Raw genomic sequence first — 115,343 nt, forward strand, 5'->3', positions numbered from 1 at the left:
CGTACCGGCGTGCTTGTCCTTCGCGCCTTCCCGGAACGGACCCCGGTACGCCTCGTCCGGCGGGCCCGCGGTTCCCGGTGCGTCATGCCCGGACGACGGAGTGCGGCCCCCGTCGCAGCCATGAGGCCGAGGCCGCACCCCGCACCGGGCGCCTACCCAGCCGGGCGCGGCCGATGCAGACCGTGCGCGTGCCATCCGTTTGCGCCGCCCGGACCGGGGCAGCCGCCCGTGCGGGGCTGCCGCGGCCCGCGGGCTCCCGTCGAGCTCGAGCGAGGAGGACGGCCATGGACGAGCAGGGTGGCGCGGGAGGAGTGCCGCTGGAGGGCGGGGGGAAGCACGACCGGCGGAAGCACGCCGGCGGCAGCAACGACAGGGCGCACGCCGGCCGCCGCGACGACGGGACCACGCCCGCGGCCGACACGGACGAGGCCAGCCGCCTGGACCGTCCGCAGCAGCTCGGAGAGCCGGGCGGAGAGCCGGGCGGAAAGCCGGGCCGGAAGGGGACGCGGTGGGTGAGTCCGCGCGATGAGTGACGCCGGACGGCACCTGGGCGGGCGGGGGGCGGGCGTGGCATGCTCAAGGAGTGAAGGGCGATGCCGCACCCGCGGGTGAGGGCGCCGCACCCGAGGTGGTGGCGCTCGCCAGGGTCGTGGCCAGACTCCGGTCGGAGGTCGTCGACCTGGAAGGCGTCGCCGCGACCACGGCCGTGGTCGAGCGGGCCAAGGGCGTACTCATGGCCCAGGTGGGGGTCTCCGCCGACGCGGCGTACGAGTTGCTCCTCGAACGGGCCGGCCGGCGCGGCCGCACCGTCCTGGAGGAGTGCTGGATCACGCTGGGACAGGTCCGCGTGCGCCAGTCGCGGAGGACCGCGGGGACCGCGCGGATCTCCCTGCCCACGGCCTCGACCGCAGGCCCGAGGAAGGAGCCGAGCACCTCGGCGTTCAGCCGTCGCCGCTATCTCGCCGGTCACCATGACGACGGCGAACTGAACGGCCTGCTGGCGCGGGTCGCCGACGGCCTGGCCGCGGCGCACGGCGGCGACGACATCGCCGAGCTGCTGGTGACCGTGCTCGGCGCGGCCACCGACGTCGACGCGGTGATGATCTACACGGTGGCCGCCGCCGGGAGCCTGGACCTGACCGGGAGCGCCGGAATCGACGAGGCACTGGCCGAGCAATGGCGCCACGTTCCCCCGCTGAGCGGGGTCGCCGCCCTCGAAGCGGTCGCCGGCCGCCGTGCCCTGTGGCTGGAGGACGTCGAACAGGACGCCCGGCGTTATCTGCTGATCGGGGACCCGCCGGAGCGGTGGCCGGCGCGCGCCTGGGTCCCCGTGCCCGGCGACGGGCAGCCGAGGGCGGCCATCGGGTTCCTGCGGACACGGCCGGGCCCCTTCGCCGCCGGCACCCGGGCGTTGCTGCGCCAGGCCACCCGCCTGTGCGCGGGGCCGCTGGGGGCGCCGGAACGGGCCCGCGACGCGGAGTCCGTGGGAGCGGCCGGCGGCGGCTACGCGGAGGCCGTCCAGCTGATCCTGGACACCATGGCCGGACCCGCGACCCTGCTCACCCCCCTGCGCTCGGAGTCGGGTGAGGTGGAGGACTACCGCATCGACGCGGCGGCGCCCGAGTCCGTGGACGTGGCCGGCCGGCGTGGCAAGGAGCTCGTGGGCCGCCGGCTCCTGGAGACGTACCCCACGGTGGCGGGCACCCCCCTCTGGGAGGGGTACCTCGAGACGCTCACCACCGGCACCAGGTACGAGGGGGAACCCTTCACCTACGAGGAAGTGGCCGCCGGTGTCCCCCGGCAGTCCGTCTACTCGGTCCGGGCGTCCAGGCTCGGAGACCACCTGGTCGTGTCCTGGATCTGCCATGACACCAGCCAGCGCGAGACCCGCCGGCTGGCCGACATGCAGCGCCTCGGCAACCTCGGCTGGGCGGGCTGGAACCTGGTCACCGACACCGTCACCTGGTCCGAGCAGGTCTATGCGATCTTCGACCGCGAACCGGGCCGGGGGCCGATGCCCCTGGAGGAACTGCCGAGCCACGTGGTCCCCGACGACCTCCACCAGCTGGGTGCCGCCGTCGAGCGGCTGCTGAGCGAGGGGGAGGCCGTCGACCAGCCGTTCCGGATCACCACCGGGCACGGAGTCCGGCACCTGCGGATCGTCGCCGAGGCCCAGACGGACGCCGACGGCACACCCGTCGAGGTGCACGGTTTCTTCCAGGACGTGACCGCACAGCACGACATCGAAGTCGCCTTGCGCGACAGCGAGCGGGCCGTCCTCCTCCAGCGGGGCATGCTCCAGGCCGAACGGGCGCTCGCCGCACGCCTCCAGGACACCCTGCTGCCCATCCCCCAACAGTCCCTGGAGCTGGCAGGCCTGTGCATCGACGTGGCCTACGTCCCCGCGGACAGCGGGATCAACGTCGGCGGCGACTGGTACAGCGCCATCGGACTCCCCGACGAGAGCGCCCTGTTCGTCGTCGGGGACGTGGCCGGCCACGGGCTGGCCGCCGTCGGCACCATGGCCCAGCTCCGGTTCACCGCCAAGGGCATGACGGTCACCGGGTCACCCCTGCCCGACGTCCTGCGCCGGCTCAACACCCTGCTGCTGCACACCGGTTCGGACCCGTCGGGCAGTGCCACCGCCACCATGGTCATGGCCCGCTACCAGCCCTGGGACCGGCGGCTGGTCTGGGTACGGGCGGGCCACTTGCCGCCGCTGCTGATCCGCGGCGACCGGGCGGAGTTCCTGGAGCAGCCCCAGGGCACCCTTCTGGGGGCGACCTTCGCAGCCTCCTACGAGCAGGCCGCCCTCAACCTGCTGCCCGGCGACCACCTGCTCTTCTACACCGACGGGCTAGTGGAGGAGCCGGGTGAGGACATCGGGACCGGCCTCGACCGCCTCGCGGAGACGGCGGTGCGACTCCTCCGGGAGGGCCACGGCGAAACCCTCGCGCGCACGCTCGTCGCGCTGTGCACGGCCCACCGCGACGACATCTGCGTCCTGGACGTCCACGTCCCGGACATCCGCGTCCCGGACGGGGATGTACCGGACGGGGATGTTCCGTAAAAAAAGGGGGTCAGTCTTCCCCCGTGTGGGTATATCTCCTCGGGAAGACCACGACGGTTCCCGCCGCCCCGCTCAGGGCCGGCCGGTGCCCACCAACCCGTCGGAGGAAGCTCATGGCACCCGTTTCCAGCGACACCACGGATCCGTTCCGCATCGACCTCCGCACCGGGACGCCCGAGGTCCCGGAGGATCCGCTCGCGGTCAGCACCGGCGAGGCGCGGACCCTGTCCGTCGCTCTCTTCCGGCGGCTGAAGGAGCTGAGCGAAGGGACGCCGGAATACTCGTACGTGCGCAACACGCTCGTCGAGCTCAACCTCAGCCTCGTGAAATACGCGGCGCGCCGGTTCCGCAACCGCTCCGAGCCGCTGGAGGACATCATCCAGGTCGGCACGGTGGGCCTGATCAAGGCCATCAACCGGTACGACGTCGAGCGGGGGGTGGAATTCACCACGTTCGCCATTCCCACCATCACCGGCGAGATGAAGCGGTTCTTCCGCGACACCAGCTGGTCCGTGAAGGTCCCGCGGCGCCTCCAGGAACTCCGCCTCGACATCGCCAAGACGCACGACTCCCTCGAACAGAGCCTGGGCCGGCACCCGACCGACCTGGAGCTGGCCGAGCACCTCGGCATCACCACGGAGGCGCTGGACGAAGGCCGTCGGGCGGCCAACGGCTACCTGGCGGGATCCCTGGACGCCCCGGTGGGACCCGAGGCGGACGGCAGCACCCGGGGGTGGCCGCTGGGGGAGGAGGAAGCGGCGTACGACCGCATCGAGTGCCTGGAGACGCTGAAGCCGCTGCTCGCCACGCTCAGTGACCGCGATCGGCTCATCCTCTCGCTGCGCTTCGGTCAGGAGCTGAACCAGTCCGAGATCGGAGACCGCCTCGGCCTCTCCCAGATGCACGTCTCACGACTGCTGAGCCGCATCATGACCAGGCTGCGGACCGGGATGCTGGAGGACGAGCAGGACGAGGACGAGGACGGGGATCATGCGGCTCCGGAGGGCGCGGGCCACGCGGTCAGGCCGGGTGGGTAGACCAGCCGGGCTGCCGGGAGGGCGCCTCCCCGTTCTCCCGTAGGGCCGGCGGAGTGGCGACCTCCACCCAGACGCACTTCCCGCCGTCGACCCGGTCCGCCCCCCACGCGAGGGCCAGCCGCTTCACGATGAGGAGCCCGTGGCCGCCGGGCCGGGCCGGATCGGTCGGGAACCGGTAGACCGGTACGACCGGACTGGGGTCCGTGACCTCGATGCGCAGCCGCTCGGCGGTGTAGCGCAACAGCAGCGAATTCGGCCCGCCCGCGTGCATGCAGGCGTTGGCCACCACTTCGGACACCAGGAGCAGCACGTCGTCCGCGGCTTCGGCGGTCTCGTGCTCGCCGGAGTTCCCGCCGCCGTTCCCGTACGCGAGGCCGCTGCCGCTGCCGTTGCCGGCTTCCGGCAGCCACTGCCACTCGGTGAGGGCCCGGCGGGTGAAATCGCGGCAGCGGCCGACGACATCCGTGGTGCCGTGCAACAGCAGACGCCGGGTCCACTCCGGTGACCGGCGCTCGCTCATCGGTGCTCCTCCGCTACGTGCGCTGGTGACTCGACAGAGCCGCCTCCACATCGGGGTGCTGCGGGAAGAGCCCGTCGGCGCCGGTGATGTGGAACATGCGTGCGACCGGCCGGCGCAGGCCGATCAGTTCGAGGCTGCCACCCGTTTCCCGGGCCGCGAGCCGGTTGCGCAGCAACACGTTCAGTCCCGTGGAATCACAGAACGCCAGCCCGCTGACATCCACCAGCAGGCGTCGGCCGCCACTTGCCCGGGCGGCTTCGAGGGCCGCGCGCAAGGGCTCCGCGGTGTCGTGGTCGAGCTCTCCGGCCAAGGTCAGAACGGTGGCCCCGTCGAGGGGCCGCACGTCGACCGCGAAGCGGCCTTCGTCGGCCGAGGGCATCGCGCACCCCCTTCCACCGGTGGATCGGCTCTCGACACCGGATACGTTTCGCGCCTACCCCCTCAGGGGTCGCCAAACCCGGGCTGGACGGTGTCGATGGGGAAGAGGGGGAGGGAGCCGGTGATCTCCAGCAGCCGCAGCATCTGGGCGCTGGGCGCGGCCAGGCGCAAGCTGTGGCCGGACTCCACGGCCTGCAGGCGGGCCCGGAGCAGCAGGTTCAGTCCGGCGGAATCGCAGAAGGTGAGACCGCTGAGGTCGACGACGATGTCGGCGGGGCCGCCCACCCGGGTCACCGCTTCGAGCAGCAGGGCGCGCACCTCGTCGACCCGGCTGATGTCCATCTCACCCGTCAGACGGACCACAGCCGCCTCCGTGGCACGGGGAGGCGGCCCGGCAGGATCGTGCGCGCCGTGCTCGTGCGGCATCCTCAGCGCTGTCCCTTGGCCTTCTTCATCTTGTCCGCGGCATCAGAGGCCATTTCCTCGGCCTTGCCGGCCATCCGCTCGGTGCTTCCCTCCGCCTGCATGCGCTGGTCGTCCATCGCACTGCCGAGGTTCTCCTTGAGCTTTCCCTTGGCCTGCTTCGCCTTGCCCTTTGCCTTGCCCATGACTGGTTCTTCCTTCCTGTGGGGGTACTGCTGCCACCATGCGTCAGGGGATGGCAGCCTGCAATTTGTAGCGAATTGCCCGCATCCAGTTGGCTGAGGCGGCAGGGCCTTGCGCGGGGAACGGCGTCACGGGCCGATGTCGTGCGTGCGGCACCAGCCGATGGCGAGCCGGATGAGCCGGATGAGGGTGAACACCCAGACGGCGGCGAAGGCCCAGATCAGTGGGGGTGAGGACGTGGCGACGGCGTAGACGAGCAGGATCGCGCAGGCGACGCCGAGGACCCCCGTGTACAGGCCGGCCCGGTGGCGGCGGCTCCAGCTGCCGGGAGAGGTCCAGGGTCTGACGCCGCGTCGCAGCGTACGAAGTCTGCGGTCCAGGAGCCGGTCGGCACACAGGTCCTGCTCCATGTCCTTGAGGATCATCAGCTCCTGACGAGAGAGCTCAGGGCCGTCCATCGCGAAGCCCCTCTCCTGCCGGGCCTTCTGCACGGCCGCCGTCCTACGGACGTGGAGCGGCCGAAGTGAACCCGATGCATTCGACGTCGATCTGATCGGCGAGTTCGGTCAGTACGCCCGCCAGGTCGCGGACCGTCTGCTCGTCGCCGCGCATCTCTCCGGTGTGCTCCGATTCCAGCCAGTCGGCCGCGAGGCAGCGCAGGAGGCCGGTGACGTGATCGGCGGGGATCAGCAGGACGCCGTCATCCGCGGGGATCAGCGGTATGGACATCTGGATCATGGAACCGTCTCCCGGGGAGCGTCCGTGCGCGTCCGCGCTATCGCGCTACCGCGCTACCAATAGTGCCGCCGCCCTCCGACAGCGTGCCCGACGGAGCCGAGCACCCACAGGACGACCCCGATGACGACGAGGATGATCCCCAACGTCCACAGGATCGAAATGCCGAGGAGGTAGCCGACGATCAACAGGACGATGCCAAGCGCGATCATGATGTTCTCCCATCTCGCAGGCTTCTTCTGCCCCGATCCGGTGCCGGAATGCGGTGGCAGGTAGCCCAGTCCGGTGAAGAGGGCGCGGGCCCGCCGCGGCGGGCGGCGCGCACCGCCTTCCGCGATGCGGGAAGGGGCATACCTGGCCGCCGGACCACCGTCCGTCCGACGCCGGACGGGACGGACGCACAGAGGGACCGGACCGGCACAGGGACCGGACCGGCACGAGGACCGGACCGACGGAGGGAGGACGGCGCCGTGGCAAGCCCCCGCACCGGCCGTCGCTTTCCGTGGAGCGGCGCCGCCGAGGCCGGAGCGTGGTGGGGCGCTCGCCGTCGTGCTCCAGGTGGTCTTCATCGACACCCTCTCCTGGCCCGAACTCGCTCTGGCCGCCGTCACCGGAGCCGTGGCCGCGGTCGCCGCCCGCGCCGTCCGGCTCGCCTCCGGGGCCCGGACCGGCCGGGGCGCGCACCTGGCCGCGGCACTCCTGCACTGGCCGGCTCGCCGCCTGCACGGTGCGCACCCTGCGCGGCCACCGCGTCCGCGGCCGCTTCCACACCGTCGAGTTCCGCCCGGGAACGGGACCCGCCTGGGCCTGTGGTCTGCTCTCCGCCACACCCGGCCTCTACGTCACCGGTTCCGGCCGCGGACGCACCGTACGGGTCCACGTCCTGCCCGGTGAACGCACGCTCTGGAGGCGGTCCTGACCGGCGGGGAACGCCGTTGAACGCCTGGTCCGCCGCCTCGGCCGTGCTGCTGGTCCTGGGCCTGCCGCCCTGCGTGTGGGCCTTGTGCCGCGGTCCGGTACCCGCGCGGCCGGCGGGCCTCAACCTGGCGGGCACCGTCGTCACCGTGCTGCTGATGCTGTCCGTCGCGTTCGGACGCAGCTCCTACGCGGACCTGGTCCTCGTCCTCGCCGCGCTCGCCCCGGTCGGCATCCTCGTCTTCACCCGCCTCCTCGGCCCCCACGAGGACGTTCACGAGGACATTCACGAGGGCGCTCACGGCGACGTGCAGGGCCACGGCGGGCGGACCTGACGTGGACCCGCGACAGACCGTCACCTCCGTGCTGCTGGCCGCCGGGATCCTCTCGGCCGGCCTGGCGGTGGCCCAGGCCGGGGCCGCGCTGTGGGGACCGGCGGTGAAGGGCCGCTCCGCGCACGCCCTGCGCGGGGCCGCGGTGGCGGTGACCCGCACGGTGGTGCTCCCGCTGCGCAGGCTGTACTCCGGCCGGGTGGGCGACTGCACCAGTTGGCTGGCCGTGGGGACGGCCCTGCTGATCGCGGCCTTCGCCGTGAGGCCGTAGGAAGTCGGGCGCCGCCTGTGGTCAGGGCCGCACCCGCACCACCCGCACCACCCGTACCCGCACCCGGAAGTATCTTGACGTCAAGATTAATCTCCGGCAGGCTTCCGCTGGTATCTCGATATCGAGATACTTTCGCGGAGGTCCGGAGGGTATGGGATGCGGCGGCGCGGTATGGGGCGGGAGAGGGAGCGACGGCCCGGGCTGGTGGCGCAGTTGCGGCGGCCGCCCGGAGGCCGGGACGCCCGGATCATGCTGCTCGCCCAGCTCATCGACCGCACCGGCACGGGCGTGTGGGCCGCCTCCTCGGTCCTCTACTTCACCCTCCTCATGGGCCTGGACGCCGGCCGGATCGGCCTCCTGCTGGGCGTCGCGGCCGTGGCGGGCATCGCCGGATCGCCCCTGGCGGGGCACCTGGCGGCCCGCTTCCCGGTGCGGTCCCTGCTGATCGGCTGTCACCTGCTGCGCCTCGGAACCCTCGGCGCACTGCTCGTGGTCACCCGCTTCGACGCCTTGCTGACCCTGGTCGCGGTCACCTGCCTCGGCGACCGGGCGGCCAAGGCGCTCGAGATGCTCTTCGCCACGCGGGTGGCGGGTGAGCGGCGCGGCACCTATCAGGCACTGTCGCGCAGTACGGCGAACGCCGGTTACGCGGTGGGCGCGGGGATCGCCGCCGCCGGTTTCGCGGTCGGGGCCCCGGAGGCGTACCAGACGCTGATCCTGGGCAACGCGCTGTCGTTCCTCGCGGCCGCCGCGCTGGTCTGGCGGACCCGGGAACCGCGAGCCGAGGGGCGCGTGGCGGCGGGCACGGGGGGTGCGGCGACCGGCCGGGCGGGGGCGCCGAGCCCGTGGCGGGACCGCGGCTACCTGCGCTTCGTCCTGCTCGACATCCCGATGAACCTCGACGACTCGGTCCTGGCCGTGGGCCTGCCGCTCTGGCTGGTGGTCCACACCGACGCGCCGCACGCCCTGGTCCCGGCCTTCCTCGTCGTCAACACCGTGCTGGTGGTCGTACTCCAGCTCCGCGTCTCGGCCAGGTTCGAGGAACCCCGCCGGGCCGCGGCGGCGGTCTCGGTGTACGGGCTGACGATGCTCGCGTGCTGCACCCTCCTGGCCCTCACCGCCGGCGCCGGGGCCGTCGCCGCGACGGTGGTACTCCTCGCCGCGTCGGTCCTGGTCACCGGGGCGGAACTGCTGCGGTCGGTGAGTTCCTGGGAGCTGGCGGTCTCGCTCGCCCCCGAGGAAGCGCGGGCGCCGTACCTGGGAGTGGCGGGCATGGCCCAGTCCGTCCAGAAGTCCGCCGGCCCCCTGCTCCTGACCGGGGTGGTGATGACGGCCGGGCCCGTGGGCTGGCTGGCCCTCGGTGCGGGGATCGCGGCCCTGTCGGTGGTCCAGCGGCGCTCCGCCCTTCGCCGCTGGGACTCCGTCCTCGCCCCGCCCGCTCCCACCGCGCCCTCGCTGCCCGCCGCGCACACGGGGTGAAACCGCGTACCCCGGGGCCCTGGGCCTCGGGGCGCGCCGGCGCGGTCCGGCTCAGGCCCGGTTGGCCGGACCGTCCATCGTCCAGGCCGAGTGGTGCGCGGTGAACCCGATGTGCGGGTAGTAGTTCACGGCCGCCGGGGCCGCCAGCAGATCAGCTGGGCCTGTGGCGCGGCATCCCGGGTGGCACGGATGAGGTCCTTGCCGACGCCCTTGCCCTGGTAGGCGGAGTCGACGGCGAGGTCGCTGAGGTACGTGGAGTACGCGCCGTCGGTGATCGAGCGGGAGATCCCGATGAGTCGGCCGTCCTCGTCGCGGGCGACGATGACCAGGTTGGCACCGGCGAGCATCCGGGTGAAGCGCCCGCTGTCCTCCACGGGGCGGCGTTCGGCGAGGGTGGACGCCCGGTACAGGGCGGCCGCCTCCTCCACGTCGAGGGCGCCGCCGATGACCTGTTCACACGTCCACATGCTGGTGCGGCTCCTTGCCGAGCTCGGGGAAGGCCTCCAGGACGATCCGGTCCACAGATCCACCGAGGAGTGCGCCAGGTGCCGTTCGTGCCACAGGGCGATGTTCTCGTACGCGGCGCCCGCTTCGGCCCGCAACACCCGGGCGAGCCGCACAGCCGCTCGCCGGCCGTCGGCTGCGCTGGTGCGGCAGGGCCCTGGAGCCCTGGTAGGTGCCGACGGTCCGGCTATTGCCGGACGAGGGGTGCGGTGAGCGGGAGGAGGTGGCGCTCCAGGACCGCCGCCACGCCGTCCTCGTCGTTGCCGGCGGTGATCTCGTCGGCGACCGCCTTGAGGCTGTCGTGGGCGTTGGCCATGGCGACCGAATGGCCCGCCCAGGCGAACATGGGGATGTCGTTGGGCATGTCACCGAACGCGATGGTGCCTTCCGCCGTCGTGCCCAGCGCCTCCGCCGCCAGGGCCAGACCGGTCGCCTTCGACAGGCCGAGGGGGAGCAGCTCGACGCAGGTCGGACCGGCCATGACCACGGTGACGAGATCGCCCACCGCCTCGCGGGCGGCCTCGGTGAGCTCGTCGTCCGTGAGGTGGGGGTGCTGGATCTGGACCTTCCCGATCGGCCGGTCCCAGAGCCGGGCGGTGTCACCGACCTGCTCGATCCCGGTCGAGGCCATCGGCGGGAGCGGGAACCCGGGGCCCACGAGGATCGGATCGGCCAGCTCCACCGGCATCACCGCCACCGACAGCGGACCGGTACGGGCCTCCACGCGGGCCACCACGTGCGCCGCCAGCTCCCGGTCGAGGGAGACCGACGAGACGAGGGCGTCGCGCCCGGCGTCGTAGAGCTGGCCGCCCTGACCGCAGACGGCGAGGCCCCGGTAGCCGATCTCGGCCAGGGTGGGCTTGGTCCACTGGGCTACCCGTCCGGTCACCACCACGTGCCGGGCCCCGGCCGATACGGCGGCGGCGAGGGCGGCCGTCGTGCGCGGGGAGACGGTGTGGTCGCTGCGCACGAGGGTGCCGTCGAGGTCGGTGGCGATCAACTGGTAGGGGAAGCGGGTCATGGACGGGTCTCCTGTGTGGGGGTGGGGGCGTGGGCGGGGGCAGGGGTGGGGGTGGGGCTGCGGGGGGACCGGTCGTACGGGGTGGGGGTCGGGTGGAACGCGGCGGGGCCGCCGGCGTCCGCCGGGTGGGCGGACGGTCGGCGGCCCGGGGCGCACGGGATCAGAGTGAGCCGTTGCCCTTGATCAGCTGCTGGTACCAGAAGAAGCTGTCCTTGCGGATGCGGCGGAGCTCCTTGAGGTCGAACTCGTCGCGGTCGACGTAGATGAAGCCGTAACGCTTCGATACGCCCTGGTGGGTGGAGATCAGGTCCATGGCCGACCAGGGGTGGTAGCCGATGACGTCCACCCCGTCCGCGACCGCGAGGCGCATCTGGGCGATGTGCTCGGAGAGGTAGGCGATCCGGTAGTCGTCGTGGATCTCGCCCTCCTCGACGGTGTCGAAGCCGCCCAGCCCGTTCTCGGTGACCATGACCGGCAGCCGGTAGCGGTCGTAGACGTCGCGCAGGGTGGTGCGGAAGCCGACGGGGTCGATCTCCCACCCGAACTCGGTGGTGGCCAGGTAGGGGTTGCTCACGGCGCGGAAGACGCCGCTCTCGCCGACCGCGAGCTGCTGGTCGCCGCCCTCGTAGGTGACGGCGCCGTCGTCCAGGGGCGCGGCGACGGTGGCGGTCGTGTAGTAGTTCAGCGCCAGGTAGTCGGCGCGCCCGGCCGCCAGGACCTCCAGGTCGCCGTCGGCGATCTCGGGGGCGATGCCGCGCTCGGTCATCCAGGCCCAGGCGGTCGGGTTGTAGGTGCCGTACGCGGCCATGTCCAGGTACAGCCAGTTGCGGATGGCGTTGTAGTCGGAGGCGGCGAGGACGTCCTCGGGCTTGCTGGTGGCCGGGTAGACGACGGAGATGTTCGGCGCCGGGCCGATCTTGGCGGCCGGAAGCATGTCGTGGCACATCTTCGTCACGCGGGCCTGGGCCACCATCATGTGGTGGTTCTGCTGGTAGAGCTCGCGCTTCGGGTCGTCGGAGGTGGTGGCACTGGTGCCGATGGCGGCGCCGTGCAGGATCATCATGTTCTGCTCGTTGATGGTCAGCCAGTGCGTGACCTTGCTGCCGTACTCCTCGAACAGCACCTCGCAGTAGCGGGCGAAGGCGTCGATGGTCGAGCGGGAGGTCCAGCCGCCCTTGCCCTGGAGGGCCTGCGGCAGGTCGAAGTGGTAGACGGTGACGACCGGTTCGATGCCGTGCGCGAGGAGGGCGTCGAAGAGGCGGTGGTAGAAGGCGATGCCGTCCGGGTTCACCGCGCCGTCGCCGTCCGGGACGATCCGGGTCCAGGCGATGGACAGGCGGTAGGCCTCCAGGCCCAGCTCGGAGAAGAGCTTCACGTCCTCCTCGAAGCGGTGGTAGTGGTCCGCGGCGACCTTGAAGTCGGTGGTGCCCTGGGGGTAGCCGCGGGTGTCCTGGACGGACGGGCCCTTGCCGTCGGTGTCCCAGGCGCCTTCCACCTGGTAGGCGGAGGTCGCGGCGCCCCACAGGAAGTCGGGGCGGAAGGCGGCGGGGGTCTTGTGGTCCATGTGCGGATCTCCTTCGGGGGTACGTGGATCAGGGCGCGGGGCGCTGGGCGCCGGTGTGCTGTGTGCTGTGTGCTGTGTGCTGTGTGCGGGGTGGCGCGCCGGGCGGGGGCGCGCGGGGCGGGGGCGCGCGGGGCGGGCGGGGCGCGCCGGGCGGGACGTCAGCCCACCGGGGTGAGTTCGCGCTCCGGGCCGAGGGACAGGAGCACCGTGCTGTGCTCGACTTCGGCGTGCCCGGTGGTCCGTACGACGCCCGTGCCGGCCGTATCGAGGATGATCACCATCGTGGTGGTGTCGTAGCCGGCCGCTTCGACGGCGGCCAGGTCGACTTCGCCGAGCGGGTCGCCGATCCGGACGTGGTCGCCCTGCCGGACGGCGGTGGTGAAGTGCTCCCCGCCGAGCCGCACCGTGTCGATGCCGATGTGGACGAGGACCTCCACGCCCTCGGGGGAGCGGAGCCCGTAGGCGTGCGGCAGGACGCTGACGACCGTGCCGTCGATGGGGGAGTGGACCTCGCCGGAGGTCGGGGCGACGGCCGCGCCGTCACCGAGGGTGCCGGAGGCGAACACCGGGTCCGGTACGTCGGCCAGGGCGAGGACCCTGCCCTCGACGGGGGTGGCGACCTCGAAGGCCTCGCCGGCGGGCCGTTCCGAGGCGGCGCCGTCGGCGGAGTCCGCACCGGCCGCACCGGTTTCGGGGACTTCGGGGGCTTCGGCGGCTTCGGCAGTGTCCTCCGGGATGTCCTTGAAGCCCAGGGCCATGGTGAGGCCGAAGGACAGGGCGACGGCGACGCCGACACCGATCAGCTGGAGGGCGAAGCTGCCGACCTCCAGGTAGGCGGAGAGGGACAGCAGGCCCGGCATGATGTACGCGGTCGAGGCCGAGCCGCCCGCCGAGGCGATGCCGCCGCCGACCGCGCCGGCGATGCAGGCGTAGACGAAGGGCTTCTTCAGACGCAGGTTGACGCCGTAGACCGCGGGCTCGGTGATGCCGGCGAGGAAGCTGCTGACGGCGGCCGGACCGGCGAGCTTCTTCAGGCTCTTGCTGCGGGTACGGAGCATGACCGCCAGGACGGCTGCGCCCTGCGCGGCGGAAGCGGCGACCAGCGGGCCGTAGAGGAGGGAGTGCCCCTGGACGGCCAGGTCGTTGGCCATCATCGGGACGAGGCCCCAGTGGATTCCGAAGACGACCATGATCTGCCAGGTGCCGCCGAGGACGGCTCCGGCGACGGCCGGGCTGAGACCGAACAGCCAGCCGATCAGGCTGGAGGCTCCCTGGCCGGCCCAGTCCGAGGCAGGGCCGATGGTGAGCAGGGTCAGCGGGACCATGACGGCGATCGTCAGCATCGGCGTGATGAAGTTGCGGATGCTGGACGGCAACGCCTTGTCGAGGCCGCGTTCCACGAAGCTCTGGACGTACACGGCGAGGATGACCGGGATGACGGAGGAGGCGTAGGCGACCATCACCATCGGGATGCCGAAGAAGGAGACCGGGTCGCCGGCCTCGTTCAGAGCGCCGATCGCGGGGTAGACCAGCGATCCCGCGATGGCCATGGCGGTCCACTGGTTGGACCCGAAGCGCTTCGCCGCAGTCACCGCCAGCAGCACCGGCAGGAAGAAGAACACGCCGTCGCCGGCCGCGTTCAGGACGGTGAATTCCTGCGAGGTCTCGGCGACCAGACCGAGCTTGGTGACCAGCACGATCGTCGCCTTGAGCAGGCCCGCACCGGCCAGCGTCCACAGGAACGGAGTGAAGATGCTGGAGATGACGTCGACCAGCCGCGTCAGCGGATTGCCGCGCGGAACCGAACCCGCGGAGCCGGACCGCGACGCCTTGCCGCCCTTCGCCGGCGCCCGGTCGGCTCCGAGCCCGGAGATCCTGGTGATCCCGGCGTAGGCCTTGGCCACGTCGTTGCCGATGACCACCTGGAACTGGCCGCCGCTCTCGACGACCGTGATGACGCCGGGGGCCGCCTCGACGGCCGCTCTGTCGGCCTTCGACGCGTCCTTGAGGACGAACCGCAAACGGGTGGCGCAGTGCCCCAGGGACTCCACGTTCGATTCGCCGCCGACGCCTTCGAGTACGGCCGGCGCCGTCTTTCCGTAATCCACGATGAGTTCTCCCTGCATCGCGTTGCCGAACCCGGAACGTCTTCGGTCCGAGGTCCCCCCAGTCTTGACGAGGTCAACGGAAGGCAAAGGAAGCCGAAAGTCCCGAATGGAGCGACCTTTGTGCCTTTACGGCCGCGCTCCTCAACAGGGCTTTCCCTCACATGAGTTCACTGTGTGACGACATCGCCCGGATCGGGCCCTACGGTCATGCGGGAAGGGACTTTCAGCCCCTGTCCCGGATGGGCCGACGGCGGAAGAGCGCAGGCTGCGCGGGAACCCGGGGCACCCCGACCTCGTCGTCGCCGACCGGGAGGCGGCGTCGGGAGCGGGGCTGGGAGCGGTGCTGGGCTGACACGGCGAGGGGCGGATCCCGGTCAGGCCGGGGTCCGCCCCGTGATGGCGCCCTTGGAGGCCCCGGCCTCCGGGTGTCTCCTTTAGAACCAGGTGAGGGTGAGGGGGAAGGTGGTGGTGGCGGTGGCTGGGGTGGTGTCGGTGGCGGTGGCGGTGATCTGGATGGTTCCGGTGGCCCAGGGCTTTCCGGTGATGCGGCCGGTGGCGGCGTCGAGGGTCAGGCCCCAGGGGAGTCCGGTGGCGGTGTAGCGGACGGGGGGCTTTCCGCCCGTGGTGGTGAGCTGGATGGTGCAGTTCTGGTTGAACTTGCAGCTCTGCGGGCCGGGGTTGGCCAGCTTCAGGTCGGCCGAGGTCGGCGTCGGGGTGGGAGTGGGCGTCGGCGTGGGAGTCGGGGTGGGAGTCGGCGTCGGGGTGGGCGTCGGCGTCGGTGTGGTGCCGCAGCCCGGGGTGGCCTCCGGGGGCAGCGGGACGCGCCAGATCTGGGTGTCGTTCTCCGAGCCGACCAGCAGGCTGGTGCAGTCGAGGTACGTCACCGTCTCGCCCTGCGACTGGGCGGGCAGGGCCACGTCCGCGAGCTTGGTGCCCGCGGTGTCGTACACCGAGGCGGTGTTGGCCCCCATCGGTCCGCCGCTGCGCAGGGTGTAGGAGGCTCCCGAGGGGGAGAACGCGCCGTCGGTGGCGAAGACCGGGCCCGGCCGGACGGCGGTCAGGGTGCCCAGCTGCCCCGGTACCGGCGGCAGCGGAGCCTGGTACAACTGGCCTGCCGCTCCGATGAGTTTGCTCGCGATGTGGATCCGCCCGGTGACGGGATCGGCGAGCAGGGATTCCGCGTCGTGTTTGCCGTCGGCGTAGGCGAACCGGTACGTCACGGGCGTCACCGAGGCGTTGGCGAGCTGGTCCGGCTCGGCGAAGGAGTGCACGGTGATCTCGGCGCGGCTGCCGAAGTTGTCGCCGATGTCGCCGACCAGGATCGCGGGGCGGCCCGAGGAGTCCTTGCCGATGGCCAGCCCCTCCCAGTCGGTGTTGCCGACCCCGGAGACCGTGTACGTGGCCTTGAGCAGGCCGGTGGCGCCGCTGCAGTCGATGGCGAAGACCTGGTTGGTGTTCCCGCTGTCGTTGACGGCGTAGAAGACGCCGGGGTGCTTCCGGCTCATGGCGAGACCGCTGATCTCGGCCATGCCTCCGGGGAGGGTGCACCGGCGCTCGGGAGCGGCGGCGGCGGTGCCGGCGGCGCCGGCGACGGCGGACAGGGGTGCGGACGCAGGCGTGAGGGTGGATGCGTTGGCCGGCCCGGCGGCGGGTCCGGTCAGCCAGGCCGCGGCCGGCAGGACCATGGCGAGGGCCGCGGTGGCGAGGGCGGCGACCCGCGGGGGCGTGAGGAGTAGTCGGGACATGCCCACCATGTGAGGGGGTGTCAGGTGACGGCGCCAGGGGCAATCGCCCTCCGTTCGAGCATCGTTCAATGCCGGGCGGGCATGTCCGGCCGCAGGGAGGGGCCCTCCGGTCGGCCCGCCGGGACGCACGGCCCGCCGCCCCGGGAGGCGCGGCCCGCGCGGTCACCGGGAGGGCTCGCGTACGGGTGCCTTGTGCCGGGCGTGCGCGATGAAGGCGCGGGCGGCCCGGCTCAGCGGCCGGCGGGCGTGCGCGATGCCCACCGGGCGCAGCAGGGGCGGGGTGAAGGAACGTATCTCCGCCCTGCTGCCGAAGGCCCTGGCGACCACGTCGCGGTACCAGATGAGGGAGCCGCGGCCGTCGGTCACCCCGGTCACCCAGCCGAGGCGCTCGTCCACCTCCAGGCAGGGCACCGGGCGCACGCCCAGGCAGCTGAACATGGCCTCCATCTCGGTGCGCCGGCCCGTCCCGGGGGTGGGCAGCACCATCGGCAGCCCGTCGAGTGCGCGGAACGGTAACGGGTCGGGCAGCGCGGACCCGACGGGGGAGATGAGCACCACCTCGCGCTCCTGGATGAAATGGGTGGAGAGTTCTCCGTCGAGGGGGAGATCCACGAGTGCCAACTCGGCCCGGCCCTGGGTGAGTTCCTGGACCACGGCCTCTCGGCTGTCGTACTGGTGGAGTCTGACGTCGAGGCCGGGGTGCCGCTCGGTGAAGGCATGCACCAGCTCGGAGGCCAGATCGAGGGCCAGCGTGGGGGTGGTGACCACGGACAGGGCGGCCCTGGCGCCCAGTCCGTGGGGCGTGCCGATGTCGTCGATCGCCTCCACCGCGTCGAGCACGGTCCGGGCCAGCCGGACGACCCGGGCCCCTTCCGGTGTGAGGTCCACCCCCCTTCCCCGGCGGGCGAGGAGTTCGACGCCCAAGTCGCGCTCCATGGCTTGGACGGCCCGCGACAGGGCGGACTGGGCGACGAATACGGAGGCCGCCGCGCCGGTGATGGAACGGCAGTCGGCGACGGCGACGAGGTAGCGGAGCTGGGCGAGGGTGGGGGTCATGACCGGAAGGTAACCGGGCAAGGGTGTACCTGTAAGACCGCGTCGGGTGAACAACCGTCAGACTCCGCAAAGGTGTTCATGCCGGACTGGTGACAACTCATACCCATGCGGCATGAGCGCGAGCGGCTGAGCGACGCCGACTGGTGGGCCGGAGGCGGGTCGTCCCGCCGCAACGCCGCAGGCCATGGCCCCGACAGGGGCGCGCCGACGGCGTGGCCGGGCTGCCGTTCGGATGGCCGGATTCCCTCCGGGGCGCGAAGTGAACGGCTCCGGATGGCCGTTGACAGTGCGGGGCCGCCACCGCACGATGCATCGCGGCAACAGGGAATTTGACCACCGCTCAACCCTGTCCCCGTCGCATCGCCCGGCCGTTTCGCGCGCCGCCCCCCTCGGATCCCCCGCGGGAGGGCGTCTCGTCCGCCGCCTTTCTCCCACGCCTTCCCCGGTTTTCCGTCCCGCACTGCGCCATGTCACACCGCACTGGAAGAGGAGCGTCCGTGTCCCCCCAACCCGAGCCGTCCCCCCAGCCCTCGCGTGCCCTTCCGCCCCAGGAGCCCCCGTCGGCTACGCGGCCTGCGCGGCCTGCGCGGCCTTCACGCACCCCGCGTCCTCCGCGATCCGCACGGCCCGCACGATCCGCGACGACCGGGCGAGCGGGGGATGGGCGAGCGGGGGGTGGGCCGACGCCGCTGGGGGAGCGGACCGAGGCGTCGGGCTCCGAGCGGACCGAGCGGACCGGGCCGCCGGCTCCAGGGCGGCCCGAGCGGCCCGAGCGGCCCGAGCCGTCGGCTTCCGAGGGGGTCGAGCCTCCGGCTCCCGAGGGGGCCGGGCCGTCGGCTTCCGCGTGGCGGCCCGGGAGGCCCGGGCGGCTCCGCGCCGCCGACCGCGACCTCGTCGTCGCCGTCAGCCCGTTCGAGGAGCCCAACCCGAGGATCGTCACCGCCGCCGAGCGCGCCGGATCCCTGGGCCTGCTCGACCTCGGGCGGGACGCCGGGTCCGCGCGGCGCGCCATGGCCGAGATCGCCCGCCGCCTCGGAGCCGGCCGCTACGGGGTACGGGTGCCCGCGGGCTGCCCGATCGGGCCCGGGGAACTGCCGGCCGAGGTGGACACCGTGCTGCTCGCAGACCCCGCGGGCCACACGCCGGGCGGGGTGGCCGGCTGGGCGGCCGCCGCCGGGCGGCCCCGGGTGTGGGCCGAGATCACCGATCCGGCGCAGGCCGCGGCCGCGGTGGCCGCCGGGGCGGAAGCGCTCGTGGCCAAGGGGCACGAGGCGGGCGGCCGGGTGGGCGGGACGACCACCTTCGTCCTGCTCCAACAGCTGCTCGCCGGCCCCCGGTTCGGGACGCTGCCCGTGCGGGCTTGCGGCGGGATCGGGCCGCACACCGCGGCCGCGGCCGTCGCGGGCGGAGCCGCCGGTGTGCTGGTCGACGTACAACTGGCCCTCACACCCGAGGGGGAGGCCGGGCTGCCCTCCGAAGTGGCCGCGGCCGTACGGGCCATGGACGGCTCCGAAACCAGGATCGTGCGGGGCCACCGGGTGTACGCGCGTCCCGACCTGACCCCGCCGCAGGGGCCGGCCGCCGCCCTGCTGGGCGCCCGGGACCTGCGGACACAGCTGCTCCCGATCGGGCAGGACGGGGCCTCGGCGGCCCGGCTGGCCGCCCGCCACCGGACGACCGGAGGCATCCTCCAAGCCGTCCGGTCGGCCGTCGCGGGACATCTGGCGGCCGTCGTACTGGCCCGGCCGCTGGGGGGCGGCCACGGCCCGGGGCGACCGCTCCCGGTGGCGCAGGGGCCGATGACCCGGGTCAGCGACCAGGCGGCCTTCGCCGAAGCGGTGGCCGCCGGGGGCGGGGTCCCCTACCTGGCGCTCGCCGTCATGGAGGGCCCGCAGGTGCGCCGGCTCCTCACCGAAACCGCCGAGCGGCTCGGGGAGCGGCCCTGGGGCGTGGGCATGCTCGGCTTCGCCCCGGCCGAGCTGCGGGCCGAGCAGCTCGCGGCCGTCGCCGAGGTGCGCCCGCCGTACGCGATCATCGCGGGCGGCACCCCGGGGCAGGCGGCCCCGCTGGAGGCCGCCGGGACCCGGACCCATCTGCACGTGCCCTCCCCGGGCCTGCTGGAGCGCTATCTCGCCGACGGGGCACGGCGGTTCGTGTTCGAGGGGCTGGAATGCGGGGGCCATGTCGGGCCGCGCGCCTCGTTCCCGCTGTGGGAGGAGCAGATCGAGCTGCTGCTCGCCTGCCCCGAACCGGCAGCCCTGGACGTGCTGTTCGCGGGCGGAATCCACGACGCGCGCTCCGCCGCGATGGCCGCGGCCGCGGCGGCGCCGCTGGCCGAACGGGGTGCGCGCATCGGGGTGCTCATGGGCACCGCCTACCTGTTCACCGAGGAGGCGGTGGCGGCGGGCGCGGTCCTGCCCCGCTTCCAGCGGGCGGCGCTGGAGTGCGCGGACACGGTACTGCTGCACACCGCGCCCGGACACGCCACCCGCTGCGCGGTCACCCCGTACGTGGACACCTTCGAGGCCACCCGGCAGCGGCTCGCGGAAGGCGGAGCAGCGCCGCGCGAGGTGTGGGAGGAGCTGGAACGGCTCAACCTGGGAAGACTCCGCATCGCCAGCAAGGGCCTGCGACGCGGGGCCGACGGATCCGGGCTGGAACCCGTGGGCGAGGAACAGCAGGACTCCGAGGGGCTGTTCATGCTGGGCCAGGCAGCCACCCTGCGCTCCGGGACCACCACGATCGCCGCCCTGCACACCGAAGTCACGCAGGGAGCGACCGAGTTGCTCCGGCAGCGGGCCGAGGAGCTCGCCGGTCCGGACCCCGAGGGCGATGCGTCGGACGCGATGGCCGCCGCCGGCGCTCCGCGGCCCGAACCGCTGGACGTCGCCGTCGTCGGCATGGCCTGCGCCTACCCCGGCGCACCGGACCTGGCCGCCTACTGGGCCCGGATCCTGAACGGGAGCGACGCCGTGACCGAGGTCCCGGCCGAACGCTGGGACCCGGCCGTCCACTTCGACCCCGATCCGGCACGGGCCGGCGAACGCACCCCGTCCCGCTGGGGCGGCTTCCTCGGCCCGATGCCCTTCGACGCCCTCGCGCACGGCATCCCGCCGGCCTCGCTGGCCGGGATCGAACCGGTACAGCTGCTCGCCCTGGAGATCTCGGCGCGGGCCCTGGAGGACGCCGGGTACGGCAAGGACCGGGAGTTCGACCGCTCCCGGACCTCCGTCGTGTTCGGTGCGGAAGCCGGCACCGAGCTGGCGGGCGCGTACGGGCTGCGCGCCCTGTACCCCGGATACCTGGGCGAGATCCCACCCGAGCTGGACGAACAACTCCCGCGGCTCACCGAGGACTCCTTCCCCGGCGTACTCGCCAACGTCATCGCGGGCCGGGTCGCCAACCGGCTGGACCTCGGCGGCGCGAACTGCACGGTCGACGCCGCATGCGCCTCCTCGCTGGCCGCACTCGACCTCGCCTGCCGCCAACTGCGCGACAGGGACAGCGACATGGTGCTGTGCGGAGGCGCCGACGTCCACAACGGCATCAACGACTACCTGCTGTTCTCCTCCGTCCGCGCACTGTCTCCCGGAGGCCGCTGCCGGCCCTTCGACGCGGCCGCCGACGGGATCGCCCTCGGGGAGGGGGTGGGGGCGCTCGTACTGAAACGGCTCGCCGACGCGGAACGCGACGGCGACCGGGTCTACGCCGTCATCAAGGCGGTCGGAGCCGCCAGCGACGGACGCTCCCTCGGCCTGACCGCGCCCCGGCCGGAGGGACAGCGCAGGGCCCTGGACCGGGCCTACGCACGGGCCGGGATCAGCCCCGGCGACGTCGGCCTCATCGAGGCGCACGGCACCGGCACCGTGGTCGGCGACACCACCGAACTGGCCGTGCTGACCTCCCTGTTCACCGAGTCGGGCGCCGCCCCCGGAGCCTGCGCGCTGGGTTCGGTGAAATCGCAGATCGGGCACACCAAGTGCGCGGCCGGGCTCGCCGGACTGATCAAGGCGGTCCGGGCGGTCCACTCGGGCGTGCGGCCGCCGACCCTGCACCTCGACGCACCGGTCCCCGCCTGGAACGCGGAGACCAGCCCGTTCTCCTTCGACACCGGAGCCCGGCCGTGGGCGGTGCCCGCCGGGCGGCGGATCGCCGGGGTGAGCGCCTTCGGGTTCGGCGGCACCAACTACCACGCCGTGCTGACCGGTTACGCGGGATCCGAGGAGCCCCGGCACGGGCTGGAGGAATGGCCGGCCGAACTGTTCTGCTTCCGAGGCGAGGACCGGCGCGCGGCGGGCCGCGCGATGGCCCGGCTGGCGGCCAGGCTGGAGGAGAACGACGCGGCCGGGCGCCCGTGGGCGTTGCGGGACCTCGCCGCCGAGGCCGCGGCCGGGGCGGGTGCGGTACGGGTCGCGGTCGTGGCCGCCGACCTGGACGAGCTGGCGGCCCGGCTGGAGAAGGCGCGCGACTTCACCCCGGGCGCGGGGGTCCACCTACGGGAGGACGCGGCGGAGCCCGGACAGGTGGCCTTCCTCTTCCCCGGCCAGGGCAGCCAACGCCCCGGCATGCTCGGCGAGTTGTTCGCCGCCTTCCCGCTGCTCCGGGAGCTCCTGGACGCGGCGCCGAGCACGGTGGTCTCCGCGATGTTCCCCCCGGCGGCCTTCACCGCGCAGGGCCGGAGCGCCCAGCGGGCCGCGGTCACCGACACCCGGGTGGCGCAGCCGGCCCTAGGGCTGGCGGGCTCGGCGGCGCACCTGCTGCTGGGGGAGCTGGGCGTACGGCCGGACTGCGTGGCCGGGCACTCGTACGGCGAGCTCACCGCACTGCGGGCGGCGGGGGTGTGGGACCAGGAGAGCCTGCTGCGGCTGAGTGCGCGCCGGGCCGAGGCCATCCTCGCGGCCGCCGGGACAGATCCGGGGTCGATGGCGGCGGTGACGGCCGCGCCGGAGGAAGTGCGGGAGATCGCCGCGCGTGCCGGGTGCGTGATCGCCAACTACAACGCACCCCGGCAGTCCGTGATTTCGGGGCCGTCCGCCGCCGTCGCCGAGGCGGTGGCCGCCCTGCGGGAGGCCGGTCTGACGGCGGCCCCGCTCTCCGTGGCCTGCGCGTTCCACAGCGAGGTCGTGGCGGGGGCGGCCACGGCCCTGGCCGAGGAACTCGCCGGGACGGAATTGGCCGACGCCGCCGTCCCCGTCTGGTCGAACACGACGGCCGGCCCGTACCCGGTGGCCGCCGATGCGGTACGGAACCTGGTGGCCCGTCAGGTCGCCGAGCCGGTCCGGTTCGTGGAGCAGGTGGAGCACATGTACGCGGCCGGAGTACGGACCTTCGTGGAAGCCGGGCCGGGCCGCGTCCTGTCCGGCCTGGTCGGCCGCATCCTGGGCGACCGGCCCCACACGGTGGTGCCGCTGGACGTGCCCGGCGAGCACGGGCTGCTCCGTCTGGTCACGGCGTTGGCGGAACTGGCCGCGGCGGGCGTCCCCGTGGCGCCCGAGGCGCTGTTCCGCGGCCGCACCTCCCGGCTCCCCGAGCGCGCTCCACGCCGCCCGGGCTGGCTGGTGGACGGCCACCTGGTCCGCACCCGGGACGGCAACCCCGTCCCCGGCGGCCTCCGCCCGGCCCGCCGGGTCCACGTCGCGGTATCCGAAGGAAAGGGAGCCCATCAGATGGCGCAGCCGAAGAACGGCACCGGTCAGGCGGGAAGTTCCGCCGGGCTGGGGACCCACGCGAACGGCAGCCCCGGGAACCTGCCGGCCCCTGCCGGGGGCGGGCACTGGCTGCCTGCCGGCAGTCCCGCCGGTGCCGGTTCGGCCTGGAGCTCCGTCCGGGAGGCGGCCATGGCGGACGGCCGCCGGAACGGCCGCTTCGCGAGCAACGGGCACGGCGCCGCCCCTGGCGGGGGCGGGCCCTGGCTGCCGGGCGGGGGGCCGGGTGTGGGGGGTCCGGATGCGGGCTTCGACCCTGCGGGCGGGGCTGTCACGGGGCACGTCGAGGCTCCCTTCGCGGGGCCGGGAAGCGGGGGGCCGGTCGAGGGCGGTCCATGGTCGCAGGGTGCGGGCTCCGGCACGACCGGTTCGGGCGGCGGCTTCGCGGAGCCGGGGAGCGGCGGTCCTACCGGGGGCGGGCACCGCTTGCCGGGCCGGGGTCCGGGGGCGGGTGGCTCGGGTGGACGTTCCGGTCCGGTGGGAGGCCGGATGGGCGGCTACGCGGACGCGCGCGACGACCGGGCCGGGATTCCGGCCGCCGAGGGGGCGCCGCTCCTCCCCGGGAGCGGTGGGCCGGCGGCCGGTCCGGTTGTGGGGGGTACGGACGGCCGGCGCCTCTGGGCCGCGAACGGGGGGCCCGCCGCAGGGCTTGAGCCGCCGGCGGGCCCGACCGCCTGGGCAGGGGCTCGCGCCGGCCACGTGGCCGAGCACACCGCACCTGCCCCGGCGGACCGCCGTGAGGAGGCGGTTCTGGAGTACCTGCGCGGTTCGCGCGAACTGGTCCAGGCGCAGCGGGACGTCATGATCGGCTACCTGGCTTCGACGGTGGCACCGCCGCCGCTCTGGAGCGGCACGGACCCGGCTCTGCCCCGGTACGCCGCCGGTACCGGCCAGGCCCTCGCGATCTCGCCCTCCGCCGCCGGTGCCTCCCATGGCCACGCGGGCCCGCAGGGCATGGGGGCGACACAGGGCCGGGACGCGGGACAGGGGTTCGCGGCCCCGCAGGGTGCGGGGGGCGTCCCGGGGATGCTCCGGAGCGCGGCTCCGGCTGCCCTCTGGTCCGAGCCCTGGCCGGACGGCCGAAGCGTGCCCGGGGGTGCCGAAGGCGCCTGGCCCGGGGCGCACGGCGTGGCCCCGGGTGCCGGACTGCCTGGCGGTCCCCAGGCGCCCCCGGGGATGTTCGGGGACGCCGCCTCTCCCTCTGCGCGGGCCGAGTCCCGGGCTGACGGTGCGGGCCTGATGGGAGGCGCCGACACCTCCTGGTCCGCCGCCCAGACCGGGGGCGCGGCCTTGGGTCCCGGAGCGACTGGACCGTGGCCGACGGCTCCGGGTGGGTCGGCGTTCGACGGCGTGGCCCCGGGCTCCGGGATGGTTGGCGGTGCGGCCCACGGGGGTGGGATGCCCGGTGGTGGGGCCTTCGGTTCGGGGCTGGCCGGCGGCGTGGCTCCGGGCTCCGGGATGGTTGGCGGTGGGGCCCACGGGGGTGGGATGCCCGGTGGTGGGGCCTTCGGTTCGGGGCCGGCCGGCGGCGTGGCCCCGGGCGACGGGATGCCCGGCGGTGTGACCCCGGAGCCGGGGATGCCCGGCGGCGTGGTCCCGGGGGACGGTCCGCCCGGGGGCGACGGTCGTGGGGGCGTCGGCGGCAGTGGGGGCGCGGCTCGTGGGGGGCCGCGGTCCGCCGAGGAGGTGATGGACGTGATCGTGGAGATCGTCCACACCCGGACCGGGTACCCGCGGGACATGCTCGCTCCCGACCTGGACCTGGAGGCGGACCTGTCCATCGACTCCATCAAGCGGGTCGAGATCATCGGCGCCCTGGCCGACCGGATCGGCCTGCCCCAGGACGCGGGCGGCTCCGCCGAGTCCGCGATCGAGGAGCTGTCCCGGATCAAGACCCTGCGCGGCATCGTGGAATGGGTCTCCGGCCACACCGCCCGCCCCGGGCCCCCGGCTGCCGAAGCGGCGGCCGCGGTGACGGGCCCGCCCGCACTCGGCCGCCTCCGGGTGGAACTGCACGTGCTGCCGCCCGCGCCCGGGGACCCGGAGGCCCTGCGGGGTCTGCGCATCGGGGTCGTCGGGGAGGCCGGGGACGGCCAGGGCGTCGTGCCCGCGGTCACCGGGGCCCTGCGGGCCCACGGGGCGGACGTCCGGCAACTGGCCGAAGGCGACGCCGCGTTCGACGCCGTCCTCGACCTGTCCGCCCTGCGGCCGGGAACGGCGCCCGTCCTGCCCGAGAGCTTTCCCGGGCTGCAGCGGGCCCTGACCGGCGGTGTGCACCGGCTCCTGCTGGTCACCGTCCGCGGCGAGTCCGCCGGAGCGGGAATGCACGGCTTCGCCCGCAGTGCGTCCCTCGAATACCCGGGCAGGCTGATCCGCGCCGTGGAGGTCCACTCCAAGGAGGACCCGGAGCGGATCGCGGCGCAGCTCCTGGCCGAGCTGAGCTGCGAACCGGCCGGGCCGACCGCCTCCGCTGCCTCCTCCGCCTCCTCCTCCGCCTCGGCGGAGGTCCCCGCCTCCGTCGCCTACACCGCCGAGGGCCTACGCGTCACCCCCCGGCCGGTCCCGGCACCGCTCGCCCCCGGCGACGGGACGCCGCCCCTCGACGCCGGCTCGGTGGTCCTGCTCACCGGCGGGGCCCGCGGGATCACCGCTCGGGCCGCCCTGGCACTGGCCCGGGCCACCGGATGCCACGTAGAGCTGATGGGACGTACACCTCAACCGGCTTCCGAAGCAGATGAGTTCGGGCATGCCACCGACCGCGTTGCCCTGCGCGCCGCACTGATCGCCACCGGACTGCGCACCCCCGCGGAGATCGAGGCCGCGGCCTCGCGGATCCTCGCCGAGCGCGAGGTGCGGGCCACCCTGGCGGCCCTCGCGAGCGTGGCCGCGTCCGTCGGCTACCACTGCGCGGACGTCACGGACGAGCAGGCCGTACGAGGCGTCGTGGCCGCCGTGCGGGCCCGCCACGGCCGGCTGGACGGGATCGTGCACGGAGCCGGGACCCTGAACGACGGACTGCTCCGCGACAAGCAACCGGCCGCCTTCGCCGAGGTGTTCACCACGAAGGTGACCGGCGCACGCCACCTCGCCGCCGCCGCGGCAGAGCACGGCGCGGCGCCCGCGCCCCGCTTCCTCGCGCTGTTCGGCAGCGTGGCGGGCGTCTACGGAAACCGGGGGCAGAGCGACTACGCCGCCGCCAACGACGCCCTCGACGGCCTCGCGCACATCTGGGCGGAGGACTTCCCGGGCCGGGTGCTGTCGCTCGACTGGGGCCCCTGGGCCGCCGAGGCGGGCGGCATGGTCAGCCCCGAACTGGCGCGCGCGTACACCCGCCGGGGCATTGCGCTCATCGACCCGGAGGCGGGCGGCGCCGCGTTCCTCGCCGAACTCGCGCACGGGACCGACGTACAGGTGGTCCTGATGGCGGCCGACGGGCACGAGGGGAGTGAGCGGCGTGCCTGACCGCCATCGGCAGGGCCAGGGTCAGAGCCAGGGCAAGGGGCATGGTCAGGGTCAGGGCAAGGGCCAGGGGCAGAGCCAAGGGAACGGGCAGCGGCGGCATCACCGCGGCCCGCGGCCCACCGATGCGGCGATCGTCGGGATGGGCGCCGTGTTCCCGGGCGCCGCGGACCTCGCCGCCTACCGCCGCAACCTCCTGGCCGGCACGGACTGCATAGGCGACGTGCCGCCCGGGCGGTGGGACCCGGAGGTCTACTACGACCCGGACGGCGCCACAGGACAGGTCTCCGGCGACCGGTTCTACTGCCGGCGCGGAGGCTTCGTGGACGGGCTCGCCGCCTTCGACCCGACCCGGTTCGGCATCATGCCAGCCACCGTGGAAGGGGCCGAACCGGACCAGATGCTGGTCCTGCACGCCACGGCCGAGGCCATCGCCGACGCGGGCGGCGAGAGCCGCCTGCCCGCCGACCGCTCGCGGATCGGGGTGGTGCTGGGGCGCGGCGGCTTCATGGGCGTGGCCACCGCCCGGCTCGACCAACGGGTGCGTACCGCACACCAGTTGGCGCAGACCCTGCGGGAACTCGCGCCCGATCTCGGCGAGCGGCGGATCGCCGCGGTGCGCTCCGCCTTCCAGGAAGCCCTGGGTCCCGAACGGCCCGACGCGTCGATCGGGCTCGTACCGAGCTTCACGGCCGCCCGGACTGCCAACCGGCTCGACTTCCACGGACCGGCCTACACCCTGGACGCGGCCTGCGCCTCCTCCCTGCTGGCGGTGGACCAGGCGGTGGGACTGCTGGCCGGCGGGCGCTGCGACGCGGTGATCGCCGGAGCCGTGCACCACTGCCACATCGCCACCCTGTGGAGCGTGTTCACGCAGCTGCGCGCCCTGAGCCCCAGCGAGCGGATCCGGCCCTTCGACCGGCGCGCCGACGGAACCCTCCTCTCCGAGGGCACCGGGGTGGTGCTGCTGAAGCGGCTGGCCGACGCGGAGCGGGACGGCGACCGGATCTACGCGGTGATCCGCGGCACCGGCGTGGCCGGGGACGGCAGGGCGGCGAGCCTGATGAGCCCGCTCGTCGCGGGTCAGGTGAGGGCGCTGGAACGGGCCTGGCGGGAGGCGGGTCTCGACCCGCGGGCGCCCGGCGCACTGGGGCTGCTGGAGGCGCACGGCACCGGGACCCCGGTGGGGGACGCAGCCGAACTGGACACGCTGGCCCAGGTGTTCGGTCCGTACGCGGGAGGCGGCGCGGGGGCCGGAGCCGGCCTCGGCACCGGACTCGACACGGGCCTCGGCGCCGCTCTGGACGGGGGCTTCGGCATCGGGAACGCGATCGGCTTCGGCTCGGTGAAGTCGATGCTCGGCCACACCATGCAGGCCTCCGGCATGGCCGGGCTGATCAAGGCCGCACTCGCGGTGCACGAGGGGGTGCTGCCGCCGACCCTGCACCTGGAAGAGCCGCACCCCGGCCTGTCCCGGACCCGGATGCGGCCGGTGACGGCGGCCCGGCCGTGGGAACGCGGGCCGGCGCCGCGCCGGGCCGGGGTGAACGCCTTCGGCTTCGGCGGCATCAACGCGCACGTCGTGCTGGAGGAGGCTCCCGGCGCCGCGCGCCGCGCCGCGCCCCCGGGCCGGACGGCGCCCGCGCGACCGGCGGCGCCCGTGCGCCGGTTCCTGCCCCTGGGCGGCCAGGCCGCACCGGTGGGGGCGCCCGCGCGGGAGGACGTGCTGCTGCTGGCGGCCTCCGACGCGGCGGAGCTGTCGGCCCGGCTGGCGTCCGGCTCCCCGGTGTCCGGCGGCGACGGGCCCTGCCGGCTCGCCGTCGTGGGTCCCACGCCCCAACGGCTCGCGCTGGCCGCGAAGGTGGCGGCGCGCGGCCGGGCCTGGCGGGGGCGCGGGGAGGTGTGGTTCACGCCCGAGCCGCTGGGCGGCCGGCTCGCGTTCCTGTTCCCGGGTCTGGAGCCCGAGTTCGCCCCGGCGCTGGACGACGTGGCGGACCGGCTCGGGCTGGAGCGGCCCCGGCTGACCAGGGGGGAGGAACTGACGGAGCGGGCGCTCGACGCCATCGCGACGGGCCGGTTCCTCGCCCGGGTGCTGCCCGAGATCGGCATCCAGGCCGATGTACTGGCGGGCCACAGCCTGGGGGAATGGGCGGCGATGGTGGCCGCCGGGATGTACCGGCAGGACGCGGCCGACACCTTCCTGGACTCGCTGCGGCCCGGTTCGGTGAAGGTGCCGGACCTGGTCTACGCGGCGCTGGGATGCGGGACCCGGCGGGCGGAGGCCGCGCTGCACGGACTGGACGGGGTGGTGGTCAGCCACGACAACTGCCCCCACCAGTCGGTGGTCTGCGGGGCTCCCGCCGAAGTGGCCACCGTTCTCGGACGGTTGAAGGCCGAAGGCGTCCTCGGTCAGGAACTCCCCTTCCGCTCCGGCTTCCACACGCCCATGTGGGAGCCCTACCTCGGCCAGGTCCGCGCCGCCTTCGCCCGACTGCCGCTCCAGCCGGGGACCTTGCCCCTCTGGTCGGCGACCACCTGCGCGCCGTTCCCGCCGGAGCCCGAGGCGGTGCGCGAGCTCGTGGTCCGCCACCTGCTGGAGCCGGTCCGGTTCCGCGAGCTGACGACGCGGCTGTACGAGGACGCGGGCGTCCGGGGCTTCGTCACTCTGGGCCCGGGCAGCCTGCCGGGCTTCGTCGAGGACACCCTGCGCGACCGGCCCCACTTCTCGGTGGCGGCTTCCTCGCCCCGCCTCACCGGCCTTGCCGCCCTGCGCCGCACCTGCGCCGCCCTGTGGACCGAGGGGTACTCCCCGCGCTGGGACCGCCTGGCCCCCGACGGAACGGGAGACCCGGACCGGGCCGCCGCCGGACCTGCCGGACCACCGGCGGCATGGGCGGGACCGGCTGCACCGGCAGCACCCGCAGTACCGGCAGCACCGGCGGCCGGGCGCGGCGTGCTCCTGGACCTCGGCTCGCCGCTGGTCCGCCTCGGAGAGGCCGCACGCGCCACCCTGACCGGCCTCCTGCCACAGGCCACCACCGCGGTGGCGGCCACTCCCGTCACCCGGGCCACCTCCACCCCGAGCACCCCGCCGGCCCCGCCGGCCGCGGAACCCCGGCCGGTCCTGCTCTCCGCCCTCGACGCGGCCCCCGCCGCCGGGGAGACCGAGCCGCAGCCGGGGACGCGGTCAGGAATCCAACCCGGGATCCAGCCCGGGACCGAGCCCGGGATCGAGCGCGGGACCCCGCCCAGGAACCACACCCTGCGCCTCTCCCTCGCCACGCTGCCCTACGTACGGGACCACTGCGTCTACCTGCAGCCCGACGGATGGACGGAGGACTCCGACCGGTTCCCCGTCGTCCCCATGACGACGATGCTGGAGCTGGCGGCCGAGGCCGCGCTGCGGGACGCACCACCCGGCCTGACCGTCATCGGATACGAGCGGGTACGGGCCCTGCGCTGGCTCCCCGTGGAGCCGGCCCTCGACCTGGAGGTCACCGTACGGCCCGCCGGGCCAGGCCGCGTGCGCGTCACCCTCGGGGAGTACGCCGACGTGTTCGTCCTGCTCGGAGAACGCTACGAGGCCCTGCCCGGCCCCGACACCACCCCGCTGCGCGAGCCGCAGCCGGCCCCGGTCAGCGCCGAGGCCCTCTACCGCGACCGGTGGATGTTCCACGGCCCCCGCTTCGCCGGGGTGCACGAGGTGCGGGCCGTCGGCTCGGACGGCATCCGTGGCGTGCTGCGGGCGCTGCCCGACCCGGGGGCGCTGCTCGACGCCGCCGGGCAGCTCTTCGGGCACTGGATGCAGTTGCGGCTCCCGGTGGACCGGCTGGTGTTCCCGGCCACCGTGGCCGGCATCCGCTTCTCGGGGCCCCCGCCCGCCCCGCACGAGCTCGTCGGGGCCACGGCCCGGATCCGCGAGGTGCGCGACGTCACCGTGCGCGGCGACATCGAGCTGCTGCGGGCCGACGGCCGGGTGTGGGCCCGGATCGACGGCTGGACGTACCGCCGCTTCGGCGCCGACGAGCGGGTCTGGCCGATGAAGTTCACCCCGGAGGTCTGCGGCATCGGCGAACCGCGCCCCGAGGGCTGGTGCCTGGCCCGGCGACGCTGGACCGACCCCGCCTCGCAGGAGCTGGTCATGCGCCGCTACCTCGGCGCCGCCGAGCGCGCGGCCTACGAGCGGCTGGCGCCGCGCGCCCGGGCGCCCTGGCTGCTGGGCCGGATCGCCGCCAAGGACGCACTGCGCCATCTGCTCTGGGACGGCGGAGCCGGGCCGGTCTTCCCGGCCGAGGTGCCGATCGGCAACGATCCGGCCGGGCGGCCCTACGCCGGGGGCGCCCTGGCCGGGGGAGTCCGCCTGACCATCGCCCACAAGGACCGGATCGCGGTCGCCCTCGCCCACCCCGGCCGGCCGGTCGGCATCGACGTGGAACAGGTGACCACCGACCCGGACGCGCTCATCCGCATCGCCCTGGCGCCGGGCGAACTCGCCCTCGCGGAGCGGCTGGCGGCCCAGGAGGGCACCGGACTCCCGGCCGCGCTCACCGCCCTGTGGTGCGCCAAGGAGGCGGCCGCCAAGGCCGCCGGAACCGGGCTCGCAGGCCGCCCGCGCGACTGGCGGACCACCGGCGACCCGGGCTCCGGCGAGCTGCGGGTGCTCTCCCCGGACGGGCACCCCTACCCGGTCCGCACCACCCTGCTCGTGCTCGCGGACGCGCCACTCGACCACCCCGACCACGCGGTCGCCTGGACCGACCGTCCCGCGACTCCGTCCCCCGTCCCCTTCCACCTCACGGAGACCAGTCATGGCAGCTGACATCCTCGCCGAGATCACCGGCATGCTCGTGGAGATCGTCGGTGACGAGCACCTCCTCGCGGACGAGGTCACGATGAAGACGACGTTCAACGAGGACCTCGCCCTGGAGAGCATCGAGTTCGTCGCCCTCGCCGAACTCCTCCACCACCGCTACGGCGCCGAAGTCGACCTGATGGGCTTCCTGTCCGAGAAGGACATGGACGGCATCCTCGCCATGTCCGTGGGCGAACTCGTCACGCACATCGGCCGGATCACCCACGCCTCCCTCACGCACGCCTCCCGCACCCACGCCCCGGCGGGTACCGTCCGCGCCGCCGCGACCGCGACCGGATCGGACGGCTGATCTAGCCATGGCCTTCGTACCCGCGGGCACCGTCCGCTTCCACGTCCAACAGCTTCCGGCCACCGCGCACGCGGCCGGCCAGGACGCCGCCGACCGACCCGTGGTGGTGTTCCTGCACGGGCTGGTCGTCGACAACCTCTCCTCCTTCTACTGCCCCCTGGCCGTCCCGGTGGCCCGGGCCGGGCACGAGGTGGTCCTCTACGATCTGCGCGGCCACGGCCGTACCGAGCGCCCGGCCACCGGCTACGACAGCCGCACCGCCGTACGGGACCTCTTCGCGCTGCTCGGCGCGCTCGGCCTCGGGCACCGCCCGGTGCACCTCGTGGGCAACAGCTACGGCGGCACCCTGGCCCTGCACGCCGCCCTCGCCCGGCCCGACCTGGTCGCCGGGCTCACCCTGCTCGAACCCCCGCTCAGCGGGGCCTGGGTGGACAACATGGTGGACACCCTGTCGGCAGCCGCCCTCAGCCTGGAGGACAGCGCGGTACCCGCCGAGCTGCTCACCCTGCGACTGCGCAAGGCGGCCAACCTCACGGCCATCGCCGACGACCTGCTCAACCGCACCACCCTCATCGACGACATCGCCGCGAGCCGCACCTTCACCCCGGGCGACTACGCCGGACTGCGCTGCCCCGTCCTGATCGTCTGCGGCGAGCACTCCGAACTGGTCCCGGGGGCGCTGGAACTGGCCCGTCACGCTCCGCACGTCGCCGCCGTCGAGATCCTGCCGGGCCTCGGGCACGACGTGCTGAAGGAGAACAGCGGAGCGCTGCGAGCAGCCGTACTCGCCCACCTCGACGCCACGGCCACGGCGACGGCCACGGCGGGGGCATTCGCAGCGACGGCGAAAGCGACAGGGACACCGACAGCGACAGCGACATCGCCGTCGACATCGACGGTGCGACCGCGGGCAGGAGCGCTGGTCCGATGAAGGTGCTCTTCACGGTGCCGCCGCTCGCGGGCCACGTCAATCCGACCGTGGCGGTCGGCGCGGAACTGGCCGCCCGCGGCCACGAGGTCGCCTGGACCGGCCCGCCCGGGGCGCTGGCCCGGCTGCTGCCCGAGCACGCCCGGATCCTCTCCGCCGGCGCGGAGGCGGGCGGCGACTACGCGATGCTGCACGCCCGCTGGCGCGATCTGCGCGGGGTCGGGGCGCTGAGGTTCCTCTGGGAGGAGGCGTTGGTACCCCTGGCCCGGGCGATGCTCCCCGGCGTGGTCCGGGCGGTGGGCGCCTTCCTGCCGGACCTGCTCGTCGCCGATCAGCAGGCCCTGGCCGGCCCGGTCGCCGCGCGGCGGCTCGGGGTGCCCTGGGTGACCTCCGCGAGCACTTCTGCCGAACTCACCCTCCCCTTCGCGGACTTCCCGAAGGTCGGGGAGTGGGTGGCCGCGCAGATCGCCGGACTGCTGACGGAGTGCGGGGCCGGTCCCGAGCCGGCCGGAGCCTCCTGGGATCCGCGGTTCTCGGAGCGGCTGGTCCTGGTGTTCTCCAGCCGCGAACTGGTGGGAGGGGAGCAGGAGTTCCCACCGCACTACGCCTTCGTCGGTCCGGCCTTCGGGGCCCGGCCGTCCGTTCCCGGATTCCCCTGGGAGCGACTGGATCCGGAGCGGCGAAGGGTGCTCGTCTCCCTGGGAACCCTCAATCAGGAGGCCGGGGGCCGCTTCTACGGCGCCGTGCTGGGCGCCGCCGAACGGCTCGACAAAGACGTCCAGTTGATCCTGGCGGCCCCCGCCCCGCTGGTCGGAGCGGTCCCCGGGAACGTACTGCTGCGCGACAGCGTCCCGCAGCTGGAGCTGCTCCGCCACCTGGACGCGGTCGTCTGCCACGGCGGCCACAACACCGTCTGCGAGGCCCTCGCGCACGGGCTGCCGCTGGTGGTCGCCCCGATCCGCGACGACCAGCCGATCGTCGCCCGGCAGGTCGTGGAGGCCGGGGCCGGGGTGCGGGTCCGCTTCGGCAGGACCAGGGCCGAGGAACTGCGCGACGCGCTGACGGCCGTACTGGACGAACCCGGCCACCGCCACGGCGCCCGGCGGATCCAGGCCTCATTCGCCGCGGCCGGCGGGGCCGCCGCCGCGGCCGACCGGTTGGAGGAACTCGTATGACGCGCTCCCCGCTCCCTTCCCCCGCCCGGATCCCCCTTTCCGTGCCCCTCCTGCTGCCCGGCGTCCGGTGGACCTCCGCCCTCCTGCTCGCCGCCCTCGGCGCGGGCACCGTACGCGCGGCCCGCCGGCTGCGGGCCGTCCCGGTGCTGTCCATGGCCGCGTCCACGGACGCCGGGGTACCGCGCGCCGCCGGGTGGCGACTGCTCACCGCCGGCGGGGTCGAGCCCGATGCCGCCACCTTCCTCGCCGCCTGCGCGCACGCCGAACGGGAGGGGCTGCGGGTACTGGACCTGCTGCCCGGGGACCTGCCCGCCGAGCGGGTGCTCAGCCTGCTGCGCCTGGTGGACCCGGCCGGCTACCGGCAGGACCGGCTCGGCGAGGGCCGCGGGGCCGGCTTCGCCGTGCTCGTCGCCGAGGAGGTGATCGCGCGGGCCGGGGTGGACCCGGCGGGCCCGGACGCCACTGTGGCGGAACTCATGGCGGTGACCCGGCGCGTGAAGGAATACGCTGCCGATGCCACGGGACTGGCCATCGCACCCGCCCTGAGCTGCGGACCACCCGTCGATGCGCGCGGGCCGGCCCGGGCGGCCGAGCTGCGGGCCCAGGGCCTGCCGCCCGGGGCGCTCGCCGCCGCGCAGCTCGCCGGGCTGGCCCTGCTGGCCGGGGTCGCCGTACGCCAGGGCCGGTGGGGGGCCGCCGCGGCGGGACTGTACTGGATCCAGCCCTACCTGGCCCTCGGCCGGCGCGCTGCGCCCCTGCGCCCCGGGGACCTCGCCCGGGCCACGGCCGCCCGGCCCGTACGCTCCCTCGGCGCGGCCCTGCGCACGGCCGCCGCGACGACCCGTACGCCCCGGTCCGAGGCCGCCGCGACGGCCCACGGCCCGGCCGCCGCGCGGGACGCGGAGCAGGACGCCGTCCGGGCCGGGGCGGTCCAGGCGTACCGCGCGGACCTGGCCGCCGGGACCGACCGGTTCCTCGAACCGCGCCGGCCGGACTGCCCCTGGTGCGGCTCCGGGCAGCTGTCCGTCCGGGTCCGGGTGCCCGACCTGCTCCAGGGGAAGCCCGGCCGGTTCACCCTGGAACAGTGCGGAGCCTGCGGGCACGTCTTCCAGAACCCCCGGCTCTCCCCGGAGGGGCTGGAGTTCTACTACCGCGACTTCTACGACGGCCGCGGCGGCGAAGGCGCGGCCACCGTCTTCGGGCGGCTCGGCGCCGCCTACCGGGGCCGGGCCGAGATGCTCCGCCCCCACACCGATCCCGTGTCCTGGCTCGATGTCGGAACCGGGCACGGCCACTTCTGCAACGCGGCCCGCGCCGTCTGGCCCGACACCCGCTTCGACGGGCTGGACATGGGCGACGGGGTCCGCGAGGCCGAGCGGCGCGGCTGGGTGGAGACGGGATACCAGGGCCAGTTCCCGGAGTTCGCGGTCAAACTGGCGGGCCAGTACGAGGTGGTCAGCATGTACCACTACCTGGAGCACACCCGCGACCCGCTCACGGAACTGGACGCGGCGGCCGCCGTCCTCGCCCCCGGCGGCTACCTCACCATCGAACTCCCCGACCCCGAGTCCCGGATGGCCCGGCTGCTCGGCCCGGCTTGGCTGCCCTGGTTCCAGCCGCAGCACCAGCACCTGATCCCCTCCTCGAACCTGCGCGAGGCGCTGGCCGACCGGGGCTTCACCGTCCTCGCCGAGGAACACGGGCCGGCCCACCAGGGCAACGACTTCTTCGGCGCGGTGGCCCTGACCGCGACCCGGCTGGCCCCCGACCCGGACCGACCCTGGGGGCCCCCGGCCACCACCGGCCGACGCGCCCTCACCGGAGCCGTACGGCTGGCCTCGCTGCCCTGCTTCGCCGCCGCGGCCGTGCTCGACGGGCTGCGCACCGCCGCGGCCCGGCGCACGGACGGCGGCAACGCCTACCGGATGCTGGCCCGCAAGGACGAGCGGTGACGGGCCGCGGCGCACCGACCGGCCCGGTCCCCGCGGCCAGGATCACCGCCACCGCCACCGCCACCGCCACCGCCACCGCCACCGCCACCGCCGCCACCGGCCCCGGCGGGGCTGCCACCAGCCCGGCCGACACCGGCCCCGAGGCCCTCACCGGAGGCGACCTCGCCCGCCGGGCCACCGCCGACCCCCTCTTCCGCCTCGTCGCCTACGCCCTGGAAGCCGCGCACGGCCGGCCCCCGGCCGCCGTCTGGAGCGCCCCGTACACCTTCCACCTGGGCTCCCCGGGCCTCGTCGCGGCGGCAGGCTGGCCGGTGGCGGCCGCAGCGGCCCCGCGCACCGACGGCCTCGTACGGCTCAGCTCCCTGGCCCACCCCGCGGACGGCTGCGACATACCGCTGACCCTGTCCGGGCCGCCGCCCGCCACCCCGCCGTGGGCCGCCCGCCCGTACGCACTGCTGCGCGCGCTGGCCCGGGCCGGGTACGGCCGGGGCGGGACCGACCTGCACGTGCAGGGCTCCCTCACCGCCGCCGCCGGGCTGGCCACCGAGGAGGCCGCCGACTGCGCGGTGGCGCTCGCGGTGGCCGACGTCCACACGGCGGCGGGCGAGGACCCGGACCGGGTGCGGCTGGCCCGGCTGATGGGGGAGGCGCTGCCGGACGGCGACGACGCCCTGCGTCGGGGCGCGCTCTTCGCCCGGCCGGGCAGGGCCCTCCTGCTCGGCCACGGCCCGGCCCGGCCGGAGCCCCGGCGGCAACGCCAGCGGTACGTGGTCTTCGACCCCGCCGCGTCGGGGGCCCGCCTGGTGCTGCTGGCCCTGCGGCCGGACCCCGACGGCACGCAGGACCGTACGGCCGACCTGACCCGGGCCGTCGGGTGCGCCCGCCGGGCCGGGGCCCTGAGCGCCTGGCCGCCCGGGCAGCAGCCGGGGCGGAGCGTCCTGGTCCTGCTGCCCGAGGCCCGGCTGACGGCGGTGCGGGCGGCGGTCGCGGAGGACTTCCGCGACCGGGAGCTGCCCGTGCCCCGGTTCCTGAACATCACCGTGGCCGGCGCGGCCCGCCGCGAGGCGTGACGCCGGATGCCGACGCCGGATGCCGACGCCGGATCCCGGCGCCAGGTCCCGGCGCCGGGTCCTTAGACCGGCCCTTCACCCCGAGCACCACACCACTCATCACGAGGAGGAACCACCCATGCCACTGAGTCCCCCGACCACACCGAGCGCGAGCGCGCCCGCCCGCGCGAGACAACGGGTCCACCGGTCCGCCCTGCTCGCCGGGATCGGCGCCATCGGCGCCCTCGGACTGCTGGGCGCCTTCACGATCGCCAACTCCCAGGCAGCCGAAAGCGGTTCCGCGGCTCCCTCGGCCGCGGCCGCACTGCCCGCGTACGACCACGTGGTCGTCGTCGTGTACGAGAACAAGCAGTACGGCGAGATCATGGGCAGCGCCAACGCCCCGTACATCAACCAGCTCGCGAACGGCGGCGCGAGCCTCACCGCCATGAAGGCGCTGACCCACCCCAGCCAGCCGAACTACTTCAATCTCTTCTCCGGCGCCACCCAGGGCATCACCGGGGACGGCTGCTACACCCCGCAGTCGATGACCGCGCCCAACCTCGGCCAGGAGCTGATCGCGGCCGGCAGGACCTTCGCGACGTACAACGAGGACCTCCCGAGCGAGGGGTCCACGGCCTGCACCAACGGCCAGTACGCCCAGAAGCACAACCCGTGGTTCGCCTTCAAGAACGTGCCGCTGAACACCGGCAAGACCTGGGCGCAGTTCCCGCAGAACAACTTCGCGGCGCTGCCGAACCTGTCGTTCATCGTCCCCAACCAGTGCAACGACATGCACTCCTGCTCGGTCGGCACGGGCGACACGTGGACGAAGAACAACATCGACGCCTACGCGCAGTGGGCGAAGGCCAACAACAGCCTGCTGGTGCTGACCTGGGACGAGGACAACTTCCTGGGCTCCAACCAGATCGCCACCGTCTTCTACGGGGCGAACGTCAAGACGGGCAAGTACGCCACCCCCTTCAACCACCACCACCTGCTGCGCACCTTCGAGGACCTCTTCGGCACGACGCACGCCGGGAACGCCGCCAACGTCCAGCCGATCAGCGAGGTGTTCGACTCCACGAACCCCACCCCGACCCCGACCCCCACCCCCACGTCCACCCCGACCCCGACTCCCACGCCGACGCCCACTCCCACCCCGACGCCGACCTCGGCCGAGCTGAAGCTGGCCAACCCAGGCCCGCAGAGCTGCAAGTTCAACCAGAACTGCACCATCCAACTCACCACCACGGGCGGAAAGCCCCCCGTCCGCTACACCGCCACCGGACTCCCCTGGGGCCTGACCCTCGACGCCGCCACCGGCCGCATCACCGGAAAGCCCTGGGCCACCGGAACCATCCAGATCACCGCGACGGCCACCGACACCACCCCAGCCACCTCCACCACCACCTTCCCCCTCACCCTCACCTGGTTCTAAAGGAGACACCCGTGTACCTGTCGACCAGCCGTGCGGCGGACATCGCCGCAGACCCTCCGGCTCCGAAGGGCCCCCTGCGGGCCGTCCCCGGCACGGTGCTCGCGCTCGGCATGGTCAGCCTGGTCACGGATGTCTCAGCCGAGATGGTCACCGCCGTCCTGCCGCTGTACCTGGTGGCCGGACTGGGGATGTCCCCGCTCGCCTTCGGCGCCCTGGACGGACTCAACCAGGGCGCCACCGCGCTGCTGCGCCTCGTGGGCGGACGGGTCTCGGACCGCACGCAGCGCCGCAAGCTCGTCGCCGGCACCGGCTACGCGATCTCCGCCGCCTGCAAGGCGGCCCTGCTCGCGGTCACCACCCCCTGGTCGGTGGCGGCGGTGCTCGCAGCCGACCGGACCGGCAAGGGGCTGCGCACCGCCCCGCGCGATGCGCTGATCTCACTGTCCTGCCCGCCGGGGGAGCAGGGCCGCGCCTTCGGCGTGCACCGCGCGCTGGACACGGCCGGGGCCCTGCTGGGGCCGCTGGCCGCGTTCGGCGTGCTGTGGGTGGCGGTGGACGGGTACGAGGCCGTCTTCACCGTGAGCTGCTGCCTCGCGGTGCTGGGCGTCCTGGTGCTGGCCCTGTTCGTACGGGAGAGTCCCGCGCCCGCACCGGCGGCCGGGACGCCTTCGGCCCGCACCCTCCTGCGGATCCCGGGCCTGCGGCGGCTCTGTCTGACCGCCGCCGCGCTCGGCCTGTTCACCGTCGGGGACGCCTTCCTCTACCTGCTGCTCCAGCGGCGCCTGGACCTGCCGGCCGCCTGGTTCCCGCTGCTGGCGGTCGGCACCGCGGCCGTGTTCCTGCTGGCCGCCGTGCCCGTGGGCCGGCTCGCCGACCGGCTGGGCCGTCACCGGGTCTTCCTCGGCGGCCACCTGCTGCTGCTCGGCGCCTGCCTCCTGCTCCTGGCCCCGGTGCCGCCGGGGCCCGCGCTCGTGTGCGGGGTCCTCGGTCTGCTCGGCCTGTTCTACGCGGCCACCGACGGCGTACTGATGGCCGCGGCCGGGCCGCTGCTGCCGCCCGGGCTGCGCACCACCGGGCTGGCCGTGCTCCAGACGGCGCAGGCCCTGGCGCGGTTCGCGGGCTCCCTGCTCTTCGGCGCCGCCTGGACGCTGTGGGGACCGGGCCCGGCGCTGGCCGCGGCGGCCGGCGGACTGCTGCTGGCCCTGACCGTCACGGCTGCCCTGGCTACGTCCGCCTTCGCGGGCCGCGGCCCCGCCCCGGGGGAGGAGTCCCCCGAGGGGTGAGGGCATCGGCTCAGGCCGGTGCTCCGCTCGGCTGCGGCTCCTTCGCGGCCCGCTGCCGCAGGGCGTCCTCGTCGGTGTCCGCGTCGTAGGAGATCAGCTTCGGCAGCAGGGCGGCCAGCAGCGCCACCGAGGCCACGCAGGCCAGCCCGCCGCTCCAGAAGGCCGAACGGGTCCCGGTCCAGCCGGCCATCGTGCCCGCGCGGACCTGGCCGAGCTGCGGGCCGACGGTGTACGAGAGCACCTCGATGCCCGCGAGCCGGCCCCGCAGCTCCTCGGGGATCGTCTGGTTCCAGATGGTCGCGCGCCCCAGCCCGCTGAGCATGTCGCCCGCGCCGGCCACCGCGAGGCACAGCAGCACGAGCCAGATGTTCCCGGACCAGCCCGCGGCCGCGACGGCCAGTCCCCACACCCCCGCCCCGCACACCACCAGCAGCCCGTGCCGGCGTACCCGCGAGGCCCAGCCGCTGGTCAGCCCCAGCGCCAGCGAGCCCACCGCGCCCGCCGCGTACATCAGCCCCAGCGCCCATACGGCGTCGAGCTCGTCGGCGAGGAAGGGGAAGATGGCGTTCGGGAAGGCGAAGAACATCGCCGCCATGTCCACGGCGTACGTGCCGAGCAGCACGGGCCGGCTCCACGCGTACCGGGCCCCCTCGGCGATCCCCCGCAGCGAGGGCCGCTCGGCGTCGCGTGCGGGCGGAGCCGGACGCAGCCGCAGGCACAGCAGCACCGATACGAAGAAACCCGCGACGGTGACCGCGTACGCGGGGACGTACCCGGCGTACGCGACGACCAGACCGGCCACCGCGGGACCCGCGATGGCGCCGAACTGGTAGCGCAGCCCGTTCAGCGCGGCGGCGGCGGTGAGCTGGTCGTGCGGCACGATCCGCGCCATCAGCGAGTCCATGGCCGGCCGCTGCAGGCCGGTCAGTGCCGATACGCACGCCGCGACCACGTACAGCGGCCACAGCAGGGGACTCGGCAGGGCGGCGTTCACCAGGAGGACCAGGGCGAGCACCCCGAGCCCGGCCTCGGTCAGCAGGATCATCCGCCGCCGGTCCACGGCATCGGCGAGCGCGCCCCCGTACAGACCGAAGACCACCAGCGGGAGCAGTTCCACCGCGCCCATCGCACCGACCGCGAGGGGCGAGTCCGTCAGGTGCTTGATCTGGAGCGGCAGCGCGATCATCGCCATGAACGAGCCGAAGTAGGTGACCGTGCCCTGGTAGAACAGCAGCCGGAAATCGGGGCTGGACCGCAGCGGGCTGAGGTCGGGCAGTACGGAGGCGAAACGGGATCTGCTCACGAAGGGCCATCGTCGGCGCCGCCCCGTCCCCGGGCAACTGGTTTTCGGTCGTGGACGGGGCCGGTCCGCGCGATTCGCGGCCGCCGTCCGATCCTGCACAATCGGCGGATGAGCGATGAAGACCCCTACCTCTGGCTGGAAGACGTCACCGGCGAGGCCGCCCTGTCCTGGGTGCGCGAGCGCAACGAAGAAACGGTGTCCGCGCTGGCCTCGGACCCCGGGTTCAAGGTGCTGGAGTCGGAGGTCCGCGAGGTCCTCGACGACGACGGCAGGATCCCGTACACACGCCGGCGGGGACGCCACCTCTACAACTTCCGGCAGGACGCCGACCACGTCCGCGGTCTGTGGCGGCGCACCACCCTGGAGGAGTACCGCAAGGAGCGACCCGACTGGGAGCCGGTCCTGGACCTGGACGCGCTCGCCGAGGCCGAAGGGGAGAAATGGGCCTGGGCGGGCAGCGCCGTCCTGGCCCCCGATCACCGCCACGCCCTGGTCATGCTGTCCAGGGACGGGGCGGACGCCTGTGTGGTGCGCGAGTTCGACCTCGTGGAGCGGGAGTTCGTCGCGGGCGGCTTCGAGGTCGCCGAGGCCAAGACCCGGATCGGCTGGATCGACCGGGACCTGGTCTGGATCGGCACGGACTTCGGCCCCGGCTCGATGTCCTCGTCCGGCTACCCCCTCCAGGTGCGCCGGTGGCGGCGCGGTACCCCCCTCGCGGAGGCGGAGACGGTCTACGAGGGCCGGCCGACGGACCTGTCCGCTTCCGCCTGGCACGATGACACGCCCGGTTTTGCACGGGACTTCGTCCACCGGCAGATCGACTTCTGGAACGGGGAACTGCTCCTCCTCCCCGGGGACGGAACCCCGGATCCGGCCGACCCCGAGAAGGTCGAGGTCCCGGACGACGCCAGCGCCTCCGTCCATCGCGAGTGGCTGATCGTCGCGCCGAAGTCGCCGTGGCTCGGCCACGTCGCGGGCAGCCTGCTCGCCTTCGACTTCGAAGCCTTCCGGGCGGGGGAGCGGGAGGCGGCGGTGCTCTTCACCCCGGACGAGCACACCGCCCTCGCGGGCTGGAGCTGGACCCGCCACCACCTGATCCTCACCACCAGCGCCGACGTCTCCTCCCGGCTGGAGATCCTGACCCCCGGGCCGGGCCCCGACGGGTGGAGCCGCACCCCCCTCTCCGGCGTACCGCCGCTGTCCACGGCTTCCGTGGTCGGCACCGACCCGGACGTGAGCGACGAGTTCTTCCTGAACGTCTCGGGCCACCTCCAGCCGTCCACCCTCTACCGGGGCACGGCCCCGGCCGGCGCCGAGGAGACCGTCAAGCAGGGCCCGGCCCTCTTCGACACCGCCGGCCTCGCGGTCCGCCAGTACTTCGCGCGTTCCGCGGACGGCACGAGGGTCCCGTACTTCGTCGTCGGACCCGAGGACCGCACCGGCCCCGGGCCCACCCTGCTCTACGGCTACGGCGGCTTCGAGGTCTCCATGGTCCCGGGCTACAGCGCCGTCACCGGCCGCGCCTGGCTCGCACGCGGCGGCACCTACGTGGTCGCGGGCATCCGGGGCGGGCACGAGTACGGGCCCCAGTGGCACAAGGCCGCGCTCGGAGCGAACCGGGTCCGGGCCTACGAGGACTTCGCCGCCGTGGCCCGGGACCTCATCGCCCGGGACGTCACCACCCCCGCCCAGCTCGGCATCGAAGGCGGCAGCAACGGCGGGCTGCTCATGGGCGCGATGCTCACCCGCGACCCCGAACTGTTCGGCGCGGTCGTCGCCCACGTGCCGCTGCTGGACATGCTCCGCTTCCACAAGCTGCTCGCCGGAGCGAGCTGGATCGCCGAGTACGGGGACCCCGACAGCCCGGCCGACCGGCCCCACCTGGAGCGGATCTCCCCGTACCACCAGGTCCGGACCGACGGGCCCCCGTACCCCCCGCTGCTCCTGCTGACCTCGACCCGCGACGACCGCGTCCACCCCGGGCACGCCCGCAAGATGGCAGCCCGGCTGCGGGAGTCGGGGCACCCCGTCCTCTTCCACGAGCACCTCGGCGGCGGCCACGCGGGCGCCACCGACCACGGACAGACCGCCTTCAACGAGGCGCTGGTCCACACCTTCCTGTGGGAGCGGCTGACCCCGCCGAGGTGAGCGTGCGGGGCTCCGGCCCGGTGGAGGGATGGTTTCACGCGGCCCGGGATCAGGTACGGAACCTGATCCCGGGCCGCGTCGCGTTCGCCGGAGGACCACCGCGTCCGGCGGAAGCGACGGCCGCGTTCCCCCGGCCGGTCCGTGACCCGGGTCAGGCCCCTCGGAGGGACGCCACCCGGTTCTCGATCGCGGTGATCAGTGCTTCGACCCGGGCCTGGAAGATCTGCTCGTCCGTCACCTCGGCCAGTTCGCCGCTCAGCCGGGTGATGTGGGGGAATCCCGCGGGGTCGACCAGCCGGTACTCGCGGCTCCACGAGGACTCGTCGGCGGCGCGGACGTCCGGGTCGAAGAGCAGGTAGGCGGCGCGCTGGCCGACGTAGGCGAGGAGGGAGTCGCCGACCATCCGGTAGTGGACGGCCGCCTCGACCCCCTCGAGCCCGGCCTCCGTGACCGCGCCGAGGATCAGCTCGACGACACGGAACTCGTTGGTCCTGCGGGTGGTCCGGCTGGCCATGGTCGATCCGACCACCGGGTACCTGAGGGCGACTTCGAGGGAGCCGTCGGCGAGCGCGCGCAGCCGGTCCTTCCAGTCGAGTCCCGCGGGGATGCTGTCGAGCACCTCGCCGAGCGTGCGGTCGGCGACGGACAGCAGCAGGTCGTCCTTGTCGCGGAAGTGCCGGTAGATCGCGGTCGGGTCGGCGCCGAGCTCCTCGCCGAGGCGCCGGACGGTGAAGGCGTCCTCGCTGCCGCGGGCCGCGATGCGCAGGCTCGCTTCGATGATCGCGTCGGGTGTGAGCTGGCTGCCCGCGCGCTTGGACCGGGCGGGTGTGTCGGATGACTTCGGCATGGTGGGGCCAGTGTAACGATGTGGAACAGAGCGAGCGCAACACCGTTGACAACACTGTTGCGCTCCCGTTCACTCCTCCTCAACGAACCAGCCGTGCGGGGCTCACCCGCCGAGCCGAAGGATGCGTCGATGGGCAAGACCAGGCAGCGTGCCGACATCGTCTTCGTAGGGGGGCGGGTCTTCACCGGGACCTCCCCGACCCCGATCGACGCCGCCGTCGCCGTCGGAGGCGGCCGGATCATCGCCGTCGCCGACGCGGCCGCCGTACGGCTCCTCGCGGACGCCGACACCGAGGTCGTCGACCTCGCGGGAGGACTGCTCGTCCCCGGATTCCAGGACGCCCACGTGCATCCCGCGGTGGCCGGCGTCCAGATGCTCGGCTGCGACCTGAGCGAGGAGCGCACCATCGACGGCTACCTCGCCGTGGTCGCGGAATTCGCCCGGACCCACCCCGACGCGGCCTGGATCCGCGGCGGCGGCTGGTCGATGGACATCTTCCCCGGAGGCACGCCGACCCGCGCCATGCTCGACGCGGTGGTCCCGGACCGGCCCGTCCTCCTCACCAACCGGGACGGCCACGGCGCCTGGGTCAACACCCGGGCGCTCGAGATCGCCGGCGTCGACCGCACCACCCCCGATCCGGCCGACGGCCGGATCGAGCGGGAGGAGGACGGAAGCCCGGCCGGCACCCTCCAGGAGGGCGCGGTGGAGCTGGTGGCCCACCACGTGCCCCTCGCGACGCCCGAGGAGGCGCACGCGGGCCTGCTCGCCGCACAGGAGCACCTCTTCTCCCTCGGCGTCACCAGCTGGCAGGACGCCATGATCGGCTCCTTCCCCGGCAACCCCGACAACTACGGCGTCTACCTGCGCGCCGCCCGCGAGGGCTCCCTGCGCGCCCGCGTCGTCGGCGCCCTGTGGTGGGACCGCGAACGCGGCCTGGAGCAGATACCCGAACTGGAGGAGCGCCGGGCCGGGGGACGGGTCGGACGGTTCAACGCCACCAGTGTGAAGATCATGCAGGACGGCATCGCCGAGAACTTCACGGCCGGCATGCTGGAGCCCTACCTCGACGGCTGCGGCTGCGCCACCGGCAACTCCGGACTCAGCTTCATCGAACCCGAGGTGCTTAACCAGGCCGTGGCCCGCCTCGACCGCTCCGGCTTCCAGATCCACTTCCACGCCCTGGGCGACCGGGCCGTGCGCGAGGTGCTCGACGCCCTCGCCGGGGCCCGCGAGGCCAACGGCGCCAACGACAACCGCCACCACCTCGCCCACCTCCAGCTCGTCCACCCCGAGGACATCGCCCGCTTCGCGAGCCTGGACGCGGCCGCCAACATCCAGGCCCTGTGGGCCGCGCACGAACCGCAGATGGACGAGCTCACGATCCCCTTCCTCGGACCGGAGCGGGCCCGCCTCCAGTACCCGTTCGGCGACCTCCAGCGCGCCGGCGCCCGCCTGGTCGCCGGCAGCGACTGGTCGGTCAGCAGCCCCAACCCGCTGTGGGGCATCCACGTCGCCGTCAACCGCTCCGTACCCGACGAGGCCCCGGGCGTGGCCGGGACCTTCGAACCGGCGCCGCCCTTCTTCCCGGAGCAGGCCCTGACCCTCTCCCAGGCGCTCACCGCCTACACCGCCGGCAGCGCGTGGGTGAACCACCTCGACGAGGTCACCGGCACCGTCGAGGTGGGCAAGTACGCGGACCTCGTCGTCCTCGACCGGGACCCCTTCGCGCACCCCCCGATGGAGATCGCCGACACCCGCGTGCTGCGCACGTACATCGACGGCGAACTGGTCTTCGCCGCGACCGACTGACCGGTCACCGCAGCACGCACCTTCACCGGCCGGGCCGCCACCGGCCGAGCGTCACCCACCCCACCGAGCTCATCCCTCAGGGAGTCAGACGATGTCATCAACCCGATCGGGATCCCCCCTGCACCGCGGCCGCGGCCGCCGCCTCCGCACCAGCGCCGCCGCCGCCCTCGCCGCGGCCGCCGTGCTCGTCACGGGCGCCTGCAGCGGCACCGCACAGCCCGACAAGGACGCGGACCAGGCCGCCGCGTACAAGATCACGGACAAGACGCCCGCCGCCGCCGGAAACGTGGACTCCTTCACCTGGTCCGTCTACGCGGAGCCGACCACCATCGACTACGCGTACTCCTTCGACTTCCCGCCCAACCAGATCCTCGCCAACGTCTGCGAGAGCCTGCTGCGCTGGAACCCCGACCTGACGACGTCCCCGGGCCTCGCGGCCTCGTACGCCAACCCCACGCCCACCACCTGGGTGTACCAGATCCGCCCCGGCGTGCACTTCCACGACGGGACGGTGCTCACCGCCGACGACGTCGTCGCCTCCCTGAGCCGCAACCTCGACCCCGGGACCGGCAGCGTCTGGTCGAACCAGTACAAGAACGTCGAGTCCATCGACAAGACCGGCCCGATGGAAGTCACCGTCACCCTGACCAAGCCGGACTCCACCTTCAACAAGTACCTGGCCGCCGGCCCCGGCACCGTGGAGTCCGCCGCCACCCTCGCCAAGTCCGGCAAGAACTACGGCAATCCGCAGACCGGCGTGAACTGCACCGGCCCCTTCTCCTTCGCCTCCTGGACCTCCGGCCAGTCCCTCACCCTCAAGCGGTTCGACGGGTACTGGAACCAGGAACTGAAGGCCAAGTCCGGCGAGGTGAAGTTCGTCTTCCTCGCCGACGCCACCACCCGCGTCAACGCCTTCCAGAGCGGCGAGGTCGACGGCGGCTGGATGGTCCCGCCGAACGCCTACGCCCAACTGGGCGCCACCGGAGCCGGAAAGCTCTACTTCGGCCGCAACACCACCGTCGCCGACGAGGTGGTCGCCAACCTCAAGGGCCCCCTCGGCAACCCCAAGGTCCGCCAGGCCCTCCTCATGGCCACCGACCGCAAGGGCATCGTCAAGGCCGGCGCCGGCGGGGTCGGCGAGGTCTCCGACTCGCTCGTCACCGACAACCTGTGGGCCGACGCGCCCCCCGCGACCCGCGAAGCCCTCGTGAAGGACCTGCCGAAGTACCCGTACGACCCGGCCAAGGCCAAGGCGCTCGCCGCCGAGGCCGGAGTGAACGGCCAGGAGATCGTGATCGCGACCAGCCCGCTGGACTCGCAGACCACCATCATCACCCAGGCCATCGCCCAGGCCGCCACCGCCATCGGACTGAAGCCGCGGATCGACTCCCTCTCCGCGGAGAAGTACACGACCCTCTTCACCGACCCCGCGGCCCGCGAGGGCATCGACCTCTTCCTCACCTTCTGGTACACGTCCATCACCGACCCGCTGGACATGTTCGCCTCGCTGGAGACCGGAGCCTTCAGCAACTACGGCAACTGGTCCGACCCGGCCTTCGACGCGGCCGTGCAGAAGGCCGTCGGGGCCCACGACCCCGCCGGGCACGCGGCCGCCAACGCCGAGGCGCAGAAGATCGCCTCCCGCGAACTGCCCTGGCTGCCCCTGTACACCCTGCCCGTCAGTGTCTTCATGGGCAAGAAGATCACCGGCGTCCAGCCCTCCATCGCCTACCTCTACTACCCGTGGGCGGCCGAGATCGGAGCCAAGGGATGACGGCCGCGGCGACGGCCGCGACCACCCGCGCCGTACGGGTGCTGCGCCGCCTGGCCGGCATGGCGGCGACCCTGCTCGTCACCTCCTTCCTCGTCTTCTCCTCCCTCTTCCTGGCGCCCGGGGACCCGGCGAGCTTCCTGATCAAGGGACGCAGCCCCAGCCCGGAGGACCTCGCCGCGCTGCGCAGCCAGTACGGCTTCGACGAACCCTTCCTGGTCCGGTACTGGAACTGGCTCGAAGGGGTACTGCACGGCGACTTCGGCCGCTCCTACCTCTTCCACCAGGACGTCTCCGCGGTCATCTGGTCGCGGCTGCCCTCCTCCATGCTGCTGATCGCCGTATCCGGCCTGATGATCGCCGTGTTCGGCATCGGCTCCGGCATCATCGGGGCGCTGCGCCGGGGTTCGCGCACCGACCGCTCCCTGATGCTGCTCGTCACGGTGGGCGCGGCCGCACCCGCCTTCGTCGCCGCCCTGCTGCTCAGGTCGGTGTTCGGGGTGCAGCTGGGCTGGTTCCCCACCATCGGCAACGGCGAGGGCCTCATGGACCGGCTGCACCACGTGATCCTCCCGGCGGCCGCCCTGTCCGTCACCTTCACCGCCCTGGTGACCCGCGTGACCCGCTCGGCCATGCTCGACGAGCTGAGCCGCGACCACGTGGAGGTCGCGCTGAGCCGCGGAGCGCCACGGCGCACCGTCATCCGGCGGCACGTCCTGCGCAACGCCCTCGGCCCGATCGTCACCGTCTCCGCGCTCCTGGTCTCCGGCATGCTGGTCAGCACCGCGATCGTCGAGACCGCCTTCGGAATGTCCGGCGTGGGCTCCCTGCTGGTGCAGTCCGTCGACCAGCTCGACTTCCAGGTCGTCCAGGCCATCGTGCTGCTGGTGGTGGCCGCCTTCGTCATCGTCAACGCCCTCGTGGACCTGGTCCACCCACTGATCGATCCGCGCACGGCCGCGGCGGGGAGCGCCCGATGAGCACCCTTCCCGAAACGGGCGTCACGACGACCCGTACCCCCCGTACCCGGCGCGACCCGCTCGCCCGGCTGCGCCGCCTCGGCGGCAGCCGGCTCCAGCGGACCTGCCTGGCGCTCCTCGTCCTGTTCGTGCTCGTCGCGATCCTGGGCCCCTGGATCGCCCCGTACGACCCCACCTTCGGACAGCTCGGCGACACCCTCCTGGGGCCGAGCGCCCAGCACTGGCTGGGCACCGACCAGGGCGGCCACGACACCCTCTCGGCGCTCATCGCCGGCACCCGGACCAGCCTGGCCGGCCCGCTCGCGGTCGTCCTGTTCTCCACGGTCCTCGGCGTCGCCGTCGGCCTGTTCACCGCCTGGCGCGGAGGCTGGATCGACACCGCCGTCGGGCGCGTCCTCGACGTCCTGTTCGCCTTCCCCGCGCTGCTCCTCGCGATCCTCGCGGTGGCCCTGTTCGGCAAGGGGATGACGGCTCCGGTGATCGCCATGGCCATCGCCTACATGCCGTACACCGCACGCCTCGTGCGGGGCCTGGCCGTCCGGGAGAAGTCCCGGCCCTACATCGCCGCCTACCAGGTGCAGGGCCACTCGCCCCTGTACGTCGCCGTCCGCAGGCTGCTCCCCAACATCGCCCCGACGCTGCTCGCCCAGTCGACGGTGAACTTCGGCTACGCCCTGCTCGACCTCGCCGCCCTCTCCTTCCTCGGACTCGGCGTGCAGCCGCCCACCCCCGACTGGGGAGCCATGATCAACCAGGGGCAGGCGGCCGTCCTGCAGGGCCAGCCGCTCTCCGCGATCGCGCCGGCCGTGGCGGTCGTCCTGGTCGTGGTCGCCTTCAACGTCGTCGGGGAAGACCTCGGCGACCGGCTCGCGGGGAGGGACTCCCGATGACACTGCTCGCCTACGAAGACCTGCGCGTCACGCTCCCCGCGATGGCCCGCCCCCTCCTCGACGGCGTCAGCCTCACCGTCGCGGCCGGCGAGGTCGTCGCCCTGGTCGGCGAATCCGGCTCGGGCAAGTCCGTCACCGCCCGCGCCGCCCTCGGCCTGTTCCCGCAGGGCTCCGAGACCGGCGGCCGGGTCCGCGTGGACGGCACCGACCTGGTCGGAGCCGACCCCGCGAGCCTGCGCGAGGTCCGCACCGACAAGGCGGCGATGATCTACCAGGACCCGCGGGCCGCCATCAACCCGGTACGCCGGGTCGGGGACTTCCTCACCGAACCGCTGCGCCTGGTCCACGGCTGGTCCAGGGCCCGGGCGAACGTCAGGGCCGCCGAACTGCTCGACGCGGTCGGCCTGCCCGACCCCGTCCGCCACCTGAACCAGTTCCCGCACGAACTCTCCGGCGGCATGCTCCAGCGCGTCGTCATCGCCGCGGCCCTCACCGCCGAACCCCGGCTCCTGCTCTGCGACGAGCCGACCACCGCCCTCGACGTCAGCACCCAGGCCGAGATCCTGGCCGTCCTGGGCCGGCTCCAGCGCGAACGCGGCCTCGGGCTCCTGCTCATCACCCACGACATCGAGCTCGCCGCCTCCGTCAGCGACCGGATCTACGTCATGTACGCGGGCCGGATCGTCGAAACGGCTCCCGTGGCGGAACTCTTCGCCTCCCCCCGGCACCCCTACACCGCGGGCCTCCTCGGCTCCTCCCCGCCCCTCGAGGGCCCCCCGGCCCGCCTCACCCCCATCCCCGGCGCCCCGATGGGGCTGCTGGAGTCGGCCCCCGGCTGCGCCTTCGCAGCCCGCTGCCGGTTCGCCGAACCGGGCCGCTGCGACCAGTCCCCGCCGCAGCTCCTGCGGCACGGCCCGGCCGAGGTCGCCTGCCACCGCGCCGCCGAAATCGTCCTGAAGGAGGACAGTTGAGCAACCGTCCGAGCAAGGACACCGCCCCGGAACTTCCTCCGGAACTCCTCCGGGTGAGCGGACTGCGCAAGACCTACCGGACCGGCGGGACGGAGGTCGTCGCCGTCGACGACCTGTCGTTCTCCGTACGGGCCGGCGGGGCGCTCGGCATCGTGGGGGAATCCGGTTCGGGCAAGACCACCACGGCCCGGATGCTGATCGGCCTGGAACGCCCCGACGCGGGCGAGATCCTGGTCCAGGGCCGGCCGCTGGCGGCCTCCGTACGGGGGAGGCCGGCCCGGCTGGCCCGCGCCAAGGCGGTCCAGATCGTCTTCCAGGACCCCTACCTCTCCCTGGACGCGCGGATCAGCATCGGCGCGACCGTCGACGGCGTGCTCCGACTGCACGGCATGTCCGATCGGACGGCCCGCGCCGCACGCGTACGGGAACTGCTGGCGCAGGTCGGCCTCGGCGACCGCGAGGCCGCCGCCCTGCCCCGGCGGCTCTCCGGCGGGCAGCGCCAACGCGCCGCGATCGCACGGGCGCTGGCGGTCGAACCCGCCGTCCTGGTGCTCGACGAAGCGGTGTCCGCCCTGGACGTGTCCGTACAGGCGCAGGTGCTCAACCTGCTCTCCGACATCCGGCGCGACACCGGGATCGGCCTGGTCTTCGTCAGCCACGACCTGGCCGTCGTCCGCTACGTCTGCGACGAGGCGCTCGTCATGTACCGCGGCCGCACGATGGAACACCGCCCGGTCACCGAGCTCCTCACCGCACCCGAGCACCCCTACACCCGGCTGCTGCTGGCCTCCGTACCCCGTCCGGGCTGGGACCCCGACTCGATCAGCCGGCGCCGCCGCGAGCTCGCCCCCTGACGGGCGCCGACGACGCGGACGGCGCCGGCGGCAGGGGAGTGACGCCGGGGCGGGCTCCCGCGAGCCCGCCCCCTTGCGGCCCGGAGGAGGGAACCACGGGGCCTGCGGACCGGCGCCTCCGGGCGGCCGAGTGATCATGGCCGGATCCACGCGGTGCGCCCCGGCATCCCCGGAACGCATCGCGGAAGATCCCTCAACGGGCGCCGCCCGTGGCTTACGATCTCGGCGGACGGTCCCGTCCCGTGATCGCCGCTCGACCCGCACTCGTGGAGGTCAACCGTGTTCCGGACGGCCACAGGAAACAGCACGCGAGGAAACCGCAGGCGCCCCGGCAGCCTGCGCATCCGCGTCGGCGCCGCGGCGGCGGGCGCGTTCCTCGTCGCCGGATGCTCCTCGGGCGGCGACGGCCCGGGCGAAGCCGCCGGCGGGGTCCCCGTCGTGGAGAAGGGCAAACTGACGACCTGCACCCACCTGCCCTATCCGCCGTTCCAGTTCGAGAAGGACGGCAAGGTCGTCGGTTTCGACGTCGCCCTGGTCGACCTGGTGGCGAGCAGGCTCAAGGTCGAGCAGAAGATCCTCGACACCCCCTTCGAGAACTTCAAGACCGGCGCCTTCCTCAACTCCGGCGAGTGCGACCTCGCGGCCGCCGGTATGACCATCACCGACGAGCGCAAGAAGAACGTCGACTTCTCCGTCCCCTACTTCGATGCGACGCAGGCGCTGCTCGCCACCAAGAAGAGCGGCGTGACCTCGCTCGCCGACCTCAAGGCGAAGTCGAAGAAGCTGGGCGCGCAGGCCGAGACCACGGGCGAGAGCTACGCCAAGGCCCAGGGCTTCGACCCCGTCGCCTTCGAGAGCTCGGACGCGGTCATCAACGGACTGCGCACCGGCCAGGTGGACGCGGTCGTCATCGACTACCCCGTGGTCCAGGGCTGGCTCAAGGACCCCAAGAACGCCGCCGAGTTCACCCTCGGACAGAACATCGAGACCGGCGAGCAGTACGGCTTCTCGGTGAAGAAGGGCAACACCGCCCTCGTGGCCGCGATCGACAAGGCGATCACCGACGCCAAGGCCGACGGCACCTACAAGAAGCTCTACGAGCAGTGGATCGGCCCGCTGCCCCAGACCACCCCGTGACCTCCCGGCTGACCCGGCGCCAGCGCCGCCGGGTCTCGCAGGGCTTGCAGTACGCGCTCTTCGTCGTGGCGCTGGTGCTGATCGGCGTCTCCGCGGACTGGGACAGGCTGCAGAACCAGTTCGCCCAGAAGGACCTGGCGCTACGGCTCTTCCCGGAGATCATCACCACGGCCCTGCGCAACACGGTGATCTACACGACGTCCGGGTTCCTCCTCGGCCTGGTCCTCGGCCTGGTCATCGCCATGATGCGCCTGTCCTCCGTGGCCCCGTACCGGTGGGTCGCGAGCGTCTACATCGAGCTGTTCCGGGGCCTCCCGGCCCTGCTGATCTTCATCTTCGTCGGCGTGGCGGTGCCCCTGGCGTTCCCCGGCACGGAGATCCCGGGCGGCACGTACGGCAAGGTCGCGATCGGCCTGGGACTGGTGGCCGCCGCCTACATGGCGGAAACGATTCGGGCCGGCATCCAGGCGGTACCCAAGGGGCAGATGGAAGCCGCCCGCTCGCTGGGCTTCTCGCACGCCCGCGCCATGGTCTCGGTCGTCATCCCGCAGGCCTTCCGCATCGTCATCCCGCCCCTGACGAACGAACTGGTCCTGCTGTTCAAGGACTCCTCGCTCGTGCTGTTCCTCGGCGTGACGCTGTCGGAGCGCGAACTGACGAAGTTCGGCCGGGACCTCGCCAGCCAGACCGCCAACTCCACCCCGATCCTGGTCGCGGGCCTGTGCTACCTCCTGGTGACCGTGCCGCTGAGCTTCGTGGTGCGCCGCCTGGAGGCCCGCGCGGACAAGGCCGTGTGAGGAAGACATGCCACAGGAGGCCCCAGCGGTGGACACGACGGCCACGGACGGCCCGGAGATCGAGATCCGGGGACTGCACAAGTCCTTCGGCGCCAACCACGTCCTGCGCGGCATCGACCTCGACATCGCCCGCGGCGAGGTGGTGTGCGTCATCGGGCCCTCCGGTTCGGGCAAATCCACCCTGCTGCGCTGTGTGAACCTGCTCGAAGAGCCCAGCGAGGGCCGGGTCTTCGTCGGCGGCACCGAGGTCACGGACCTGGACGTCGACATCGACGCCGTACGCCGCCGCATCGGCATGGTCTTCCAGCAGTTCAACCTCTTCCCGCACGTGAACGTGCGGGAGAACCTCACCCTGCCCCAGCGCCGCGTCCTGGGCAGGGGCAAGGCCGAGGCCGATGCCGTGGCCCGGAAGAACCTCGCCCGCGTCGGCCTCTTGGACAAGTCCGAGGCGTACCCCGCCCAGTTGTCCGGCGGCCAGCAGCAGCGGGTGGCGATCGCCAGGGCCCTGTCGATGGGCCCGGAAGTGATGCTCTTCGACGAGCCGACCTCGGCGCTGGACCCCGAACTCGTGGGCGAGGTGCTGGCGGTGATGCGGGTCCTGGCGGGCGAGGGCATGACGATGATGGTCGTCACCCACGAGATGAGCTTCGCCCGCGAGGTCGCGGACCGCGTCGTCTTCATGGACGGCGGAGTCGTCGTCGAGCAAGGGCCGGCGGCCCAAGTGGTCGGGGATCCCCGGCAGGAGCGGACCAGGAGCTTCCTCAACCGGATCCTCGACCCGGCGGCGGCCGAGCCGCCCGGGGCCCCGGACGGCGAACCCGGCCGGGGCGGGGACGCCTGACCGCGTCGAGCCCCCGGGCCCCGACCGCCCGACCGCGTCGAGCCCCTGACCACCCTCGAGCCCTTGTCCGCGTCGAGCCCCTGACCGAGCCGTGCACCAGCCGGGCCCAACCTCGGCGCCGCGCCGCCCATGGGGCAGGATGGGAAGTCCGTTCCGGATGCGCACGCATGCGCGAACGCGGCCTCCAGCACGACGAACTGACAGGTGACAAGGTGACCACACCACCCCTCATCCGGCGGCCCGCAGGGCCGGCCCCCGTCTCCCCGCTCCGGCGAGGGGCGGAGGGCGTCCGGTGAGCCGGGACCTCGTCCTGCACGACTGGCTCATCGCCGGCATCGCCCTGGCCGCCGGCGGGCTCGCCGGACTGCTCCTGCGCGCCCTCGTGCGATGGCTGTCCAAGCACGCCCTCAGGACCCGGTGGAGCGGCGACGACATCATCGTCGACGCGCTGCGCACCCTCGCACCGGCGGCGGCCGTCATCGCGGGCGCCGCCGTGGCCGCCTCGACGCTGCCCCTCAGTACTACGGTCTCCGGGTGGGTGAACCACTCGCTGACCGCGCTGCTGATCCTCGTGGCCACGGTCGGCGTGGCCCGCGTCGTTGCCGGCCTCGTCCAGTCGGTGGCCCAGGCGCGGACGGGAGTCGCCGGATCGGCCACCATATTCGTCAACATCACGCGCGTCCTGGTGCTCGCGATGGGTCTGCTCGTCGCCCTCGAATCCGTGGGCGTCTCCATCGCGCCCTTGCTCACCGCCCTCGGCGTGGGCGGTCTGGCGGTCGCCCTGGCGCTGCAGGACACCCTTGCCAACCTCTTCGCGGGCGTGCACATCCTCGCCTCGAAGACCGTGCAGCCCGGTGACTACATCCGCCTGACGAGCGGGGAGGAGGGCTACGTCGTCGACATCAACTGGCGCAACACCGTGGTCCGCAACCTGTCGAACAACCTGGTGATCATCCCCAATGGGCGGCTCGCGCGCACGAACATGACCAACTTCACCCAGCCCGAACAACAGTTGTCGATCATGGTCCAGGTGGGAGTGGGCTACGAGAGCGACTTGGAGCACGTCGAGCGGGTGACCCTCGAGGTGGTCGACGGGGTGATGGCGGACATCAACGGCGCGCTCCCCGACCACGAGGCAGCCGTACGCTTCCACACCTTCGCGGACTCCAGGATCAACTTCACGGTGATTCTCGGCGTGGGCGAGTTCAGTGACCAGTACCGGATCAAGCACGAGTTCATCAAGCGGCTGCACAGCCGGTTCCGGGCGGAGGGCATTTCGATCCCCGCCCCCACGCGGACGGTCGCGCTCCAGCACGAGGACCCCCGCTCCGTGCCGCTCGCCGCGGTACCGGCGGCCTCGGCGGTATCGCAGCCTTCGCCGGTCCCGCACCAGCGCGAGGCACCGGCCGCGGCCCTGGCGGACGGTGTGCGGTAGCGGACCGGGCCGGCGCGCCGGCGCCCCGCCACCCGCTCCGGAGGCGTGGGGGGACACCGGAGGCGGGTGGCGGTGGGGCGGGTCATAGGCTGAAGGCCGGGGGCCGCGCAGCGGTCTCCCGCACCGAGCCGCCCATCGAGAGGACCACGTCATGAGTGAGAAGGCCCGCAAGCTGTTCGATGCGCTCGACCTGAACAGCGACGGGGTCCTGACCAGGGTCGAGGTGATCACGGCCCTGCGCAGCAAGGGCCCCACCCTCGCCGCCCAGGGGGACCTGCCCTTCTGGGCCGTGGGCGACGTGGACGCCTCCTCGGCCCTCTTCGACCGGGCGAACGCGGACGGCGACGAGGTACTGACCTTCGAGGAGTTCGAGCGCGAGGTCGACCGCCGCTTCGGCTGGTAGCCGCGAGCGGGCCCCGGATCCATGCCGGATCGGGGCCCGCTCGGTACCGGCTCAGTGCCGGCTCAGGCGCGGATCCCGTCGCAGGCGATCTGCAGGTGCCGGGGCCCGCGCAGCACCGCGTTCTGCCGGTAGGGCGGCGGGTCCTCCAGCAGCCGCGGGTTCTCCAGCCGCCGGGCCAGCTCGCTCAGCGCGAGCTGGGCCTCCATCCGTGCCAGCGGGGCGCCGAAGCAGCTGTGGATGCCGCTGCCCAGGCCCAGGTGCTGGATGTCCTTGCGGTGCGGGTCGAAGCGGTCCGGGTTCTCGAAGCGGTTGGGGTCCCGGTTGCCGGAGGCCAGGATCAGCCACATCGAGGATCCCTTGGGGATGGTCACCCCGCCCACCTCGATGTCCACCAACGGGGTGCGCTGCGGCAGCAGTTGCACCGGCGGCTCGAACCGCAGCAGCTCCTCCACCAGCGGCACGGCCAGCCGGGGTTCCTCCTTCAGCTCCCGCAGCACGTCCGGGTTGCGCAGCAGGGTCAGCATGCCGTTGGTGATCAGGTTGACCGTGGTCTCGTGGCCCGCGATCAGCAGCAGGGCCGCCGTGCTCAGCAGCTCCATCGTGGACATGGACTCGTCCGGCCCGTGTCCCACGGCCAGTTGGGAGAGCATGTCCTCGCCGGGGTCCTTGCGCCGCTGCTCGATCAGCCCGGCCAGGTACATGCCCAGCTCCATGCGGGAGTCGTGGGTCCTGCGCTGCCGTTCGGCGGGATCGGAGTCCGGATCGGGGTCCAGGCTGGCGGCGAGGGTGTCGGCCCAGACGTGGAACTTGGCCTCGTCCTCGCGCGGCACGCCGAGCAGCTGGCAGATCATCGTCACCGGGAACGGGTACGCGAACTGGTCGACCAGGTCGATCTTCCCGGTGTCGCCGAGGTTGTCGATGAGACCGGTGACGATGTCCTTCAGCCCCCCGCGCATCCCGTCGACGCGGTGCGGGGAGTGCGGCGGCCCGAAGGGCCGGTTCGTCATCCGGCGCAGCCGGTCGTGCTCCGGCGGGTCCAGTTTCAGGAAGCTCGGCGGCAGCGCGGTCTCCTCCGCCTCCCCGCCCTCGGCCAGCGGGTCCCCGGCCGTGGCGGCCAGGTTGCGCGCGTCGGAGCTGAGCCGCGGATCGTGCAGCAGGCTCTGGATGTCGTAGTAGGTGCTGATGACGTACGGTCCGGTCCCGTCGTGGAAGACGGGGGTCTTGCGCAGCTCTTCGTACAGCGGGTACGGGTTCGCGCGGCTGGAATAGTCCAGGATCTGGCTCAGGATGCCGTGGGCCATGGGGGTCCTCCGGGAACGTGCGGGTCAGTGCCCGGCGGGGGTGAAGGTGGCGATCCGGCGGTCGGCCGGCGAGTACCCGCTGAGGGTGATGGTCGGGCCGTGCGTGGGCACGGAGGGGTCGGGGAAGTCGGCCGGGATCGGCCGCTGCCCGTCGGGGCGCCGGTCCACCGTGGTGAACGGGGGCGGGAAGGGCGTGCAGGCCTCGATCTGCTTCTCGTAGAACTGCAGCCAGCGCCCGTTGTCGAAGGTGACGGCCCCGATGATCCGGCCCTGGTAGCCGTAGACGGCGGTGAACCGGCGCTCGGCCCGCGAGCCCTGGGTGAACATGATCTCGCTGCCCATGGAGGGCACGCCGACGGACTTGATGTTCACCCCGAACTGCGAGGACCAGAACGCCGGCACCCACAGGTGCGGCCGGCGGTCGGTGCTCTCGCTCAGCATGTTGTGGGCGGCGGTCTCGGACTGCGCCACGGCGTTGCCCCAGTGCTCCAGGGAGAGGAACTGGTAGCCGAACAGCGCGTGCGGGGAGCGGGCCACGTCGCCCGCCACGTAGATGTCGTCGGTGACGATCCCGCGGAGGTCGAAGGCCCGGCAGCCCGCGTCGCAGGCGATGCCGCGCGGACCCGCGCCGAGCCCGGAGCCGGTCAGCCACTCGGTGTTGCGCTGGGCGCCGAGCGAGACGACCACCACGTCGCATTCCAGCGTGGTGCCGTCGGAGAGGTGTGCGGCCCGCACCCGCCCGGTGGAGTCGCCCTCCAGGGCGGTCACCATGATCCCGGTCCGCAGGTCCACGCCGTTCTCCCGGTGGAGTTCAGCGGCGACCGCCCCGATCACCCCGCCCAGGGCGCCGACCAGGGGGCCGTCGCCGCGTTCGGCGACGGTCACGTCGAGCCCGCGCTCCCGGCACGCCGAGGCGATCTCGGAGCCGGTGAACCCGGCGCCGATGACCAGGACCCGGCGCGGTCCGGCCGCCAGGGCGCGGGCCAGGCCCGCCCCGTCCTCGCGGGTGCGCAGGGTGAAGACCCCGCCGAGCTCGCCCTCGGCCTCGTTCGGCCAGGGCCGGGCCCGGACGCCGGTGGCGATCAGGAGACGGTCGTACGGGACCTCCTCGCCATCGGCGAGCTTGACCGTACGGGCCGCCATGTCGAGCCCGGTGGCCGCGACGCCGAGGCGCCATTCGGCGTCGATGTCGAGCCGTCGGGGGAGCAGGGTGTGCTCGGCGTCGGCCTTGCCCAGCAGCACCTGCTTGGACAGCGGCGGGCGGTCGTACGGCTCGTGGGGCTCGTCGCCTATCAGGGTCAGCGAGCCGGCGAAGCCCTTCTCCCGCATGACCTCGGCGGCGCGCAGGCCGGCCAGCGAGGCTCCGACGACCACGATCCGGCCGGAGCGCTTGAGCTGGTCCAGGGCGGTGTCAGCCATCGGAGGCCGCCCCTCCGGCGCCGGAGGCCGCGCCCGCCGGGGTGCGCGGAGCGGCGCCGTCGGGCAGGTCCAGATCGTCCACGAGGATGGCCTGCACGGGGCAGGCGGCCGCGGCCTGGGCCACGCGCTCGCGCTGCGCCTCCTCGGCCTGCGGATCGTAGAGCAGTCCCTCGTCCCCGTGCATCGCGAAGACGTCGGGGGCGAGGAAGGCGCACTGTGCGTATCCCTGGCACCGGTTGAGATCGACGACGAGCCTCAGCAAGGTGTTGTCCTTTCGGTGCCCCCCTGGGCTTCCCGGACCAGCGTGCGTGCGGTGGCGGCGGCGGGCCCGCCCGCGGCGGCCATTGGAGTGAGGTCCCGGGCGACCGTCAGGGGGCCGGGCGGGAGCGGGCCCGGCCCGACCGCAGGATGTACAGGCTCACGACCAGGGCCCAGGCCGGGAAGACCAGCTCGGACCATGGCAAGGAGGAGCCCGCCACCAGCAGCACCAGGCCGGCGAGGTACCCGGCCAGGGCCAGCGGGCGCGGGAAGACGCCGATCCGGCGGCCGATCGTGGAGGTCGCGAACACGAACACCGCGGCCATCCGCATCCCGTACGTGGTCAGGAGGTTGTAGGCGAAATGACGCCCGAACTCCTGTGGCTGGCCGACGTCCAGCACGGTCCCGGCGGCCGCGGCGGCGCCGAAGAGGCTGGCGACGAAGACCAGCCCGCTGCCCAGGAAGACGGTGGCCACGAACCGGTCCTCGGCCTCGCCGGAGTGCTCCCGCAGCGCACCCATGAACCACAGGAAGGCGATGCCCGCGAAGGGGACGAGCTCCAGCGCCGTGGTCACCGCGTCCCGCTGCCCCGAGGTGATCTCGACCTCGGCCGCGCCGCCGCCCTCCGGGAGGGCGATCCGGGCCAGCACGATCGCCGCCGCCATGAGGGCGGCGAAGAGGATCCCCGCCAGCCCGGCCGCCCGGGGGGTGCGCAGGCTCTGACCCGGGGCCGTCCCCGGTGCTTCTGGTCTCATCCGTCCAGCAAGCCCGGGGTGCGGCCGTGGTGCCAGCGGGGCCGCGCGCCCGGGTGACGGGGGGTCCGGGCCCCGCCTCCCCGCGGGGCATGTAAGAAATCATTGACATCAGGTATGAATCCTTTTACCTTCGTGATGTCAAAGTTCTTTTACACGGGAGCGGGTGCGGTCGTGGCCTTCGAAGAGAAGCGCGCATGGATCACGGGGGTGGTCGCGATCGCCGGGTACGCGGTCTACCTGGCCCTCGTGCTGGGCCGGTGGGGGACGGGCCCGTCCGGCGACGGCGTCCCCCTCACGGAGGTCCCGTACGTCACGCCGCTGCTCTGGACGGTCGGGGGCGCCATCGCCGCCGCGATCCTCCTCAACATCGCCGTGGCGGTGGCCAGGCCCGGCGAGGCCGACGTCAAGGACCAGCGGGACAAGGAGATCGGCCGCCTCGGTGAGCACGCCGGGCAGTCCTTCCTCGTCATCGGGGCCGTGACCGCGCTGATCCTCTCAATGGCCGGAGCGGACCGCTTCTGGATCTCGAACGCCCTCTACCTGGGCTTCGTGCTCTCGGCGGTGCTCGGATCGGTCGTCAAGCTCGCCGCCTACCGCTGGGGGTTCCAGTCGTGGTGAAGCCGACCGGCATCACGAACCGGATCAGGGTCCTGCGCTTCGAGCGCGGGGAGATGACCCAGGCGGAGCTGGCGGAGCGCATCGGCGTCACCCGGCAGACCGTCATCGCCATCGAGAAGGGCCGCTACTCGCCCTCGCTGGAGACGGCGTTCAGGATCGCCCGCGTCTTCGAAGTGTCACTCGAACAGGTATTCCAGTACGGGTATGAGGAAGGGACGGCGCCGTGAAGGCGATCGTGCAGGACACGTACGGCTCCAGCGAAGTACTGGAGCTCAGGGACATCGAAACGCCGAGACCGGGCACGGGCGAGGTGCTCATAGCCGTCCGGGCCGCCGCCCTGGACGCGGGAGTCTGGCACCTCATGAGCGGCAAGCCCTACCTGCTGCGGCTCCTCGGCTACGGGCTGCGCGCACCCAGCGTGCCCGTACGGGGCCGGGAGGTCTCCGGGCGGGTCGAGGCGGTCGGCGAGGGAGTGAGTGCCTTCCGGACGGGGGACGAGGTGTTCGGGATCTGCGAGGGCTCCTTCGCGCAGTACGCGACCGCCCGGCAGGACAAGCTGGCGCACAAGCCCGCCGGGATGCCCCTGGAGGAGGCGGCCGCCCTCCCGATCTCCGGGCTCACCGCCCTCCAGGCGCTGCGCGACGCGGGACGCGTACGGCCCGGGCAGCGGGTCCTGGTCATCGGCGCCGCCGGCGGGGTCGGCACCTTCGCGGTGCAACTGGCCAAGGCGTACGGGGCGCACGTCACCGGAGTGTGCAGCACCACGAAGACGGAGCTGGTGCGCGGGCTCGGCGCGGACGAGGTCATCGACTACACCCGCGAGGAGTTCGCGGACGGCGTCCGCCGCTACGACCTCATCCTGGACATCGCGGGCAACCGGGCCCTGTCGCACCTGCGGCGCGCCCTGACCCCGCGCGGGACGCTCGTGATCGTCGGCGGCGAGGGCGGCGGTCCCTGGCTGGGCGGCATGGGCCGGGTCCTGTGGGCCGCGCTGCTGAACCCCTTCGTGCGCCACGGCCTCAAGGGGTTCATCTCCGCCGAGCGCCAGGCCGACCTGGAGGTCCTGGGGCGGCACGTCGAGGACGGCACCCTGTCCCCGGCCGTCCATCTCACCTGCCGGCTCGCCGAGGCCCCGGACGCCATCGACCGGCTCCACCGGGGCGAGGCGCGCGGAAAGATCCTGATCACGCCCGACGAGGTCGACGACCTGCCGTAGCAAGGGCTCGGTCCGGCCCCGGACGGGCCGTCACCAGCGCCGGTTCACGGTCGCCTTGCCGCCGGTCACCAGGCTGGCCGGTGGAACGTCATCGGCCACGACGGCGCCGGCGGCGATCACGGCATCACGGCCGATGCTGACGCCGGGCAGGATGGTGGCACCGGCGCCGATCCACACGTTCTCCGCCACGACGATGGGCGCGCCGGTGAGGTACAGCCGCCGCTCCTCGGGATCGACCGGGTGGCCGCTGGTGATGAAGGTGACCTTCGGGCCGACCATCACGCGCTCGCCGAGCCGGATGCCGGCGTGGTCCAGGAACGTGCAGTTCTGGTTGATGAACACGCGCTCGCCGAGGTCGAGGCGCAGGCCGTGGTCCGTGTAGAAGGGCGGATAGATCGTGACCCTCGGCGGAAGCGCCTTGCCGAGGATCTGTTCGAACAGTTCCGCCTTGCCCGCTTCGTCCTCGAAAGGCAGGACGTTCAGGCGCGAGGTGAGCTCGGTGACGCGCAGGACCCTCTCGGCCATGGCCTGGAACTCGGCGCTGTGGATGCGCATGAGACGGTCGCCGGACAAGCTCGCTCACTCCCTTTGGAATCGACCACCTCGTACCCTAACGGTCTTCGCCGTGACCGCCGGGCGGATTCGGGCGGCTTCGGACGGCCCCGTCAGGCATCCGGGATGCCGGAATGCCGTCCGCCTGGGTGGTCGCCGTTCGTCATGGGCGCGTCACGGAACCGCCACAGCGGTGTGGGGCGGGAACCTGCTCGGGTCAGGGGGTCGTGTACTGCACGCGAGTGCCGGTGCGGGACCGGTCGTGAACCTCGGGGAGCACCCAATGCAGTACACAGCATGCATCGGCCGGACCGCGGCGGCTCTGGCGACGGCCATGGCGGCTGCGGCCCTGATGACGGGCTGCACGCCGACCGGCGACGGCGGCGGAGCCGTCGACCCGTCGGCGCCGCCTGCGGCCTCGCGGCCGGCCGGGTCCACCCCCACCGGCGGCGACAAGGGCGGAACGACCAGCGGCGGCGGGAGCGGCGGTTCCACGGGCGTCGCGTCGCCCTCGGGCGGCTCCTCCCCCTCCTCCTCCCCCTCCTCCTCCTCCTCCGGCGGCGGCACTGGAGGAGTGACGAAGAAGCCCTGCACGGTCGACGACGTCGAGGTCTCCGAGGCGCACCATGCCGACGTCCGTCCGCCGGGCACGGGAACCGGGGCCGCCGTCCTCTCCGTCACCAACACCTCCGCGTCCTCCTGCAAGGTGTACGGGTTCCCGACGGTCGCGGCGGCGGGCAACGGCTCGCCGGAGAAGAACCAGCCGCTGGCCACCACCCACACCGGCCCCGCCGCGGCGAACGTGCTGCTGGCCCCGGGCGCCCGCGCGTGGACGAAGCTCACGTTCGTCCAGGTCCAGGGCGAGGCGGACGGCTACTGCGAGTCCGGCGCGACCCCGGCCGGCCATCCGACGCTGGTCATCGGCGTACTCGGCGCCGGGAAGCATCAGATCGCCCTGGACGACGGCGTGTTCGCCTTCTGCGACGGCCGGGTGACCGTCACCGCCTGGTCCTCCGCCAAGCCGTCCTAGGCGCTGGACGGGCCCCTACGGAGTGGGTGCCGTGCCGGTGCCGGACGCGGCGGAAGCGTTGGCCGCGGTGGCCGCGGCGGGTGTGGCGGACGCGCTGGGGGTGGCCGGTGTGGCCGGTGTGGTGGACGTCGTGGGTGCGGCGGAGGCCGCGGGTGCGGGTGCGGCCGGGGTTCCGGGGGAGCCCGACGGGGTCGCGGGCGTGCCCGACGGGGTCGCGCCGGGCGTGGCCGAGGGGGACTCCGGGGCGCAGACGATCTCGTCGCGCGGGGTGTAGTGCGTACGGAACGTCTCGCGGCCGACCTCGTGGCCGCCCTGGACGAAGACGCGGTCGACGGAGACGTCGAACCCTTCCAGCGGGGTCTGCGGCTCGCAGGTGGGGCCGGTGACGGTGTGCTTCGCCGGCGGGGTGATGTGCGTCCGCGGGCCCTTGGTCGCGCGTATCTCGTCGTACTGCTTCGTTCCGAGCAGGGTGACGGTGACCGAGGTGGAGGTGGAGGAGGCCCGGACGGTCACGGGGTGTCCCGAGTCGTTCTGCCAGCGCAGGTCGAGGGTGCCCCAGGCGACGGTGGCCTCGCGGCCCTCCGGGTACCGCTCGATGTAGAACGAGTGGGCCCCGTGCTCCAGCGGCTTCAGGCCCGCGAAGAACATGGCGTTGTACATGGTCGTCGCGACCGCGGAGACCCCGCCGCCGGGGGATTTCACGTAACGGCCGTCGTTGATCATGATGCCGTCGACGAAGCCGTTCTCCTCGGTCCGCTCGCCCACCGCCTGGTTGAAGCTCCAGACGTCGCCCGGCTGGACGACGGCCCCGTTGATCAGTTCCACGGCGCGCGCGATGTTGTGGGTCCGGTAGGGCGCCGCGGGATAGGCGACGGTGAAGGTGGAGAGGACCTGCTGCCCGACGGCCGCCGGGGCGGTCGCCGTGGGCTCGGAGGGCCGGTCCGGGGCGGGCGTGCCCGCGGCGGCCGCGGAACCGGCGGAGAGGCCGCCCAGGCCGAGCACGGCGGCCGTACCGGCCGATATCAGGGCGATCCGCGTGGTGGCCGTACGGCCGTGGGCGCGTCGCATGTCTCTCCCTGTCGCTTCGGAAACCGAACCACACAAGTTTGGTCTAAATCGGACCAAAAGGGTGAGAAATGTGCCGGGTCTCACGATACGGGTCTACGGAACCGAGCGGATCCGCCTGACCAGCAGCGATCCCGCCAGGGCCAGGGCTCCCGCCAGTGTGTACAGGGCCGTGTACCCGCCGAGGTGGGTGACGACCGGGGCCGCGATCACCGGGGCCAGCACCTGCGGCAGCGCGTTGGCGATGTTGATGACGCCCAGGTCCTTGCCCCGGTCCTCGGCGGTCGGCAGCACGTCCGTGAGCAGGGCGAAGTCCACCGCCGTGTACACGCCGAAGCCGAGGCCCAGGACGAGTGAGGCCACGATCGCGCCGGTCCAGGTCTGCCAGACGGCGAGCAGCAGCGTGGCCGCGGCGATGACCAGCCCCGACCGGATGACGTAGGACTTGCGGCGGCCGCTGCGGTCCGACCGGATGCCGCTGATCACCACCGTGGAGAGCAGGGTGAGGGCGTTCAGCGCCGTGAGGATCAGGACGCCGGTGTCCGCGTCGCCCCGGTAGCGCACGGCGTCGGTCAGGTAGTAGAGCAGGTACATCGTGCTGATGGAGTACGAGAGGTTCATCAGGAACCGGGTCAGCCAGGCCCAGCCGAAGTCGGGATGGCGGCGCGGGTCGATCCAGAAGCCGGTCAGGAAGCCGCGCCACCGGAAGGCCGGCCGGGCGGCGGGGGCGAGCACCGAGTCCCGCCGCATCAGCACGTACGGCACGGCCGCGAGGACCGAGAAGGCCGCGCAGGCCAGATAGCCGGCGGTGATCCCGCCCGCGACCGTGGCCAGCGCCGTGCCGACCAGGATCCCGATGACCTGGGAGACGCCGAGCCAGCCGCCGACCAGCCCGCGCTGCCGGGCCGGGACCTGGTCGGGGACGGCCGCGGTGAGTGCGGCGAAGGCGGCGTTGAGGGCGAGCTGCACCAGGCACCAGCCCGCGATCACCACGGCGACGCTCTGCGCGAGCCCGAGGACCACCAGGCCCGCCGCCCCGCCCGTCACCCCGGCGACCACCCAGGGGATACGGCGGCCCGCGCGCGCCGTCGTACGGTCGGACAGCGCTCCGAAGACGGGATTGGCGACCATCGAGACGGCCGCGCCGAGCCCCGTCACCAGAGCGAGGGTGGACGCCTTGTGGTCCGGGGTGAGGAGCTCGGCCTGGCGTGCCAGCAGCAGCTGGAGCGGGCCGAACCAGCCGACCCACACCCCGAGGTTGGCCAGGGACAGCGCGCTCACCCACCGGCCGCCGGGCGGCGTGACCGTCTCCTCCGCCGCCGCGGCCTTCGGCCCGGCGGTCACCTGCCGCTCTTGATCAGGTCGCGGTACCAGGCGTACGACTCCTTCGGGGTCCGGGCCAGGGTCTCGTAGTCGACGTGGACCAGGCCGAACCGCTGCCGGTAGCCCTCCGCCCATTCGAAGTTGTCGAGGATCGACCAGATGAAGTAGCCGCGGACGTCGGCCCCCTCGGCCATCGCCTCGTGCAGGGCGCGCACGTGGCCCTCGTGGTAGGCGATCCGGCGCGCGTCCTCGATCCGGCCCGTGCCCGGATCGGGCCCGTCCCCGTACGAGCAGCCGTTCTCGGTGATGTACAGCGGCGGCAGCCGGTCGCCGTAGCGCTCGCGCAGGGTGGCGAGCAGTTCCCGCAGCCCGTCCGGGACCACCGGCCAGTCGAAGTCCGTGCGCTCGTACCCCTCGATCTCCCGGATGCCGAAGGGGAGGCCGGAGGGGATCTCGATCCCGCCGAAGGCGGAGGTGCCGGCCGGGGTGGGGGCGCCGACGAGCATCGGGTTGTAGTAGTTGACCCCGTACCAGTCCAGCGGGGCCGAGATCGCCTTGAGGTCCTCGGCCACCGGGCCGGGCAGCAGGGACTCCAGACCGTCCGGGTAGGCGCCGGTCAGGATCGGGTCGGCGAAGAGGCGGTTGGTGAGGGTGTCGTACAACGCGGCGGCGGCCCGGTCCTCCTCGCTCTCGCCGGCGGCCCACACGGGGCTGTGCGAGGCGGCTATGCCGATGTGGCGGGCGCCCGCCGCGCGCAGCGCCTGTACGCCCAGTCCGTGGGCCAGCAGCTGGTGGTGGGCGGCGGGCAGGGCGTCGAAGACGAGCTGCTTGCCGGGGGCGTGCTCGCCGAGGCCGTAGCCGAGGAGGGTCACCTCGGCGGGCTCGTTGATGGTGATCCACATCGGCACGCGGTCGGCGAGACGCTCCGCGACCACCGAGGCGTACGCGGCGAACCGCTCGGCGGTGTCGCGCTCCAGCCAGCCGCCCCGCTCCTCCAGGGCGAGCGGGGTGTCCCAGTGGAAGAGGGTGGGCACCGGGTCGATCCCCGCGGCACACAGCTCGTCGACGAGCCGGTCGTAGAAGTCCAGCCCCGCCCGGTTGACGGTCCCGTGCCCCTCGGGCAGGACCCGGGACCAGGAGACGGAGAACCGGTAGGCGTCCACGCCCAGTCCGCCCATCAGGGCCACGTCCTCGCGGTAGCGGCGGTAGTGGTCGGTGGCCACTTCTGCGTGCGAGCCGTCCTTGACGCGCCCCTGCTCCCGGGTGAAGGCGTCCCAGGAGGAGGGCCCCCGGCCGTCGGCGGTGGGCGAGCCCTCGATCTGGAAGGCGGAGGCGGAGACCCCCCAGCGGAAACCGGCCGGGAAGCGGGGCGCGGGCGGTACGGAAGCCATGGGCGACGCGGGTGACACGGGCGGTACGGACGCGGGCATGCGGACTCGCTTCGTTCGGGGACGCACGCGATCCCCGGCACGCACGGGTACGGGGACGCGCGCCATCGGGCGCACTGCTCACGGCACTTTCGGGTCCCCGGACCCGCCCTGTCAATGGAAAGTGAACAATTCTCAACTTTTGTCGGAGCGGGCCGCGTCGAGCAGGGCGAGCCGCGCCGAGCCGGCCTTCTCCAGCTCCCCGGCGAGCTCCCGCGCCTCCCCGGACCCGCCCGAGGAGCGTTCACCCGCGCAGAGCAGCAGCGACTGCGTGAGGTGGGCGCGCAGGGTGTCGGCGGAGACCATGACCGGCATGTCGTGCCCCTCGTGCGGGCGGGTGTCGGGCGCCGCGGACCGGGCCAGGAGCCCGCGCAGCAGCGTCAGTTCGGCCCCCTGCCGCTCCGCCGCCCGCTGCGCGAACCGGGCCAGCGCCGGGTCCCCGGCCCGCGACCCCGCCAGGTCCGTCAGCAGCCGGGCCCGCTCGTCCATCGGGATCATGAGCTGGATCCAGGCGATGTCGATGGCGTTGAAGGCCGCTGCGGCACGCGGCGTCCCGGCCCGCGTAGCCTCGGCCCGCGGAGCCCCGGCCACCGGCTGCGCGGTGCAGCCGGACCGCTGGACCTCTTCGAGTCCCGCGAGCGCCTCGACGGCTACCGCGCCGCGCTGCGCGACACCAGCCGCCGCGTGGCGCTGGGCGATTTCACCCGGGCCTCCGGAGCCGAGGCCATGCGGCAGCTGCTGGAGGAAGACCCGGAGCTGGACGCGGTGTTCGCGGCCAACGACCTGATGGCCATCGGCGCCCTGCGGACCCTGCGGCAGGTGGGCCTGCGGGTTCCCGAGGACGTGGCCGTCGTCGGCTTCGACGACATCGAGGCCGCCGCCTACACGGTCCCGGCCCTCACCTCCGTACGCAGCCCCATGGCCGACCAGGCCACGGCCACGGTGCGGCTGCTCCTGGGCCTGATCGAGGGCGGTTCCAGGGAGCGGGTGGTCATGCCGAACGACCTCGTGGTCCGCGAATCGTCCTGAGGGACCGCTCCCTCAGGACGAGCGCACCTCGGAGGAAGACGCGCGCTCCACGGAGGAACCCGTCACGTCCTGTACGTGCCGCAGGCCCGGCCCCGCCAGGACCTCGTGCAGCTGCTGGAAGACCTGCCGGGCGCCCACGGCGTTCCAGTCCGCGGGGAGCAGCTCGGCGGGGAGGCCCGGGTCGAGATAGGGCAGCCGGCGCCACTCGGTGAGCATCGGCACGTAGTGGCGGAAGGCCTCGGCGGCGTCGATGCCGTCCTGCAGGGCGAGCTTCGCGGCGACCGGCGCGTACGCGCCGGTGAAGGTGGCGTACTGGGCCTGGATCGCCGGAAAGTCCCACCAGGAGCTGACCGCCTCCGGCAGGTCGCTGAACGCGGCGTAGTCGGCGGCGGCGAACAGGTGGACGTACTCGCTGAGGCCGAGCCGGACGAGCATGTCGCGCGCGTCCTCCAGGAGCCGGCCCGGCGCCAGCCACACGCCGGGGGCGATGTTGCCGAAGCCGAGCCAGGTCAGCCTGGTGCGCAGCTGGTACCGGTGGGAGCGCTCTGACTCCGGCACGGAGAAGACCGCCATGGCCCAGCCGTCCCTGAGGTCCGCCGGTTCGAGGCTGGCGAAGATGCGCCGGTCGCCGGCGTCGAAGACGGGGTGGACGGCCGGGCTGAGCCGGTACCCGGTGGCTCCGCGGCGCTCCGGTTCGAGCACGCCCTTCTTCTTGAGCCGGGAGATGGCCGAGCGCACGGCCTGGCTCTCCACGCCGAGTTCCGACATGAGCGTGATCAGGTCGGCGACGGAGATCCAGCCACCGCTCCCGCGCACGAAGGCCCCGTAGACCGTACTGATCAACGAGCTGGGCCTGAGGGGGCTGTCCGACATGATCACCTTCCCGTGGTGTGGGGTGGTGATCCTATCGAGCGGCGGCGGCCGGGCGGCCTCCGGTCACCCCGAGGCCCGCGTCCCCGGGTGCAGGGGAGCCTCGGCGTACGCGCCGGAGAGGAGGTGGCCGGCGCCGGGGGCGACGGCCGGCAGGCCGAGGGCGCGCAGCATCTGGTGGGAGGTACAGACGGCCGCGGAGACGACCGGCTTGCCGAGCAGCTGCTCGGCCTCCTCGATGGCGCCGAGCGAGGGCATCTGCACGCAGGCCGACAGGACGACCGCGTCCGCGTCGGCGTAGTCCAGGGCGCGGGCCAGACCGGGGAGCCTGGCCGGGTCGTGGGCGGCCACGTCCAGGTTGTTCGGGATCTCCAGGGCCTGGTAGTCGAGGACCTCGATGCCCTCGTGGGTGAGGTAGTCGACGACGGTCTGCGTGAGCGGGCGCATGTACGGGGCCAGCAGGGCCACCTTCCTGGCGCCCATCGTGTGCAGCCCGTGGACCAGGGCGCCCGCGCTGGTGACCACGGGGGCGGGGGCCCCGTTCTCCACGGTGCGCGTGTGCAGGCGTTCCTCGGAGGTGCGGTGGTAGCCGAGGCCCATGCTCATGATGGCGACCAGGCAGGCGTAGCCGAGTACGTCGACCCGCGCGTCGGAGAGCTCCACGGCGCAGCGGTCGGAGTCGGCGTCCATGGCCTTGAGCTGCTCGGGCGTCACGTGGGTCATGCGCATGCGGCTGGAGTGGAAGGTGAAGCGGTCGTCGGGCGCGATCTCCATGCGGGCGCGCAGGATCGCGGGCACCTCGGTTTCCATGGTGACGTTGGAACTCGGGACGATCTGGCCGATGCGGTAGGTGCGGGGCGGCACGGGTGCTCCTCGATGGTCGGGCGGCGGGTGTCGGGGTAGGTGTCCGGCAGGTTCAGCGGGCGTCGACGACGGGGTTGGCGAGGGTTCCGATGATCTCGACGGTGGCCTCGACGGTGTCGCCGGGCACGAGGAACTCGGGCGGGACCATGCCGGCCCCGACACCGGAGGGGGAGCCGGTCGCGATGACGTCGCCGGGCTCCAGGGTCACGCCCGAACTGATGTCGGCGATGAGGCGGGCGATGGGGAACAGCATGTGGCGGGTGTTCGACTTCTGCTTGGTGACCCCGTTCACCCGCAGTTCGAGGTCGAGGTCCATCGGGTCCGGGACCTCGTCGGCGGTGACCACGGCGGGGCCGAAGGGGGCGTAGGAATCCTGGCCCTTGGAGAAGAACCACTGGCCCGATCGGCGCTGGTCGCGGGCGCTGATGTCGTTGACGACGCTGTAGCCGAAGATGTGGCCGTACGCCTCCTCCTCGGTCACCCGGAAGGCGGTCCGGCCGATGACCACGGCGAGTTCGCACTCCCAGTCGAGCTGCGTCGTGAGGTCGGCGTTGTGCAGGATCGGCGCCCCGGGGCCGGTGACGGCGGTGGCGGGCTTGCTGAACAGCACCGGACGCGGCGGCAGGTCCTTGTCGGTGTCCAGGCTGCGGCTGGACTCCTCCACGTGCTCCACGTAGTTCAGCCCGACCCCGATGATCTTGCCGGGACGCAGCGGAGCACGCAGGGTGACCTCCTCCAGCCGGTGCACGGCACCGGCGGGCCGGTCGGCGGGGCCGCCGGCCAGCAGGCGGGCGGCCGTCTCACGGGCCGGGGCGCCCGCCCGGACGAAGGAGAGCAGGTCGCCGGGCAGCTCCACGCCCGCGTGCCGGGCGAGGGCCGCGAGGTCGTACACCAGGCCGTCGAGCTGGGCGCCCAGACGGTCGGCGGTGCCGGTCATCGGCGCGGTCGTGTAGGTCACCAGTCGCATCGGTGGCTCCTAAGGGAGAGGGGGGTTTCGGGGGTACGGGGCTTTGGGGGTACGGGGCTTCGGGGGTGCGGCGGGGTGCGCCGCCGCACCGGGACCGGTGTCAGGGCCGGCGGTCCGGTGCGGCGGCGCGGCTCAGGAGGCGGGCTGGTGCCCGCCGTTGTCCGGGTACGCCTCTTCGCGGTGGAAGCCGAGGGACCGCATGACGGGGAAATCGTTGAAGGAGAACAGGCAGGCGTCCTCGGACGGGTCGAGGTTGTGGTGCTCGTGCCAGGCCCAGGACGGGACGCAGAACACGTCGCCCCGCTTCCACTCGAAGCGCTGCCCGGCTATCACCGAGACACCGTGTCCCTTGGCCGCCGTGTAGATCACCGACCCGGTGTGGCGGTGGGCCTGCGTCGCCTGGCCCGGGCGCAGCAGCTGCATGTGGGCGCTCATGGTGGGCATCACCGAGCCGCCGGTCACCGGGTTGGTGTACTCCGCGATGACCCCGTCGTACGGGGATCCCTCGGTGGCCGCGGCCAGGCCGCGCAGGGCCTCGTAGGTCTGCTCCCAGGGGTAGGCCAGCAGCGGGGAGTAGGGGCGGGTCCACTTCTCGGAGCCGTACGGGAGCAGGTTCGCGGCGTAGGTCAGGACCGAGGAGTTCACCACCTTCCCGGGCCGCTGGTACAGCTCGGGGTGGACCTCGTAGAACCCGGCGTCCAAGGCGTTGACCAGCGGGATGTCGAGGCCGTCCTGCCAGATCACCGGGGCGTCGTCGGAGTCGTTGCCGTGCTCGTGCCAGGTGCCGTTCGGGGTGATGGCGAAGTCGCGGGGGCCGACCTTCAGCTTCTGGCCGTCCACGATCGTCCACGCCCCGGTGCCCTCGTGCACGAAGCGCAGCGCCGCCGCCTGGTGGCGGTGGGCGGTCATGGCCTCGCCGGGGCCCATGATCTGCAGCCCGGTGTAGAGGAGTCCGGCGGCGGCGCTGACGTCCCTGCGGCCGGGGTTGACCAGCATCACGACGCGGCGGCCCGCGTCGTCGGCCCGGACGAGGCCGAGGGCCTTGTGGACCAGGGGGCGCAGCTCCTCGTAACGCCACAGCACCGGAACGGACTTGGGCTGCGGGTACCAGGGCTCGATGTCGTTGGCCACCGTCCACAGCGCACCGGCCTCCAGGGCTTCGAGCTCGCCGTAGTAGGCGGTGAGTTCGGGGGTGTCGGACACCCGGGCGCGGCCGAGTGCGGTGTCGTCCTGGTCGGTGGTCATGCGTCCTCCTCGGGGGTGGTGGCGGTGGGCGGAACGGACTGCGGAACGGACTGCGGGACGGACTGCGGGACGGTGAAAGTGACCGGCGTGCGGGGCCGGTTGTCCACTTCGAGGCGGAAGACGTCGAAGCGGTTGTAGTGCCCGGTGATGTCGTGCATCTGCTTGGGCTGGATGCACCGGTTCAGATCGATCTCGGCGTAGACGATGCCCTCGACGTCGACGAGCGGCTCCGTGACCGGGCGGCCGTCGGGCCCGAAGATCCCCGACAGGGCGCTGCGCGGCCGGGCGAACAGTGCCCGGACCGCCTCGTCCTCACCGGCGACCGCGTCGACGATCTCGGGGGAGACGGTGGAGCAGGCGACGACCGAGAAGACCTTGCCCTCGAAGCTGTGGGCCGCCGTACGGACGGCGATGGCCTCGGCCATGTCGTAGTCGGTGGGTGCCACGGGCAGGGCGATGTAGCAGGCCGCGTGCACCAGTTCGCCCTGGGCCAGGAGCGTGAAACGGGCCAGCGTGTTGGTGTTCTCCCCGCAGGCGAGGGCGCCGACCGGGCCGACGGGGGTCTGGTGGACGCGCAGGGAACTGCCGTCGCCGCCCGTCCAGGTGAGCTTCTCCGCCCAGGTGGGCACCAGCTTGCGGTGCACGCCGAGCAGTTCGCCGTCGGGGCCGATGGTCAGCAGGGTGTTGTAGAGCACGCCCAGGCTGTGCGGGGCGCGTTCGTTGACGCCGATGACCAGCACGACCCCGTACTGGCGGGCCGCCGCGCGCAGGGTGTCCACGTGCGGGCCGGGGACGTCGATGGACGCGCGCTGCAGGCGCTCGAACCAGGGCGAGCCCTGGACCGGGTTCATCGTCCAGTTCCAGTACGGGTATCCGGGGACGAACGCCTCGGGGAAGACGACGAGTTCGGCGCCCTTCCCGGCGGCCTCCGCGATCAGGGCGACGGCCTTGTCGACGGTGGCGGCGGGATCGAGGTAGACGGGAGCGGCCTGGACGGCGGCCGCGGTGAATCGGGGCAGGTCGCTCGGGGAGCGGGTGTGAGGGGTCTCCATGAGGTCTCGGCCGTTCCGTTCAGAGGGCCGGCGCGGCGACGCGCGGCAGCCATCGCTGGTGCACCGGTGCGGCGGGCTGCCGCAGCAGTTCGAGGCGCGGCGGCACCCGGTCGGTGCGCGCCGCCGGGGGCCGGGCACTGCCGGCCCGCCAGGACCGGGCCCACGGGGCGGCCGGTCCGCGGTATCCCTGGGCCACGGCCGCGTGCAGGGTCCACAGCGGGTCGTGGAGCTGGGCGCGGCCCACCGCGCACAGGTCGGCGCGGCCCGCCAGGATCACCGAGTTCACGTCGTCGTAGGTGGAGATCGCGCCGACGGCGATGGTGGCCACCCCGGTGGTGTTGCGGATCAGGTCGGCGTACGGGGTCTGGTAGCTGCGGCCGAAGGGCGGCTGCTCGTGGGAGACGACCTCGCCGGTCGACACGTCGATCGCGTCGGCGCCCGCCGCGGCCAGGGCGCGCGCGATGTGCACGGCGTCCGCCTCGTCGAGGCCGCCCTCGGCCCAGTCGGCGGCCGAGACACGGACCAGGAGGGCCTTCCCGGCCGGCCACACCGCCCGTACCGCGCCCAGCACTTCGAGCGGGAAGCGCAGCCGGTCCGCGACCGGCCCGCCGTACTCGTCGGTGCGCCGGTTCGTCAGCGGAGAGAGGAACCCGGACATCAAATGCCCGTGCCCGTACTGGAGTTCCAGGGCGTCGAAGCCGGCCCGGTCGGCGCGCTCGGCCGCGCGCACGAAGTCCCGTACGACCAGGTCCATATCGGCGCGGGTCGCCTCGCGGGGCACCTGGCCGCCCTCGTCCCAGCGGAGCGGGGATGCGGCCAGCAGCGGCCCCCCGGCGGCCCGGCGGCCGGCGTGGGTGAGCTGGATGCCGAGGCAGGTGTCGGACTGGCCGTGCGCGAAGGCGGTGATCCGCCGCCAGGCGGCCTCCTGCTCGTCCGTCCACAGACCCGGGCAGCCCGCGTCGGTGCGGCCGTCGGCGCTCACCGCCGTCATGCCGGCGATGACCAGGGCCGCGCCGCCGAGGGACTGGGTGCCCAGGTGGACGAGGTCGAAGTCACCCGGGACCCCGTCGACGGCCGTGGACAGGGCCATGGGCGGTACGACGATCCGGTTGCGCAGGCGCAGGCCGCCGATCCGGAAGGGCCGGAACATGGGCGGTACCGGCGCCGAGGAGTTGACGGCGGTGATGAACTCCTCGTCGCGCACCCGCAGGTTGTCGTAGGTGACCCGGCGGCTGCGGGTCAGCAGGTTGAAGGCGAACTGGTGCGGATCCTGGCCGGTGTACCGGTCGATGTTCTCGAACCACTCCAGGCTGGCCTGCGCCGCCCGCTGCGTGGACTCCACGACCGGCCTGCGCTCGTCCTCGTAGGCCGCCAGCGCACTCTCCACGTCGGGGTGCTCGTGCAGGCAGGCGGCCAGGGCGAGGGCGTCCTCCATGGCGAGCTTGGTGCCGGAGCCGATGGAGAAGTGGGCCGTGTGCGCGGCGTCCCCGAGCAGCACCGTGTTGCCGTGGCGCCAGGTCTGGTTGCGCACGGTGGTGAAGCGCAGCCACTTGGAGTTGTTGGGGATGAGCCGGTGGCCGTCCAGGTGCCCGGCGAGGACTTCCTCGCAGCGGCGGATCCCCTCCTCGTCACTGGCACCGGGCGCCAGGTCGGCGCCGGCGGACCCGGCGGAACCGGCGAAGCCGCCGCGCTGCCAGGTGTCCTCGTCCATCTCGACGATGAAGGTGGAGCGGGTGGCGTCGTACGGGTACGCGTGCACCTGGAGCGTGCCGAAGTCCCGTTCCTCGACGATGAAGGTGAAGGCCTCGAAGACCTTGTCCGTGCCGAGCCACATGTAGCGGCCCGCGCGCTCGTCGAGATCGGCGGCGAAGGTGTCGGCGTAGGCGGCCCGGGTGGCCGAGCGCACGCCGTCGCAGGCGACCACCAGGTCGTATTCGGCGGCCAGTTGCTCCGGCGGAGGGGACTGCGTGCGGTAGCGGACGTCCACCTCCAGGGCGGCGCAGCGGTCCTGGAGGATCTCCAGCAGCCGACGGCGGCCCAGAGCGGCGAAGCCGTGCCCGCCGGAGGTGACGGTCCGGCCGCGGTGGCGGACGTCGATGTCGCTCCAGCGGGCGAACTCCGCCGACATCGCGGCGTGGACGAAGGGATCGGCCTGCGCGATGCCGTCGAGGGTCTCGTCGGAGAAGACCACTCCGAAGCCGAAGGTGTCGTCGGGAGCGTTGCGCTCCCAGACGGTCACCTCCCACTGCGGGGAGATCTGCTTGGCCAGGGCGGCGAAGTACAGGCCGCCCGGCCCGCCTCCGATGACTGCTATGCGCACGGGGCGCCTCCTCGGTTGTTCTCGATCAGTTCGGGGGCCTGGCGGCCCGCCTTCGTGAGGACCTCGCGGACCTCGGCCGGCCAGGGGGTGGTCCCGGTCGCGCGGGCGGCGGAGTGGGCGATCACCATGCGGCCGGTGGCGGCCACTGTGTCGTCCGGGCCGCCCTCCGGGCCGCCCTCCGGGCCCGGCTCGCCGCGGACGGTGAAGGCGTAGTGGAGGGAGCTCGTGCCGACCTTGGTGACCCGCAGCTCGGTCCGCACGGCCTCGCCGAACCAGAGCCGGGCCCGGTAATCGGCCTCGAAGTGGACCCGGGGCGTGCTGCCGAAGAGGTGCGACAGGCCCAGGCGGCGCAGCAGCACGGCCTCGGCCGCCTCGACCCAGCGGATCACGGTGGAGTGGTGGTAGTGGCCCGCCGCGTCGGTGTCGGTCCACTCGACCCGGCGCTCGACGACCACGCTGGGCAGGTGCGGAACCTGCGCCTCGGGACACCCGGCGGCGCAGCCGCCGTCGTCCGGCGCCGGGGCGGTGGGGGTGGGGGTGGCTTCGGCCGGTTCCCGTCCCCGGGTGCGGAGTTCGCCGCGCCGGAGCTTGCCGGTCTCCGTACGGGGGAGCTCGGTGACGAACTCCACCGCACGCGGGTACTTGAAGGGGGCGATGGCCGCCTTGACGTGCTCCTGGAGCTCGCGCACGGTCTCCGCGGCGGCCGGGACGCCGCCGCGCAGCACCACGTAGGCCTTGACGAGCATCCCGCGCCGTTCGTCGGGGACCCCGACGACGCCGCAGTCCGCCACGTACGGGTGGTCGGCCAGCGCCTTCTCGACCTCGGGCCCCGCGATGTTGTAGCCCGAGGAGACGATCATGTCGTCGCTGCGGGCCACGTACCAGAAGTAGCCCTCGGCGTCGCGGATGTAGGTGTCGCCCGTGATGTTCCAGCCGCCCCGGACGTACGTGGTCTGGCGCGGGTCGTCCAGGTAGCGGCAGCCGGTGGGCCCGGTGACGGCGAGCAGGCCGGGCTGCCCGTCGGGAACGGGCACCCCGTTCGCGTCCACCACGGCGGCCCGGTAGCCCGGGACGGGCCGGCCCGTGGAGCCGGGGCGGATGTCCTCGTCTGCCGCGGAGATGAACACGTGCAGCATCTCGGTGGCGCCGATGCCGTCGATGATGCGCAGCCCGGTGGCGGCGTGGAACTCCTCCCACACGGCGGCGGGCAGGGGTTCGCCCGCCGAGACGCAGCGGCGCAGCCCGGCCAGCCGGTCCGCCGCACCAGCGGCCAGGATCGCGCGGTAGGCGGTGGGCGCCGTGAACAGGACGGTCACGCCGTGAGCGGCGACGAGGTCGGCCAACTGCCCCGGCGTCGCGGTCTCTACGAGCAGGGTGGCGGCCCCGACGCGCAGCGGGAAGACGACCAGCCCGCCGAGCCCGAAGGTGAACGCGAGCGGCGGGGTGCCGGTGAACACGTCGTCGGGCCGCGGCCGCAGGACGTGCCGGGAGAAGGTGTCGGCGTTGGCGAGCACGTCCCGGTGGAAATGCAGGGTCGCCTTGGGGCGCCCGGTGGTGCCGGAGGTGAAGGCGATCAGGGCCACGTCGTCCGCGGCGGTGTCCACGGAGGTGAAGACGCCGGTCTTGGCCGAGCAGCGGACGGCGAGGTCGTCCTCGCCGGGGCCACCGTACGCGACCAGCAGCGGGGCGGTGGCCCCGGCCGCTCCCTCGAGTTCCCCGAGGTAGCGGTGGTCGCACAGGGCGACGGAGGGGCGGCTGATCTCGCACAGTGCGGAGAGCTCGGCGGCGCGCAGCAGCGGCACGGTGGTGACGGCCACCCCGCCCGCCTTGAGTACGCCGAACCAGGCGGCGACGAGCCAGGGGTTGTTCGGGCCGCGCAGCAGCACGCGGTTCCCGGGGAGCAGGCCCAGGTCCTCGGTGAGCACCTGGGCGACCTGGTTGGCACGCTGCAGCAGTTCGCCGTAGGTCCAGCGCTCGTCGGTGGTCAGCAGACAGGGGCGGTCGGGTCCCCAGCGCTCGACGGCGTCGTCGAGGAGGCTGTGGGCGCAGTTGAGCCGGTCCGGGTAGTCCAACTCCGGCAGGTCGAAGTGGAGTTCGGGCCAGAGGTCGAACGGCGGAAGCCGGTCGCGGCAGAAGGTATCGGCGTGCGCCGAAGGGGAGAGCTCCATGGGGCGGCACCTCAATCAGGGAGCAGCGGGGGAGATGGGGCAAGTATCTCGATAAATTGGCGGCCGTCAATTCGTCGCCATATTTTTGTGAGGTGATCGTCCCCGCGGGCGGTCCCGCGGCGGTCCCTCTGCGGCCCCTCGGTGGCTCCCGGCGGGCCTCCGCCGGCCCACCTCCCGGGCCCCCGATCCGGGCCGAGTCGAGTCGATCCGCGCGTCAGGCGGCCGGCACGCGCACCCGTACGGATTTGCCGAACTCCTCGGCCTGCACGCTGAGGTGACCGCCCAGCTCGGTGGCCATCAGGTGCACGATCAGCAGGCCGCGACCGTCCTCGGCGTCCGGGTCCACCTCGCCCCTCGGGTGCGGCAGCCGTGGCAGCGCGGAGGCTCCGTCGGCGACCTCCAGCTGGAGCCATCCCCCTCGCAGGGAAACCCCGACGCGCAGGCGGCGCGCGTCGGCGGCGTGCAGAACGACGTTCCCGACCAGTTCGCTCACGGCCAGCAGCAGGACGTCCGCGATCCCGGCGGAGACTTCCCATCCGTCGAGCACCGAGCGCACGCGGGACCGGATCAGGGGGACGGTCGCCGCGGTGGGCTCCGCGGCCCAGTGGCCGAAGTCGCGGGCCTGGGAGGCGGCCGGAGGGGCCGCCGCAGAGGCCGGGTCGGCCGGGTGGACCGGGTCGGCGACGGGCGGGGCGGAGGGGGGTGTGGAGGTGAGCATGACGTGCTCCCGGAGGGGAAGGCGACGGCATTTGCGCGGTGGCTCGTGTAACTGCCGGGGAACTGAGACTGCCCGAGCTCTTGTGGTCTGCGGAAATGCGTCGCTAGAGTCGTGATTACACGTGTAACACGCTAAGCCTCCTCCCCGGCTCGCGCAAGCATTTCGGACATACGTTACGAAGCCTTGTCCGTAGCGCCCGCGCCCACTGCTCGCTCGGCCGTGGCGGGACCGCACCTGAACCCCTCGGCCCCCGGGCCGAGCAGATTGGAAGGGCCGCAATGACGCAATCGCTCCCCGCCGCGATCGATCCGGCTGACATGACCTGGCCGCCGCCGCCGTTCCGGACCCCCGTGTCCGCAGTCGTCGGCGCGGACGGGGTCCGCCGCTTCGAGGGGATCACCTACGCGACCTCACCCGGCTACCGCCCGCGGCTGCTCGACGTCCACGTACCCGCGGGCGAGGGACTCTTCCCGGCCGTGGTGTGGATCCACGGCGGCGGCTGGCTGGACGGCGACCGGCGCTATCCGCCGCCGACCGTGCCCGTGGAGCTGCTGCACGGGTCGGTGCTGGGAGCGGGGCTGGCCCTCGTCTCGATCGACTACCGGCACAGCCTGGAGGCCCCGTTCCCGGCCCAGCTGCACGACGTGAAGGCCGCGATCCGCTACGTCCGGCAGTTCGCCACCGCGCTGGGCATCGACCCGGACCGGATCGCGGTCTGGGGAGAGTCCGCCGGTGGCCACCTCGCGGCCCTCGCCGGGGTCGTCGGCGCGCACACCCCGGACGCGGCGGAGCTGGAGGGCACGCACGGAGTGGGCGCCGGCGACACCGCCGTACGGGCCGTCGTCGACTGGTACGGGGTCTCCGACCTGCTCACCCTCGCCGAGCACCCCATGCCGGCGTTCCCGCCGATGCCCGGCGGAGCCGAGTTCCCCGACCCGTACGAAGCCCTCCTCGGCGCGTCCGTCGCCGAACGCCCCGAGCTGGCGCGGGCCGCGAGCCCCGTCACGTACGCCGTCGAGGGTTCGGACCCGCCGCCGTTCCTCCTGGTCCACGGAACCCTGGACGGACTGGTCCCCTACAGCCAGAGCGAGGAGCTGGCCGCGGCTCTCGCGAAGGCCGGGGGCGAGGTCGTCCTGACCCCCGTGGAAGGCGCCGACCACATCTTCCTCGGCTCTCCCGACATCGACCGCATCGTCACCGACAGCGTCGCCTTCCTGGCCCGCCACCTGACCGCCTGAGGTCCCGTAGCCGGCGAAGGGGCGGCGCCGGCGGTGGGGGTTCCGGCACCGGGGCGCCCGCTGCCGCCGCCGCCCGACCGGTCGGGTCCCCCCTCCCCGCCCCGCAGGGGGAGGGGGACCTGGAGGCGACGGCCGACGGGCTCGCGGGAGGCTTCCCGTCGGGAGGCACGGGCCTCGCGGCCCGAAGGGGACGCCCCGGCTCCTGGACGCCCGTCAGTCGGTGCAGCCGGTGCAGCCGGGGACGGCGCCGGTCGGAGCGCAGTCGTCCGGCTGATTGGCGCGGACGACATCGCCGTTAAGCGTGAGGACGCCGGACGCCTTGAAGATCCCGCCGCCGTCACCCGCCCGGTTGTGCCTAATGGCGTTCTCCTCCAGCGTGGTGGTGCCCAGTCCCTAGGCTCCCCCGGCGTGGTAGAGGCCGCCGCCCTGGGCGGTGCCGTTCTTCGCGATCGCCCGGTTCGCGCTGATCTTCACGTCGCTCACGGTCATCAGGGCGTTGTTCGCGATGCCGCCGCCCTGGGCGAAGCCGTGCGGAGCGTCCGAGGTGTTGTCCGTGATGGCGCCGCCGGTGACGGTCAGTCTTCCGGGCGCCGGGATGCCGTTGGAGACGGCGGCGCGCGCGAACCCGCCCGGGGCGAAGGAGCGGTTCTCGCTGATGACCGTGTTCTCGACGGTGGTCTCGGCGAAGCTGATGAGGCCGGCTCCGAGGGCGAAGCTCTGGGTGTCCTTGGTGACGTTCGCCGTGTTCCCGGTCAGCCGGGAATAGGTGAGCGTGAGCGGACCGTCGTTGACGATCGCGGCGTCCGCGGCGCCGCCGCCGAGGTCGGTGCCGCTGTAGATGACGTGGTTTCCGGTCACCTCGGTCTCGCTCACGGTTCCGGTGCCGGGGTTGTCGATACCGCCGCTGGTGATCACCGGCAGCCCGTTGCCGGGGTTCTCGGGGTCCGGCGCCGTCAGTTTGTACGTGCAGTGCGCGCCAGCCGGAGGGCGTCCGGTCCGGGTGAGCCGTTCGCGGCGTTAATCGCCGCGACGAGATCGGGAACCGAGCAGCGGACCTGCACCGTGGTCTCAGGAGGTTTCGCGCGGGATCAGGATCGCCTCTATCTCGGGTACGGGCGCAGTGGTGCCCGTCTCGATCAGCTCGTGCACGGCGTCGGCGACCATGGCCGGCGAGGCCAGCTCCAGGCGGATCGAGGTGAGCGGGGGGTCCTGGAGCCCGGCAAGGACCAGGTCGTCGGAGCCCACGACCGCCACGTCCTGCGGTACGGAAATCCCCTCGGCCCGCAGTGCGTGGAGGAGCAGGGCGGCGTACTCGTCGTTGTACGCGAACACGGAGTCCAGCCCGAGGCTCCGCCAGCGCCGGGCCAGTGCGGTCGCGGACTCCCGGGTGTACGAGAGCTCCACCGGGGTCACGGTGGCCATGTGGCGGGCGGCGACCGATTCGGCGCCGGCGAGCCGCGGCCCGGCGAACAGGCCGAGGCCGCGTTCCTGGGGCATGACCACGCCGATGCGGGTCCGGCCCCGGGCGATCAGGTGCTCGGCGGCGGTGGCGCCGATCAGGGCGTGGTCGAAGCCGATGGTGTGCACGCCCGGTACGGGATGCGCGGCGAAGGCGAGCAGCCCCCGTACCCCGGCGCGCCGCAGCAGCTCCGCGGCCTGCCCGGTGAGGCGGTCGCCGTCGAGGGCGATGACGGCCGCCGGACGCAGTTCGGCCCAGGCGCGGGCGGCGTCGAGGGGATCGGCGAAGCGCCCCGCGTGCAGGACCGCGGTGTAGCCGTGCCGGTCCAGCTCGCTGTGCAGGTCGTCGACCCAGTCGCTGACGAGGCGGCCGACCGCGGAGATCGACGAGGGCATCAGGACGAGATTGCTGCGGCCGGCCCGCAGGGACCGGGCCGCGGCGTGCGGTACGTAGCCGAGCTGCCGGGCGGCGTCGAGGACGCGCGTGCGGGCGGCTTCGCCGACCCGGTGGCCCTGGGTGTCGTTGAGGACGAAGGAGACCGTGGCGCGGGACACCCCGGCGAGGCGGGCCACGTCGGCGCTGGTCGGGGACGCCGGAACGGGAGTGTCTTTGGCCATGACGTCGATCGACGCTCCTTTTGATCGGCTCGATGCCTTCCTAAGCAAGGTTACACGAGTTAGATCAAGGGAGCGCTGGCCCGCCCGGATGGGCGGGCCAGGGAGGGAGCGGGGCGGGAGTGGGGGAGGGAGTGGGCAGGGAAAGGGTTACTCGGGTCGGTCGAGTGCCCCTTCGTGCAGGCGCAGGGAGTCACCGGCGAGGTCGTCGAGCGCGGTCACCACGGAGTCGAAGCGCATCGTGGTGCGGGTGTCCTTCTCGTACGGGCTCCACGTCGGCATGCCCGGATGGTTCGGGTCGCCCGTGCGGACGAAGGCGATCCAGGCCTCGTGCATGGTGTGCGCGAGTCCGTCCCGGACGGCGGGGTCGAGGCCGGCCGTCAGGGGTGTGTGGGCCCACTGGTCGAAGTTGGCGAAGGCGAAGGGCAGTTCGAGGCAGTGAGCCGCTCCGAGCCGGCCGTCGTAGGCGGCCGCGGGGAGGTCGAACTGGTAGGCCCACACCGGGCGGCCCGCCGCGGCCCGCGCCTCGGCGAGCCGGAGGGCCGGCACCCGGAAGAGCTCGTCGGTGATGAGGTCCATCAGGACGCCGGCCGGCCCGGCACCGGGTCGGGCGTGCTCGTAGGCCGCGTACACCCCGGGGGCGGCTTCGGGGCCGAAGGTGTCCGTGATCCGGTCGGTCACCTGCTCCCGGGAGGCTGCGGCGTAGGCCTCGTTGAGGGCGAAGCCGAAGTTGGCCTCCTCCCGGGTCCAGCCGATCATCACCTCGATGTCCGCGGCGGCGCCGTGCAGCAGGGCCTGCGCCGGGTGGCGGGGCAGGGTGACTCCGTCGACCACGGGCAGGAACGGCGTGGGCCAGTACCCCCAGTGCGTGGTCAGCGCGAAGAGCCCGCCCATGGCGCCGATCAGCTCCGGCCAGGGCACGGCGCGCAGCTCGGCCGGGGTCTTGACCCCGGCGAGCTCCAGGTATGCGGCGGTGCGCTCCCAGTAGGCGTCGGGCGCGGGGAGGTCCAGCCCGAAGGGCGGGCTCATCAGGATCACCCGCCGGATCATCTCCTGGGCTTCGGGCAGCCCGGCGAGGGCGGCCGTGGACACGGCGCCGCCCGACTGGCCCGCGACGGTGATCGACCCGGGGTCGCCGCCGAAGGCGGAGATGTTCTCCCGTACCCAGCGCAGGGCGGCGAACTGGTCGCTCAGCCAGTGGTTGGCGCCGGAGTCGTCCGGTTCGTCGTCGGCGCCCGTCAGGAGGTAACCGAGCGGGCCGATGCGGTAGTTGATGCTGACGACGACCAGGTCCCCGTCGCGGGAGAAGGTCGCGCCGGAGTAGTTGGGCAGCGACCCGGAGCCGGAGACGAACCCGCCGCCGTGGATCCAGACCAGCACGGGCCGCCGTGCGTCGTCGACCGCCGGCGTCCAGATGTCGAGGGTCAGGCAGTCCTCGTCGAAGGGCGGCGAACCGTGCCCGCCGAGGACGGGGTCGCCGCCCTCCATGTACATCTGCGGGGCGCTGGGCCCGTCGGTGTTCGCGTCCCGGGTGCCGCTCCAGCCCGGATGCGGCCGTGCGGGCCGCCAGCGCCACTCGCCGACCGGGGGCGCGGCGTAGGGCACGCCCCGGAAGACGGCGAGCCCGTCCTCGACCGCGCCACGGAGCGGGCCCGCGGGCGGATGTGCCACGGGGCGATCGGGTCCTGGGGTGGGTGCCATGAGTCGATCCTTCCTGGGCCGCGCGCCGAGCGCGCGCCGACCCGTCGAGAATATTGTGGAAATTCGCCGACCGTCAATGTTTCGCGATATTTGCGTCGGCTGTGGTCGGGGCGCGGGGCCTGTAGGGATGCCCGCCCGCGCCGGGTCGCGCCCGCCCTGAGCCGCGTGCCTGCCGGGGCCTGGGGGCGCGGCCGGGGCCGGGGCGGCCCGTCGACCGTCCGAGCTCGGGAGGGGCGATCCCGCCCGGGTGCCACGGAGCGGCCGGCCGACCAGGATGGTGCTACCGGCCCGACCGGCCTGGGATGGCCGGGCGCACCCGGAAGGCCTGGCCTGTCGCGGCTGCCCGCTTGGTTCGCACGCCGGGTTGTCCAGACGGCCTGGTCGTGCTGCCTGCCCGGGCCACGTCATGTGGTTCGTCTCGCCCGCAACATCGCGGGCGGCTCCAGTGCGGCGGCGTGACGTTCTCGTCCACCTTGCGCCGGGGACGTGCCTGGGAAAGGGAAGAGCGACGAAGTCAGGGCTCTGTGATGGTCACCTCGAGTTTCCCTTCGGCGCTGGTGGGAGACCTTGCCGGATGACGTCCACCACGCCCAGGTCCTCATGCTTACCGGCGGCTCCTCCCACACCCACACCCACACCCGCCGCCGACGCGAACTCCTGACCAAGGGAAACGGGTTGTACGTCGGCGATTCACAGCGCCCACCAGCAATACAACCGCTGATCGGAGGCTTGAGCGTGCTGAGCCAGTCCGGCCAGACCTTTCAGAACCTCCGCCGCGACCTCGACGCCGACCTGAATCTGCCGGAGTTCGTCGGTCTTGGACCAGGGGTCAGCGAAGCGAACGAGGTCGTCCTCCGCAGCCCTCACGAGGGCATCGAACAGGGTGTCCGACAAACTGACCACAAAGGGCGGGCCTGCCGAAGTGAGCCGGGCACTCGGCCACCCACGACATGGGGCTCGCTTCTCAGAGAACGTGGACACCTGACCGCCTGGATGGTCGGGCTTGCCGCTGCCGGGCGAGCTCGGATCGGTTGTGTCGCCCCGAGGTCTGGTGTCGGTCGGACCGCCGTGCCCGGATGACTTGGCAGTCCCGGAAGGACTGCTCGCCTGCCTGCCTGCCTGTCTGGTCGGCTCGGTACCGCCCTGATCACCCCGTTGCCGGGGTGGCCTGAGGGATGGGTACGGGCCTGGCAGTCGATCGGCCTGGCCCGACGCTTGGGCCTGGTCAGCCCGGATGGCGGGGCGGCCCGGTCCGGCGGCGTGCTCTGCTCTGACGGTCGGGGTCGTACGGAAAGCCGGGCCGTCGGGACGGCACGGACAGCCCGCCGGCTCGCCCGGGTGAACGGCCCGGCTGGGTAGGCCTGAGCGCTGCGGAGGTCGGTCACGTCCAGAGCGTGTCGGAGGCCATGCGTTCCGCCTCCGTTTCCAGAAGGGGGGCGAACGCCCGCCACAGGAGCAGGCAGGCCCCCACGGCGGCCAGGGCGCCGGCGAAGGTGTCGCTCAGCCACTGGGCGTGCTGCCAGGTGCGGCTCCACATCATGGCGCCGGTGTAGCCCGCGCCGAACAGCCACCACCAGCGCCGGCCGCCCGGCGGGAACAGCACCACCGCGGCTGCGATCACCAGGGCCACCGCGCTGAAGACCTGGCCGGAGGGGTACGAGCCGTCGTTGACCAGGACCCAGGTGTGCGGGGGCCGCGGCCGGTCGGCGAGCTGCTTGAGCGGCAGCACCAGGAGCATGTTGGCCAGGACTGCGGTGGTGAAGACGAAGAGCGCCGACCGCCAGCGCCCGTACATGCACAGGCAGCCCATCAGCAGCAGCGGCACGACCGTGCCCAGGGGTCCGCCCAGGCGGTCGAGAACGGTGGCGAACCCGCTGGCGGTGTCCGCGGGCGATCCCTTCAGCGAGGCGGCCCACGCGTCGTCGAGGCCCTGGAAGAAGGGCTGTTCGTCCAGGCGCAGGAGCAGTCCCATCAGCACGGACAGCAGGGTCAGTGCCACGCCCCAGGCGAGCGCATAGCGGGGCGGAGCCGCGGGGACGGGCCGCCTGGGCGGCCGCACGGGGATCCGGGGCGGGGTGACGGCGTGACCGAAGAATTCGGACATGGAGGAACCTTTCGCGGCCGCCTTCCCAGGCGTTGGGGGCACACGGGAAGGCGGCGGACGGGCGCGAAGCGCGGGGACGAACGGAGGGGCGCAGCGGGCGTGCCGAAGTCGGCGTGCCCGAGCGTGGGCGCCGAGGCCGGTGTGCCCGAGGGGCGTGCCAGGCGTGCTGAAGTCGGCGTGTGGATGCGCACGGCGGAGGTGTACCGGAAGGACGTACGGAGCCGAGCGGGAGCGGGCGTGCGGAAGGCGATGTGCAGAGGCGTGCGGAGGGGATGCGAGGAGGCGTGCGGATGCGGGCGCCGATGGCGACGTGTGGCTGCGCGCTGCGGGGTGTGCCGGAAGGAACGTACGGAGCCGAGTGGGAGCGGTGTGCGGAAGGGGATGGGTGGCGGCCGGCGTCGATGGCCGCGTGTGGGTGCGCGCTGCGGGGGCGTGCCGGGAGGAGCCTGCGGAGCCGAGAGGGAGCGGTGTGCGGAGGGGGATGCGTGGCGGCGGGCGCGCCGATGGCGGAGTGCGCACGCGCCCTGCGGAGGCGGTCGGAACGGGCCGGGTTAGCCGAGCGGGAGCGGAGTGCGCAGGGGGTGCGCGCGGTGTGCGGAAGGAGGTGGGTGGAGGCAGGTGGAAGACCGTCTACGGGGCGCCGAGCGGCAGGGCCATAGGTCGTACGGCCCTTCGTCGGCCGGTCGGCCCGCGACCCCAAGTGCGGTGGTGAGCGGGAGGGCCCCCAGCGGGCCGGGGTCGGCCGGATCGGCTGGGTCAGACGGATCATCTGGTCAGACGGATCATCTGGTCAGGCGGGTCAGGCGGGTCAGGCGGGTCGGCCGGCTCAGCCGGGTTGGGTAGGTCAGGCAGGTCGGCGCCGGATCGGAGGGGCAGGCGGGTCGGCCGGATCGGAGGGGCAGGTGGGTCAGCCGGGATCAGCGGGGCAGGTGGGTCAGCCGGGTTAGGCAGGTCGGCCGGATCAGCGGGGTCTGCTAGGTCAGCCGCTCCAGGCAGGTCGGCCGGATGAGCCGGATGAGCCGGATGAGCCGGATCAGCCGGATCAGCCGGCTCAGGCACGTCAGTCGGATCAGCCGGATCCGCCGGACCAGCCGGGCTCAGGCACGTCAGTCCGGTCAGCCGGGTCAGAGGTCGGCCGGGTCAGGCACGTCAGCCGGGTCGGCTGGGTCGGCCCGGTCCGCCGGGTCGGTGGGTCTGGCCGGTCAGTCGGGTCGCCGGCTCGGCCCGAACCGGCTGAGTGAGCCGGGGCGTGGCCGGCCCGGGGCGCGCCGAGGTGGCGGCCGAGCCGCAGGGGTGGGTGGGCTCTGCCGGGGTGCGGGGGTGGGGTCGGCGCGGGTGCGGCACGGAGTATTGCGGAAGCGTGACCGTCGCCACAAGTGCAAGAGGGTTCTCGGCCGGTCCGGACTCGTCCGCAGGCCGCATGCGGCTGGTTACACGTGATCGACCTGGACTTCGTCTAGGGGTCACGATCTGGACGGAGGTCTGCGCCAACCCTTGGCGAGACCGGGGAGTGGGTGCTACACAGTGTCCAAGCACCTCGAGTGACACGTGTAACAACCTCGTGTCAGCCGCACAGTGCAGCACCACACCGCACACCACCGCATCCCCATCGCACCACATCCCCACCGCACGCCCCCGCACCGCACCGCAGGCACCGCACGCACCGCGCCGAGCAACCGCACCGCGTCAGCCGTCTCGCGCTCGGCGCGGCATTTCCCGGCGACGCCCTCGCGCGCAACCGCACCCTCGGCGTCTCCGCCCTCCCCGCGCACCGCACCGGCGGTCCCCCCACGCCACCTCCCCGCTCCGTCCCCCGAGGAGTCGTCATGGCTACGAACGAGATCATCGACCCGCCCGCCCAGGCGGATCCCGAACCCTCCCGCGGACGCGGGCTCCTGCTCCTCCTGCTGGTCGCGAACTCCGCGATGATGGCCGTCTACATGGGCGTCGGCTCCGTCCTCCTGCCCACCCAGATCGCCGCGATCGCCGGCGACGACAAGGTGGCCGTGCTGGGCCTGATCGGCGGTATCAGCGCGATCTTCGCCACCGCGTTCAACCCGATCGCCGGCGCCCTCTCCGACCGCAGCGGCCGCCGCAACCCCTGGGTCCTGGGCGGCGCGATCGGCTCGCTCGTGGGCCTCGCCGTCCTCGGCAGCGTCAGTACCGCACTGCTCGTCGGGATCGGCTGGTGCCTGGTTCAGGCGACCATGAACGTCTACCAGGCCGCCGTCACCGCGATCGTGCCCGACCGGGTCCCCGCAGCCCGGCGCGGTACCGCGTCCGCGCTGGTGGGACTGGGCCTGCCCATCGGCGGCACGGTCGGCGTGCTGATCGCCTCCCAGACCTCGGAGCACCTGCGCACCGGCTACCTCGTCTTCGGCGGGGTCATCGCCGGAGCCGCGCTGCTGCTCACCACGTTCTGCCGGGACGTACCGCGCTCCGAGCCCGCCCCGGACGCGCCCGCCGCCCCCAAGGGCGCCCAGCTCAAGGCCTTCCTCTCGGCGCTCGCCAACCACGACTTCCGCTGGGCCTTCATCGGGCGTGCCCTGATGGTCCTCGGATACTTCTCGGTGGTCGGCTACCAGCTCTACATCCTGGGCGACCACATCGCGCTCCCCGCCGGGCTGACCCCGCCCGCCGCGATGGCGGTGCTCACCCCCGTGTCGATGGTCGCGATGGCCGTCTCCACGGTGGTCGGCGGGTTGCTGTCCGACCGCTGGAACCGCCGCAAGGTGTTCGTCGGCGTCTCTGCGGCCCTCGCCGGGCTGGTCATGGTGGTCCCCGTGGTCAGCCCCACGTGGACGGGCATGCTCGTCTTCAGCGCGCTCAACGGCCTGGCCTTCGGATGCTTCATGGCCGTCGACACCGCGCTCGTCACCCTGGTGCTGCCCCGGGCCGAGGACGCCGCCCGCGACATGGGCGTACTGAACATCGCGAACGCCGGGCCCCAGATCATCGCCCCGTTCGTCGCCTCCGCCGTCGTCACCACCCTGGGCGGCTACACCCCGCTGTTCCTGGTCGGCGGCGCGCTCTCGCTGATCGGCGCACTGGCGATCCTCCCCATTCGCAGCGTGCGCTGATTCCGCCGGGCCGAACCCCGTAGAGGTCTCCGCGACCTCGGGGCCCCTCAACCTCCGGGCCGCCCCTCCCGGCGGCGGCCCGGCCCGCACTCCGGCGGGCTCGCGCCGAGGGTCGCGAGCCCGCCGGGCCCCACCCCGGCCCCACCCCGGCTCCACCCCTTCCGGGTCACCCTCACGCCGTTCCCAGTTCCCCGTTTCCACTTCCTCTCCGAAGGAGCGTTCCGTGCAACGCAAGCGAGTTCTGCCGTTGGCCGCCCTGCTGCTCTGCGCGCCGGCCCTCGCCGGTACGGTCCCCGCCGCCGCGGCCGCGCCGCAGGCCGGACCGGTGCCCGCACCGGTGCCCGCGGGCCCGCTGCGGATCCTGCTCACCAACGACGACGGCTACAACGCGCCCGGCATCCGGCTGGCCTTCGCGCGGTTGACCGCCGCCGGGCACGACGTCACCATCGTGGCCCCGCTGACCAACCAGAGCGGAGCCGGTACGAAGACCTCGAACGTCCCGTCCCTGACGGTCCGCCACCCCGAGCCGAAGGTGTGGGCCGTCGACGGAACCCCCGGCGACTCGGTGAACTTCGGGCTCTCCGAGGTGTTCGAAGGGCGAGCGCCCGATCTCGTCGTGTCGGGCACCAACTTCGGCCCGAACGTGGCCGCGCTCGCCTCCCACTCCGGCACGGTCGGCGGAGCCGTCGCCGCACTGGACGCCGGCGTGCCCGCCATCGCCCTGAGCACCGGTGGCGTCGCGGCTCCCGACCCCGTGACCACGGTCAACGCGATGGGTCCGACGCTCGACTTCGCCGTCAAGCTGATCGACCGGCTGCGCTCGCGGGCCCGCTCCGGCTCCCTGCTGCCCGAGGGCGTCGGCCTCAACGTCAACCACCCCGTCATCGGCGCCGACGGCAAGGGCACCCCGGCCGGGGTGGCCACCACCTTCCAGGACGCGCAGGCGCTCCTGAAGGCCGACTTCACCGATGCCGGCGACGGCACCTGGAAGGTCGGCGTGCAGGTGGACCTGAAGACTCCGGCCCGGGGCAGCGACGTGGAAGCCGTGAGCGCCGGGAAGATCGCCGTCAGCCCGATGAACGCAGACTGGAACACCGGTCCGGTCGACTTCGCCGTCACCGCCGCCCTCCTCACCGGGCTCCGCCCGTAGGTCAGGCCTCGCCCCCGGGCAAGGTCCCGCCGACCACACCAGCCGGCCTTCCGGAGGCGGGGCGGGCGTCCCGCGCCCCGTCCCGCCCCCGGAAGGTCCCCAACCCAGGAGTAGGAGCAGGAGTACGGATGAATCGGCTCTCGCACCGGATCGCCCGGTTTTCCACGGCAAGACGACCCTTACCCGGCAAGGCATTCACCCTCACCCTCACCCTCGCCGCGCTGATCGCCGCCGCGCTCCCTGCGGCCGCCTCTCCCGGCGCTCTCCCCGGTGGAGTTCCGGGCGGCGGCCCGCCGGACGGCTCGCCCCGCCCGGTGGTCTCCGTCGCGCAGGGCGTGCTGCGCGGCCGAGTCCACGACGGGGCGCAGGAGTTCCTCGGCGTGCCCTACGCGGCTGTGCCGGTCGGCGAGAACAGGCTGCGTGCCCCGCAGGTGCCCCGGCGCTGGAAGGGAGTGCGCGAGGCCGTCGAACAGGCCTCCGCCTGCCTGCAGTTCTCCCCGTACGGGCTGCGCGATCCCTCGGCCGTCAGCGAGGACTGCCTGTACCTCGACGTGTACCGGCCCGGCCGGGCCCGCGCGGGGGCCCGGCTGCCGGTGGTCCTCTGGATGCACGGGGGCGCGTACAGCCAGGGCACCGGCACCCAGTTCGGCGGGCGCACGATGGCGGAGCTGACCGGCTCCGTCGTGATCAGCATCAACTACCGCCTCGGCCAGCTCGGTTACCTGGGCCTTCCCGAACTGGGCCGGGAGAACGCGCTGCGTTCCGGCTCCTTCGGCCTGATGGACCAGATCCAGGCGCTGCGCTGGACGAGCGAGAACATCGCGGCCTTCGGCGGGGATCCGGGCAACGTCACCGTCTCCGGCCAGTCCGCGGGCAGCGGTTCGGTGTGCGGACTGCTCGCCGCCCCACCGGCGGCCGGGCTGTTCCACCGGGCCGTCCTGCAGAGCGGGCCGTGCACCCTGCTGCGTACCCCCGACGGCGCGCGGGCCGCGTCCGAGGCGCGGGCCTTCGCCGCGAGCGCGGGCTGTCCCGAGCCGGCCGGGGTCGTGGCGTGCCTGCGCGCCGCCTCCGGGCAGTCGCTCGTGGACGCGGCCCGTACGCGGCCCACCTCGGGTCCCGCGTCGGGCGACGGGCTGCTGCCGCGGGATCCGGCCGCCGCGATCTCGGCCGGGTCCTGGAACAAGGTCCCGGTCCTCATCGGGAGCACCCGCTCCGAGGCGCGCTTCTTCGTCGCGCTGACCCAGCCCGCCCTGACGGCCGAGCAGTACGCGCAGCAGGTCCTCGCGGGCTACGGCGCGTCCGGGCCCGAGGTACTGGCCCGCTACCCGGTCGCCGCGCACGGATCCCCGTACCTGGCGCTGTCGGCGGTCATGACCGATGCGACGTTCGCCTGCGAAACGGCCCGGACGGCGCAATCGTTCGCCCGCCAGGTCCCCACCTTCGCCTACGAGTTCGACGACCCCGACTCGCCGACGCTGGCGGGCGCGCAGGTCCCCGGCCTGGACGAGTCGAACGCGCACAGCGCCGAACTCGCCTACCTGCACGACTTCACGATGGGCGAGCGGCCCCTGACCTCCGTCCAAGCCGCCCTGGCGACGCGCATGAAGCGCTACTGGGGTGCCTTCGCCCGCCACGGTGTTCCCGCGGTCGCGGGTCAGACCCCCTGGCCGGCGACCGGTCCGGGCGGCACGGTACTGACGCTGGCGCCCACGGGGGACCGGCCCGACCGGGCGTTCGCGGCCGAACACCAATGCGACTTCTGGCGCGACCAGCCCTCCCGGCCGCTCTGACGGGAGACGAGACCCGGTGGTCCGTACGGGGGTGATCCGCGCGCGCGTCAACGCGTGAGCGCGGAGCTCATCCCTTGGTGATCACCGAAAGGCGGCGGCCCGGGGGGTGCCGCCACGCCGCCGGATGCCCCGAGGGCCACGGTCCCCACGGGCATCCGGCGGTTTCCCGCGTCCACGGCGCGGACGCGGGCCGAGCGGCGGGGCGGGATCACCGCGCGGAACGCACCGCGCGCGATGCCGGCATGCCCGTTCGGGCAAGGGACCAGTCGAAGCCGTTGCGCAGGCACGGGAGGTGGGAAACGTGACCGCTCACACGGTGGACACGGCGGCTCGCTCGACGCCCGCAGGGCGCAGGAACGGGGACGGGAGAGGGGCGCCGCGCCGACGGCGGAGGTCGTGGCCGCGTCGAAGGCCGCGGCTGCGGCCGACCCCGCGGCAATCGCCCGACCCGCAGCGCCCGCCGGGCACGCTCCGTGCCGCACGGATCCGGAGCTCCTGCTCGCGGCGTCGGTGCTGCTGGCGGACGCCGCCCTCACGGCGAAGCAGGCGGGCGCCGAGCTGACGGGCGCGCCCAGCAGCTGGCGGGTGGGGCTGGAGGCACTGCGCCGGCCCGGCTGGGCCCTCGGTACGGCGGTGTCGTGCGCGCGGGCGCTGACCAGCCCGGCGGGGCTCGGATTCGGGGCCAACGGCGGAGTGGCCGGGGAACTGGCCCGGATCGCCGGGAACCTGACGTACCGCCGGCCGGCCGCCGTGGCGATGGCCGTGGACGCCTTCGCGCTGCGGATCCGGGCGATCGCGTCCGACCACCCCAATCTGGACTCGCCCCTCGCCAGGCGGCTGACCGACGCCATGGTGGCCGGGAACCGGCTGGAGGCGCTGCGCGCCATGAACGCGCTCGTCGAGCGCCTGGGTGTCACCCGGGCCCTGACCACGATGAGTCCCGTGATCATGGAACTGTCCGCCCTGCTGGGCCTGCTCGACGAGAACCCGGTCAACGACGACTTCTCCTGGGTGACGCTGGCCGGCGGCGTGCCGGCCACCGATCCGTTCCTCGGCCTGCCGAGCAGCCTGCTGAAGTACCTCAACCCCGGCCCCGGCAGGGCCGAACGGGCGGAGGCGGACTCCATCCTGGCGAAGGTGCTGGCCACGTCCGGCAACGACATCGTCAGCTACGTCAACGACATCGGCGCCCTGGGCAACCACGGACTGGTGCTCCTGCGCCGCGTCGAATGCGCCGACGGCGCCGTCCGGCACGTCCTGCTGCTGCCCGGAACGAGCTTCGGCCTGCTGAGCAACAGCACCCCGCAGGACCTGGTGGGAGCCTTCGACGGGCTGCTGCGCACCGACACGACCTACACCCGGGCCGCGCGCAAGCTGCTCTTGCGGGCCGGGGTGCCGGCCGGATCAGAGCTCATGATCGTCGGACACAGCCTGGGCGGGATCACCGCGATGAACCTCGCCGCGGACGTGGAGGTGTCCTCCCGCTACCGGCTCACGCACGTCATCGCGGTGGGCTCTCCCATCGACGGCAAGCGGCCCGCAGACCACGCCACCCAGGTGATCAGCCTCGTCAACAACCACGACGTGATCCCGATGATCGACGGACGCGGCCCCGCATCCCCCAACGACATCCCTGACAGCTGGGTCGAACTGTCCTGGCTGGACGAGTCGTACGACTACCCGCTGTCGCACGCCCCACAGGCCTACTCGGACACCCTGCGCGGCCCCATGGCGCACCACCGGGAGAAGGTCAACGCGCTGATCGGCGCCTACGACGGCCGCATCGTCGGCAACCAGCCCTACATGCTGCGCGACAAGTGACCCCGGGAGACCTTGAGATGACTTCTGACCACGGCGGCGGCGACTCCACGGTGACGCTCGCACCACGACCCCCCGAGACGGCCTGGGCCCTGGAGAACGCCGTGTTCAGCGCGGCCATGGCCGCCCAGCGGCTGCCCTGGACGGACGCCGCGGCCCGTGCGCTGGGACTGGACGCCCTGACCCGCGAAGGGGTGCGGCGCACCCTGCTGGAACACCTGCGGCGCACCCGCTCCGGGCGCCCGGTCCGGCTGCGCACCCCCTTCGGCACCTTCCTCGTTCCGCTGACCCCAGCGGTGGCCGAGGCGCTGCTCGTCCGGGCGGACGAGGCGGGCGAAGCGGCCGCCGATGGGCTTTCCGATGCCGGACACCGGTACGGGCTGTCCCCGCACACGTCGCCGGCCTGGGAGGACGTCGCACCGGGCGGCGAGCTGCCCGCCCTCGTGGCCCGGGAGGTGGACGAGGCCGTCGAGGGCCGGCGTGGCGACGGCACCCTGGAGTGGCAGGCCTGGAGCCGGGTGACGGCGCGGCTGAGCCGCCGACTGGTGGCGGGCGAAGCGGCCGCCGAGGACACCCTGCTCAGCGAGATCGTCACCCGGGCCACGGCAGCGGAGGGGCGGGGCGCCCGCGAAGACCTGGCGGCCGCCCTCCGGCGCAGGACGGCCCGATACCTGCAGAGCCCGGACCCGGCCTCCCTGGCCGGCCGGCTGGCCCGGTCAGGGGCCTGCGCCGACACCGTGACCGCCGCCGTGGCCCACGCGCTCGCCCTGGTCTCCGAGGCCGCCGCCGGGGCGGCCCTGCAGGCCCTGGCCCTGCACGCGGTGGAGCCGTCGACCGCTCCGGAGGAGGCCGTGGCCCGCGCGCTGCGCCACTACCCTCCGGTGGCCGCCGCGGTGCACCGGGTACGGACGCCGTTCGTCTGGGAGGGCGTCGAGATCGCCGCCGGTACGGAGATCCTGTGCGCGCCGGGCTGGCTCTCCGCGCCGAAGGACGGCGCCGGACCGGGCGCGTGGCCGTCGGCGCTGTGCGGAGCACCCGGCGATTGCGCGGCGACCCGGCTCGCGGTGCTCGTCGCCGAGGAACTCGTACGCGCGATCACCGCGGTCGCCCGGCCCTTCGTGGTCGCGCCGCGGCTGGCCGCCGGCCGGCTGCCCGGCACGCTCGAGGCACGCTCGCTGCTCGTATCGCTCCGGGAACTCAAGGGTGGCCAGGTCGACGGCCGGGTCACGGTCGGCAGGCCGACGGCGCTGCCGGTCCCCGTGCGCGGCTGTGCATCCACGTCCTACGGGGCCCTGGCGCAGGCCAGCGCGGACCGGCTGGCGGCGCACGCGCAGAGCCTCGCGGCCTGCGCCCGGGCCGACGGCTGGGACCGGGACGAGGCGGGCGAGAACTTCCGCATGGTCCTGCTCGATCACGCGGGGCGGTGCGCGCAGGCGGCCGGCAGCGTGCGCAGGGCGGCGAACCGGCTGGCGGACTGAAGGGCGGACCGGGCGGCGCGCGGGCGCTGCCCGGCCGGGGTCCGGCCGGGGTCCGGGCCGTGTTCCGGTGCGCGGCTACCAGAAGGGCGTCTCGCGCCGCCGGCGCTCCCTGTCCACCAGGGACTGCACGGCCTCCTGGGCCTGGCCGCACAGCCGGCCGGCCGCGGCCTTGCGGTCGGAGTAGGACTCCGGCCGGGGCGGTGCGGGGATCGGCTCGCCGACGGTGATGAGCCACTTCGCCGGCAGCGGGAGGAGCGTGGTCAGCGGAAAGTAGGGGAGGCCGAACAGGCGGGCCAGGGCCGGGATGTCGCCGAGCTTGGGGTACGTCTCCTCGGCGCCGATCACGGACACCGGGATCACCGGGGCTCCGGCCTGGACGGCGGTCGCCGCGAAGCCGGGGCTGAACGGGCGCAGCCGGTACCGGCTGCGGAAGGGCTTTTCCAAACCGGAAATTCCCTCGGGAAACACCCCCACGAGGTCCCCGGCGGTCAAATGTTCCAGCCCGAGCGTCGGATCGAGTGGAAAGGCGCCGAGTTTGCGGGCGTGCGAGCCGATCACCGGAAATCGAAAAACCATGGATGCGGCCGGAACGTGCAGGGGCCGGTCCAGATTCCGGGTCAGTGATTTGACGAGGACGAACGCATCGAGTCCCCACGCCCCCGAATGGTTGGCTACGATCACGGCCGGTCCATCCGCCGGGATATTCTCCAAACCGGCGATCTCGAGCCGGAAGTATTCGTCCATCAGCCAGTCGAGCAGCCGGTCCCAGACGCCTTCTCCGGCCTCACCAAGCCGCTCCTTCGCGTAACGGAACTCGGCGGCCCCCGCCACCATCACATCGGTCACGCTTTCCGACACGAGTATTCTCCCTTTCCCACCGGTCGTCGGCGCCACTGTGGCGCAAGGGCCGCACTATCGCAAACAGGAGCCGTCATGACCACGTCCGCACCCGAATCCACGATCGACCTGATCGGTGAAATCCTCATCGACATGGGTGAATTCACTGCCGGGGAGGTGCACGCCGATGCCCGGCTGCAGGACCTGCTGACCGATTCCCTGATGGTCGTGGAGATGGCCATGGCCCTGCACGAGAGGCTGGGCGTCAAAGTCGACGAGGAGGAACTGCGCGACCTCATCCTCGCCGAATTCGCCGCGGTCCTCGACGCGCGGCGGAACGCGCGCTGACCCGGCGCCGGGCCCGGCCGGTCCTAGCGGGCGCCGGCCGAGGCGTGGGCCGGCGGAGCCGGAGCCGCTGCCGCCGCCGACGTGGCGTGCACGGCGTCGAGCTGCGTCTCCATGTCGTCGAGCGCGCTGCGCACCGCGGCGATCCGCAGCAAGAGCTCGTCGGCGGCGTCCGGCGGCGACTGCTTCGCCAGCAGCAGGGCCCGCTTCTCCTCCTTCTCGGCCTCGTCCTCCATCTCCCGCGCCTCCTCAAGGGCGTTGAGGACCACCCCGATCAGGACGTTGACCAGGACGAAGGAGCCGAAGAGCACGTAGGAGGCGTAGAAGAGGATGCTCAGCGGGGAGATGGCCAGGCCCGCGTGGACGGCGTCCCCGAGCCCTTCGAGCGTCATCAGCAGGAACAGGGTCAGCCCGGCCCGGCCGATGGACCCGTAGTGCTGCGGGTCGTGCTCCGCGAAGCAGATCCAGCCGATCATCGCGTACACGTAGACGATCAGCGCGCCCACGAACAGGAAGCTGACGGTGCCGGGCAGGCTGCGGCCCACCGCGACCAGCAGGACCCGCAGCTGGGGCATGAACCGGGCGGTGCGCAGGACCCGCGCCAGCCGCAGCAGCCGAAGCAGCGTGGTGTTCTCCCGGAGGAACGGGATGAAGGCCGAGGAGACCACCAGCAAGTCGAAGACGTTCCAGGGGTCTTGGAAGAAAGCTTTCGGCCGGTCGGCGTGCGCGCCGAGGCGGATCAGCATCTCCAGGGTGAAGGCGATCACGCAGAAACGCTCGGTCGCCGAAAAGAGGCCGCTGTACTCGGCGGAGAGGCCGCTGTACGTCTCGGCCCCCAGGAGCGCGGCGTTGAAGAGGATCACCGCGAAAACGGTGAGCGAGAACGCGGGCGCCTCGCACACGTCACGGCAAGGTGCGGCAAGCCTTCCACGCCAGGTGTCCACCGCGGTCGGGTCGGTCATCGTGCTCCCTCGTACGGGCCACCGGCCGCCCCCGGCCCGCACGCGCCGGCTGCGCCGCGACGGAAGACGAGGCAGCCGAGGCGATGTTCATGTTCCGGGTCGTGTAACGCCGTACGGGGGAATTCGAGACGCCCTGGAGCGCTACATCGCCCGATCGGGGACCCGGCCCGCCCCGCGAGGGCCGTGGCAGGGAGGGCAGGATGGGGCGCATGACGAGTCGTGACGGTGGGACCGGACAGGCATGGGCCGCGCTGGGCGGCCCCGAGGAGCTGGCGGTGCGGGTCGGGTACCGGGGGCCGAGCGGGCTGGAGGACGGGCCGCTGCCCGTACGGGAACTCGCGCGGGCCACGGTGGGGGTGTGCGCGCTGGCCGCCGCCGAGCTGACCGCCGTGCGGGCCGGGGGCGGTGCGCAGGACGTGGCTCCGCTGCTGGTCGACGAAGGGGCCGTGGCCACGGCGTTCGTCAGCGAGCGCCACCTGCTGGTGGACGGCCGGCCGCCCGTGACGTTCGCGCCGCTGTCGGGCTTCTGGCGGGCCGCCGACGGGTGGGTGCGTACGCACGCCAACTACGCGCACCACGAGACCGCGTTGGTACGGGTCCTGGGTGCCGGCACCCGGGAGGGCGTGGCCGGGGCGATCGCCGGGCGCCGGGCGGTGGACGTCCAGGAGGAGGTCTACGCGGCCGGCGGCCTGGCGGTGTCCGTGATGACGGACGGGTACGGAGCGCCGCAACCCCTCGTGGAACGGACCGGCTCGGGCGTGCGGGGACGATCCCTCGGGGCGGTCGCCGAGGGCGCCGGACTGCCGATGGCGGGGGTGCGGGTGCTCGACCTGACCCGGGTCATCGCGGGGCCGGTCGCCACCCGGACCCTCGGACTGCTCGGCGCGGACGTCCTGCGGATCGACTCCGCGGGACTCCCGGAATCGGACGACGCGTACGCGGACACCGGATTCGGGAAGCGCTCCGCGCTCCTGGACCTGGGGGAGGCCGGGGACCGGGCGGTGTTCGACGGGCTGCTGGCCGGCGCGGACGTGGTGGTGACGGGCTACCGGCCGGGAGCACTGGAGCGCTACGGGCTGGGCGCGCAGGAACTGCTCGCGCGGCGGCCGGGGCTCGTGGTGGCCGAGCTGTGCGCGTGGGGGTGGCACGGACCCTGGGCGGGCCGCCGGGGCTTCGACTCGCTCGTGCAGGCGGGGTACGGGATCTCCGCGGCCTGCGGTGACGGGCACCACCCCGGGGTGCTGCCCGCGCAGGCACTGGACCACGGGACGGGGTACCTGGCGGCCGCCGGCGTGCTACGGGCACTCGCGGACGGCGGTGGGCAGGCCCTGCGGTTCTCCCTGGCGGGGACGGCGTCGTGGCTGGTCCGCGAGGTCCCGGCGGCCGGCGCCGCCGTACCGGGGTACGCCCCGCAACCGTGGCTGCGCGAGACCGCGTCGGGATACGGGCCGCTGCGGTACGCGGCTTCGCCCCTCGGGGGCCGCGGCTGGGAGCGGGGCCCCTCCCGCTGGGGGACGGACCGGCCCGCCTGGCTCTGAGGCGCAGGCCGGGGGTGCGCGCCAGGGCGGGGCCCCGGCCGGGATGTCGGCCGGGGCCCCGCGGGGTGGCGCCTACTGCCCCCGGGGTATGGGGGTGCGGCGAGTGCGGAGACGGATCAGAAGTAGACGTTCCAGGTCACGCTGACCGAGGACGACTTGCCCGCCGCGTCGGTCACGGTCAGGGTGCTGCCGCCGAAGCCCCAGGTGGTGGGGGAGCCGGTGATGACACCCGTGGTGGCGTTGATGCTCAGGCCGGCCGGCAGGCCCGTGGCCTTGAAGGCGTAGGGCTTGGTGCCGCCGGTGGCCTGGAGGGAGAGGGAGACCGGCTTGCCGATGTAGACGGTCTGGTTGCCCGGGTTCGTCAGCACCGGGCTGGTGCCCGTGACGGTGCTGACGGTCCAGGAGAACGTCGCGGAGGCGGCCTTGCCCGCGTTGTCCGTGGCGGTGACGGTCACGTTGGAGGTGCCGGCCGTGGTGGCGGTGCCCGTGATGGCGCCCGTCGCGGAGCCGATGCTCAGGCCGGCGGGCAGGCCCGTAGCCGACCAGGAGTAGGGCGCGGTGCCACCGGTGGCCTTGACCGTCAGGTCGGCCGCGGCGCCGACGGCGGAGCTCTGGCTGCCGGGGTTGGTCACGGACAGGGCCGTACCCGCGGTCGTGATCGACCACGAGAAGGAGGTGGAGCCGGACTTTCCGGCGTTGTCGGTGGCGGTGACGGTCACGTGGGAGGTTCCGGCCGTGGTGGGGGTGCCCGTGATGGTGCCGGTCGCGGAGTCGATGGCCAGCCCGGCCGGCAGGCCCGTCACCGACCAGGCGTAGGGGGCCGTGCCGCCCTCGGCGCTGTTGCGCAGCTCGGGTATCCGGGCGCCGATGACGCCGTTCTGGGCCGAGACCGCGGCGACGGTGACGTTGCCGGGCTGCGGGGTGGTGACGACCAGCGTCAGCTTGAACCTGGTCAGGGCCTCGACGACGGGCTGGAAGATGGTGTACTTCTCACCGCTGCCCGAAGTGCAGGTGGCACTGCCGCCGCCGGAGTGCAGGCCGACGCCCTTGCCGCCGGTCGCGGTGACGTACGCGCCGCCCGAATCCCCGCCCGCTGAGCAGGCGTTGGAGTACGACAAGCCGTCGATGACCACGTTGCCGTAGTCCACGCTCTGGTTGACCTTGGTGACCTCGCCGCACCGCATGCCCGTGGTCTGCCCGGAGCGGCAGACCGCGGTGCCGACCACGGCGTCGGCGGAGCCGGTCACGGCGATGGCGGTGTGGGTCGAGTCGCCAGCGACGTAGGGGGAGAGGTTCCACCCCGACTGGTCCACGTCGACGACGCCCATGTCGCCTTCCCGGGCGTTGACGCTGCTCTGCCCGTCCTTGTTGGACGTACCCACGCGGGTGCCGTCCTTGCCGTAGGCGGGCTGGTTGACGTCGTTGGTGCAGTGACCGGCCGTCAGGAAGGTCTTGGCGCCCCCGGTGACCCGGGTGGCGGCGAAGCCGATGGAGCACGGGCTCTCGCTGCCCGGCACCCACTTCTCGCCACCGGTCACATCGGCCTGCTGCCGCGGGCCGTCGGAGGTCTCCGTGACGTGGACGATGCCGCCGAGGGCGGCGAGGCGGGCCACGAAGGCGTCCGTGGAGGCGTTGCGCGCCGTCCGGTCCACCGTGACGTCGATCCGGTTGTTGCGGACGTCGGGACCCCACGACACCACACCCGCGATCCCGGATCCGATGTCGCGGGTCACGGTCCGGGCGGTGGCGGCCAGCTCGGCCCGGCTGTAGCGGGCCTGCCGGGCGACGGCGCCCGCGTCCCGCACCAGCGCCGCGTCCGCCGCGTCGGAGACGGCCGCGTTCAGCCGGCCCGTGGAGGAGTCGAACCACATGCCCGCCACCCGGTCGCCGACCCGGCCCCGGATGAGGGTGGCCGCCTTGCCGGCCGCCGCTTCGTCGGCGATCCGGTCGCGGACCTCTCCGGCGGAGAGGTGGAGATCGCGCTGCATGGCCTCCAGGACCTGCGGGGACACGGACGGTCCGGGCTGCGCGGCCGCGGTGGCGTGGGCGGGCAGGGCGGCCAGGCCGCCGAGCGCGACGACGGCCGTCACGGAGGCGGCCGTAACGGAGGCCCACTTGGACCTGTTTGGCAGATTTCGCACGGAAATCCCTTCATGGGGGGCGGACCGGAGGGGTGGACCGGTACGGATGCACGTCCCGTGGGGGAGCACAGGACCCTTCACCTCCCCGGAGCCCGCATGTCGCAGAGCCGCGTCTGCGCACTCCGGGGTGGCCAACAGAGTGATCCCGGGCCGGTGCCGGGAGCATCGGAGGAATCCCTTGCTGCCGACCGCGGGGACCACATGGGCCACCCGCCCCAACCGGCATCGCCACGGCCCGCGTTGTCCCCCTGGGTCGACAGGCTGCCGCCCGCGGCGCTCACGCTGTCCACGCGCGCGGCGCTCGCGCTGTCCACGCGCGCGGCGCGGGCGGCGGCCCGGCCCGGCGCGCGTATGGCGAGCCGGGCCGGACGCCCCGGGCCCGCCCGGTGCGCGGTACGGCGAGCCGTCCGGACCACGCCCCCGCCCCTCCCGTGGAGGGCCGTGGTGCCCCGGGTCTGCCACCCCGCACCCGGAGCGCGGACGGCCCGCCGTCGCACCACCATCGCCGGGAGCGGCGCCCCTTGGCATCAGGGGAAACCCTTGATCCCCGGGCCCGGCGGCGCCCGGCGTTGTCACGGGAACCGAGGCCGCCTACGGTGCCTCCTCGTGACGCCAGACACTGACTTGGAGCTACCCGCGACGGCCGCAGGGGCCCGGCGCGCGGTCTCCGGCGCGGCCGCCCACGTGGCCGGGGTGCTGGAGCGCGACGGGCGGGTGGCGCTCGCCGGCCCCTGGGGCGCGGGCAAGACCACCGTCCTGGAGGACGTGCTGCGCACTCTGCCCACCGGCCCCGGCCCCGGCCCCGGCTCCGCACGGACGGTGCTGCGCGTCACGACGGTGGAAGAGGACCAGGGCCACGTCTTCGGCGCGCTCGCCCAGATGCTGTCCCACTGCGGCGCTGCCCAGCTCGCGGTGCTCTCCGGCAGGCAGAACGAGGTGGTCGACCGGATCCTGCACCGCGGCGCCGACGAACCGCTCGCCGCCTGCGAGCAGTTGCCCGCCCGCCTCGCGGTGACCGCGCTGCTCGCCCCGGGCCGCTGGATCCTGGCCGTGGACGGGGCCCAATGGCTCGACCCGGCCAGCGCCGACGTCCTCGGATACGCCCTGCGCACCCTCGCCGCACCCGGGCTCACCGCGATCGTCACCGAACGCGTCCACGGCCGGGCGCAGGCCGCCGCCCGGCTGCTCGGCGGGCATCCCGTCCAGGTCGACGTGGACCCGCTCGACGCCGAGGAGACGGCCGCCCTGCTCGACGCGCACGGCCTGCCCACCCGCTGGGCGGGCCCCCTGCAGAGCCACTGCGGCGGCCACCCCCTGCTGACCTCCGTGTCCTGTACGGCACTTGCGCGGCTGCCCGCGTCCCAGCGGCACCGGCCCGTCATGGCCGGGCAGACGGTCGACGCGGCCGGGGCCTGGCTGCGGGCCACGCTCGGCGAAGGCGCCCGGCACACCCTGATGCTCGCCGCCCTGACGAGCCGGCCCTCGCTGCCGCTGCTCCTGAGGGCGGGCCGCGCGGACGCCGAGGAACACCTGGCCCAGGCCCGGGCCGCCGGGGTGCTGAGCGTGGACCCGGCGAGCGCCGTCCACTTCACGGCGGCGGCCCTGGCCCGGGCCGCCGCCCGCTCCGGGGCCAGGCCCCTGCGGGCGGCCGCCCACCTGACGCTCGCGCGGGCCGTCGGAGACCCCGTGCACGAGGTGCGCCACCGGGCCCTGGCCGCCGACCTGCCCGATCAGGGACTGGCCGAGGACACCGAGACCGCCGCGGCCACCGCCCGCGAGGCGGGCGAACGGGCCCTGGCCGCCGAGCTGTTCCTCCTCGCCGCCGAGATCACCCCGCCGGCCCGGTCCGCGATGCGCATCCGCAGGCTCTCGTACGCCGCCCAGGAGGCGGCCTGCGCCGGCTCCGTCGACATCGCCCGGCAGGCGGCCGACGCCCTGACCGCCAGCAGGGCCGAGCCCACCGACCAGGTCACCGCCCTGCTCGCGGTCGTCGACGCCCACGGCCAGGCCCTCTCCGATCTGGAGCCGCTGCTCGCGCGCTGCCGGGAACTGGCGGCGGGCCACCCCGGCCTCCTCGCCGCCGTCGAGCTCCGCGCGGCCATCGCCGCCAACGTCGCGCACTCGGCCCCCGAGCGGGCCCTGCGCGCGGCCGGCCGGGCCGCCGAACTCGCCGCCGCCGACGGCCACCGCCCCCTGCAGGCGGCCGCCCTGACCATGCGCGCCCGCATGGAACGCGTCCTCGGCACCGCCGACGCGCCGAACACCCTCGCCGAGGCCCTCGGCCTGGGGGTCCCGGCCCAGCACTCCGGCATCCGCAACAGCGCCCAGTACCTCGCCGCCCGGCACGCCGTCTTCGACGACCGGCTGGCCGAGGCGCGCGAGCGGCTCGTGGACCTGCTCGCGCTCGCCGAGCACGAGGGCGACGCCGAGGACCTGGTCGACATCTGGCGCAGCCTCGCCGAGGTCGACACGCGCCTCGGCGCGTGCGCCCCGGCGCTCGCCTGGGCCGATCAGGCCGTACGGCTGTCCACCGGGGCGGGGCTGTCCATGGGCCCCGCCTGGTACACCGCGGCGCTCACGCAGAGCGCCGCCGGATCCTTCACGGCCGCCCTGCGCACCGCGTCCTGCGGGGCCCGCGCCTCACAGGAGGAGAGCGACGGGCTGTACGTGTCGCGCAACCTCTGGGTCATGGGCGCGGTCCAGCTGCACACCGGTGACGTGGCCGGCGCCGTGGCCTCGCTCACGGCCGTCGCCGAGGCCGAGCGGCACGTCCCTCGCGCCGACCCCGGCATGTTCCGCTGGCAGCCGGACGCCGTGGAGGCCTTCACCTGCGCGGGCCGCCTCGACCTGGCCCGCGAACTGCTGGAGCGCGCACGGCCCGCCCCGGGCCCGGCCGGGGCCGGTTCGGGACCGGGCGCGGCGCTGGACCGCGCACACGGGATCCTGCTGGCCCGCGGCGGCGCCGCGGAGGAGGCGAGCGGCCTGCTCCACCGCACGGCGTACGCCTTCGAACGGCTGGGGCTGCCCCTGGAGCAGGCCCGTACGCTCCTCGCCCTGGGCCGGGTCGAAAGGGCCCGCAGGCGCCAGGCGGCCGCCCGCGCGGCGTGGGAGGCGGCCCGTGCCGTCTTCGACGACACCGGCGCCCGCCCCTGGCAGGAGCTCACCCGGGAGCTGCTCGACCGGGCGGGCGGATCGGCTCCGGCCACCGGTCAGGCCACCGGCTCGGCCACTGGACCGGCCCCGGGCGCGAGCAGGCTGACCGAGTCCGAGTCGCGCCTGGCGGACCTCATCTGCCAGGGCGCCACCAACCAGGAGGCCGCCCAGCACATGTTCATCTCGGTCAAGACCGTCGAGGGCATGCTGAGCCGCGTCTACCGCAAGCTCGGCGTCCGCTCGCGCACCCAGCTCGCCGCGGCCCGCGCCGCCGCGGCCCGCGCCGCCGCGGCCCCGGCCCGGGACGCACGGACGCCCCCCGAGTGACCTGGGGTCACTCGGGGGGCGTCCGGTACATCCGGTCCTGCGGGGACGGGGTCCTGGGGGATCAGACCGCCGGCGCCGGGTAGGTCGGGTACTCGACCCCGGAGACGTACTGGACGACCCGGACGACCTGGCAGGAGTAGCCGAACTCGTTGTCGTACCAGAGGTAGAGGATCGCGTTGTCCCCGTCGACCTTGGTCGCGCCCGCGTCGACGATCGAGGCGTGACGCGAGCCGATGAAGTCGCTGGAGACCGCGTCGGGCGCCGTGGTGAAGTCGATCTGGCGCTTCAGCGGAGAGGTCAGCGACACGTCGCGGAGGTAGTCGAGCACCTCTTCGCGGGTGGTCTCGCGGCCGAGGCGCAGGCTGAGGATCGCGATCGAGACGTCCGGGACGGGGACGCGGATCGAGCTGCCGCTGATCGGGGCCTTGAGGTCGGGCAGCGCCTTGGCGACGGCCGAAGCGGCGCCCGTCTCCGTCATGACCATGTTGAGCGGCGCGGAGCGGCCGCGGCGGTCGGCGCTGTGGTAGTTGTCCAGCAGGTTCTGGTCGTTGGTGAACGAGTGGACGGTCTCCACGTGGCCGCGCAGAACGCCGTACTCGTCCGCCATCGCCTTCAGCGGCGGGACGATCGCGTTGGTGGTGCAGGAGGCGCAGGACAGGATCTGCTCGTCCGGCTTGATCGTGTCGTGGTTGACCCCGTGCACGATGTTCGGGACGTCGCCCTTGCCCGGAGCCGTCAGGACGACCTTGTCGATACCGGGGCGCAGGTGCTTGGACAGGCCCTCGCGGTCGCGCCACTTTCCGGTGTTGTCGATCAGGATGGCGTCCTTGATGCCGTACGCCGTGTAGTCGACCTCGGACGGGTCGTTGGCGTAGATCACCTTGATCTCGTTGCCGTTGGCGATGATCGTGCTGGTCGCCTCGTCCACGGTGATCGTGCCCTGGAACTGGCCGTGGATCGAGTCGCGGCGCAGCAGCGAGGCGCGCTTGACGAGGTCCGCCTCACCGCCGCCGCGGACGACGATGGCACGCAGGCGCAGGCCGTTGCCGGAACCGGTCTTCTCGATGAGCAGCCGGGCGACGAGGCGGCCGATGCGGCCGAAGCCGTAGAGGACCACGTCGCGGCCCTCGCCGCGCTCGATCTTGTCGGCACCCGTGGCGCCGGAAACGGCGCCGGCGGTGAACTCCTCCACCGACAGACCGCGGTCGTCCGCCGCGTACGCCGCGGCGAGCATGCCGAGGTCGATCTGCGAGGGACCGAGGTCGAGGGTGGTGAGCGCCTGGAGGAAGGGGAGGGTCTCGGTGACCGAGAGCTCCTCACCGTCGATCTGGCGCGCGAAACGGTGGGTCTTGAGAATGCTCACCACGGACTTGTTCACCAAGGAGCGGCTGTGCAGGAGGATCGTGACGTCCCGCTCCCGGTGCAGCTTGCCGATGATCGGGATCATCGACTCCGCGATCTTCTCGCGGTTCTTCCAGTTGGTGAACGAGTCGTCATTGACAGTCACAGAATTATCTTTCGAGCTAGGCGGCGCTCATATGCTAACCCGCGCGCGGATCGCTCCTTCAGGCACCCCCTGGGCAGGCGGTCAGCCCTCCGCGCGCTGGGTGACGGGAGCGGTGCTCTCGTCACCGAGGAACTCGTACCAGCGGCGCTGGAGGCACAGGTAGCGGGTGTCCGCCTCGGCGAGCGCGAGGAAGGAATCGACCGTGTCGGCCAGCCGCTCGCGCAGGCCCGGATCGGTCAGCTCGCCGTCCTCGCCGAAGGCCGAGTGCGCCATGGCGAGGCTGAACATGTCGGGGTACACCCGGGCCCCGAGGTGTTCGAGCGGGACCCGCAGAGCCCAGAGCCCGCGGTTCCCGCCGATCATCGACGGGGACGCGGACACCAGCAGCGTCTGCTTGTCCTTGAAGGGCTGCGGCCGGAACCGGGACACCCAGTCGACGGCGTTCTTCAGGACGCCGGGCACGGAGGCGTTGTACTCGGGCGAGGCGATCACCAGGGCCTGCGCGGCCAGCAGCCGCTCGCGCAGGGCGGCCGACCCCGCGGGCTGGCCGTCGGCCTGCTCGGCGTCGCCGTCGTAGGTGGGCATCACGAAGTCCCCGATGCGGGCGAGGTCCGCGACGGCGCCCGACCGCTCGACCTGACCGGCGACGAGCGCGGCCAGCCGGGCGTTCACGGAGCCCTCGCGGGAGGACCCCGCGAGGACGAGGACCCGTAGCGCGTCGGATCCGGTGGTGACGTTCAGGGGATCCGGGGCGGCCGGATCCGTCGGGAACTTCGGGCTCTGGGGCTGGTTCGCATCGGTCACGTGCGGGACCGTACGGGACCCGCCGGTGCTCCCCCGGCGCGGCGCACGGGCTGTCACCCGGACGGGGTCAGTTGGCGCCCCAGCCGCCGTCCAGGGGGAGCGAGGAGCCCGTCACGTAGCCGGTGTGCGGACCGCACAGCCACAGGGCGGCCGCCGCGACCTCCTCGGGCTCGATGAGCCGCTTGATCGGCGACCGGGTCAGCAGCACCTCGGAGAGCACGTCCCCGGCGGGGATGCCGTGGGCGGCGGCCTGGTCCAGGATCTGCCCCTCGACCAGGGGGGTGCGGACGTAGCCGGGGCTGATGCAGTTGCTGGTCACCCCGTACGGGGCCCCCTCGATCGCGGTCACCTTGCTCAGGCCCTCCAGCCCGTGCTTCGCCGTCACGTAGGCCGATTTGTACGCGCTGGCGCGCAGCCCGTGCACGCTGGAGATGTTGACCACCCGGCCCCAGCGGGCGGCGTACATGTGCGGCAGCACGTGCCGCAGCAGGAGGAAGGGCGCGGTGACCATCACCTGCTGGATCAGGGCGAAGCGCTCGGGCGGGAACTCGGTGATCGGGGCGACGTGCTGGAGCCCGGCGCTGTTGACCAGGATGTCGACGGCGGCGGGCAGCCCCCCGATGGCGCCGGGGTCGGCCAGATCGGCGGTGTGGGCGTGCCCGCCGACGAGGTCGGCGACGGCCTTGGCCGCCGCCGCGTCGATGTCGGCCACGTGCACGGTGGCCCCGGCCTCGGCCAGGGCCACCGCGCACGCCCGGCCGATGCCGCTGGCGCCGCCCGTCACCAGGGCGACGCGCCCCCGCAGACCGGTGGGAGAAGGAAGTTCGCTCGTCATGGCTGGAAGCGTAGGGAGGGCCGCGGGCGGCGCCCACGGTGCCGCACCCCACACTCGGCGCCGCCCGTATGGAGACGGTCACCATGCGGGCGGCGGCGTACGGGGTGGGGCGCGGGCTCCCTCAGGCGTCGAGCGGGCAGCTGGTCAGCAGGGCCGCGGGGGTGGCCGACGGATCCCGGGGGACGGTGTGGCCGAGCGGTGGCCGCACCCCGCGGCCGATCCAGTCCTCCAGTGCGGTGAAGGCGGCGCGGTGGCAGGGGGTGAGGGGGCGCAGCCGGTCGGGGAAGGCGTCGACGAGCGAGTCCACGTGGGTGCCACCCTCGATGCGGTAGTAGCGCAGCAGGCTCCCGCGTCCGGCCCGGCGGACCATCCCGGCGTAGACGTCGGAGTCCTGGGAGATGGGGAGCAGGACGTCGAGGGTGCCGTGCAGGGTGATCAGCGGCTTGCCGATCCGGCCGGTCAGCGCGATCCGCCGGACGGCGCGGCGGACCTCCGCGGGCCGGTCGGCGTAGGCGTAGTCGGCGTCACAGGCCGGGGTGCCGGGCGCGCAGAAGGGGGTCCCGGCCTCGACCGGACCGTCGAAGCCCGGATCGAACTCCTCGCGGTAGATCCGCTGGGTGAGGTCCCAGTAGTAGCTGTGGTGGAAGGGCCACAGGAACTCCGAGCCGGCCGGGAAACCGGCGGCGAGCATCGCCTCGTGCGCCTGCCCGGCCCGTGGCCCGCCGGCCGCGTAGACGGGGTAGGCGGCCAGCGCCGGGGGCAGGAAGGTGAGGAGACTCGGGCCGTCGGCCCGCCACAGGGTGCCCTCCCAGTCCACCCCGCCGTCGTAGAGCTCCGGATGGTTCTCCAGCTGCCAGCGCACCAGGTAACCCCCGTTGGACATGCCCGTGGCGAGGGTGCGGTCCGGGGGCCGGTGGTAGCGCTGCGCGACGACCGCGCGGGCGGCCCGGGTCAGTTCAGTGACCCGGGTGTTCCACTCGGCGACGGCATCGCCGGGGGCCCGCCCGTCGCGGTGGAAGGCGACCCCGGTGTTCCCCTTGTCGGTGGCGGCGAAGGCGTAGCCGCGCGAGAGCACCCAGTCGCCGATGGCCCGGTCGTTGGCGTACTGCTCGCGCACGCCCGGGGAACCGGCGACGACGAGTCCGCCGTTCCAGCGGTCGGGCAGCCGGATCACGAACTGCGCGTCGTGGTTCCAGCCGTGGTTCGTGTTGGGGACGGCGGCCGGGGCGGCGGTGTCGGGGAAGTAGCCGTCGATCTGGATGCCCGGCACGCCGGTGGGGACGGACAGGTCCTTGGGGGTGAGGCCGGCCCAGTCGGCCGGATCGGTGTGCCCGGAGGCCACCGTGCCGGCTGTCGTCAACTCAGCCAGACAATCGGCCTGTTGGAGTTCCGCTCCCGGCACGTGGAGGCGGGCGAGGCGGGCGCAGTGCGCGTCGGCCCCGCCGGCGGCGGCCGGGGGAGCGGGGAGCGCCAGCAGGGCCGAGGCCAGGAGGGCGACGGCCGCGGTGGCGGTGGCGGTGACGGAACGGATGGCCGGTGGCACGGGAGAGCCTCCAGAGGGCGCACGGGGACGGGGCAGTTGACTACGGGATGGGGGATGGGGGTCCGGGGGATGGGGATCGGGGGACTGGGCCGGAGGCTACGGCGCGCCGGTCGGGCGCGGACACGGCTGCGCCCGCCATGTTCGCGGCCCCGGGGATGGAGGCGGGCGCCATGGCGGGCGGCCGGGCCGGTGGGCGGCCGGGCGGTTCAGGGGCAGCCGGCGTCGGCGATGACGAAGTAGCCGGCGGGCGCCTCCTTCAGCGTGTGCGTGACGAAGAGGTTGTAGAGGCCCAGATTCTGCCCCGAGCCCTTGGCGTACGCGTAGCTCCCGTCCGTCGTGGCCCGGCCCGCTTGCACCTGCTGGTAGTTGTTCGCCTTCCAGCACGCCACGGGCGCGCCGGTCGTGGTCGCCGTGACCGGTGCGGAGCGGGCCCCGGCCGTTCCCGCGGCGTCGCGGGCCGCCACCGTCCAGCTGTGACCCGTGCCGGGGGCGAGGCCGCCGTCGGTGTGAGGGGGGCCGGACGGGGTGGCGACGTGGACCCCGTCGCGGTAGACGGCGTAGTCGGCGGCGCCCGGCACCGGGTCCCAGATGAGGGTGACCGTGGTGTCGCCGACGGCGGAGGCGGCCAGGCCGGAGGGCGCGGGCAGGGTGCCGGGGTCGGGGTCGGTCGCTGAGCCGTCCAGGCCGAAGAACTTCGAGATCCAGTGGGCGGAGCAGATCGAGGCGAGGAAGTACGCCGCCCCGGTGTGCCCGCACTGCGCAGGACCGGAGCCCGGATCGACCGGGGTGCCGTGCCCGATGCCCGGGACCCGGTCCACCTCGACGGCCACCGTGCCGTCGGCGGCCGGGTACTCCTCCTGGCGGGTCGCGTCCGGCCCGATGACGGAGGTGCGGGCGGGAGTCTGCGGGAGCCCGTGCACAGCCGTCCACTGGTCGCGCAGCTCGTCGGCGTTGCGCGGGACGACGGTGGTGTCCGCGTCGCCCTGCCAGATCGAGACGCGGGGCCAGGGGCCGGTCCACGCCGGGTAGGCGTCGCGGACCAACTGGGCCCAGGCGGCCGGGGACTTGTCCACCCCGGGGTTCATGCACGTGTAGGGACTTGCGCCCTTGGCGCAGTCGTAGGGCAGCCCGGCGATCACCGCCCCGGCCGCGAACACGTCCGGGTAGGCCGCGAGCATCACCGAGGTCATGGCGCCGCCGGCCGACAGGCCGGTGACGAACGTGCGGGCGGGGTCGGCGGAGTAGGCGGAGACGGCGTGGGCGGCCATCTGCTGGACGGACGCGGCTTCGCCCTGGCCGCGCCGGTTGTCCGCGGCCTGGAACCAGTTGAAGCACTTGTTGAGGTTGTTCGCGGAGGTCGTCTCCGCGAAGACAACCAGGAACCCGTCGCGGTCGGCGAGTTCGGGCAGTCCGGAGTTGTCCGCGTAGGTCTGGGCGTTCTGTGTGCAGCCGTGCAGGGCGATCACCACGGGCGGGTGGGCCGGGAGTGAGGCCGGCCGGTAGACGTACATGGTGAGCTGCCCCGGATTGGCCCCGAACCCGGTGACCCGCTGGAGCGCGACGGCCGCGACGGCGGGCGAGGCGGGCCCGGCCACCACCCCGCCCACGGCCAGCAGCACCAGGGCGAGCAGGCGTACGAGGGCCCGGCGCGTCAGCCCGTACGTCCGCCCGGGCGGTCGGCGACGGCCTGTGGCCGGGGTGTCGGTGTCGGTCGATCTGCTGCGCAAGGACATTGAGACTCCCTGAGGTGGCGGGCAGGGTGCGGGCCCGTCGTCCCGGGCCCGCGGTGCCCGCCACCGTAGGAGCGGCTCACCCCGCCGCGGCATGGCGTGGAGCCCCACAGTCGGACCCCCGCTTGACCGGCCCGTGAGGGTTGTGGGAGCTCCCGCCCGCTGCTATTGAGCCACCGGATCAGGACAGGTTCAGCCGGCCGGGATCCCGCTCGTGCAGTCCACCGCGAGCTCCGCTTCCGTGGCCGTGCGGACCTCGTCCAGCGAGACCCCGGGAGCCAGTTCGCGGAGCAGGAATCCCTCCGGGGTGACGTCGAGGACCGCGAGGTCGGTGATCACCCGGTGGACGACGCCCCGCCCGGTCAGCGGCAGCGTGCACCGCTCCACGAGCTTCGGCGTGCCGTCCTTGGCGGTGTGCTCCATGAGCACGATCATCCTGCGCGCGCCGTGCACCAGATCCATCGCGCCGCCCATCCCCTTGACCATCTTCCCGGGGATCATCCAGTTGGCCAGGTCGCCCGAGGCCGACACCTGCATGGCGCCCAGCACGGCCACGTCGACGTGCCCGCCGCGGATCATGCCGAAGGACAGCGCGGAGTCGAAGAAGGAAGCCCCCGGCAGGACCGTGACCGTCTCCTTGCCCGCGTTGATCAGGTCCGGGTCCACCCCCTCGGCCACCGGGTACGGGCCCACGCCGAGGATGCCGTTCTCCGACTGGAACACCACCTCGACCCCCGCCGGAAGGTGAGGGGGGATCAAGGTCGGCAACCCGATCCCCAGGTTCACGTACGTACCGTCCGTCAGCTCACGGGCGGCGCGGGCCGCCATCTGCTCGCGCGTCAAAGCCATGTCACACGCCGCCTTGCTGGTCGGGGAGGAGGGCCGTCCGCACCGTGCGGCGCTCGACGCGCCGCTCCGCCGCCGGATCGCCGGGACGGACGCGGACCACCCGCTGGACGAAGACGCCCGGCAGGTGGACGGCGTCCGGATCCAGCTCGCCCGGCTCGACCAGCTCCTCCACCTCCGCGATGGTGACGCGCCCCGCCATGGCGGCGAGGGGATTGAAATTGCGGGCCGAGGCATGGAAGACGAGATTGCCGTGCCGGTCCCCGGCCGCCGCCCGCACCAAGGCGAAATCGGTGGTGATGCCCTCCTCCAGGAGGTACTCCCGGCCGCCCCAGCTGCGCAGCTCCTTGGGCGGCGAGGCCACGGCGACGCCCCCGTCGGCGCGGTAGCGCCACGGCAGGCCGCCCTCCGCGACCTGCGTCCCGGCCCCGGCCGGGGTGTAGAACGCCGGGATGCCCGCGCCGCCGGCCCGCAGCCGCTCGGCGAGGGTGCCCTGCGGGACCAGTTCCACCTCGAGTTCGCCGCTCAGGTACTGCCGGGCGAACTCCTTGTTCTCTCCCACGTACGAGCTGGTCATCCGGGCGATCCTGCCCTCGCGCAGCAGCAGCCCCAGCCCCCAGTCGTCCACCCCGCAGTTGTTCGACACCACGTCCAGGCCGCGTACCTCGGCGCGCTCCAGCAGCGCGCCGATCAGCACGCCCGGCACCCCGCACAAGCCGAAGCCGCCCACCGCGAGCGAGGCCCCGGCGGGGATGTCCGCCACCGCCCCGGCCGCGCTCGCGACTTCTTTGTCCAGCCCCATCGCACACCCTCCTCCGTCCGGCCCGTGGCCGCCGGCCACCCGAACGGGCCGGAACGCGGCCGGGCCGGCCCGACCGACCCTAGGAACCGCCGGCCCGCCCTGGCCATGGCGGCCGGGCACACACCGGACCGCCGCACTGTGTGTGCCCGGCGCCAGGCAGAATCGGGGGAACCGGCTGAGCCGGAGGTACGTCAGAGCCGTGCCGATCCGGCACCGGAGAACGAGGGGGACACATGGTGCGTCGAACCACCGAGATACGCCTGCGGGTGGCGAAGGCGAAGGCGAGGGCGAAGTCGGCCGTGGGCGTCGCCGTGAGCGTGGGCGCCGCGGCGGTACTGCTCACCGGCTGCGGGAATGCAGTCGTGGCCGACCCGGTCGATCCCGGCGGGCAGGCAGCCCAGCCCGTGCAGCCCGTCCCGTCCAAGATGGCCCGGACGTGCCCGGAGACCGGCTCCACCGCACCGCGGCCGGCGCCGACGCTGATCGACGGATCCCCGGCCAACACCCCCGAGGGCGAGCGGCTCTCGCAGGCGATCGGTGCGCAGGGCGACGGCGCCTTCGCCGACATCTACTCCACCCAGATCACCGACCATCCGGCCGGCCGGGTCGCCCTGTGCGTCACCGACCTCGCCCGCGGCCGGCTCCTGGTGGAGGCCGCACACGCGGCGGACCCGGAGGCGGACCCGGCCCGGGCCGACTTGTACCTGAGCAAGTACGCGCACCGGACCCTCCAGGCCGCCGGCGACAAGCTCATCGACCTGAAGGCCGAGTTCCCGATCTACAGCGTCGGCGCCGCCCACGGAGCGGTCGTGAACGTCACCACCAACGAGGCGGGCGCCAACTCCGCTGCATTCAAGGCACAGCTGGAGAAGGCCACGGGCGGCATCCCCGTCGCCGTCAGGAAGGGCGAGCAGCCCACCCTCCTGGAGGGACCGCTGCCCGCCGCACCCTGACCCGCGTCGAATGCGGATCCCGCCCGGACTCCGCTACGGGTCCGGGCGGCGGGCGCGAGCCGGATCGCGGCGCAGGCGAGTTACTCGTACGGATCGGGGACGCGGCCCGCGAGGCCGGTCAGCCGATCGAGGAGATCGGCGGGCAGGGTCGGATGGGCGGCGAGGCCGCACAGCAGCGGGATCACGGGCGGACCGACCCGGCCAGGGACTCGGCCAGGGCCGTGGCGTGGGGGTGCGGGCGGCGCCGACGTGGCGACAGCACGCCGATGTGCCGTGCGGGGCACGGGGGTTCGACCGGTACGACCGTCACGCCGTCGGGATCCCCACCCCCATCGCCAGCCCCGATTCCAGCCCCGGTTCCGGCCCCGGGACCGTCCGCCGACGCCAGTGCGACCCGGGGGATCAGCGCGACGCCGACGCCCGCCTCGACGAGGGAGCGGGCGAAGAAGTAGTCCGTGGTGGAGGCCGCCACCCGGAGGTCGAAACCGGCCCGTTCCGCGTACCGGCGGAGGTACGCCCCGGTCTTGAGGCAGCCCAGCACCCAGCGGTCGGAGGCGAGTTCGGCCGGAGCGATCGACTCGCGCCCCGCGAACCGGTGTCCCGGGGGCAGGACCAGCGCAAGCGGGTCCTCCATCAGCGGCAGCCAGTCGAGCGCGGCCGCCGGTGGCAGCGGCAACGGCCCGTCGAAGTGGTAGGTCAGCGCGAGATCGGCGGCGCCCGAGCGGACCATGGGCATGGCCTCCTCCGGCTCGGCCTCCAGGACCGTCAGCTCCACCTCCGGATGCGCCGCGACGAACCGGGCGAGCGCGCCCGGCAACAGCCGCCGGCCCCCGCTCACGAAGGTGGCGACGGTCAGCCGCGGCCGCTCGGCGGTGACCCGGTCGATCTCGTGGCGCACCCGGTCGAGCTCCGCCGACACGGCCTCCGCCGCCTCCACCAGCAGCCTGCCCGGCTCGGTGAGCGTGATCCCGCGCGTACTGCGCACGGCGACGGGATGACCGAGGCCGCGCTCCAGGGCCGCGATGTGCTGGGAGACGGCCGAGGGCGTCAGGAGCAGCGCCCCGGCCGCCTTGTTGAAGCTGCCGTGCTCGGCCACGGCGCGCAGGATGCGCAGCCGCTGCACATCGATCATCAGTTTCCCTTACGACGCGTTCAGCACTTCGGTAGTTCCGCTGGGGACGGTACAGCGGCAGAGTCCCGGACATGCAGCAGATTCTCGTCATCGGCGGAAGCCGCTATTTCGGAAAGCACCTGGTCACCCTGGAGCGGGACGCCGGGAACGAGGTGACCGTCCTCAACCGGGGATCCGCCGCCCCGCCCCGCGGCATCGGCCACCTGATCGCCGACCGGGAGGACGAAGCGGGGCTTCGCGCGGCGCTGGGGGAGCGCACCTTCGACGTGGTCTTCGACCAGGTCTGCTACACGCCCCGGCAGGCGGAGATCGCCCGCCGCGTCTTCGCAGGCCGCACCGGGCGGTACGTGATGACCTCGACGATGGAGGTCCACGACCCCGCACCGCCCACCCCCGAGGCGCGCGCCTACGCCGAGGGCAAGCGGCGGGCCGAGGCCGTCCTGGGGGCGGAGCCCGCCTTCGGCCACGTGGCCGTGCGCACGGCGCACGTACTCGGCGGCGGCCGGGCGGAGTTCACCGGCCGCCTCGCGCACTACGTGGAGCGGATCGGCGCCGGGATCCCGGTGGCCGTGCACGAGGCCCCGTACCCGACCTCCTTCATCCACCACCACGAGATCGCCCGCTTCCTGCACTGGGCCGGGCAGCGGGACTTCACCGGGCCGGTGAACGCCGCCTCGCACGGGGAGCTCGACGTGCTCGGGCTGTCCGGGGCCGTCGCCGAGCGGGTCGGTCGGGCGCTGCGCCTGCGGACCGTCGCGGCCGGCTGCGAGGCCTCGCCGTTCTCCTTCGACCGGGCCTACGCGATGGACAACGGCCGGGCCGCCGCGCTCGGCTTCCGCTTCGGGCAGCTCACGGACTGGCTCCCGGAGGCCATCGCGGAGACCGCCGCGGAGGCCGCCGTGGAGACCCCTGCGGGGATCTCGCGATGATCACCGGAACGGACCGGTTCCGGGTGAATCCGTTGATGCGCCGCGGCGCGGACATCCGTACAACCATCCCGCTCCGGCAGGGGTCTTAGAGGCGAATGTTCGATCGAATCTCCAGGGGGAAACGGACGTGCGACGCCACACCCGTCACGCCATTGCGCTCGTCGCGACGATCACCACACTGACCGGAGGCCTGCTGGTCTCCACCGGCACCGAGGCCGAGGCGGCCACCGCCGGGCCCGCGCCCACCCGGTACGCCGACGACTTCAACGGCGACGGCTATCACGACCTGGCGATCGGTGCCCCGAACTCCGCCGTGAATGTCACGGGCACCGACGGGGTCACCACCGAGGTGGCCAACGCGGGCTACGTGACCGTCTCCTACGGCGGCAAGTACGGGGCCCAGAAGACCGGCCTGAAGGTCATCACCCAGAACAGCCCCGGAATGCCGGGCGACCCGAAGAAGGACCAGCGCTTCGGTGAGGTCCTCACCACCGGCGACTTCAACGCCGACGGTTACGCGGACCTTGTCGTGGGCACCCGGGACAACTACGACCGGGGCACGAGGCCCGGCCACGTCACCCTGATCTGGGGCAGTGCCACGGGGCTGAAGGACGCCATCTCACTGGCCGACCCGCTCAAGAGGATC

Annotated in this window: 92 protein-coding genes and 2 pseudogenes (1 of these 94 only partly in view); 45 read left to right on the plus strand and 49 right to left on the minus strand. The window is 73.6% G+C overall.

Features of this window, described 5'->3' with window-relative positions; genetic code table 11:
- The first annotated feature begins 284 nt into the window (after window positions 1-284).
- The 3 genes from MTF69_RS10350 to MTF69_RS10360 all read left to right on the plus strand — a co-directional run bounded on the left by MTF69_RS10350 (window position 285) and on the right by MTF69_RS10360 (window position 4,107).
- Window positions 285-533, plus strand: a complete 249-nt coding sequence (locus tag MTF69_RS10350; RefSeq protein ID WP_243332848.1) for a hypothetical protein — start codon at window positions 285-287, stop codon at window positions 531-533.
- Window positions 534-583: 50 nt separating this feature from the next.
- A complete protein-coding gene (locus tag MTF69_RS10355; protein ID WP_243332850.1) occupies window positions 584-3,070 on the plus strand; it encodes a SpoIIE family protein phosphatase in 2,487 nt (828 codons plus the stop codon).
- 113 nt (window positions 3,071-3,183) lie between these two features.
- Window positions 3,184-4,107 carry a SigB/SigF/SigG family RNA polymerase sigma factor gene (locus MTF69_RS10360; RefSeq protein ID WP_243332852.1) on the plus strand — a complete coding sequence of 308 codons (924 nt, stop codon included), beginning with the start codon at window positions 3,184-3,186 and terminating at the stop codon, window positions 4,105-4,107.
- Here the strand turns inward: MTF69_RS10360 and MTF69_RS10365 are convergent.
- The 7 genes from MTF69_RS10365 to MTF69_RS10395 form a co-directional block, all read right to left on the minus strand.
- Window positions 4,091-4,627, minus strand: coding sequence for an ATP-binding protein (locus tag MTF69_RS10365; protein WP_243332854.1), 537 nt, complete (start codon window positions 4,625-4,627; stop codon window positions 4,091-4,093). The two genes, MTF69_RS10360 and MTF69_RS10365, sit on opposite strands and share 17 nt — an antisense overlap.
- 13 nt (window positions 4,628-4,640) lie before the next feature.
- Window positions 4,641-5,006 carry an STAS domain-containing protein gene (locus tag MTF69_RS10370; protein ID WP_243332856.1) on the minus strand — a complete coding sequence of 122 codons (366 nt, stop codon included), beginning with the start codon at window positions 5,004-5,006 and terminating at the stop codon, window positions 4,641-4,643.
- Between the two features lie 62 nt (window positions 5,007-5,068).
- Window positions 5,069-5,368, minus strand: coding sequence for an STAS domain-containing protein (locus MTF69_RS10375; protein WP_243332858.1), 300 nt, complete (start codon window positions 5,366-5,368; stop codon window positions 5,069-5,071).
- 65 nt (window positions 5,369-5,433) lie between these two features.
- A complete protein-coding gene (locus tag MTF69_RS10380; RefSeq protein WP_243332860.1) occupies window positions 5,434-5,613 on the minus strand; it encodes a CsbD family protein in 180 nt (59 codons plus the stop codon).
- Window positions 5,614-5,739: 126 nt separating this feature from the next.
- A complete protein-coding gene (locus tag MTF69_RS10385; protein WP_243332862.1) occupies window positions 5,740-6,069 on the minus strand; it encodes a hypothetical protein in 330 nt (109 codons plus the stop codon).
- A 43-nt stretch (window positions 6,070-6,112) separates the two neighbouring features.
- The gene (locus MTF69_RS10390) at window positions 6,113-6,349 is read right to left on the minus strand and encodes a DUF6213 family protein (protein ID WP_243332863.1); all 237 of its coding nucleotides are present in this window, start codon (window positions 6,347-6,349) and stop codon (window positions 6,113-6,115) included.
- A 53-nt stretch (window positions 6,350-6,402) separates the two neighbouring features.
- A complete protein-coding gene (locus MTF69_RS10395; protein ID WP_243332865.1) occupies window positions 6,403-6,558 on the minus strand; it encodes a DUF6131 family protein in 156 nt (51 codons plus the stop codon).
- Between the two features lie 515 nt (window positions 6,559-7,073).
- On the opposite strand from MTF69_RS10395, the gene MTF69_RS10400 reads away from it, so the two are divergent.
- From MTF69_RS10400 to MTF69_RS10415, 4 genes are all read left to right on the plus strand, one after another.
- Entirely contained in the window at window positions 7,074-7,265 is a 192-nt protein-coding gene (locus MTF69_RS10400) for a hypothetical protein (protein WP_243332867.1), read from the plus strand.
- A 16-nt stretch (window positions 7,266-7,281) separates the two neighbouring features.
- A complete protein-coding gene (locus tag MTF69_RS10405) occupies window positions 7,282-7,596 on the plus strand; it encodes a monovalent cation/H+ antiporter complex subunit F (RefSeq protein ID WP_243332869.1) in 315 nt (104 codons plus the stop codon).
- 1 nt (window position 7,597) lies between these two features.
- Complete coding sequence (locus tag MTF69_RS10410; protein ID WP_243332871.1) at window positions 7,598-7,864, plus strand: hypothetical protein; 267 nt, start codon at window positions 7,598-7,600, stop codon at window positions 7,862-7,864.
- Window positions 7,865-8,020: 156 nt separating this feature from the next.
- Window positions 8,021-9,343, plus strand: coding sequence for an MFS transporter (locus MTF69_RS10415; protein ID WP_243332874.1), 1,323 nt, complete (start codon window positions 8,021-8,023; stop codon window positions 9,341-9,343).
- A 125-nt stretch (window positions 9,344-9,468) separates the two neighbouring features.
- Here MTF69_RS10415 and MTF69_RS10420 read toward each other — a convergent pair whose 3' ends face one another.
- The 6 genes from MTF69_RS10420 to MTF69_RS10445 form a co-directional block, all read right to left on the minus strand.
- Window positions 9,469-9,810, minus strand: a complete 342-nt coding sequence (locus tag MTF69_RS10420; protein ID WP_243332876.1) for a GNAT family N-acetyltransferase — start codon at window positions 9,808-9,810, stop codon at window positions 9,469-9,471.
- Between the two features lie 224 nt (window positions 9,811-10,034).
- Window positions 10,035-10,868: an HAD family hydrolase gene (locus MTF69_RS10425; protein WP_243332877.1), complete on the minus strand. Its 834-nt coding sequence runs from the start codon at window positions 10,866-10,868 to the stop codon at window positions 10,035-10,037.
- A 160-nt stretch (window positions 10,869-11,028) separates the two neighbouring features.
- Window positions 11,029-12,432 (minus strand): glycoside hydrolase family 1 protein, encoded by a 1,404-nt coding sequence (locus tag MTF69_RS10430; RefSeq protein ID WP_243332879.1) that lies wholly within the window; start codon window positions 12,430-12,432, stop codon window positions 11,029-11,031.
- Window positions 12,433-12,590: 158 nt separating this feature from the next.
- The gene (locus MTF69_RS10435; protein ID WP_243332881.1) at window positions 12,591-14,540 is read right to left on the minus strand and encodes a beta-glucoside-specific PTS transporter subunit IIABC; all 1,950 of its coding nucleotides are present in this window, start codon (window positions 14,538-14,540) and stop codon (window positions 12,591-12,593) included.
- Between the two features lie 434 nt (window positions 14,541-14,974).
- Window positions 14,975-16,285, minus strand: a complete 1,311-nt coding sequence (locus tag MTF69_RS10440; RefSeq protein ID WP_279345595.1) for a putative Ig domain-containing protein — start codon at window positions 16,283-16,285, stop codon at window positions 14,975-14,977.
- A gap of 162 nt (window positions 16,286-16,447) precedes the next feature.
- Window positions 16,448-17,341 carry a LysR family transcriptional regulator gene (locus tag MTF69_RS10445; protein WP_243332883.1) on the minus strand — a complete coding sequence of 298 codons (894 nt, stop codon included), beginning with the start codon at window positions 17,339-17,341 and terminating at the stop codon, window positions 16,448-16,450.
- 1,010 nt (window positions 17,342-18,351) lie between these two features.
- Between MTF69_RS10445 and MTF69_RS10450 the strand changes: the two genes are divergently transcribed.
- The 9 genes from MTF69_RS10450 (at window position 18,352) to MTF69_RS10490 (ending at window position 39,495) form a co-directional block, all read left to right on the plus strand.
- Window positions 18,352-26,508 carry a type I polyketide synthase gene (locus tag MTF69_RS10450; protein ID WP_243332885.1) on the plus strand — a complete coding sequence of 2,719 codons (8,157 nt, stop codon included), beginning with the start codon at window positions 18,352-18,354 and terminating at the stop codon, window positions 26,506-26,508.
- 139 nt (window positions 26,509-26,647) lie between these two features.
- Window positions 26,648-31,324 carry a type I polyketide synthase gene (locus MTF69_RS10455; protein WP_243332887.1) on the plus strand — a complete coding sequence of 1,559 codons (4,677 nt, stop codon included), beginning with the start codon at window positions 26,648-26,650 and terminating at the stop codon, window positions 31,322-31,324.
- The gene (locus MTF69_RS10460; RefSeq protein WP_243332889.1) at window positions 31,314-31,667 is read left to right on the plus strand and encodes an acyl carrier protein; all 354 of its coding nucleotides are present in this window, start codon (window positions 31,314-31,316) and stop codon (window positions 31,665-31,667) included. Before MTF69_RS10455 ends, MTF69_RS10460 begins: the two co-directional genes overlap by 11 nt.
- Before the next feature lie 7 nt (window positions 31,668-31,674).
- On the plus strand, window positions 31,675-32,598 hold the full coding sequence (locus MTF69_RS10465; RefSeq protein ID WP_243332890.1) for an alpha/beta fold hydrolase: 924 nt from the start codon (window positions 31,675-31,677) through the stop codon (window positions 32,596-32,598).
- Window positions 32,595-33,770 carry a glycosyltransferase gene (locus MTF69_RS10470; RefSeq protein ID WP_243332892.1) on the plus strand — a complete coding sequence of 392 codons (1,176 nt, stop codon included), beginning with the start codon at window positions 32,595-32,597 and terminating at the stop codon, window positions 33,768-33,770. Before MTF69_RS10465 ends, MTF69_RS10470 begins: the two co-directional genes overlap by 4 nt.
- The gene (locus MTF69_RS10475; RefSeq protein WP_243332893.1) at window positions 33,767-35,722 is read left to right on the plus strand and encodes a class I SAM-dependent methyltransferase; all 1,956 of its coding nucleotides are present in this window, start codon (window positions 33,767-33,769) and stop codon (window positions 35,720-35,722) included. The genes MTF69_RS10470 and MTF69_RS10475 overlap by 4 nt, the downstream gene beginning before the upstream one ends.
- On the plus strand, window positions 35,719-36,792 hold the full coding sequence (locus tag MTF69_RS10480) for a galactokinase (RefSeq protein WP_308401388.1): 1,074 nt from the start codon (window positions 35,719-35,721) through the stop codon (window positions 36,790-36,792). Before MTF69_RS10475 ends, MTF69_RS10480 begins: the two co-directional genes overlap by 4 nt.
- Window positions 36,793-36,910: 118 nt before the next feature.
- A complete protein-coding gene (locus MTF69_RS10485; RefSeq protein WP_308401389.1) occupies window positions 36,911-38,212 on the plus strand; it encodes an alkaline phosphatase family protein in 1,302 nt (433 codons plus the stop codon).
- 11 nt (window positions 38,213-38,223) lie between these two features.
- Complete coding sequence (locus MTF69_RS10490) at window positions 38,224-39,495, plus strand: MFS transporter (protein ID WP_243332895.1); 1,272 nt, start codon at window positions 38,224-38,226, stop codon at window positions 39,493-39,495.
- A gap of 10 nt (window positions 39,496-39,505) precedes the next feature.
- On the opposite strand, the gene MTF69_RS10495 is transcribed toward MTF69_RS10490, so the two are convergent.
- Window positions 39,506-40,798 carry an MFS transporter gene (locus MTF69_RS10495; protein WP_243332896.1) on the minus strand — a complete coding sequence of 431 codons (1,293 nt, stop codon included), beginning with the start codon at window positions 40,796-40,798 and terminating at the stop codon, window positions 39,506-39,508.
- Between the two features lie 108 nt (window positions 40,799-40,906).
- On the opposite strand from MTF69_RS10495, the gene MTF69_RS10500 reads away from it, so the two are divergent.
- Window positions 40,907-42,946: a prolyl oligopeptidase family protein gene (locus tag MTF69_RS10500; RefSeq protein ID WP_243332898.1), complete on the plus strand. Its 2,040-nt coding sequence runs from the start codon at window positions 40,907-40,909 to the stop codon at window positions 42,944-42,946.
- A gap of 151 nt (window positions 42,947-43,097) precedes the next feature.
- Here the strand turns inward: MTF69_RS10500 and MTF69_RS10505 are convergent, their stop codons facing one another.
- Window positions 43,098-43,793: a TetR/AcrR family transcriptional regulator gene (locus MTF69_RS10505; RefSeq protein ID WP_243332900.1), complete on the minus strand. Its 696-nt coding sequence runs from the start codon at window positions 43,791-43,793 to the stop codon at window positions 43,098-43,100.
- Between the two features lie 129 nt (window positions 43,794-43,922).
- Between MTF69_RS10505 and MTF69_RS10510 the strand changes: the two genes are divergently transcribed.
- The 11 genes from MTF69_RS10510 (at window position 43,923) to MTF69_RS10560 (ending at window position 55,684) form a co-directional block, all read left to right on the plus strand.
- Window positions 43,923-45,605, plus strand: coding sequence for an amidohydrolase (locus MTF69_RS10510; protein WP_243332902.1), 1,683 nt, complete (start codon window positions 43,923-43,925; stop codon window positions 45,603-45,605).
- 91 nt (window positions 45,606-45,696) lie between these two features.
- On the plus strand, window positions 45,697-47,379 hold the full coding sequence (locus MTF69_RS10515; protein WP_243332905.1) for an ABC transporter substrate-binding protein: 1,683 nt from the start codon (window positions 45,697-45,699) through the stop codon (window positions 47,377-47,379).
- On the plus strand, window positions 47,376-48,356 hold the full coding sequence (locus MTF69_RS10520) for an ABC transporter permease (RefSeq protein WP_243332907.1): 981 nt from the start codon (window positions 47,376-47,378) through the stop codon (window positions 48,354-48,356). The genes MTF69_RS10515 and MTF69_RS10520 overlap by 4 nt, the downstream gene beginning before the upstream one ends.
- Complete coding sequence (locus MTF69_RS10525) at window positions 48,353-49,246, plus strand: ABC transporter permease (RefSeq protein WP_243332909.1); 894 nt, start codon at window positions 48,353-48,355, stop codon at window positions 49,244-49,246. The genes MTF69_RS10520 and MTF69_RS10525 overlap by 4 nt, the downstream gene beginning before the upstream one ends.
- Window positions 49,243-50,217, plus strand: a complete 975-nt coding sequence (locus tag MTF69_RS10530) for an ABC transporter ATP-binding protein (protein ID WP_243332911.1) — start codon at window positions 49,243-49,245, stop codon at window positions 50,215-50,217. Before MTF69_RS10525 ends, MTF69_RS10530 begins: the two co-directional genes overlap by 4 nt.
- Window positions 50,214-51,071 carry an ABC transporter ATP-binding protein gene (locus MTF69_RS10535; protein WP_243332913.1) on the plus strand — a complete coding sequence of 286 codons (858 nt, stop codon included), beginning with the start codon at window positions 50,214-50,216 and terminating at the stop codon, window positions 51,069-51,071. Before MTF69_RS10530 ends, MTF69_RS10535 begins: the two co-directional genes overlap by 4 nt.
- 336 nt (window positions 51,072-51,407) lie before the next feature.
- A complete protein-coding gene (locus MTF69_RS10540; RefSeq protein WP_243333230.1) occupies window positions 51,408-52,208 on the plus strand; it encodes an ABC transporter substrate-binding protein in 801 nt (266 codons plus the stop codon).
- Complete coding sequence (locus MTF69_RS10545; protein ID WP_374322665.1) at window positions 52,175-53,005, plus strand: amino acid ABC transporter permease; 831 nt, start codon at window positions 52,175-52,177, stop codon at window positions 53,003-53,005. The genes MTF69_RS10540 and MTF69_RS10545 overlap by 34 nt, the downstream gene beginning before the upstream one ends.
- A 7-nt stretch (window positions 53,006-53,012) precedes the next feature.
- Window positions 53,013-53,846, plus strand: coding sequence for an amino acid ABC transporter ATP-binding protein (locus MTF69_RS10550; RefSeq protein ID WP_374322668.1), 834 nt, complete (start codon window positions 53,013-53,015; stop codon window positions 53,844-53,846).
- A gap of 292 nt (window positions 53,847-54,138) precedes the next feature.
- A complete protein-coding gene (locus MTF69_RS10555) occupies window positions 54,139-55,281 on the plus strand; it encodes a mechanosensitive ion channel family protein (RefSeq protein WP_243332919.1) in 1,143 nt (380 codons plus the stop codon).
- Window positions 55,282-55,432: 151 nt separating this feature from the next.
- Entirely contained in the window at window positions 55,433-55,684 is a 252-nt protein-coding gene (locus MTF69_RS10560; protein WP_243332921.1) for an EF-hand domain-containing protein, read from the plus strand.
- Window positions 55,685-55,746: 62 nt separating this feature from the next.
- Here the strand turns inward: MTF69_RS10560 and MTF69_RS10565 are convergent, their stop codons facing one another.
- The 4 genes from MTF69_RS10565 to MTF69_RS10580 form a co-directional block, all read right to left on the minus strand.
- Window positions 55,747-56,985 carry a cytochrome P450 gene (locus MTF69_RS10565; protein ID WP_243332923.1) on the minus strand — a complete coding sequence of 413 codons (1,239 nt, stop codon included), beginning with the start codon at window positions 56,983-56,985 and terminating at the stop codon, window positions 55,747-55,749.
- Window positions 56,986-57,009: 24 nt separating this feature from the next.
- Window positions 57,010-58,404: an NAD(P)/FAD-dependent oxidoreductase gene (locus tag MTF69_RS10570; RefSeq protein ID WP_243332924.1), complete on the minus strand. Its 1,395-nt coding sequence runs from the start codon at window positions 58,402-58,404 to the stop codon at window positions 57,010-57,012.
- The gene (locus tag MTF69_RS10575) at window positions 58,397-58,663 is read right to left on the minus strand and encodes a ferredoxin (protein ID WP_243333231.1); all 267 of its coding nucleotides are present in this window, start codon (window positions 58,661-58,663) and stop codon (window positions 58,397-58,399) included. Before MTF69_RS10575 ends, MTF69_RS10570 begins: the two co-directional genes overlap by 8 nt.
- Window positions 58,664-58,772: 109 nt before the next feature.
- Complete coding sequence (locus MTF69_RS10580; RefSeq protein ID WP_243332925.1) at window positions 58,773-59,417, minus strand: hypothetical protein; 645 nt, start codon at window positions 59,415-59,417, stop codon at window positions 58,773-58,775.
- A 135-nt stretch (window positions 59,418-59,552) separates the two neighbouring features.
- On the opposite strand from MTF69_RS10580, the gene MTF69_RS10585 reads away from it, so the two are divergent.
- Genes MTF69_RS10585 through MTF69_RS10595 form a run of 3 tightly spaced genes read left to right on the plus strand, consistent with a single transcriptional unit; the run spans window position 59,553 to window position 61,251 of the window.
- Window positions 59,553-60,035 (plus strand): hypothetical protein, encoded by a 483-nt coding sequence (locus tag MTF69_RS10585; RefSeq protein ID WP_243332926.1) that lies wholly within the window; start codon window positions 59,553-59,555, stop codon window positions 60,033-60,035.
- Window positions 60,032-60,262, plus strand: a complete 231-nt coding sequence (locus MTF69_RS10590) for a helix-turn-helix transcriptional regulator (RefSeq protein ID WP_374322760.1) — start codon at window positions 60,032-60,034, stop codon at window positions 60,260-60,262. Before MTF69_RS10585 ends, MTF69_RS10590 begins: the two co-directional genes overlap by 4 nt.
- On the plus strand, window positions 60,259-61,251 hold the full coding sequence (locus MTF69_RS10595) for an NAD(P)-dependent alcohol dehydrogenase (RefSeq protein ID WP_243332928.1): 993 nt from the start codon (window positions 60,259-60,261) through the stop codon (window positions 61,249-61,251). The genes MTF69_RS10590 and MTF69_RS10595 overlap by 4 nt, the downstream gene beginning before the upstream one ends.
- Before the next feature lie 30 nt (window positions 61,252-61,281).
- On the opposite strand, the gene MTF69_RS10600 is transcribed toward MTF69_RS10595, so the two are convergent.
- Window positions 61,282-61,824 (minus strand): DapH/DapD/GlmU-related protein, encoded by a 543-nt coding sequence (locus MTF69_RS10600; RefSeq protein WP_243332929.1) that lies wholly within the window; start codon window positions 61,822-61,824, stop codon window positions 61,282-61,284.
- A gap of 262 nt (window positions 61,825-62,086) precedes the next feature.
- On the opposite strand from MTF69_RS10600, the gene MTF69_RS10605 reads away from it, so the two are divergent.
- Entirely contained in the window at window positions 62,087-62,833 is a 747-nt protein-coding gene (locus tag MTF69_RS10605; protein WP_243332931.1) for a DUF4232 domain-containing protein, read from the plus strand.
- 228 nt (window positions 62,834-63,061) lie between these two features.
- On the opposite strand, the pseudogene MTF69_RS10610 reads toward MTF69_RS10605, so the two are convergent.
- From MTF69_RS10610 to MTF69_RS10625, 4 genes and pseudogenes are all read right to left on the minus strand, one after another.
- Window positions 63,062-63,811, minus strand: a pseudogene (locus MTF69_RS10610) (VanW family protein); the annotation flags it as partial.
- Window positions 63,812-63,994: 183 nt separating this feature from the next.
- The gene (locus MTF69_RS10615; RefSeq protein ID WP_243332933.1) at window positions 63,995-65,242 is read right to left on the minus strand and encodes an MFS transporter; all 1,248 of its coding nucleotides are present in this window, start codon (window positions 65,240-65,242) and stop codon (window positions 63,995-63,997) included.
- Window positions 65,239-66,612 (minus strand): GH1 family beta-glucosidase, encoded by a 1,374-nt coding sequence (locus MTF69_RS10620; protein WP_243332935.1) that lies wholly within the window; start codon window positions 66,610-66,612, stop codon window positions 65,239-65,241. The genes MTF69_RS10615 and MTF69_RS10620 overlap by 4 nt, the downstream gene beginning before the upstream one ends.
- A gap of 171 nt (window positions 66,613-66,783) precedes the next feature.
- Entirely contained in the window at window positions 66,784-67,239 is a 456-nt protein-coding gene (locus tag MTF69_RS10625; RefSeq protein WP_243333233.1) for a DUF305 domain-containing protein, read from the minus strand.
- A gap of 24 nt (window positions 67,240-67,263) precedes the next feature.
- Here MTF69_RS10625 and MTF69_RS10630 point away from each other — a divergent pair, with 24 nt between their 5' ends.
- The gene (locus MTF69_RS10630; RefSeq protein WP_279345631.1) at window positions 67,264-67,677 is read left to right on the plus strand and encodes a substrate-binding domain-containing protein; all 414 of its coding nucleotides are present in this window, start codon (window positions 67,264-67,266) and stop codon (window positions 67,675-67,677) included.
- Between the two features lie 12 nt (window positions 67,678-67,689).
- On the opposite strand, the gene MTF69_RS10635 is transcribed toward MTF69_RS10630, so the two are convergent.
- The 9 genes and pseudogenes from MTF69_RS10635 to MTF69_RS10675 form a co-directional block, all read right to left on the minus strand.
- Window positions 67,690-68,550, minus strand: a complete 861-nt coding sequence (locus MTF69_RS10635) for a PaaX family transcriptional regulator C-terminal domain-containing protein (RefSeq protein ID WP_243332936.1) — start codon at window positions 68,548-68,550, stop codon at window positions 67,690-67,692.
- Between the two features lie 63 nt (window positions 68,551-68,613).
- Window positions 68,614-69,357: an Asp/Glu racemase gene (locus MTF69_RS10640; RefSeq protein WP_243333237.1), complete on the minus strand. Its 744-nt coding sequence runs from the start codon at window positions 69,355-69,357 to the stop codon at window positions 68,614-68,616.
- A gap of 106 nt (window positions 69,358-69,463) precedes the next feature.
- A complete protein-coding gene (locus tag MTF69_RS10645; RefSeq protein WP_243332938.1) occupies window positions 69,464-70,378 on the minus strand; it encodes a fumarylacetoacetate hydrolase family protein in 915 nt (304 codons plus the stop codon).
- A gap of 132 nt (window positions 70,379-70,510) precedes the next feature.
- A complete protein-coding gene (locus MTF69_RS10650) occupies window positions 70,511-71,623 on the minus strand; it encodes a cupin domain-containing protein (RefSeq protein ID WP_243332939.1) in 1,113 nt (370 codons plus the stop codon).
- The gene (locus tag MTF69_RS10655) at window positions 71,620-72,675 is read right to left on the minus strand and encodes a carbon-nitrogen hydrolase family protein (RefSeq protein ID WP_243332942.1); all 1,056 of its coding nucleotides are present in this window, start codon (window positions 72,673-72,675) and stop codon (window positions 71,620-71,622) included. The genes MTF69_RS10650 and MTF69_RS10655 overlap by 4 nt, the downstream gene beginning before the upstream one ends.
- Before the next feature lie 19 nt (window positions 72,676-72,694).
- A complete protein-coding gene (locus MTF69_RS10660; protein ID WP_243332944.1) occupies window positions 72,695-74,995 on the minus strand; it encodes an FAD-dependent monooxygenase in 2,301 nt (766 codons plus the stop codon).
- Window positions 74,986-75,450 (minus strand): thioesterase family protein, encoded by a 465-nt coding sequence (locus MTF69_RS10665; protein WP_243333238.1) that lies wholly within the window; start codon window positions 75,448-75,450, stop codon window positions 74,986-74,988. The genes MTF69_RS10660 and MTF69_RS10665 overlap by 10 nt, the downstream gene beginning before the upstream one ends.
- A gap of 102 nt (window positions 75,451-75,552) precedes the next feature.
- Window positions 75,553-77,163 (minus strand): annotated as a pseudogene (locus MTF69_RS10670) (AMP-binding protein); the annotation flags it as partial.
- A gap of 214 nt (window positions 77,164-77,377) precedes the next feature.
- Window positions 77,378-77,881, minus strand: coding sequence for an ATP-binding protein (locus MTF69_RS10675; RefSeq protein ID WP_243332945.1), 504 nt, complete (start codon window positions 77,879-77,881; stop codon window positions 77,378-77,380).
- Window positions 77,882-78,159: 278 nt separating this feature from the next.
- Here MTF69_RS10675 and MTF69_RS10680 point away from each other — a divergent pair, with 278 nt between their 5' ends.
- Window positions 78,160-79,119 carry an alpha/beta hydrolase gene (locus tag MTF69_RS10680; protein WP_243332948.1) on the plus strand — a complete coding sequence of 320 codons (960 nt, stop codon included), beginning with the start codon at window positions 78,160-78,162 and terminating at the stop codon, window positions 79,117-79,119.
- A gap of 393 nt (window positions 79,120-79,512) precedes the next feature.
- On the opposite strand, the gene MTF69_RS10685 is transcribed toward MTF69_RS10680, so the two are convergent.
- The 5 genes from MTF69_RS10685 to MTF69_RS10705 form a co-directional block, all read right to left on the minus strand.
- Window positions 79,513-80,034 carry a hypothetical protein gene (locus MTF69_RS10685; RefSeq protein WP_243332950.1) on the minus strand — a complete coding sequence of 174 codons (522 nt, stop codon included), beginning with the start codon at window positions 80,032-80,034 and terminating at the stop codon, window positions 79,513-79,515.
- Window positions 80,035-80,187: 153 nt separating this feature from the next.
- A complete protein-coding gene (locus MTF69_RS10690; RefSeq protein WP_243332952.1) occupies window positions 80,188-81,195 on the minus strand; it encodes a LacI family DNA-binding transcriptional regulator in 1,008 nt (335 codons plus the stop codon).
- Window positions 81,196-81,342: 147 nt separating this feature from the next.
- Window positions 81,343-82,863, minus strand: a complete 1,521-nt coding sequence (locus MTF69_RS10695; RefSeq protein ID WP_243332954.1) for a carboxylesterase/lipase family protein — start codon at window positions 82,861-82,863, stop codon at window positions 81,343-81,345.
- Between the two features lie 720 nt (window positions 82,864-83,583).
- Window positions 83,584-83,787 (minus strand): hypothetical protein, encoded by a 204-nt coding sequence (locus MTF69_RS10700; RefSeq protein ID WP_243332956.1) that lies wholly within the window; start codon window positions 83,785-83,787, stop codon window positions 83,584-83,586.
- Window positions 83,788-84,274: 487 nt separating this feature from the next.
- Entirely contained in the window at window positions 84,275-84,997 is a 723-nt protein-coding gene (locus tag MTF69_RS10705) for a phosphatase PAP2 family protein (protein WP_243332959.1), read from the minus strand.
- A 1,826-nt stretch (window positions 84,998-86,823) separates the two neighbouring features.
- Here MTF69_RS10705 and MTF69_RS10710 point away from each other — a divergent pair.
- From MTF69_RS10710 to MTF69_RS10730, 5 genes are all read left to right on the plus strand, one after another.
- Window positions 86,824-88,077 carry an MFS transporter gene (locus MTF69_RS10710; RefSeq protein ID WP_243332961.1) on the plus strand — a complete coding sequence of 418 codons (1,254 nt, stop codon included), beginning with the start codon at window positions 86,824-86,826 and terminating at the stop codon, window positions 88,075-88,077.
- 223 nt (window positions 88,078-88,300) lie between these two features.
- On the plus strand, window positions 88,301-89,227 hold the full coding sequence (gene surE, locus MTF69_RS10715; protein WP_243332963.1) for a 5'/3'-nucleotidase SurE: 927 nt from the start codon (window positions 88,301-88,303) through the stop codon (window positions 89,225-89,227).
- A 128-nt stretch (window positions 89,228-89,355) separates the two neighbouring features.
- A complete protein-coding gene (locus MTF69_RS10720; RefSeq protein WP_243332965.1) occupies window positions 89,356-91,017 on the plus strand; it encodes a carboxylesterase/lipase family protein in 1,662 nt (553 codons plus the stop codon).
- A 396-nt stretch (window positions 91,018-91,413) separates the two neighbouring features.
- A complete protein-coding gene (locus MTF69_RS43360; RefSeq protein WP_243332966.1) occupies window positions 91,414-92,838 on the plus strand; it encodes a hypothetical protein in 1,425 nt (474 codons plus the stop codon).
- 17 nt (window positions 92,839-92,855) lie between these two features.
- Complete coding sequence (locus tag MTF69_RS10730) at window positions 92,856-94,313, plus strand: hypothetical protein (protein WP_243332968.1); 1,458 nt, start codon at window positions 92,856-92,858, stop codon at window positions 94,311-94,313.
- Window positions 94,314-94,388: 75 nt separating this feature from the next.
- Here the strand turns inward: MTF69_RS10730 and MTF69_RS10735 are convergent, their stop codons facing one another.
- Window positions 94,389-95,171 (minus strand): lysophospholipid acyltransferase family protein, encoded by a 783-nt coding sequence (locus tag MTF69_RS10735; RefSeq protein ID WP_243332970.1) that lies wholly within the window; start codon window positions 95,169-95,171, stop codon window positions 94,389-94,391.
- 75 nt (window positions 95,172-95,246) lie between these two features.
- On the opposite strand from MTF69_RS10735, the gene MTF69_RS10740 reads away from it, so the two are divergent.
- Window positions 95,247-95,498 (plus strand): acyl carrier protein, encoded by a 252-nt coding sequence (locus MTF69_RS10740; RefSeq protein ID WP_243332974.1) that lies wholly within the window; start codon window positions 95,247-95,249, stop codon window positions 95,496-95,498.
- 23 nt (window positions 95,499-95,521) lie between these two features.
- On the opposite strand, the gene MTF69_RS10745 is transcribed toward MTF69_RS10740, so the two are convergent.
- A complete protein-coding gene (locus MTF69_RS10745) occupies window positions 95,522-96,457 on the minus strand; it encodes an ion transporter (protein ID WP_243332976.1) in 936 nt (311 codons plus the stop codon).
- Between the two features lie 209 nt (window positions 96,458-96,666).
- Between MTF69_RS10745 and MTF69_RS10750 the strand changes: the two genes are divergently transcribed.
- Window positions 96,667-97,995 carry a CoA transferase gene (locus MTF69_RS10750; protein WP_243332978.1) on the plus strand — a complete coding sequence of 443 codons (1,329 nt, stop codon included), beginning with the start codon at window positions 96,667-96,669 and terminating at the stop codon, window positions 97,993-97,995.
- 116 nt (window positions 97,996-98,111) lie between these two features.
- Here the strand turns inward: MTF69_RS10750 and MTF69_RS10755 are convergent, their stop codons facing one another.
- The gene (locus MTF69_RS10755; RefSeq protein WP_243332980.1) at window positions 98,112-100,085 is read right to left on the minus strand and encodes a putative Ig domain-containing protein; all 1,974 of its coding nucleotides are present in this window, start codon (window positions 100,083-100,085) and stop codon (window positions 98,112-98,114) included.
- A 657-nt stretch (window positions 100,086-100,742) separates the two neighbouring features.
- Here MTF69_RS10755 and MTF69_RS43365 point away from each other — a divergent pair.
- Complete coding sequence (locus MTF69_RS43365) at window positions 100,743-103,616, plus strand: LuxR family transcriptional regulator (RefSeq protein WP_308401390.1); 2,874 nt, start codon at window positions 100,743-100,745, stop codon at window positions 103,614-103,616.
- Window positions 103,617-103,677: 61 nt separating this feature from the next.
- On the opposite strand, the gene MTF69_RS10765 is transcribed toward MTF69_RS43365, so the two are convergent.
- The 7 genes from MTF69_RS10765 to MTF69_RS10795 form a co-directional block, all read right to left on the minus strand.
- Window positions 103,678-105,123, minus strand: a complete 1,446-nt coding sequence (locus MTF69_RS10765) for a glyceraldehyde-3-phosphate dehydrogenase (protein ID WP_243332982.1) — start codon at window positions 105,121-105,123, stop codon at window positions 103,678-103,680.
- A gap of 81 nt (window positions 105,124-105,204) precedes the next feature.
- Window positions 105,205-105,864: an NADPH-dependent FMN reductase gene (locus tag MTF69_RS10770; RefSeq protein ID WP_243333243.1), complete on the minus strand. Its 660-nt coding sequence runs from the start codon at window positions 105,862-105,864 to the stop codon at window positions 105,205-105,207.
- A 130-nt stretch (window positions 105,865-105,994) separates the two neighbouring features.
- On the minus strand, window positions 105,995-106,762 hold the full coding sequence (locus MTF69_RS10775; protein ID WP_243332984.1) for a 3-hydroxybutyrate dehydrogenase: 768 nt from the start codon (window positions 106,760-106,762) through the stop codon (window positions 105,995-105,997).
- Window positions 106,763-106,883: 121 nt separating this feature from the next.
- Window positions 106,884-108,305, minus strand: a complete 1,422-nt coding sequence (locus MTF69_RS10780) for a 3-hydroxybutyrate oligomer hydrolase family protein (RefSeq protein ID WP_243332986.1) — start codon at window positions 108,303-108,305, stop codon at window positions 106,884-106,886.
- Between the two features lie 206 nt (window positions 108,306-108,511).
- Window positions 108,512-109,960 (minus strand): PHB depolymerase family esterase, encoded by a 1,449-nt coding sequence (locus MTF69_RS10785; RefSeq protein WP_374322763.1) that lies wholly within the window; start codon window positions 109,958-109,960, stop codon window positions 108,512-108,514.
- Between the two features lie 267 nt (window positions 109,961-110,227).
- A complete protein-coding gene (locus tag MTF69_RS10790) occupies window positions 110,228-110,884 on the minus strand; it encodes a CoA transferase subunit B (protein ID WP_243332990.1) in 657 nt (218 codons plus the stop codon).
- A 1-nt stretch (window position 110,885) separates the two neighbouring features.
- Entirely contained in the window at window positions 110,886-111,683 is a 798-nt protein-coding gene (locus tag MTF69_RS10795) for a CoA transferase subunit A (RefSeq protein WP_243332992.1), read from the minus strand.
- Window positions 111,684-111,916: 233 nt separating this feature from the next.
- Here MTF69_RS10795 and MTF69_RS10800 point away from each other — a divergent pair, with 233 nt between their 5' ends.
- Window positions 111,917-112,636, plus strand: a complete 720-nt coding sequence (locus MTF69_RS10800) for a hypothetical protein (RefSeq protein ID WP_243332994.1) — start codon at window positions 111,917-111,919, stop codon at window positions 112,634-112,636.
- A gap of 181 nt (window positions 112,637-112,817) precedes the next feature.
- Here the strand turns inward: MTF69_RS10800 and MTF69_RS10805 are convergent, their stop codons facing one another.
- Window positions 112,818-113,768, minus strand: a complete 951-nt coding sequence (locus tag MTF69_RS10805; protein WP_243332997.1) for a LysR family transcriptional regulator — start codon at window positions 113,766-113,768, stop codon at window positions 112,818-112,820.
- 71 nt (window positions 113,769-113,839) lie between these two features.
- On the opposite strand from MTF69_RS10805, the gene MTF69_RS10810 reads away from it, so the two are divergent.
- A complete protein-coding gene (locus MTF69_RS10810; RefSeq protein WP_243332999.1) occupies window positions 113,840-114,697 on the plus strand; it encodes a reductase in 858 nt (285 codons plus the stop codon).
- 127 nt (window positions 114,698-114,824) lie between these two features.
- Window positions 114,825-115,343, plus strand: partial view of an FG-GAP-like repeat-containing protein gene (locus tag MTF69_RS10815; RefSeq protein ID WP_243333000.1) — the 5' portion only. 969 nt of this gene lie beyond the right edge of the window; the window shows 519 of its 1,488 coding nt (coding positions 1-519); it begins with the start codon at window positions 114,825-114,827; the stop codon falls past the right edge of the window.

Origin of the sequence: Streptomyces sp. AP-93, from assembly GCF_022808175.1 — a bacterium.
Lineage (GTDB): Bacteria > Actinomycetota > Actinomycetes > Streptomycetales > Streptomycetaceae > Streptomyces.

What these genes read in the sequence shown, in the direction of transcription:
- MTF69_RS10350 (WP_243332848.1), top strand. Translation starts at nt 285, where the DNA reads ATGGACGAGCAGGGTGGCGCGGGAGGAGTGCCGCTGGAGGGCGGGGGG.
- MTF69_RS10360 (WP_243332852.1), top strand. Translation starts at nt 3,184, where the DNA reads ATGGCACCCGTTTCCAGCGACACCACGGATCCGTTCCGCATCGACCTC.
- MTF69_RS10365 (WP_243332854.1), bottom strand. Translation starts at nt 4,627, where the DNA reads ATGAGCGAGCGCCGGTCACCGGAGTGGACCCGGCGTCTGCTGTTGCAC.
- MTF69_RS10370 (WP_243332856.1), bottom strand. Translation starts at nt 5,006, where the DNA reads ATGCCCTCGGCCGACGAAGGCCGCTTCGCGGTCGACGTGCGGCCCCTC.
- MTF69_RS10380 (WP_243332860.1), bottom strand. Translation starts at nt 5,613, where the DNA reads ATGGGCAAGGCAAAGGGCAAGGCGAAGCAGGCCAAGGGAAAGCTCAAG.
- MTF69_RS10385 (WP_243332862.1), bottom strand. Translation starts at nt 6,069, where the DNA reads ATGGACGGCCCTGAGCTCTCTCGTCAGGAGCTGATGATCCTCAAGGAC.
- MTF69_RS10390 (WP_243332863.1), bottom strand. Translation starts at nt 6,349, where the DNA reads ATGATCCAGATGTCCATACCGCTGATCCCCGCGGATGACGGCGTCCTG.
- MTF69_RS10395 (WP_243332865.1), bottom strand. Translation starts at nt 6,558, where the DNA reads ATGATCGCGCTTGGCATCGTCCTGTTGATCGTCGGCTACCTCCTCGGC.
- MTF69_RS10415 (WP_243332874.1), top strand. Translation starts at nt 8,021, where the DNA reads ATGCGGCGGCGCGGTATGGGGCGGGAGAGGGAGCGACGGCCCGGGCTG.
- MTF69_RS10420 (WP_243332876.1), bottom strand. Translation starts at nt 9,810, where the DNA reads ATGTGGACGTGTGAACAGGTCATCGGCGGCGCCCTCGACGTGGAGGAG.
- MTF69_RS10425 (WP_243332877.1), bottom strand. Translation starts at nt 10,868, where the DNA reads ATGACCCGCTTCCCCTACCAGTTGATCGCCACCGACCTCGACGGCACC.
- MTF69_RS10430 (WP_243332879.1), bottom strand. Translation starts at nt 12,432, where the DNA reads ATGGACCACAAGACCCCCGCCGCCTTCCGCCCCGACTTCCTGTGGGGC.
- MTF69_RS10440 (WP_279345595.1), bottom strand. Translation starts at nt 16,285, where the DNA reads ATGTCCCGACTACTCCTCACGCCCCCGCGGGTCGCCGCCCTCGCCACC.
- MTF69_RS10445 (WP_243332883.1), bottom strand. Translation starts at nt 17,341, where the DNA reads ATGACCCCCACCCTCGCCCAGCTCCGCTACCTCGTCGCCGTCGCCGAC.
- MTF69_RS10450 (WP_243332885.1), top strand. Translation starts at nt 18,352, where the DNA reads ATGGCCGAGATCGCCCGCCGCCTCGGAGCCGGCCGCTACGGGGTACGG.
- MTF69_RS10455 (WP_243332887.1), top strand. Translation starts at nt 26,648, where the DNA reads ATGGGCGCCGTGTTCCCGGGCGCCGCGGACCTCGCCGCCTACCGCCGC.
- MTF69_RS10460 (WP_243332889.1), top strand. Translation starts at nt 31,314, where the DNA reads ATGGCAGCTGACATCCTCGCCGAGATCACCGGCATGCTCGTGGAGATC.
- MTF69_RS10465 (WP_243332890.1), top strand. Translation starts at nt 31,675, where the DNA reads ATGGCCTTCGTACCCGCGGGCACCGTCCGCTTCCACGTCCAACAGCTT.
- MTF69_RS10470 (WP_243332892.1), top strand. Translation starts at nt 32,595, where the DNA reads ATGAAGGTGCTCTTCACGGTGCCGCCGCTCGCGGGCCACGTCAATCCG.
- MTF69_RS10475 (WP_243332893.1), top strand. Translation starts at nt 33,767, where the DNA reads ATGACGCGCTCCCCGCTCCCTTCCCCCGCCCGGATCCCCCTTTCCGTG.
- MTF69_RS10485 (WP_308401389.1), top strand. Translation starts at nt 36,911, where the DNA reads ATGCCACTGAGTCCCCCGACCACACCGAGCGCGAGCGCGCCCGCCCGC.
- MTF69_RS10500 (WP_243332898.1), top strand. Translation starts at nt 40,907, where the DNA reads ATGAGCGATGAAGACCCCTACCTCTGGCTGGAAGACGTCACCGGCGAG.
- MTF69_RS10505 (WP_243332900.1), bottom strand. Translation starts at nt 43,793, where the DNA reads ATGCCGAAGTCATCCGACACACCCGCCCGGTCCAAGCGCGCGGGCAGC.
- MTF69_RS10510 (WP_243332902.1), top strand. Translation starts at nt 43,923, where the DNA reads ATGGGCAAGACCAGGCAGCGTGCCGACATCGTCTTCGTAGGGGGGCGG.
- MTF69_RS10515 (WP_243332905.1), top strand. Translation starts at nt 45,697, where the DNA reads ATGTCATCAACCCGATCGGGATCCCCCCTGCACCGCGGCCGCGGCCGC.
- MTF69_RS10520 (WP_243332907.1), top strand. Translation starts at nt 47,376, where the DNA reads ATGACGGCCGCGGCGACGGCCGCGACCACCCGCGCCGTACGGGTGCTG.
- MTF69_RS10525 (WP_243332909.1), top strand. Translation starts at nt 48,353, where the DNA reads ATGAGCACCCTTCCCGAAACGGGCGTCACGACGACCCGTACCCCCCGT.
- MTF69_RS10530 (WP_243332911.1), top strand. Translation starts at nt 49,243, where the DNA reads ATGACACTGCTCGCCTACGAAGACCTGCGCGTCACGCTCCCCGCGATG.
- MTF69_RS10550 (WP_374322668.1), top strand. Translation starts at nt 53,013, where the DNA reads ATGCCACAGGAGGCCCCAGCGGTGGACACGACGGCCACGGACGGCCCG.
- MTF69_RS10560 (WP_243332921.1), top strand. Translation starts at nt 55,433, where the DNA reads ATGAGTGAGAAGGCCCGCAAGCTGTTCGATGCGCTCGACCTGAACAGC.
- MTF69_RS10565 (WP_243332923.1), bottom strand. Translation starts at nt 56,985, where the DNA reads ATGGCCCACGGCATCCTGAGCCAGATCCTGGACTATTCCAGCCGCGCG.
- MTF69_RS10570 (WP_243332924.1), bottom strand. Translation starts at nt 58,404, where the DNA reads ATGGCTGACACCGCCCTGGACCAGCTCAAGCGCTCCGGCCGGATCGTG.
- MTF69_RS10580 (WP_243332925.1), bottom strand. Translation starts at nt 59,417, where the DNA reads ATGAGACCAGAAGCACCGGGGACGGCCCCGGGTCAGAGCCTGCGCACC.
- MTF69_RS10585 (WP_243332926.1), top strand. Translation starts at nt 59,553, where the DNA reads ATGTCAAAGTTCTTTTACACGGGAGCGGGTGCGGTCGTGGCCTTCGAA.
- MTF69_RS10605 (WP_243332931.1), top strand. Translation starts at nt 62,087, where the DNA reads ATGCAGTACACAGCATGCATCGGCCGGACCGCGGCGGCTCTGGCGACG.
- MTF69_RS10620 (WP_243332935.1), bottom strand. Translation starts at nt 66,612, where the DNA reads ATGGCTTCCGTACCGCCCGCGCCCCGCTTCCCGGCCGGTTTCCGCTGG.
- MTF69_RS10635 (WP_243332936.1), bottom strand. Translation starts at nt 68,550, where the DNA reads ATGTCGGACAGCCCCCTCAGGCCCAGCTCGTTGATCAGTACGGTCTAC.
- MTF69_RS10640 (WP_243333237.1), bottom strand. Translation starts at nt 69,357, where the DNA reads ATGGAAACCGAGGTGCCCGCGATCCTGCGCGCCCGCATGGAGATCGCG.
- MTF69_RS10645 (WP_243332938.1), bottom strand. Translation starts at nt 70,378, where the DNA reads ATGCGACTGGTGACCTACACGACCGCGCCGATGACCGGCACCGCCGAC.
- MTF69_RS10650 (WP_243332939.1), bottom strand. Translation starts at nt 71,623, where the DNA reads ATGACCACCGACCAGGACGACACCGCACTCGGCCGCGCCCGGGTGTCC.
- MTF69_RS10655 (WP_243332942.1), bottom strand. Translation starts at nt 72,675, where the DNA reads ATGGAGACCCCTCACACCCGCTCCCCGAGCGACCTGCCCCGATTCACC.
- MTF69_RS10675 (WP_243332945.1), bottom strand. Translation starts at nt 77,881, where the DNA reads ATGCTCACCTCCACACCCCCCTCCGCCCCGCCCGTCGCCGACCCGGTC.
- MTF69_RS10680 (WP_243332948.1), top strand. Translation starts at nt 78,160, where the DNA reads ATGACGCAATCGCTCCCCGCCGCGATCGATCCGGCTGACATGACCTGG.
- MTF69_RS10690 (WP_243332952.1), bottom strand. Translation starts at nt 81,195, where the DNA reads ATGGCCAAAGACACTCCCGTTCCGGCGTCCCCGACCAGCGCCGACGTG.
- MTF69_RS10705 (WP_243332959.1), bottom strand. Translation starts at nt 84,997, where the DNA reads ATGTCCGAATTCTTCGGTCACGCCGTCACCCCGCCCCGGATCCCCGTG.
- MTF69_RS10710 (WP_243332961.1), top strand. Translation starts at nt 86,824, where the DNA reads ATGGCTACGAACGAGATCATCGACCCGCCCGCCCAGGCGGATCCCGAA.
- MTF69_RS10720 (WP_243332965.1), top strand. Translation starts at nt 89,356, where the DNA reads ATGAATCGGCTCTCGCACCGGATCGCCCGGTTTTCCACGGCAAGACGA.
- MTF69_RS10730 (WP_243332968.1), top strand. Translation starts at nt 92,856, where the DNA reads ATGACTTCTGACCACGGCGGCGGCGACTCCACGGTGACGCTCGCACCA.
- MTF69_RS10740 (WP_243332974.1), top strand. Translation starts at nt 95,247, where the DNA reads ATGACCACGTCCGCACCCGAATCCACGATCGACCTGATCGGTGAAATC.
- MTF69_RS10745 (WP_243332976.1), bottom strand. Translation starts at nt 96,457, where the DNA reads ATGACCGACCCGACCGCGGTGGACACCTGGCGTGGAAGGCTTGCCGCA.
- MTF69_RS10750 (WP_243332978.1), top strand. Translation starts at nt 96,667, where the DNA reads ATGACGAGTCGTGACGGTGGGACCGGACAGGCATGGGCCGCGCTGGGC.
- MTF69_RS10775 (WP_243332984.1), bottom strand. Translation starts at nt 106,762, where the DNA reads ATGACGAGCGAACTTCCTTCTCCCACCGGTCTGCGGGGGCGCGTCGCC.
- MTF69_RS10790 (WP_243332990.1), bottom strand. Translation starts at nt 110,884, where the DNA reads ATGGCTTTGACGCGCGAGCAGATGGCGGCCCGCGCCGCCCGTGAGCTG.
- MTF69_RS10795 (WP_243332992.1), bottom strand. Translation starts at nt 111,683, where the DNA reads ATGGGGCTGGACAAAGAAGTCGCGAGCGCGGCCGGGGCGGTGGCGGAC.
- MTF69_RS10800 (WP_243332994.1), top strand. Translation starts at nt 111,917, where the DNA reads ATGGTGCGTCGAACCACCGAGATACGCCTGCGGGTGGCGAAGGCGAAG.
- MTF69_RS10805 (WP_243332997.1), bottom strand. Translation starts at nt 113,768, where the DNA reads ATGATCGATGTGCAGCGGCTGCGCATCCTGCGCGCCGTGGCCGAGCAC.
- MTF69_RS10810 (WP_243332999.1), top strand. Translation starts at nt 113,840, where the DNA reads ATGCAGCAGATTCTCGTCATCGGCGGAAGCCGCTATTTCGGAAAGCAC.